This is a genomic window from Paenibacillus sp. JJ1683, assembly GCF_053006485.1.
Window position 1 is genome coordinate 2883014 of record NZ_CM129820.1, and the last position, 115343, is coordinate 2998356.

66 protein-coding genes and 8 pseudogenes (2 of these 74 running past the window's edge) are annotated in these 115343 nt (G+C 42.0%); 13 read left to right on the forward strand and 61 right to left on the reverse strand.

Going from position 1 to position 115343, the window contains the following annotated elements; translation table 11 throughout:
• The 4 genes in view from ACUC6J_RS12280 to ACUC6J_RS12295 are tightly spaced (at most 42 nt apart) and all read left to right on the forward strand, a layout consistent with a single transcriptional unit that may run on beyond the window.
• Positions 1–3085, forward strand: partial view of an amino acid adenylation domain-containing protein gene (locus ACUC6J_RS12280; protein WP_447248907.1) — the final stretch only. It extends 5555 nt beyond the left edge of the window; only the last 3085 of its 8640 coding nucleotides appear in the window; the start codon falls outside the window, past its left edge; its stop codon occupies positions 3083–3085.
• A 42-nt stretch (positions 3086–3127) separates the two neighbouring features.
• Complete coding sequence (locus ACUC6J_RS12285; RefSeq protein ID WP_447248908.1) at positions 3128–20446, forward strand: non-ribosomal peptide synthase/polyketide synthase; 17319 nt, start codon at positions 3128–3130, stop codon at positions 20444–20446.
• A gap of 29 nt (positions 20447–20475) precedes the next feature.
• Entirely contained in the window at positions 20476–30585 is a 10110-nt protein-coding gene (locus ACUC6J_RS12290) for an amino acid adenylation domain-containing protein (RefSeq protein WP_447248909.1), read from the forward strand.
• A gap of 23 nt (positions 30586–30608) precedes the next feature.
• Positions 30609–31331: a thioesterase II family protein gene (locus ACUC6J_RS12295; RefSeq protein ID WP_052132609.1), complete on the forward strand. Its 723-nt coding sequence runs from the start codon at positions 30609–30611 to the stop codon at positions 31329–31331.
• Between the two features lie 803 nt (positions 31332–32134).
• Here the strand turns inward: ACUC6J_RS12295 and bluB are convergent.
• From bluB to ACUC6J_RS12340, 9 genes and pseudogenes are all read right to left on the reverse strand, one after another.
• Positions 32135–32770, reverse strand: a pseudogene (gene bluB, locus ACUC6J_RS12300) (5,6-dimethylbenzimidazole synthase).
• Positions 32771–32862: 92 nt separating this feature from the next.
• Positions 32863–34095, reverse strand: a complete 1233-nt coding sequence (locus ACUC6J_RS12305; protein WP_447248910.1) for a MalY/PatB family protein — start codon at positions 34093–34095, stop codon at positions 32863–32865.
• A complete protein-coding gene (locus tag ACUC6J_RS12310; RefSeq protein WP_016820892.1) occupies positions 34025–34885 on the reverse strand; it encodes a DUF3737 family protein in 861 nt (286 codons plus the stop codon). Before ACUC6J_RS12310 ends, ACUC6J_RS12305 begins: the two co-directional genes overlap by 71 nt.
• A 146-nt stretch (positions 34886–35031) precedes the next feature.
• Positions 35032–35427 carry a cupin domain-containing protein gene (locus ACUC6J_RS12315; RefSeq protein ID WP_340864807.1) on the reverse strand — a complete coding sequence of 132 codons (396 nt, stop codon included), beginning with the start codon at positions 35425–35427 and terminating at the stop codon, positions 35032–35034.
• Between the two features lie 31 nt (positions 35428–35458).
• Complete coding sequence (locus ACUC6J_RS12320) at positions 35459–36205, reverse strand: SDR family oxidoreductase (RefSeq protein ID WP_016820890.1); 747 nt, start codon at positions 36203–36205, stop codon at positions 35459–35461.
• A 78-nt stretch (positions 36206–36283) separates the two neighbouring features.
• Positions 36284–37036, reverse strand: coding sequence for a carboxymuconolactone decarboxylase family protein (locus ACUC6J_RS12325; RefSeq protein WP_016820889.1), 753 nt, complete (start codon positions 37034–37036; stop codon positions 36284–36286).
• 129 nt (positions 37037–37165) lie between these two features.
• Positions 37166–37699, reverse strand: coding sequence for an NAD(P)H-dependent oxidoreductase (locus tag ACUC6J_RS12330; RefSeq protein WP_090890678.1), 534 nt, complete (start codon positions 37697–37699; stop codon positions 37166–37168).
• 64 nt (positions 37700–37763) lie between these two features.
• Entirely contained in the window at positions 37764–37943 is a 180-nt protein-coding gene (locus ACUC6J_RS12335; protein ID WP_447250294.1) for a tautomerase family protein, read from the reverse strand.
• 15 nt (positions 37944–37958) lie between these two features.
• Positions 37959–38933, reverse strand: coding sequence for an aldo/keto reductase (locus ACUC6J_RS12340; protein ID WP_064964076.1), 975 nt, complete (start codon positions 38931–38933; stop codon positions 37959–37961).
• A 237-nt stretch (positions 38934–39170) separates the two neighbouring features.
• Here ACUC6J_RS12340 and ACUC6J_RS12345 point away from each other — a divergent pair, with 237 nt between their 5' ends.
• Positions 39171–39716 carry a TetR/AcrR family transcriptional regulator gene (locus ACUC6J_RS12345; RefSeq protein ID WP_016820885.1) on the forward strand — a complete coding sequence of 182 codons (546 nt, stop codon included), beginning with the start codon at positions 39171–39173 and terminating at the stop codon, positions 39714–39716.
• Positions 39717–40114: 398 nt separating this feature from the next.
• Here ACUC6J_RS12345 and ACUC6J_RS12350 read toward each other — a convergent pair whose 3' ends face one another.
• The 6 genes and pseudogenes from ACUC6J_RS12350 to ACUC6J_RS12375 all read right to left on the reverse strand — a co-directional run.
• Positions 40115–41542, reverse strand: a complete 1428-nt coding sequence (locus ACUC6J_RS12350; protein WP_340864811.1) for a 6-phospho-beta-glucosidase — start codon at positions 41540–41542, stop codon at positions 40115–40117.
• Between the two features lie 30 nt (positions 41543–41572).
• Complete coding sequence (locus ACUC6J_RS12355; protein ID WP_447248911.1) at positions 41573–43441, reverse strand: beta-glucoside-specific PTS transporter subunit IIABC; 1869 nt, start codon at positions 43439–43441, stop codon at positions 41573–41575.
• A gap of 186 nt (positions 43442–43627) precedes the next feature.
• Positions 43628–44509, reverse strand: coding sequence for a LysR family transcriptional regulator (locus ACUC6J_RS12360; protein WP_016820882.1), 882 nt, complete (start codon positions 44507–44509; stop codon positions 43628–43630).
• Positions 44510–44757: 248 nt separating this feature from the next.
• Positions 44758–45033 (reverse strand): aldo/keto reductase, encoded by a 276-nt coding sequence (locus tag ACUC6J_RS12365; RefSeq protein WP_080582300.1) that lies wholly within the window; start codon positions 45031–45033, stop codon positions 44758–44760.
• A 55-nt stretch (positions 45034–45088) separates the two neighbouring features.
• A complete protein-coding gene (locus ACUC6J_RS12370) occupies positions 45089–46312 on the reverse strand; it encodes a multidrug effflux MFS transporter (protein WP_016820880.1) in 1224 nt (407 codons plus the stop codon).
• 72 nt (positions 46313–46384) lie between these two features.
• A pseudogene (locus tag ACUC6J_RS12375) lies at positions 46385–46882 on the reverse strand (alcohol dehydrogenase catalytic domain-containing protein); the annotation flags it as partial.
• Positions 46883–47241: 359 nt separating this feature from the next.
• On the opposite strand from ACUC6J_RS12375, the gene ACUC6J_RS12380 reads away from it, so the two are divergent.
• A complete protein-coding gene (locus ACUC6J_RS12380; protein WP_016820879.1) occupies positions 47242–47793 on the forward strand; it encodes a TetR/AcrR family transcriptional regulator in 552 nt (183 codons plus the stop codon).
• A 304-nt stretch (positions 47794–48097) separates the two neighbouring features.
• Here ACUC6J_RS12380 and ACUC6J_RS12385 read toward each other — a convergent pair.
• The 4 genes and pseudogenes from ACUC6J_RS12385 to ACUC6J_RS12400 form a co-directional block, all read right to left on the reverse strand.
• Positions 48098–48589 (reverse strand): annotated as a pseudogene (locus tag ACUC6J_RS12385) (DUF1848 family protein); the annotation flags it as partial.
• 44 nt (positions 48590–48633) lie between these two features.
• Positions 48634–48864, reverse strand: coding sequence for a DUF1848 family protein (locus ACUC6J_RS12390; protein ID WP_039276028.1), 231 nt, complete (start codon positions 48862–48864; stop codon positions 48634–48636).
• A gap of 854 nt (positions 48865–49718) precedes the next feature.
• Positions 49719–50042, reverse strand: a pseudogene (locus ACUC6J_RS12395) (MaoC/PaaZ C-terminal domain-containing protein); the annotation flags it as partial.
• Positions 49999–50835 (reverse strand): AraC family transcriptional regulator, encoded by an 837-nt coding sequence (locus ACUC6J_RS12400; protein ID WP_340864813.1) that lies wholly within the window; start codon positions 50833–50835, stop codon positions 49999–50001. The gene ACUC6J_RS12400 and the pseudogene ACUC6J_RS12395, both read right to left, overlap by 44 nt.
• A gap of 148 nt (positions 50836–50983) precedes the next feature.
• Here ACUC6J_RS12400 and ACUC6J_RS12405 point away from each other — a divergent pair, with 148 nt between their 5' ends.
• From ACUC6J_RS12405 to ACUC6J_RS12415, 3 genes and pseudogenes are all read left to right on the forward strand, one after another.
• On the forward strand, positions 50984–52720 hold the full coding sequence (locus tag ACUC6J_RS12405; protein ID WP_447248912.1) for a glycoside hydrolase family 2 protein: 1737 nt from the start codon (positions 50984–50986) through the stop codon (positions 52718–52720).
• A 151-nt stretch (positions 52721–52871) separates the two neighbouring features.
• Entirely contained in the window at positions 52872–53042 is a 171-nt protein-coding gene (locus ACUC6J_RS12410) for a hypothetical protein (RefSeq protein ID WP_330721040.1), read from the forward strand.
• Positions 53043–53313: 271 nt separating this feature from the next.
• A pseudogene (locus ACUC6J_RS12415) lies at positions 53314–53596 on the forward strand (MBL fold metallo-hydrolase); the annotation flags it as partial.
• 74 nt (positions 53597–53670) lie between these two features.
• Here ACUC6J_RS12415 and ACUC6J_RS12420 read toward each other — a convergent pair.
• From ACUC6J_RS12420 to ACUC6J_RS12475, 12 genes are all read right to left on the reverse strand, one after another.
• Positions 53671–53886 (reverse strand): ATP-binding cassette domain-containing protein, encoded by a 216-nt coding sequence (locus ACUC6J_RS12420; RefSeq protein ID WP_330721039.1) that lies wholly within the window; start codon positions 53884–53886, stop codon positions 53671–53673.
• Positions 53887–54105: 219 nt separating this feature from the next.
• Positions 54106–55266 (reverse strand): alpha/beta hydrolase family protein, encoded by a 1161-nt coding sequence (locus ACUC6J_RS12425; protein ID WP_025364918.1) that lies wholly within the window; start codon positions 55264–55266, stop codon positions 54106–54108.
• A 223-nt stretch (positions 55267–55489) separates the two neighbouring features.
• Positions 55490–56545 (reverse strand): HAMP domain-containing sensor histidine kinase, encoded by a 1056-nt coding sequence (locus ACUC6J_RS12430; RefSeq protein WP_044785989.1) that lies wholly within the window; start codon positions 56543–56545, stop codon positions 55490–55492.
• A 1-nt stretch (position 56546) separates the two neighbouring features.
• On the reverse strand, positions 56547–57242 hold the full coding sequence (locus ACUC6J_RS12435) for a response regulator transcription factor (protein WP_016820871.1): 696 nt from the start codon (positions 57240–57242) through the stop codon (positions 56547–56549).
• 588 nt (positions 57243–57830) lie between these two features.
• On the reverse strand, positions 57831–60449 hold the full coding sequence (ppsA, locus tag ACUC6J_RS12440; RefSeq protein WP_039276034.1) for a phosphoenolpyruvate synthase: 2619 nt from the start codon (positions 60447–60449) through the stop codon (positions 57831–57833).
• Between the two features lie 944 nt (positions 60450–61393).
• Positions 61394–63031: a glycoside hydrolase family 13 protein gene (locus ACUC6J_RS12445; protein WP_447248913.1), complete on the reverse strand. Its 1638-nt coding sequence runs from the start codon at positions 63029–63031 to the stop codon at positions 61394–61396.
• A gap of 64 nt (positions 63032–63095) precedes the next feature.
• Positions 63096–63989 (reverse strand): carbohydrate ABC transporter permease, encoded by an 894-nt coding sequence (locus ACUC6J_RS12450; protein ID WP_016820867.1) that lies wholly within the window; start codon positions 63987–63989, stop codon positions 63096–63098.
• 13 nt (positions 63990–64002) lie between these two features.
• A complete protein-coding gene (locus ACUC6J_RS12455; RefSeq protein ID WP_016820866.1) occupies positions 64003–64917 on the reverse strand; it encodes an ABC transporter permease in 915 nt (304 codons plus the stop codon).
• A 63-nt stretch (positions 64918–64980) separates the two neighbouring features.
• Positions 64981–66717, reverse strand: a complete 1737-nt coding sequence (locus ACUC6J_RS12460) for a sugar ABC transporter substrate-binding protein (RefSeq protein ID WP_016820865.1) — start codon at positions 66715–66717, stop codon at positions 64981–64983.
• 324 nt (positions 66718–67041) lie between these two features.
• Entirely contained in the window at positions 67042–68700 is a 1659-nt protein-coding gene (locus ACUC6J_RS12465; protein ID WP_318300490.1) for an extracellular solute-binding protein, read from the reverse strand.
• Positions 68701–68747: 47 nt separating this feature from the next.
• Positions 68748–70154 (reverse strand): response regulator transcription factor, encoded by a 1407-nt coding sequence (locus ACUC6J_RS12470; RefSeq protein ID WP_318300491.1) that lies wholly within the window; start codon positions 70152–70154, stop codon positions 68748–68750.
• A 2-nt stretch (positions 70155–70156) separates the two neighbouring features.
• On the reverse strand, positions 70157–71863 hold the full coding sequence (locus tag ACUC6J_RS12475) for a sensor histidine kinase (RefSeq protein ID WP_025364924.1): 1707 nt from the start codon (positions 71861–71863) through the stop codon (positions 70157–70159).
• A gap of 751 nt (positions 71864–72614) precedes the next feature.
• Here ACUC6J_RS12475 and ACUC6J_RS12480 point away from each other — a divergent pair.
• On the forward strand, positions 72615–73277 hold the full coding sequence (locus ACUC6J_RS12480; protein ID WP_044785997.1) for an ArsR/SmtB family transcription factor: 663 nt from the start codon (positions 72615–72617) through the stop codon (positions 73275–73277).
• 143 nt (positions 73278–73420) lie between these two features.
• On the opposite strand, the gene ACUC6J_RS12485 is transcribed toward ACUC6J_RS12480, so the two are convergent.
• The 22 genes and pseudogenes from ACUC6J_RS12485 to ACUC6J_RS12590 form a co-directional block, all read right to left on the reverse strand.
• Positions 73421–73909 carry an OsmC family protein gene (locus tag ACUC6J_RS12485; RefSeq protein ID WP_447248914.1) on the reverse strand — a complete coding sequence of 163 codons (489 nt, stop codon included), beginning with the start codon at positions 73907–73909 and terminating at the stop codon, positions 73421–73423.
• A gap of 146 nt (positions 73910–74055) precedes the next feature.
• Complete coding sequence (locus ACUC6J_RS12490) at positions 74056–74316, reverse strand: hypothetical protein (RefSeq protein ID WP_225164888.1); 261 nt, start codon at positions 74314–74316, stop codon at positions 74056–74058.
• A gap of 47 nt (positions 74317–74363) precedes the next feature.
• Positions 74364–74690 (reverse strand): thioredoxin family protein, encoded by a 327-nt coding sequence (locus tag ACUC6J_RS12495; RefSeq protein WP_330721034.1) that lies wholly within the window; start codon positions 74688–74690, stop codon positions 74364–74366.
• A gap of 28 nt (positions 74691–74718) precedes the next feature.
• The gene (locus ACUC6J_RS12500; protein ID WP_330721033.1) at positions 74719–75372 is read right to left on the reverse strand and encodes a metalloregulator ArsR/SmtB family transcription factor; all 654 of its coding nucleotides are present in this window, start codon (positions 75370–75372) and stop codon (positions 74719–74721) included.
• A gap of 90 nt (positions 75373–75462) precedes the next feature.
• Positions 75463–76569, reverse strand: a complete 1107-nt coding sequence (locus tag ACUC6J_RS12505; protein ID WP_447248915.1) for a flavin monoamine oxidase family protein — start codon at positions 76567–76569, stop codon at positions 75463–75465.
• 170 nt (positions 76570–76739) lie between these two features.
• Entirely contained in the window at positions 76740–77057 is a 318-nt protein-coding gene (gene trxA / locus ACUC6J_RS12510) for a thioredoxin (protein WP_025364931.1), read from the reverse strand.
• Positions 77058–77173: 116 nt separating this feature from the next.
• Entirely contained in the window at positions 77174–78136 is a 963-nt protein-coding gene (locus ACUC6J_RS12515) for a zinc-binding dehydrogenase (RefSeq protein ID WP_016820854.1), read from the reverse strand.
• Between the two features lie 440 nt (positions 78137–78576).
• Positions 78577–80637 (reverse strand): beta-galactosidase, encoded by a 2061-nt coding sequence (locus ACUC6J_RS12520; RefSeq protein WP_447248916.1) that lies wholly within the window; start codon positions 80635–80637, stop codon positions 78577–78579.
• A 330-nt stretch (positions 80638–80967) separates the two neighbouring features.
• Positions 80968–82056: pseudogene (locus ACUC6J_RS12525) on the reverse strand (NtaA/DmoA family FMN-dependent monooxygenase); the annotation flags it as partial.
• A 313-nt stretch (positions 82057–82369) separates the two neighbouring features.
• On the reverse strand, positions 82370–83899 hold the full coding sequence (locus ACUC6J_RS12530; RefSeq protein WP_447248917.1) for a choice-of-anchor Q domain-containing protein: 1530 nt from the start codon (positions 83897–83899) through the stop codon (positions 82370–82372).
• Between the two features lie 371 nt (positions 83900–84270).
• Positions 84271–84381, reverse strand: coding sequence for a DUF6254 family protein (locus ACUC6J_RS12535; RefSeq protein WP_014599788.1), 111 nt, complete (start codon positions 84379–84381; stop codon positions 84271–84273).
• Between the two features lie 102 nt (positions 84382–84483).
• The gene (locus ACUC6J_RS12540) at positions 84484–85143 is read right to left on the reverse strand and encodes a nitroreductase family protein (protein ID WP_447248918.1); all 660 of its coding nucleotides are present in this window, start codon (positions 85141–85143) and stop codon (positions 84484–84486) included.
• Between the two features lie 270 nt (positions 85144–85413).
• Positions 85414–85863 carry an RrF2 family transcriptional regulator gene (locus ACUC6J_RS12545; protein WP_016820848.1) on the reverse strand — a complete coding sequence of 150 codons (450 nt, stop codon included), beginning with the start codon at positions 85861–85863 and terminating at the stop codon, positions 85414–85416.
• 99 nt (positions 85864–85962) lie between these two features.
• Positions 85963–87164: pseudogene (locus ACUC6J_RS12550) on the reverse strand (macrolide family glycosyltransferase).
• Positions 87165–87490: 326 nt separating this feature from the next.
• Positions 87491–89881 carry a cellulase family glycosylhydrolase gene (locus tag ACUC6J_RS12555; protein WP_447248919.1) on the reverse strand — a complete coding sequence of 797 codons (2391 nt, stop codon included), beginning with the start codon at positions 89879–89881 and terminating at the stop codon, positions 87491–87493.
• Between the two features lie 438 nt (positions 89882–90319).
• On the reverse strand, positions 90320–91468 hold the full coding sequence (locus tag ACUC6J_RS12560; protein WP_447248920.1) for a glycoside hydrolase family 88 protein: 1149 nt from the start codon (positions 91466–91468) through the stop codon (positions 90320–90322).
• 80 nt (positions 91469–91548) lie between these two features.
• Positions 91549–93168 carry a glycoside hydrolase family 43 protein gene (locus ACUC6J_RS12565; RefSeq protein WP_447248921.1) on the reverse strand — a complete coding sequence of 540 codons (1620 nt, stop codon included), beginning with the start codon at positions 93166–93168 and terminating at the stop codon, positions 91549–91551.
• 55 nt (positions 93169–93223) lie between these two features.
• On the reverse strand, positions 93224–94060 hold the full coding sequence (locus ACUC6J_RS12570) for a carbohydrate ABC transporter permease (RefSeq protein WP_016820843.1): 837 nt from the start codon (positions 94058–94060) through the stop codon (positions 93224–93226).
• Position 94061: 1 nt separating this feature from the next.
• Complete coding sequence (locus ACUC6J_RS12575) at positions 94062–94997, reverse strand: carbohydrate ABC transporter permease (RefSeq protein WP_447248922.1); 936 nt, start codon at positions 94995–94997, stop codon at positions 94062–94064.
• A gap of 62 nt (positions 94998–95059) precedes the next feature.
• Positions 95060–96373: an ABC transporter substrate-binding protein gene (locus ACUC6J_RS12580; RefSeq protein WP_447248923.1), complete on the reverse strand. Its 1314-nt coding sequence runs from the start codon at positions 96371–96373 to the stop codon at positions 95060–95062.
• 187 nt (positions 96374–96560) lie between these two features.
• Positions 96561–98312: a cache domain-containing sensor histidine kinase gene (locus ACUC6J_RS12585; RefSeq protein ID WP_151255979.1), complete on the reverse strand. Its 1752-nt coding sequence runs from the start codon at positions 98310–98312 to the stop codon at positions 96561–96563.
• A gap of 18 nt (positions 98313–98330) precedes the next feature.
• Positions 98331–99941, reverse strand: a complete 1611-nt coding sequence (locus tag ACUC6J_RS12590) for a response regulator (RefSeq protein ID WP_447248924.1) — start codon at positions 99939–99941, stop codon at positions 98331–98333.
• Between the two features lie 311 nt (positions 99942–100252).
• Here ACUC6J_RS12590 and ACUC6J_RS12595 point away from each other — a divergent pair, with 311 nt between their 5' ends.
• Positions 100253–103009, forward strand: a complete 2757-nt coding sequence (locus ACUC6J_RS12595; RefSeq protein ID WP_447248925.1) for a putative Ig domain-containing protein — start codon at positions 100253–100255, stop codon at positions 103007–103009.
• A 73-nt stretch (positions 103010–103082) separates the two neighbouring features.
• Here ACUC6J_RS12595 and ACUC6J_RS12600 read toward each other — a convergent pair whose 3' ends face one another.
• The 7 genes from ACUC6J_RS12600 to ACUC6J_RS12630 all read right to left on the reverse strand — a co-directional run bounded on the left by ACUC6J_RS12600 (position 103083) and on the right by ACUC6J_RS12630 (position 110294).
• Positions 103083–104264 carry a DUF4272 domain-containing protein gene (locus ACUC6J_RS12600; RefSeq protein WP_031461506.1) on the reverse strand — a complete coding sequence of 394 codons (1182 nt, stop codon included), beginning with the start codon at positions 104262–104264 and terminating at the stop codon, positions 103083–103085.
• A 58-nt stretch (positions 104265–104322) separates the two neighbouring features.
• Positions 104323–104694 (reverse strand): hypothetical protein, encoded by a 372-nt coding sequence (locus ACUC6J_RS12605; protein WP_025364944.1) that lies wholly within the window; start codon positions 104692–104694, stop codon positions 104323–104325.
• A gap of 416 nt (positions 104695–105110) precedes the next feature.
• Positions 105111–106217, reverse strand: a complete 1107-nt coding sequence (locus ACUC6J_RS12610; RefSeq protein WP_090890615.1) for a Gfo/Idh/MocA family protein — start codon at positions 106215–106217, stop codon at positions 105111–105113.
• A 74-nt stretch (positions 106218–106291) separates the two neighbouring features.
• Positions 106292–107020, reverse strand: a complete 729-nt coding sequence (locus ACUC6J_RS12615; RefSeq protein ID WP_447248926.1) for a ThuA domain-containing protein — start codon at positions 107018–107020, stop codon at positions 106292–106294.
• Between the two features lie 36 nt (positions 107021–107056).
• Complete coding sequence (locus tag ACUC6J_RS12620; RefSeq protein ID WP_447248927.1) at positions 107057–108229, reverse strand: Gfo/Idh/MocA family protein; 1173 nt, start codon at positions 108227–108229, stop codon at positions 107057–107059.
• Positions 108230–108281: 52 nt separating this feature from the next.
• Positions 108282–109343, reverse strand: a complete 1062-nt coding sequence (locus ACUC6J_RS12625; RefSeq protein WP_181955915.1) for a LacI family DNA-binding transcriptional regulator — start codon at positions 109341–109343, stop codon at positions 108282–108284.
• 66 nt (positions 109344–109409) lie between these two features.
• Positions 109410–110294 carry a GRP family sugar transporter gene (locus ACUC6J_RS12630; protein ID WP_447248928.1) on the reverse strand — a complete coding sequence of 295 codons (885 nt, stop codon included), beginning with the start codon at positions 110292–110294 and terminating at the stop codon, positions 109410–109412.
• 502 nt (positions 110295–110796) lie between these two features.
• On the opposite strand from ACUC6J_RS12630, the gene ACUC6J_RS12635 reads away from it, so the two are divergent.
• Complete coding sequence (locus ACUC6J_RS12635; RefSeq protein ID WP_151255984.1) at positions 110797–113031, forward strand: alpha-galactosidase; 2235 nt, start codon at positions 110797–110799, stop codon at positions 113029–113031.
• Between the two features lie 123 nt (positions 113032–113154).
• On the opposite strand, the pseudogene ACUC6J_RS12640 reads toward ACUC6J_RS12635, so the two are convergent.
• Positions 113155–114139, reverse strand: a pseudogene (locus ACUC6J_RS12640) (aldo/keto reductase).
• A gap of 405 nt (positions 114140–114544) precedes the next feature.
• On the opposite strand from ACUC6J_RS12640, the gene ACUC6J_RS12645 reads away from it, so the two are divergent.
• Positions 114545–115343: the 5' portion of an AraC family transcriptional regulator N-terminal domain-containing protein gene (locus ACUC6J_RS12645; protein ID WP_447248929.1), read on the forward strand. 113 nt of this gene lie beyond the right edge of the window; 799 of the gene's 912 nt are visible here — the first part of the coding sequence; it begins with the start codon at positions 114545–114547; its stop codon lies beyond the right edge, outside the window.

Genomic DNA, 115343 nt, shown 5'->3' on the forward strand with positions numbered 1-115343 from the left:
GTATAACATACCTGTGGGAATTTTATTTGAAGGTGGGATTGAAAGGGTTGCCCTTGGGGAAGCATTAAAAACATTGATACAAAGGCATGAAGCATTTAGGACATCCTTTGAGATGATTGATGGGGAGCTTGTGCAAAGGATACAAGATGAAGTTGATTTTACTATAGAATATTTTGAGTCTGAGGAAGACGGAGTAGAGAAAATAATCGATGAATTTGTAAGACCGTTCGATTTAAGCAAAGCACCCTTAATAAGAGTAGGTCTTATAGAAATCCATGCTAGCAGGCAAATACTTTTGCTTGATGTACATCATATAGTCTCGGATGGAACTTCAATAATCAGGACTTTTGATGAAATAGTTTCTATATTAAGTGGTGAAAGCCTTCCGGCAATGGAGGTGCAATATAAGGATTTTGCCCAGTGGCAGAATGGCTTGTTTAGCACTGAGGTTTACAAAAAGCAGGAAGAATACTGGCTTAATAGGTTCAAGGGTGAAATTCCTATCCTTGATATGCCTACAGATTATCCTAGGCCTCTCCTTCAAAGCTTTGAAGGAAATAGGTTGCTATTTGATTTAGACAGTCATTTGATGGATAAATTAAATGTACTTTCCTCCCAAACAGGAGCCACCGTGTATATGATACTTCTTGCGGCATTAAATACACTAATGTATAAATACTCAGGACAGGAAGACATAATTATTGGTACTCCTATAGCGGCAAGAACTCATTTTGATACTGAAAGAATACTGGGGATGTTTATAAATACCCTGGCATTAAGGAATTTCCCAGAGGGAAATAAGGCCTTTACTGAGTTCTTGGAAGAAGTAAAAGAAAGCTCCTTAGAAGCATATGAAAATCAGGAATACAGGTTTGATCAGTTTGTGACAAAACTTAACGTAAAGAGAGATTCAAGCAGAAATCCTTTATTTACTGTTATGTTTAATATTGTTCCTTCTGATGAGCATATTATGGAACATCGTGGTGAATTAAAGTATTCCAAATATCCGGTTGAAAGTAAAACATCAAAATTTGACCTAACATTCCAGTTGATACCAGATGGTCATAATATAATATTATGGATGGAATATGCTACACGTCTGTTTAAGAAGGAGACGGTAGAAAGGCTTGTTCAGCATTACTTTAATATCCTTGAAGAGATAACCTCAAACCCTGAAAAAAAACTATCAGAAATCAATATGTTATCCCAAGAAGAAAAGGAGCGAATAATATACGGCTTTAACGATACGAAGGTTGAATTTGAACATCACCTGACGGTACACCACCTGTTTGAACAGCAGACGAAAGTACGTCCAGACAATATAGCAGTAGCGTATGAAGGCCGTAGATTTACATATGGCCAGATCAACCAAAGGGCAAACAGGATAGCAAGGTACATGTTAAAGGCTGGCACTGGTAGAGAAGAAGCCGTAGTTGTCATGCTGGAGAGGGGACCCTTATTTGTAGAATCGGTACTTGGTATATGGAAAGCAGGGGGGGCTTACATACCTGTAAATCCAAAATACCCCACACAAAGGGTGCTTGATATATTTAAGGAATCTAAAGCTGCCTATGTGTTGACCTTATCAGATTATGTGACCCAGCAGCTTAGTGAGAACTATAAAGGCCGAATTATATACCTTGACCAGTGTGAAAAAGAGATTGAGGCTGAAAGTGGCGAAAACCTAGATCTAGATATAGACATAAATAGTTTGGCCTATGTTATATATACATCTGGTTCAACTGGTGTACCAAAGGGAGCTATGATAGAGCATCTTGGCATGATAAACCACATCCATGCGGAAATAAAGGAACTTTGTATAACTAACAACAGCATAATATCCCAGAACTCGCCTCAATACTTTGATGTATCTGTATGGCAGTTCTTTGCAGCCCTAACCATAGGAGCTCAAATTATCATCTATCCAGATGAAATAGTAAAGGATGTTGCAAGGTTTACGAATCGGATCATAGAAGATGGCATAACGGTCCTTGAGGTGGTACCTTCATACCTTGCTTTAATGCTTGAGTATGTGGAAAATACAGGGAATAAACCGGAAAAACTTCATTACTTGCTGATAACGGGAGAAACCGTAAAATCCGACATAGTAAGGAAATGGTTTGACCTATGTCCAAATACTAAAGTAGTTAATGCCTACGGACCTGCAGAGGCAGCGGACGATATTACTCTATATACTATGGAAGCTGCTCATGAAGGAGAGAACATTCCTGTAGGCAAGCCTATACAAAATATGAATCTATATATAACAGATAAAAACATGAACCTGTGCCCTATCGGAGTAAAAGGAGAGATCTGCGTCTCTGGAACAGGTGTAGGAAGGGGTTATTTAAATGACCCTGAAAAAACAGCCCATGTATTCCTTGAAGATCCTTTCAGAGAAGAAAAGGGGATAAGGCTGTACAAAACAGGAGACCTGGGAAGATGGCTGCCTGACGGGAATATCGAATTCCTGGGCAGAATAGACCATCAGGTTAAGATCCGCGGATACCGAATAGAGCTTGGAGAAATAGAAGCTCAGCTTCTAAAACATTCTTCAATAAAAGAAGTTGTGGCAGCAACAAGGGAAGACCCCCAAGGGAACAAGTACATCTGTGCATATATAGTTGGAGAAAGTGAATTGACAATACCGGAATTAAGGGAGTATCTCTCCAAAGATCTGCCAGACTACATGATCCCTTCATATTTTGTACAGTTGGAAAAACTGCCTTTATCAGCGAATGGCAAGGTAGATAGAAATGCCCTGCCTGCACCTGATGGAAATATTAATACAGGGGTAGACTATGCTGCACCATTCGGTGAAATTGAGGAGAAGCTTGTACTGATATGGAGCCAAATCCTTGGAGTCCAGAAGATTGGAGTAAATGATAACTTCTTTGAATTAGGAGGAGACTCATTAAAGGCAACCAATCTTGTATCAAGGGTTCATAAAGAATTTGACATAGAATTTGCATTAAAAGAAGTGTTTATGGGTCCTACAATTTCGGCAATAGCAAAAAGTATTAAAAATAGACTTAACGATACAGTGGAAATCGAAGAAATTTTAAGCATGATTGAAAATCTATAAATAGGAATTAAAAGAGATGAAATTGAGAAGAGGGACGAAGTTATGGATAATTTGATGAAAAGAATAGAATCTCTTTCTCCAGAAAAAAGAAAGCTATTTGAGACGATGCTAAAAGAAAAAGGAAAAGATGTTTCAAAATATACGCCAAATGCCTTTTCTGGAATACCTTCTGCCAGAGAGCAGGAATTTTACCCTATGTCATCTGCCCAGAAAAGGCTGTATATACTAAACGAGCTTGAAGGAGCAGGTACTGCATATAACATGCCAGGCGTCGTACTGCTGGAAGGAAACATTGATGCAGTACGCTTCGAACAGGCATTCAAGGAGCTAGTAAAAAGACATGAGGCTCTGCGCACATCATTTCATATGGTTGAGGGTGAACCAGTACAAAAGGTTCATGATTACGTGGATTTCAGTATTACGTACCTGGAACTGGATGAAGAAAAAGCAGCAGAAATAGTCAAAGAATTCATAACGCCCTTTGATCTTAGCCAAGTTCCATTACTGAGAGTAGGACTTGTAAAAACGAACGAAGACAGGCGTGTTATGATGTTTGACATGCACCACATAGTATCAGATGGTATATCAGTCAATATACTTATGAGTGAGTTTTTGGATTTGTACCAAGGGAAGACCCTTTTGCCACTACGGATACAGTACAAGGATTTTTCTGTATGGCAGAAGGAGATGTTTGCCGGAGACTCAATAAAGAAGCAGGAAGAATACTGGCTCCAGACATTTAAGGGTGATATACCGGTACTGGATATGCCTACTGACTATCCAAGACCGGCGGTACAAAGTTTTGAAGGAGATGCTGTAAGCTTTGAAATAAACCCTGAACTTTCAGTCAAACTAAATAAGCTTGCAACAGATAATGGAGCTACCTTATACATGGTACTGATGGCTGCATATAACGTACTCCTGTCCAGATACACTGGACAGGAAGACATCATAGTTGGAAGTCCTGTAGCCGGAAGGCCCCATGCTGACCTGCAGGGTATCATTGGTATGTTTATAAATACCTTGGCCATAAGGAACTATCCTGAGGGAGAAAAGACCTTCGTCCAATTCTTGCAGGAAGTAAGGGAAAATGCGTTTTTGGCTTTTGAAAATCAGAACTACCAGTTTGAAGAACTTGTAGAAAAACTTAATCTCATGAGGGACATGAGCAGGAATCCTCTTTTTGACACTATGTTTGCACTGCGCACTTCAAACAAGACAGAATTTGCAGCATCGGGTATAAACTTCAAACAATACAACAACTGGCTGGAAGGCAGAAAGGCAAAATTTGACCTTATGCTTGAAGTGGTAGAGGGTCAAGAAGGTATAACATTTAACCTTGAATATTGTACCAGGCTGTTTAAGAAGGAGACAATAAAAAGGTTTGGAACCCATTACATTACCGTTCTTGAAGAGATAACTGCATGCCCTGAAAAAAGGTTGTGGGAAATTGATGTACTGTTACAGGAAGAAAAACAGCAAATCCTATATACCTTTAACGCTACAGAGGCACAGTATTCTAAAAACAAGACTATCCATCAGCTTTTTGAAGAGCAGGCAGAGAAGAACCCTGATCATGTAGCTGTGGTATTTGAGGGTAAAAAGCTTACATTTAGTGAACTCAATAAAAAATCAAATGGGTTGGCCCATGTATTAAGGGCTAAAGGAGTCAAACCGGACAGTATCGTAGGTATTCTGGCAGAACGCTCACTTGAGATGATAGTAGCAATCCTAGGGGTATTAAAAGCAGGAGGGGCATATCTTCCCATAGATCCAGATTATCCTGAGGAAAGAATAAGTCATATGCTGGAAGACAGCCGGGCAGTGATCCTGTTGACCCAATCACATTTTATAGACAAATATACATCAATAGGTACAGTAATAAATTTAGAAGATGAGCAGGAATATTCAGATGAACAATATAACTTATCGGAGGTAAATAAACCTTCCGATCTAGCTTACTTAATATATACCTCAGGCTCTACAGGTAAACCCAAAGGGGCAATGATAGAGCATAGAAACATAGTAAGGCTGTTATTTAACAGTAAAATGCAGTTTGATTTTAACGAAAATGATGTATGGACTATGTTTCATTCTATGAGTTTCGATTTTTCCGTATGGGAGATGTACGGGGCCTTGTTATATGGGGGCAGATTGGTGGTAGTTCCTAAAATGACAGCACGCAGCAATGTAGAGTATCTGAGACTTCTAAGGAATGAGAAGGTGACCGTATTAAATCAGACACCTTCAGCCTTCTATAATATAGCCAATGAAGAAGTATCATATGAAGAAAAAGAACTTAAGATAAGATATGTCATATTCGGAGGGGAAGCATTAAAGCCTGCATTGTTGAAGGAATGGAGAAAGAAGTACCCGCAGACTAGACTCATCAATATGTATGGAATAACCGAGACAACAGTGCATGTCACATATAAAGAGATAGAAGAGGAAGAAATTAGATCTAATGTGAGCAGCATAGGAAGGCCTATACCAACCCTTACAACATATGTAATGGATAAGAACATGAAAGTTGTTCCCATTGGAGTAGCCGGAGAGCTTTGTGTAGGAGGAGACGGAGTTTGCAGAGGATATCTTGGAAGACCGGAGCTTACAAAGGAAAAGTTCGTTCAAAATCCGTACAAGCCGGAAGAGAGGTTATATAGATCTGGAGACCTGGTCCGGTTATTATCTGATGGAGAAATGGAATACCTGGGTAGAATAGACCACCAGGTAAAGATAAGAGGCTTTAGGATAGAGCTTGGTGAAATAGAAGCACAACTGCTAAAGCATCCTTCAATTGAGGAATCTTTGGTGATTGCAAAGGAAGACCATCAGGGCAGTAAATACCTGTGTGCATATATAGCGGGAGAAAATGAGCTGACAATATCAGAACTAAGGGAGCATCTCTTAAAAGAACTGCCCGAATACATGGTACCATCATACTTTGTGCAGCTTGAAAAAATGCCATTGACAGCTAATGGCAAGATAGACAGGAAGGCATTGCCTGAACCCGAAGGTAATATAAATACGGGAATAGAGTATGAAGCGCCTATAGGCGAATTTGAAGAGAAGCTTGCACTGATTTGGCAAGACATCCTTGGAATTAAGAAGATAGGAAGAAATGACAACTTCTTTATGTTAGGTGGACACTCTTTAAAGGCTACAAGCCTTGTAGCGAGAATTCACAAAGAGTTCAATATAGACATGCCTCTTAAGGAAATATTTAAGGCTCCAATTATAGCGGAAATAGCAAGGTATATGAAGGAAGCAAAGGAGAGTATATATCAATCCATCCAAACTGCTAAAGAGATGGAATACTACCCTATGTCATCAGCCCAAAGAAGGCTGTATATATTAAATCAGTTTGAAGGAGCAGGGACAGCATACAATATGCCAGGCAGCTTGCTGGTTGAAGGCAGTATTGATCTGGAGCTTTTTCAGAAGACCTTCCAACAGCTTATAAATAGGCATGAGACCCTTCGAACATCTTTCCATTTCATAGAGGGTGAACCCGTCCAGAAGATCAATGATCCTGTGGGTTTTAGTGTAGTGTATCTAGAATCTGACGAAGAAAAAGTGAGGGAAATCGTAAAAGAATTTATAAAGCCGTTTGATCTTGGAATTGCTCCGCTGCTAAGAGTAGGCCTTGTGAAAACGGGAAAAGACAAGCATGTCATGATGTTTGACATGCACCATATCATATCTGACGGTACGTCCATGGATATACTGGTACATGAGTTCATGGATATGTATGGAGGAAATAACCCTTCTTCCCTCCGTATACAGTACAAGGACTATTCTGTTTGGCAGAAGGAACTATTTGCTGGGGACAAAATAAAGAAGCAGGAGGAATACTGGCTCCAGGAATTTAATGGAGAAATTCCTGTGCTGAATATGCCAGTAGATTACCAAAGGCCTGCGGTTCAAAGCTTTGACGGAGGTTTTATCCGTTTTGAAGCAGGCAGTGAGCTTACGGGAAAACTTATTAAGCTTGCAAGGGATAATGGGGCTACTCTTTACATGACATTGCTTGCTTCATACAACATACTGCTGTCTAAGTATACGGGGCAGGAAGATATTATAGTGGGAAGCCCTATAGCTGGAAGACCTCATACAGATTTACAAGACATAATAGGTATGTTTGTAAATACTTTAGCCATGAGGAACTATCCCCAGGGAGAAAAGACCTTTGCTGAGTTTCTAAAGGAAGTAAGGGAAAACTCTATAAGGGCTTATGAAAATCAGGACTACCAGTTTGAAGAACTGGTGGAAAAGCTTAATGTAAAGAGGGATATGAGCAGGAATCCTCTTTTTGATACTATGTTTGTATTGCAAAATACCGGCTCATCAGAATTGAAGATAGATAGGCTTAAGTTTATACCCTATACAAATGAATTTAGAATATCCAAATTTGACTTGACATTAAATGCTCGGGAAACCCAGGAAGGTATTGCATTTGATTTGGAATATGCCACAAGGCTGTTCAAGAAAGAGACTGTAGAAAGGTTTGCAGCCCATTACCTTAATGTTCTGGAAGAGATAACGGTTTATCCTGGAAAAAGGTTGTCAGAAATTGATATGCTTTCACAGGAAGAAAAGCAGAAAATACTATATGACTTTAACGATACAAAGGTCCGGTATCCTAAGGATAAGACTATACATCAACTGTTTGAAGAGCAGGTAGAAAAGACACCCAATAATATTGCTGTAGTGTTTGAAGATAAACAGCTGACTTATAGGGAGCTAAACGAAAAGGCAAACCAACTGGCCAGAAAATTAAGAGAAAAGGGAATAAAACCTGATAGTGTAGTGGGAATTATGGTAGAACGTTCCCCGGAAATGATCATAGGGATCATGGCTGTCCTAAAAGCTGGGGGGGCTTATTTACCCATAGCTCCTGAATACCCTGAAGACAGGATCCAGTTTATGCTTGATGACAGTGGCAGCCAAATTATTCTGATACAGGATAAATTTATAAATGCTAAAGGTAGTTACAGAAATGCTGAATTTATTAGCATAGAAAATCAGGAACTATTTACTGGGGATGTATCAAATCCAAAGTTAATTAGTAAACCTGAAAACTTGGCTTATGTAATATATACATCCGGTTCTACCGGCAAACCCAAAGGGGTAATGATAGAGAACTACTCCGTAATCAACCGGATCAACTGGATGCAGAAGCAATACCCGATAGCTGAAGGTGATGTGATCCTGCAGAAAACTCCCTATACCTTTGACGTATCGGTATGGGAATTATTGTGGTGGAGCTTTACTGGGGCCAAAGTCTGCCTGCTGATACCGGGAGGAGAAAAAAATCCGGAAGAAATCGTGAAGGCAATCGAAAAAAATAAAGTTACCACAATGCACTTTGTACCATCCATGTTGAGTGTATTTTTAGAGTATGTAGAGGAAAAGGGGATAATAGAGGAAATAGCAAGCTTAAAGCAGGTATTTGCCAGTGGAGAAGCACTGAACCTGAAGCAAGTAGAAAAGTTCAACAAGCTGCTGTACAAAGAAAAAGGAACAAGCCTGCATAACCTGTACGGACCAACAGAAGCAACAGTAGATGTATCCTACTTTGGCTGCTCTACGGAAGAAGAATTGGAGCTTGTACCTATAGGAAAGCCCATAGATAACATTAAGTTGTATGTTGTCAGTAAGGAAAAGGGCCTGCAGCCGATAGGAGTAGCGGGAGAACTATGCATAGCAGGGGATGGACTGGCAAGAGGGTACTTGAACAGACCGGAACTTACAGAAGAAAAATTCGCAGCAAACCCATTCGCACCGGGTGAAAGGATGTACAGGACAGGTGACCTGGCAAGGTGGCTGCCTGACGGCAACCTAGAATATCTGGGCAGGATCGACCATCAGGTAAAGATAAGAGGCTACAGGATAGAACTGGGTGAAATAGAGAACCGGTTATTAAAGCATGAAACAATAAAAGAAGCAGTGGTATTGGACAAAGAAGGAGCTGACGGAAATAAGTATCTTTGTGCGTACGTCGTACCGGATCAAGAAATAACCGTACAGGGGATGAGGGAACACTTGTCAAAAGAGCTCCCGGACTACATGATCCCTTCCTACTTTGTGCGGATGGAAAAGCTGCCATTGACCCCTAATGGAAAAATAGACAGGAAAGCATTGCCTGTGCTCGATAGCAATGTTAATACCGGCGTAGAATACGTAGTACCTTCGGGAGAAATAGAGGAGAAACTTGCGCTGTTGTGGCGGGATATCCTTGGAATAGAGAAGGTAGGAAGAAATGATAACTTTTTTATGCTTGGGGGACACTCGTTAAAGGCAACAAGCCTTGTAGCAAGAATTCACAAAGAGTTCAATATAGACATACCTCTTAAGGAAATATTCAAGACACCAACCATCTTAGAAATTGCCAGATATATTAAAGACTCAAAGGAGAGCCTATATCAGTCAATCCAACCGGCAGGAGAAATGGAATACTACCCTATGTCATCTGCACAAAGAAGGCTGTATATACTAAACCAGCTTGAAGGGGCAGGGACAGCATACAACATGCCTGGTATTATGCTGCTGGAAGGAAGCATTGATACAGCGCGTTTCCAGGAAGTCTTCAGGCAGTTGGTAAAAAGGCATGAGACTCTTAGAACATCGTTCCACATGATCGATGGTAACCCGGTCCAGAAGGTTCATGACCATGTGGAATTCAGCGTGATGTACTTTGAAACTAACGAAGAAAAAGCCGCAGAGTATGCTGGGGAATTTGCCAGACCTTTTGATCTTGGCAAGGCTCCTCTGCTAAGGGTAGAGCTTGTAAAAACGGGAGAAGACAGGCATCTTATGATGTTTGATATGCATCACATTATATCCGATGGTGTCTCCATGGACATACTGATTCGTGAGTTTATGGATCTTTATGAAGGAAACAACCCTCCAGCACTTCGGATACAGTACAAGGACTACGCTGTATGGCAGAATAAACTGTTTGATGAGGGCGGAATTAGCAGCCAGGAGGAATACTGGCTCCAAGCATTCCAGGGAGAAATACCTGTACTGAATATGCCGCTAGACTATCCAAGGCCTGTAATACAAAGCTTTGAAGGGGATTTTTTTAGCTTTGAAGCAGGCAGTGAGCTTACGAATAAATTAAACAAGCTTGCAAGGGATAATGGGGCTACGCTTTACATGACACTGCTCGCGGCATACAACATATTGCTGTCTAAGCACACCGGACAGGAAGACATAATCGTTGGAAGCCCTATAGCCGGAAGGCCACATTCAGACCTGCAGGATATCCTTGGTATGTTTGTAAATACCTTGGCTATGAGAAATTACCCCAAGGGAGATAGTACCTTTGTAGAATTCTTGAATGAAGTAAGAGAAAACGCTCTAAGGGCTTATGACAATCAGGATTACCAATTTGAAGAACTGGTTGAGAAGCTTAACTTGAAGAGGGACATGAGCAGAAACCCACTGTTTGATACTATGTTTACCATGCAAAATGCCTCTAAGGTAGAATTTGCAGTACCTGGTATAAGCTTCAGACCTTTTAATAACGGGCTAGAGTATAGAATATCAAAATTTGACCTATCCATTGATGCAATAGAGCGTGAAGATGGTATGGCTTTTAGCTTTGAATATTGTACTCGGCTTTTCAAAAAAGAGACTATAAAAAGGTTGGCGGCTCATTACCTTAACGTGTTGGAAGAGATAACCGCAAATCCGTTTAAAAGGTTGTCGGAAATAAATATGTTGTCCCAGGAGGAAAAACAGCAAATAATCTATGGCTTCAATGATACAAAAGTAGAATATCCTAAGGATAAGACCATACAAGAGCTATTTGAAGAACAAGTGGAAAAGACGCCTGATAACATAGCAGTAGTATTTGAAGATAAATACTTGACTTACGGAGAACTTAATGAAAAGGCCAATCAACTGGCTTGGATCTTAAGGGACAAGGGATTAAAACCTGACAGTGTAGTGGCTATAATGGTAGACCGGTCCATAGAAATGATAATAGGTGTAATTGCTGTATTTAAAGCAGGAGGCGCGTATTTACCCATAGACACCGAATATCCTGAAGAACGAATCAGATATATGATCGATGACAGCTTGGCTGGAATTATTCTTACGCAAGAACATCATAAAGAAAAAATTAAATTTGATCTTGATATTATAAGCTTTGATGACTGTGTGAATTACAACGGGAGAACAGAAAATCTTCCTGTCATTAATAAATCTTGTAATTTAGCATATGTCATTTATACATCAGGAACCACAGGAAAGCCAAAGGGGATCATGATAGAGCATAGAAGTCTTGTCAACATATCTTACGCATGGAAAAAGGAATATAGGCTTGCGGATATGGATGTAAAGCTGTTGCAAATCGCAAGTTTTTCTTTTGATGTATTTGTGGGAGATGTTTCGAGAACGCTGCTCAACGGAGGCCAAATGGTTATTTGTTCATCCGAGGAGAGATACGATCCTGCACGATTATATTCACTTATTAAAACCCATAAAATAACCATCTTTGAATCCACACCGGCACTGATTATTCCTCTTATGGATTATATCCATGATAATGCTTTGATTATTGATAGCCTCAAGTTGCTTATACTTGGATCAGATACTCTCTCTGTGGAAGATTATGAAAGATTACAATCCTGGTATGGAGAGAAACTGCGGGTTGTTAATAGCTATGGGGTTACTGAGTCCACCATAGATTCCAGTTATTACGAAAAGAGACTGGGAAGCTATTTGGAATCCGGGAGTGTACCTATCGGAAAGCCAATGCAAAATATAAAATACTACGTTGTTGACAAACACTTGAGACCTCAGCCTACAGGGGTTTTGGGTGAGTTGTGCATAGGGGGAGAAGGGCTTGCAAGGGGATATCTAAACCGGCCCGAACTGACAGCTGAAAAATTTGTACCTAACCCGTTTATATCAGGGGAAAGGATGTATCGTACAGGGGATCTGGCCAGATGGCTGTCTGATGGGAATATGGAATTTTTAGGAAGAGTAGATCATCAGGTAAAGATAAGGGGATTTAGAATAGAGCTGGGGGAAATAGAAGCACAACTGCTAAAGCACGTTTCAATAAAGGAAGCAGTGGTTATTGCAAGGGAAGATCAGAAGGGAAACAAGTATCTGTGTGCCTATGTGGCAGGGGAAAATGAATTAACAATAGCAGAACTAAGGGGACATCTCTTAAAGGACCTTCCAGACTATATGATACCATCCTATTTTATGCAGTTAAAAAAGCTGCCGCTGACTCCCAATGGCAAAATAGATAGGAAGGCATTGCCCGAACCTGACGGCAATATCGATGCTGGAATAGAGTATGTCGCACCCTTGGGTGAAGTGGAGGAGAAACTTGCGGGGTTGTGGCAGGATATCCTTAGTATAGAGAAAGTGGGAAGAAACGACAATTTCTTTGAGCTGGGGGGACATTCCTTAAGGGCAGCAAATCTTATTGCCAGGATTCACAAAGAGTTCAATGTAAACATACCGCTTAAAGAAATATTTAAGAACCCAAATATGTCTGAAGTTGCCGAGTGCATCAAGATTGCAAAGGAGAGTGTATTTCATTCTATTGGGCCGGCTGGGGAGATGGAGTACTATCCAATTTCATCCGCCCAGAAAAGGCTGTATATTCTAAACCAGCTTGACGCAGTTGGGATGGCATACAACATGCCTGGTATTATGCTAATTGAAGGCAAACTCGATAAACTGCGCTTTGAACAGGCTTTTAGGGAGCTTGTTGACAGACATGAGTCTTTCCGTACTTCATTCCATATGATAGATGGTAAACCGGTACAAAAGGTCCATAGCAATGTGGATTTTAGTGTTATGTATATGGAAACCGATGAGGAAAGAGCTGCGAAAATAGCCAGTGAATTTATTAGGACCTTTGACCTTGATGAGGCTCCTTTACTTAGGGTTGGGCTTATAAAAGTTGGAGAAGACAGATGTATTATGATGTCTGATAAGCACCATATTATATCTGACGGGGTGTCTGACGACATACTGGTAAGAGAATTTATGAGCCTGTATGAAGGTAAGGAACTTCCGGAACTTAAGATTCAGTACAAGGATTTTTCCGTATGGCAGAACAGGCTGTTTGCTGATGGGACAATTAGTAAGCAGGAAGAATACTGGCTCCAAGTATTCAAAGGAGAAATTCCTTTGCTTAATATGCCGCTAGACTACCCTAGGCCAGCTATACAGAGTTTTGAGGGAGATGTGATCAGTTTCAAAGCAGGCAAGGAGCTTGCTGTTAAACTGAACAAACTTGCAGTGAATAATGGTGCCACGCTCTACATGGTACTTTTAGCTTCATACAATGTCCTTTTATCCAAGTACACCGGACAGGAAGATATTATAGTTGGAAGTCCCGTTGCAGGAAGGCCGCATACTGATCTTCAGGACGTTATTGGTATGTTTGTAAACACGCTAGCCATGAGGAATCACCCTCAAGGTGGAAAGACTTTTGTGGACTTCCTTAATGAAGTAAGAGAAAACTCCTTAAGGGCTTACGAAAACCAAGATTACCAATTTGAAGAACTGGTAGATAAGCTTAACCTGGAAAGGGATCTGGGCAGAAATCCACTTTTCGATACTATGTTTGTACTGCAAAATATCGAGGCATCAGAAGTGAAGATGGATGGGCTAAGGTTTATGCCCTATGACAGTGAAGTAAGAATATCCAAGTTTGACTTGACTTTAAACGCTGAGGAAACAGAGGACGGTATTGCATTTGAATTGGAGTATGCTACCAGGTTGTTTAAGAAAGAGTCAGTTATAAGGCTTATTGCCCATTACCTTAATGTATTGGAAGAGGCAGCAGCCTTTCCTGAAAAAAGGCTATTAGAAATTGATATGCTGTCACAAGACGAAAAACATCAAATATTATATGAATTTAATAATACAAAAGCAGGATACCCTCGGGAAAAGACCATCCATCAGATTTTTGAGGAACAGGTGGAACGGACACCCAATAATATTGCTGTAGTGTTTGAAGATAAACAGCTGACTTATAGGGAGCTAAACGAAAAGGCAAACCAACTGGCCAGAAAATTAAGAGAAAAGGGAATAAAACCTGATAGTGTAGTGGGAATTATGGTAGAACGTTCCCCGGAAATGATCATAGGGATCATGGCTGTCCTAAAAGCTGGGGGGGCTTATTTACCCATAGCTCCTGAATACCCTGAAGACAGGATCCAGTTTATGCTTGATGACAGTGGCAGCCAAATTATTCTGATACAGGATAAATTTATAAATGCTAAAGGTAGTTACAGAAATGCTGAATTTATTAGCATAGAAAATCAGGAACTATTTACTGGGGATGTATCAAATCCAAAGTTAATTAGTAAACCTGAAAACTTGGCTTATGTAATATATACATCCGGTTCTACCGGCAAACCCAAAGGGGTAATGATAGAGAACTACTCCGTAATCAACCGGATCAACTGGATGCAGAAGCAATACCCGATAGCTGAAGGTGATGTGATCCTGCAGAAAACTCCCTATACCTTTGACGTATCGGTATGGGAATTATTGTGGTGGAGCTTTACTGGGGCCAAAGTCTGCCTGCTGATACCGGGAGGAGAAAAAAATCCGGAAGAAATCGTGAAGGCAATCGAAAAAAATAAAGTTACCACAATGCACTTTGTACCATCCATGTTGAGTGTATTTTTAGAGTATGTAGAGGAAAAGGGGATAATAGAGGAAATAGCAAGCTTAAAGCAGGTATTTGCCAGTGGAGAAGCACTGAACCTGAAGCAAGTAGAAAAGTTCAACAAGCTGCTGTACAAAGAAAAAGGAACAAGCCTGCATAACCTGTACGGACCAACAGAAGCAACAGTAGATGTATCCTACTTTGGCTGCTCCACGGAAGAAGAATTGGAGCTTGTACCAATAGGAAAGCCCATAGATAACATTAAGTTATATGTTGTGAGTAAGGAAAAGTGCCTGCAGCCGATAGGAGTAGCGGGAGAACTATGCATAGCAGGGGATGGACTGGCAAGAGGGTACTTGAACAGACCGGAACTTACAGAAGAAAAATTCGCAGCAAACCCATTCGCACCGGGTGAAAGGATGTACAGGACAGGTGACCTGGCAAGGTGGCTGCCTGACGGCAACCTAGAATACCTGGGCAGGATCGACCATCAGGTAAAGATAAGAGGCTACAGGATAGAACTGGGTGAAATAGAGAACCGGTTATTAAAGCATGAAACAATAAAAGAAGCAGTGGTATTGGACAAAGAAGGAGCTGACGGAAATAAGTATCTTTGTGCGTACGTCGTACCGGATCAAGAAATAACCGTACAGGGGATGAGGGAACACTTGTCAAAAGAGCTCCCGGACTACATGATCCCTTCTTACTTTATGCAGATGGAAAAGCTGCCATTGACCCCTAATGGAAAAATAGACAGGAAAGCATTGCCCGAGCCTGACGGAAGTATGAGTACGGGAACAGAATATGTAGCGCCGCGGAATGAAGTGGAAGAGAAACTGGTTGAAATATGGCAGGAAGTGCTTGGAGCAAAACAGGTAGGAATAAGGGACAACTTCTTTAAAATAGGCGGAGATTCTATACGTGCAATATCATTAGTCAGCACAATATGCAAAAAGTTGGATATAAACATCCAAATCAGGGATATATACATGAATCCTGATATTGAGAGATTGTCTGCATTCTTAAAAGTAAAAGATACGGAAGCTTTTAACAGTAAGATGGGTAAAGCAAGGGAAGAACTGGAGTTATTTAAACAGCGAATATTGATGAATGAAACTCTCTCAGAAAAGTTACCTTCGGACATGGAAGATATATATCCGATGAGTCACATAGAGCTGGGTATGATTTATCATTCCAAAAAAGACTATGAAAATGCAGTTTATCATGACCAATTTGCATTTCATCTGAATGACAAAGACTTTGATTTCCCAGCATTTAAAGAAGCGATGCTTCTAATGACGTCAAAACATGATATTTTAAGGACGGTTTTTAATTTAGAGGATTTTGAAACTCCTGTGCAAATTGTTTACAAGGGCAGTAGTCTTGATATTGAGCAGATAGATATCATGAATTTTAGCAGGACAGGGCAGGTTGAGTATATAAACAAATATTTGGAAAATGACAGAGCGAATCCGTTTGATATATCAAAGCCCCTTTGGAGGATAAGAATATTCAAACTTGACGCAAACCATATTTGTCTGGTTCTGATATTCCACCATGCTATCCTGGATGGCTGGAGTGTTGCTTCATTGATTACGGAAGTTTCAAACCTATACTCTAAGCTTAAGCAAGAAAAAGATTATATACCAACACGGCTTAAATGCAGCTATAAAGATTATATAGCAGACCAAATGACAATTAAGGACAACCAGGAAGTAATTAATTATTGGAGAGAGGAATTAAGTGAATATAAAAGGTTGAATATGCCTGCAAATATTCATGGAAAAACAAAAAAATCTTATAAAGTAGACCATGTAACACGCCATTTAAGTCAGGAATTTTTAGGTGATTTAAGAAGTACTGCCAGAAGATATGATGTAAGCTTAAAGACACTTTGCTTTGCTGCATACACTTATATGCTCAATATGCTTTCATACGAGGATGACTTTGTCGTAGGTTTGGTAGAAAATAACAGACCTGTATGCGAAGATGGAGATAAGATGCTGGGGTGCTTCTTAAATACGGTTCCCGTCAAAATGTGTTTTGATAAAATCGATATATGGGAGGAATTGATAAAAGTTGCAGAAAAGAAATTAATAAACTTAAAGCTTTATGGAAGACTGCCTTTATTTGAGATCATAAATATCCTGGGCGGAAAAGAAAACAAAGAGGAAAATCCTTTATTTGATACCATATTCAATTATGTGGATTTTCATATATATAACGAGATAATAAACAAAGAAATCGCTGATGTTAAAGATAGAATTTCAGTTGATGAATATGAAGCAACCAATACAAGTCTTGACTTTACAGTAAGTAATACATTCGATGATCTTAATATAAGCTTGATCTACTCGGACAAAGTATTGGAAAGAAAACAGGCAGAAGAGTGTATAGACTATTTTATTAATATTTTAAATATGTTTATCCATAACCCCAAAGGGTCAGTTGACAAGCTTATTATATTAAGTCATGAAGAAAGAAAGCAGTTGCTGATAGACTTTAATGATACTAAGAAAGACTATCCGCAGGACAAAACCATACATGAGCTGTTTGCTGAGCAGGTGGAAAGGACACCTGACAACATAGCTGTGGTATATGAAGACAAGCACTTGACTTACAGGGAATTGAACGGAAAGGCAAATCATTTGGCCAGAGTATTGAGGAACAAAGGGGTAAAGCCTGACCGTATTGTAGGAATTATGGCCGAACGTTCATTTGAGATGATTGTGGGGATATTTGCCATATTGAAAGCTGGAGGGGCGTATCTGCCGATAGATCCTAATTATCCTGATACAAGGATAAAGTATTTGTTGGACGATAGTGGTTCCCAGATCCTTTTGACCTCCAGGACTTTTATGGAAAATAAGCAGATTGATGCGGATATTATATATCTGGAGGAAGAATATTTAAATGAAGAGAACTCAAAGCTTGAAAATGTAAACAAACCCTCGGACCTTGCGTACGTCATTTATACATCAGGTTCGACAGGGAAGCCCAAAGGTGGAATGATTGAGCATACTAGCGTTGTAAACATAATTACAGCCCTCCAGGCCATGTATCCGCTTAAAGCGGAAGACGCTTTTCTATTTAAAACAACTTATACCTTTGACGTATCCGTAGCTGAGATATTTGGCTGGTTCCTCAACGGAGGAAAGCTTGTAATATCACGCCAAGGTGTGGAAAAGGAAGCTATGGAGTTAGTAGAGGTAATAAACAAGCATAAGATAACCCATGTAAACTTTGTACCATCAATGCTGAATATAATGGTACAGACTTTAAAAGATAATGGTATAAAACTGCCATCAACTCTCAGGTATATTTTTGCTGCTGGAGAAGCGCTGCCCAAAAAGCTTGTCCATGAGCTTTTCGATGTCTCAGAGAACACATCTCTGGAAAATATCTATGGGCCTACAGAGTCCACGATATATGCAGCGGGTTACAGTATAACAAAGAAAATAGCAGAAGAACTTATAACAGTACCTATAGGGAAAGCTTTACAGAATGTATACCTTTATATACTGGACAAGCACAACCAATTAACTCCTGTAGGAGTGGCCGGTGAACTTGTGATAGGTGGAAGCGGTCTTGCAAGGGGCTATTTGAATAGACCTGAACTGACAGCAGAAAAATTTGTACCTAACCCGTTTATTCCCGGCGAAAAAGTGTACCGCACAGGGGACTTAGTAAGGCGGCTTCCTGATGGGAACATCGAATTCATGGGCAGGATCGACCACCAGGTAAAGATAAGAGGCTTTAGAATAGAGCTTGGAGAAATTGAAGCACATCTGGTGAAGCACACTGCTATTAAGGAAGCAGTGGTTATTGCAAAGGAAGAGCAGCAAGGGAAGAAGTACCTGTGTGCATATATTGTAGGGGAAAATGAATTGACCATTTCCGAGCTAAGGGAGCATCTCTTAAACGAACTACCTGACTACATGGTACCAGCATATTTCATGAAGGTGGAACAGATGCCATTTAATGCCAATGGTAAAATTGATCGGAAAGCATTGCCTGAACCACAGGGGAATATTAATACCGGAGTAGAGCATGTAGTTCCTAGAAACGAAAGAGAAGAAATACTGGCCAAAGTATGGGAAGACGTACTAAAAACTGAAAACATCGGGGTAAAAGATAATTTCTTCAGCCTTGGAGGAGACTCAATAAAAGCCATACAGGTAATGTCGCGTCTTAACGTCCATGGGCTAAAGCTTGAAATGCGGGACTTATTCAAACATCCTGTAATTGAGGAACTCGTCGAATATATACAATCTACAAGCCGAAGAATTCATCAAGGCCCGGTAGAAGGCATAGTACCGATAACACCTATACAAAGATGGTTGTATAAACAAGACAGCAAGGATATTCATCATTTTAATCAGGAAATAATGATATATGGGCGTAACGGATTTGAAGAAGCTATTATTCGAAAAGTATTGTCAAAGCTTGTAGAGCATCACGATATTTTTAGAACAGTGGTAAAAATAGAGGATCAAAATATACTCCAATACAACAAAAACCTTGAAGGTGAACATTTTTCATTGGAAATTGTAGACCTTAGGGACAGCTATAATTACCGGGAAAAAATAGAGCTGGAAGCGTCGAGGATTCAGAGGAGCATGGACTTGTATAACGGTCCTTTAGTTAAGGTTGGTCTGTTTAAGACTAAAGAAGGGGACCACCTGCTAATAGCTATTCACCACCTTGTAGTTGATGGGGTATCGTGGAGAATCATACTGGAAGATTTGGACATAGGATACAGACAGGCGCTAAACAATGATGAAATAAAATTCAGCAACAAGACCGACTCTTTCAAAGATTGGGCACAGAGGCTTGATGAGTATGCCAATAGCCCTGAACTATTAAAAGAAATAAATTACTGGACCAATTTGGAAAAAACTGAAACAATACCGCTTCCAAAAGACCGAGAGATTGAAGAAAGAAGGTATATGAATAACAATAGCGTCAAGATCGAGCTGAGTATTGAAGAGACTGAGAAGATGCTAAAGCGGGTAAACCATGCTTATAACACAGAAGTAAACGACATATTGCTTACCGCCTTGGGATTAGCAGTGAGGGAATGGACCGGAAATGATAAGGTTCTGATCAGTCTGGAGGGGCACGGCAGGGAGGAAATCATTAAAGACATTGACATAAGCAGGACCGTGGGATGGTTCACCACCCAGTATCCCGTGGTGTTAGATGTCAGCGGACAACTCGATATTTCCCGCATGATCAAATCGGTAAAAGAAAACATCAGGCAGATACCTAACAAAGGGATAGGTTACGGCATACTAAAATATCTTACCTTGCCGGAAAACAAAGCCGATTTAAACTTTAATCTAAACCCTGAAATAAGCTTCAATTACCTCGGTCAATTCAACCAGGATAATGTAGACAATTTATTTGGAGTGTCTGATATTCCTGCCGGAGAGTCTACAGGACCAAACTATAAAAGTGAGTATTGTATTGATATTAACGGCGGAACTGTAGAAGGCGGGAAGCTGGAATTAAACTTTAGCTACAACCAGGGCGAGTATGAGAAGAGTACTATTGAAGGGGTAGCGGTGAGTTTTGAAAAGCATTTAGTAAACATAATAACCCATTGTGCAGAAATGGACTATTCAGAAGCTACACTCAGTGATTTTACAGTAGACGATCTGAATATGGATGAGTTTGAAGACGTATTGAATAACTTCGAATAAAAAGAGTTTGTATTTAAGGAGGAGTACTTATGAGTGATTTGAAGAAACAAAACATAAAAGATATGTACCGGCTCACTCCTATGCAGCAAGGGATATTGTACCACTATATGATGGATAAAAATTCAGACGCCTACTTTGAGCAGATATCACTTTCTATAAAAGGCATCCTGGACATTGATTGTGTTGAAAAGAGCGTTAATATCATTATTGAAAAGTATGACGCTTTGAGAACAATTTTTTTGTATGAAAATGTAGCCAAGCCCTTACAAGTAGTCATGAAGGAAAGAAAGCTGTCTGTCAGCTATGAGGATATTACCTCCCTTGCCGAAGAACTAAGGGATAGGTATATAGAAGAATACAGGGTTAAAGACAGAAAAAAGGGCTTTGACTTATCAAGGGATATTTTAACAAGATTAAGTGTAATTAAAACAGGCTACCAATCTTATAACATGGTATGGAGCTTTCATCACATCATTATTGATGGGTGGAGTCTCGCAAATATATTTAGAGAATTTATGGAAAACTATGAAGCCTTGATGAATAGCAGGGAGCCGGAGTCAGGAAAGGTATATCCTTACAGCCGCTATATCAAATGGTTGGAAGGCAGAAATCAGAACGAGGCCGCAGATTACTGGGAAACCTATCTTAAAGGTTACGAGCATCAGACAGTCCTTCCCCAAAACGGCAGGTCTGCAAGTGATGATTTCAGGATTGAAGAAACGGAGTTTAAAATATCTGAACAAATAACTATCGATCTTGAGAAGTTTGCAGCCAAAAACAATACAACCATGAGTACCATTATAAAGACCTTATGGGGGATATTATTACAGCGGTATAACAATACCGATGATGTGGTGTTTGGTGAGGTGGTATCGGGAAGGCCTCATGAAATACAGGGAATTGAGAGCATGGTGGGTTTATTTATAAATACCGTTGCAGTAAGGGTGAGTTGTGATGAGGATAAAACTTTTACCGAACTGATCAAAGAGATGCAGCAATCGGTGCTTGAATCTGACCGGTACAGTTTCTATCCTCTGGCGGATGTGCAGTCAAAAACATGCTTGAAAGATGCCTTGATACATCATGTCATGGCTTTTGAAAATTACCCTATGGATGAAGCGGTTAATGCTTCATCCAGTAATGGCATTTTAAATGTAGTTGGAATGGAAATATTCGAGCAGACGAATTATGATTTTGGGATACTCGTTGATGGCGGTAAGGAATTATCTATTAAATTCAGTTACAACTCACTGGTATATGATGGTAATTTCATAGAAAAAATCAAGGGACATTTTCAGTCGGTAATAGAAATTGTAACCGATAATCCCGATATGCATATTAGGAATATTGATATACTCACCGAAGTGGAAAAGAAAGAAATAGTACACTGCTTCAATAATACAACGGAGGAATACCACAGGGAAAAGACCATTCACCAACTATTTGAGGAACAAGCGGTGAAGACACCTGACAATGCGGCAGTGGTGTTTGAGGGTAAGCAGCTAACCTATAGGGAACTCAATGAGAAGTCAAATCAGCTTGCAAGAGTGTTGAGGGATAAGGGAGTTAAACCAGACAGCATAGTGGGTATTATGGTAGAACGCTCACTGGAGATGGTCATAGGTATATTTGGCATACTTAAAGCCGGAGGGGCATATATGCCTATAGATCCTGACTACCCTAAGGCAAGAATCGAATATTTATTCGAGGACAGCGAGATAGGGGTGCTGATTTCCCAAAAGCAATTCCTGGAGAAAGTGGAGTTTTACGGGAAGTATATAGACATAGAAGATGAAAGCCTTTATGCCGGAAACCCTATGAACCTGGAAGTGGTATGTTCACCGCAAAATTTGGCATATATCATTTATACATCTGGGTCTACAGGAAAACCTAAAGGGGTTATGGTAGAACATAAAGGGGTAGCAAATCTGGAGGCGTTTTTCAAGACCCGCTTAAATGTAAGTGAAAGCGATAGGATTATTCAATTTGCATCAATTTCATTCGACGCTGCAGTTTGGGAAATATTTATGGGACTATTGGCAGGAGCAACACTATATATATCCTCAAGCGATATTATCAATGACTATCGAAGATTTGAAGAATACCTAAATGAAAATGAGATAACTATTGCTACTTTACCACCTCCGTATCTGGCAAATCTGGACCCGGAAAAAGTAACTTCCTTAAAGAAGGTAATTGCAGCAGGTTCGGCTTCCACTCCCGAACTTTTAAAGAAATGGAGCAACAGGATTTCATATATAAATGCTTATGGACCTACTGAGACAACCGTATGTGCAACGGTATGGAAAGCAGATGATTGTGAGACGGCCGATAAGTCGGTACCTATTGGTAAACCTATTACCAATACCCGGGTGTTTATAGTTGATGAAAACAATAATCTTAAGCCCATAGGTGTTGAGGGTGAACTCTGTGTTTCCGGGGCAGGATTGGCGAGAGGATACTTGAAAAAACCGGAACTTACCAGGGAAAAGTTTGTACCGAACCCATTTATGCCTGGAGAACTGATGTATAAAACAGGAGATCTTGCAAAGTGGCTTCCTGACGGGAATATTGCATTTGCCGGCAGAAAAGACCACCAGGTTAAAATAAGAGGGTATAGAATCGAGCTTGAGGAAATAGAAGCAGCCCTTTTGAAGCATGCTGATATAAATGAGGCGGTGGTCATTGACCGGGAGGATTCAAGTGTAGGCAGGTATCTTTGCGCTTATATAGTGTCTGACCGAGAAGTGACAGTGACCGAAATAAGGGAGCTTATATCTAAAGAGCTGCCCGATTATATGATTCCATCCTATTTTATGAGGATAGCAAAAGTACCGTTAACCATAAATGGAAAATTGGACAGAAAGGCGCTGCCGCTGCCTGATGGAAGAATAAATACAGGAACAGAGTATGCAGCGCCTTCAGGTGAAGTGGAGGAAAGGCTTGCGCTGCTGTGGCAGGACATCCTTGGAATAGAGAAGGTAGGAAGAAATGATAACTTCTTTATGCTCGGAGGACACTCGTTAAAGGCAACAAGCCTTGTAGCAAGAATTCACAAAGAGTTCAATGTAGACATACCTCTTAAGGAAATATTCAAGACACCAACCATCTTAGAAATTGCCAGCTACATTGAAGACTCAAAGGAGAGCCTATATCAGTCCATTCAACGTGCTGGGGATATGGAATATTATCCCATGTCATCCGTCCAGAAAAGACTATATATATTAAACCAGCTTGAAGGAGCTGGAATCGCCTACAATATACCTGGCATAATATTGCTGGAAGGTACTGTTGATAAAGCACGTTTTGAGCAGGCTTTTTATAGTCTGATAGAAAGGCATGAGAGCTTTCGAACCTCCTTCCATATGATCGAGGAAGAGCTGTCTCAGAAAGTCCATGACAAGGCGGACCTAAGTATCATGTACCTGGAAACCAGTGAAGAGAAGGTTCCCGAAATAGTGGAGAAATTCATAAGGCCCTTTGACCTTGGAAAGGCTCCACTATTAAGAGTTGGACTTGTAAAGATTGGAGAAGCCAGACATATTATGGTGTTTGACATGCATCATATCATATCGGATGGAGTGTCCAACGACATACTGGTAAGAGAGTTTATAAGCTTATATGAAGGGAAAATACTTCCTCCACTGCGTATACAGTACAAGGACTACTCAGTTTGGCAGAGGGAATTGTTTGCAGGAGCTGCCATAAGTAAGCAGGAGGAATTCTGGCTCCAGACCTTTCAGGGAGAGATCCCTGTGCTGGATTTATCCACCGACTACCCAAGACCCGCAGTACAAAGCTTTGAAGGAGACTACATCAGCTTTGAAGCTGATAGCGAGCTTGCGGTTAGACTTAACAAGCTTGGATCAGACAATGGAGCTACATTATATATGACGCTTCTTGCTGCATACAATGTGTTGTTATCTAGATACACTGGACAGGAAGATATTATTGTGGGAAGTCCTATAGCTGGAAGGCCTCATGCTGACCTTCAAGACATCATAGGTATGTTTGTAAACACTCTGGCCATGAGAAACCACCCGCAAGGAGAAAAGACTTTTATTGAATTCTTGAAAGAAGTTAAAGAAAATGCTTTGAAAGCATACGACAATCAGGACTATCAGTTTGAAGAATTAGTGGATAAGCTGGACATAAGGAGGGATATGAGCAGGAATCCCCTCTTTGATACCATGTTTGCCATATACAATGTTGGAAAAGCAGAGCTCATAACGTCTGATCTAAGCTTCAAGCCGTACAACAAAGGGATAGAAGGCAGAATATCAAAATTTGACATCACCTTAAATGCATTTGAGACTGAGGATGGTATAGCCTTTGAACTCGAATACTGTACAAGACTGTTTAAGAAAGAAACAGTTGAAAGACTTGGGGCTCATTACATCAATTTGCTGGAAGAAATTGCAGCATACCCCGAAAAAAGGCTTTATGAAATCGAAATGTTATCACAGGAAGAAAAACAGCAAGTATTATACAGCTTTAACGATACTGCTCTCGAATATCCCCTGGATAAAACCATACACCAAATGTTTGAGGAGCAAGTGAAAAAGACTCCTGATCATATTGCAGTGGTTTTTGAAGGTAAACAATTAACCTACCGAGAACTGAATCAAAAGGCAAACCAATTGGCCAGGGCATTAAGAGAAAAGGGAGTAAAGCCTGATGATATTGTAGGCATAATGGTGGACCGCTCGCCTGAAATGGTTATAGGTATAATGTCAGTAATCAAAGCTGGGGGGGCGTACCTTCCTGTAGATCCTAATTATCCATTGGAAAGAAAAAGGTATATGATGGAGGACAGCAAGGCCAAAATTTTACTCACCCAAAATCATCTTATGGATCGTGATGATTTCGATGGTGAGATTATTGATTTATCTGATTATGATTATAATTTTATAAACGATGTGAATATAAAATGTATAAATAAGCCTGGTGATACAGCGTACATCATCTATACCTCTGGCTCAACGGGAAACCCTAAAGGTGTTTGCATTGATAATAAGAGTGTATTAAACCTGGTAGAGGGTCTGTTCCAGAGAATATATAGCAAATATGAATCACCGTTGAATGTTTGCCTCATTGCCCCTTATGTTTTTGATGCTTCGGTGCAGCAGATTTTCGCAGCACTGCTAATGGGGCATGCATTGTACATTGTACCGGAGGAAGCAAGGAAAGACGGTAAAAAGCTGCTGGACTTCTATAGTGAAAATAGGATTGATATTTCGGATGGAACGCCCATACACGTAAATATGATGTTAAATTCTCCTCCTATAGATAATAACCTAAAAGTGAGACATTTTATTATAGGCGGAGATGTTCTTCCATTTGATGCAGTAAAAGACTTCCTAAGCAGATTTGAGGATGTGCAACCTTGCATCACAAATGTTTATGGTCCTACCGAATGCTGTGTGGATTCTACGGAATATTTGATTACTGCGGCGGGGCTTAGTAGATTGGATAATATCCCCATAGGCCGTCCTTTGCCAAACACCAGAGCATATATACTTGGTAAGAAATTAGAAGTAAATCCTATAGGTATCGCTGGGGAATTATATATATCTGGGGATGGTCTTGCCAAAGGCTATTTAAACAAGACGGGGCTTACTGCAGAAAGATTTGTATCTAACCCGTTTATAAAGGGAGAAAGAATGTATCGTACTGGGGACTTGGCAAGATGGCTGCCTGACGGGAATATAGAATTTTTAGGCAGGATGGACCACCAGGTAAAGATAAGGGGATTTAGAATAGAACTTGGAGAAATAGAGGCTCAGCTATTAAGACATGCTTCAATAAAAGAAGCTGTGGTTATTGTAAAGGAAGACCAACAGAAGAACAAGGATCTGTGTGCATATTTCGTTGGGGGAAATGAACTGACAATAACTGAACTAAGGGAATGCCTTTCAAAAGAATTGCCCGAGTATATGATCCCGGCATACTTCATGCAGCTGGATGAAATGCCTTTGACAGCCAATGGTAAGATAGACCGGAAGAACTTGCCCCACCCTGCTGCTCATTTAAATACTGGAGTAGAGTATGAAGCACCTTCAGGTGAAGTGGAAGAGAAGCTTGTACAATTGTGGCAGGATATCCTGGGGGTTGAGAAAATAGGGAGAAATGATAATTTCTTTGTGCTTGGGGGGCACTCATTAAAAGCAATAAACTTTGCAGCCAAAATTCACAAAGAGTTCAATGTAAATATATCTCTTAAGGAGATATTCAAGCTGCCGACAATTGCAGAAATTGCCAAGTACATCCAGGAAGCCCAAGAGAGTATTTATCAATCTATCCAGTCCACTGGAGAAATGGAATACTATCCTATGTCGTCTTCCCAAAGAAGGCTGTATATATTAAATCAGCTTGAAGGAGCAAGGGTGGCATACAATATGCCAGAGTTTATGTTGTTAGAAGGCAGTATTGATATAGAACGTTTTGAGAAAGCCTTAGATCAGCTGGTAAAAAGGCATGAGGCTTTCCGGACCTCCTTCCATATGGTAGATGGTGAACCGGTGCAGAAGGTCCATGATGAGGTGGAATTTAGTATCATGTACATGGAAACCGGCGAAGAAAAAGCCTCAGAAGCAGCAAATGAATTCATAAGGCCATTTGACCTTGGCAAGGCTCCTTTACTAAGAGCAGGGCTCGTAAAAATTAGAGAAGACAGGCATGTCATGATGCTTGATAAACACCATATCATATCTGACGGGGTGTCGGATGAAATACTGGTAAGAGAATTCATAAGCTTGTATGAAGGAATGAATCTTCCAGCACTTCAGATTCAGTACAAGGACTATTCCGTATGGCAGAATAAATTGTTTGCTGACGGCACAATCAGTAAACAAGAAGAATACTGGCTCCAGGCATTTAGGGGAGAAATACCAGTACTTGATATGCCGGTAGACTACCCAAGGCCGGCTATACAGAGTTTTGAAGGCGATATGGTCAGTTTTGAAACAGGCCGGGAACTTGCACATAAACTGAACAAGCTTGCCGTGGATCATGGAGCAACACTGTATATGGTGCTTCTAGCTTCATACAATGTGCTTCTTTTCAAATACACCGGACAGGAAGATGTCGTAATTGGAAGCCCTATAGCAGGAAGGCCACATACAGATTTGCAGGACATCATAGGCATGTTTGTCAATACCCTAGCTATGAGGAATTACCCTCAAGGTAAAAAGAATTTCAGCGAGTTTTTGATGGTAGTAAAAGAAAATGCTCTAAGGGCTTATGAAAACCAGGATTACCCATTTGAGGAACTTGTGGAGAAGCTTAGCATTAAGCGGGATTTGAGCAGAAATCCGCTGTTTGATACTATGTTTGTCTTGCAAAATAAAGAGGCATCAGAATTTAAGATGAATGGGCTAAGGTTCATGCCCTATGATAATGAGTTCAGGGCGTCCAAATTTGATTTGACCCTAAACGCCCAAGAGACCCAGAATAATATTGTATTTGGGTTAAAGTATGCTACTCGTCTGTTTAAGAAAGAGACAATAGAAAAACTTGGGGTCCATTTCATCAATGTACTGGAAGAGATCACAGCTTACCCCGAAAAGATGCTGTCCGAAATAAATATACTATCTCAGGATGAAAAACAGCAAATACTAAATAGTTTTAATGATACAAAGGCAGAATACCCTAGGGATAAGACTCTACATGAGCTGTTCCAAGACCAAGTGGAAAGGACACCTGATAATGTAGCTGTAGTGTTTGAGGACAAGCAATTAACCTACAGGCAGCTCAATGAAAAGGCAAATCAGCTTGCCAGAGCACTTAGAAGTAATGGTGTAAAGCAAAACAGCATAGTTGGAATAATGGTAGAAAGATCCGTAGATATGCAGGTTGGAATACTGGGAATTTTAAAAGCAGGAGGTGTCTATTTACCAATTTCAACCAAACTTCCTGGACTAAGAATAAAAAAATTACTGGAAGATAGTAATGCAACTATGCTGTTGACGCAATCACATTTAGCGGATAAAGCAGAGTTTTACGGTAATATATTACTGCTTGATTCCCCTGAAATATACATTGGAAGTGCTGAAAACCTTGATAAAATAAATAAACCAGAGGACTTAGCTTATATCATTTATACATCGGGATCTACTGGAGTTCCGAAGGGTTCAATGATAGAGCATCGAAGTGTAGTTAACTTGGTTTATGGACTAAGAAAGCTTGTCTATGAAAATTATGATAATTATTTAAATGTTGCCCTTGTGTCCCCTTACTTTTTTGACGCATCTGTAAAACAAATATTTGCGGCTTCTCTCCTTGGCCATACGCTGTTTATAGTTCCTGAGGATACAAGGCTAGATGGTGAGGGCCTTCTAAAGTACTATAACAGGAATTCAATTGCTGTTTCAGACGGAACACCAGCACATATAAAGCTTTTAACAGATACTGCCAGGCCTGGCGAAAGTCTTTCAGTTATGCAGTTTATTATCGGAGGGGAAGAACTTTCATGTAAAGGTATACAAGGTTTCTATGATCGGTTTAAAGATAATAACCCTACTATAACAAACGTTTATGGTCCAACAGAATGCTGCGTAGATTCAACTTATTACCATTTAAGCCGTGAGAAGGTGAGAAATCTAACAAGTATACCTATAGGTATGCCATTGCAGAATTATAAGATATATATACTTAATGAAGACATGAATATCTTACCGGTTAATACAACTGGTGAAATATATATATCTGGAGATGGGCTGGCAAAAGGCTATTTGAACAAACTTGAATTGACTACGGAAAAATTTGTAGCTAATCCTTTCAGCTCTGGAGAAAGAATGTATCGTACCGGTGATCTTGGAAGGTGGCTTCCTGACGGAAACATCGAATTTATAGGCAGAGTAGACCATCAGGTAAAGATTAGGGGCTTTAGGATAGAGCTTGGGGAAATAGAAGTGCAACTATTAAAGCATCCTTCAATAAAAGAAGCTGCGGTAATTGCAAAGACAGACCAGGAGGGCAACAAGTATTTGTGTGCTTATATAGCAGGGGAAAGTGAATTTACAATATCAGATTTAAGGGCGCTTCTCGTAAAAGAACTTCCCGATTACATGATACCACAATACTTTGTTCAGCTGGAAAAGCTGCCTTTGACAGCCAATGGCAAAATAGATCGGAATAATTTACCCCAAAATGACGGTACTTTAGCTACATCAGTAGAGTATGTAGAGCCTTGCGGTGAAGTTGAGGAGAAGCTTGCACTGCTGTGGCATGATGCCCTTGGAGTACAAAAAATTGGTGTGAATGATAACTTCTTTGAACTGGGAGGATACTCACTGAAGGCAATATCCCTTATAAGCAGAATTTATGAACAGTTAAATGTTGAGGTACCACTAAAAGACTTTTATATGGCCCCAACCATAAAGGAAATTGCCCGTTTTATACACAATACGTACGCCAATGATTATATTACACCAAGTCCGGCAATTCATTTTAATTCAGCAATGGAGAGTCTTATGTTTGCATTCCCTCCAGGAGGAGGAAATGGAATAGCTTATGGTAGTTTATCAAAACAAATGAATGCTTATTCCATATATTCCTTTGACTTTATAGAAAATGAGAGCAGGATGGAGGAGTATGTGAAGGCAATTACTTCTGTCAAACCCGAGGGCCCATATATTCTATTTGGTTACTCGGCAGGAGGTAATCTGGCATTTGAAGTTGCTAAAGTATTAATTGAAACTGGACATCATGTATCCGATATAATCTTTCTGGATTCGGCTAAATCATTTGTCCTTATTGAGGAAGAAAGCGAAGATGCTAAGAAACTTGCTGAGCAACAGGATAAAGAATTTATAGAAGAAAATGAGAAACTTATAAAAGGCATGTTTGGAGATAACCAGGCAGTTATTGAAAAGGCCATTGAAAGAATGAGAAATTATCATAAATACACTAGAAGTGTTATAAACTCGGGACAGATAAACTCCAATATCCATCTTATTATATCACAGCAGCAAGACAATGAAGGTGAAGCTGATTTATGTGAAGGATGGAGAGAGGCAACAACGGGAGAGTTCAAAGTATATAACGGATTTGGCAGTCATTTTGATATGTTAAGTACAGGATATATAGATAAAAATGCGGCTATTATTAAAGAAATATTGGAAGAGATCAACCAATAGTTCAGATATAAGGGGTAGATATAATGGATAAGATTAAATTGTTTTGTCTGCCGTATGCAGGAGGTTCTGCAGCAGTATATAAATATTGGGAACAATACTTGCATGATAGGATTGAGCTTTTCCCGATTGAGCTTGCGGGAAGAGGCAGCAGGATTGGTGAACCGTTTTACGGAAGTGTTGAGGAAGCGCTTGAAGATATACACCGTATTATCATAAGCAACCTTGAAGAACAACCTTATGCGTTGTTTGGCCACAGTATGGGCAGTGTACTTGTATATGAACTTGCCTATAGAATAAAGGAGCTCGGACATCCATATCCTGTCCATATGTTTATTTCCGGCAGATATCCTCCGGGTTTTGTAAGTAAGAAGAAGGTACTCTATGATTTGCCGGATAAGGAGTTTGTGGATGAGGTATTTAAGCTGGGAGGCACGCCCAAAGAGGTTCTGAAAAGCAATGAATTAATGGAGTTGTTTTTACCGATACTCAGAGCGGATTTTAGAATTACTGACACATACAGGCACATTGAAAAAAACGCTAAGCTTGACTGCGATATAAGTGTATTGTGGGGAAAAAGAGAAAAGGGAGCCACTATTTTTGACGTTGCAAAATGGCATGATTATACGTCCAAAAGTTGTAAAATTCATATGTTTGACGGGGATCATTTTTTTATACACGATTACAAAAAGGATGTAGCAGCAATAATAAATAGTAGTCTCATCGACTTTGCAGACAATGTTATGTGAAGACTGAAGTTTATTTAAAATTTAATATGAAATCCGATTTCGGTAGCACTCCTTGGTCACAATGGAAAATGAAGATCGAGATAGCGGATGCTTCAGTTTTTAAATGGATAGAACAAGGGAAGAGAGATGATTCAAATCGGTTCCTATTTACACCACAGGTTAGTTCAATTCAACATTTTACTCTGGAACCTAGAGTTAAATCCAAGTATTTTTTTAATGTGAAAGTTATTCAAGATGAATACTTTTAAACCATTAAGTGTAGCAATGAGAATTTACGAAAATTCAAGTGATGAAAATAAAAGAATTGAATCTTACGTTAATCAATATGTAGCGAAGTTAAGAATATAAAAACAAACATTTAAAAATCGCCTACTAAAGGCGATTTTTTATTTTTGACTGTGATAATATTTATCGGATATAATTAAATGTGAATAGGGAATGAGATGAAGTTCTTGTCATTTATGGGATAATGTTCTTGTCATCCGACAGAACAACAGCTGCAGCAGAAAACTACATCTATAAGGTTCTCTTCAGACATATTCACAAAACCCGTATTTTGTACATATGTATAACATGATCTTCGGAGATAAAAATGCCTAACATAAACGTTTTTTTTAAAATTGACACAAAGTTCCCTACCAAAAATTAAAAATCCCTTATAAAACAAGGGATTTTTTGGTTGGTAATTTTATGTCATTCTACAGGAAACTTGTTTACTGAGGTTATAAGTGACTCCAAGTTCGCATAATCGTTTATGTCTTTTGCAACCTCGAATAAATTTATCTTTTTCATTTATATTTCAATCATTCCCAAGCATTATGATGTATTAGATTATTTAGATTTCGACGCCTCTCCCAATTTACTTGCTCTAGGATTGGTTTTGTAGGATAAAAATCCGTGTAACCTAATGAAATCAATGTAATAGGATCAATATGTGGTGGAATATTCAGTATTTCCCGTACGTCTGTTTTCTTGTAAAAACTCACCCACCCCATTGCTATTCCTTCTGCATAAGACGCCAACCACATATTTTGGATACAACAGGCTACGGATAGAATATCAGTTTCAGGAATAGAATTTGGCCCAATTACATGTCCGCCACCTCTTGTTGGATCACATGTAATACAGAGCGTTATAGGTGCTTCCCTTATACCCTCTAATTTTAACGAGAGAAATCTTTTCTTTTTTTCATCTTCATAGTGTATGGACAAGGCCTGTATTTCTTTATGACATGCATACGCCAATCGTTCTTTAACTTCTTGAGAGTCAATTACAATAAAATCCCAAGGTTGCATAAAACCAACGGAAGGTGCATGATGACCAGCCATTAATATGTTGTTTAACTTATCTCTGGATATGGGTTTTCTATTAGATGATCAAATATCTCTCCTTTCAAAAATGGCTTTAAATATTCCTTTTCTCTCATAATCATTTAACAACTTAATTCCTCACTTAAAACAAAAATTCCCAGAATGCGCCAGTCTCAGATTATTATGACATGGTTTCAGGTTCAAGTGTAACCATTATTGAATTAATCATTCATTCTTTGATATGCCTGAATCCCAATCTTCAAGCGCTGCAATCCATCAACTAGTCGTTTTTTAGGGCAGGCGTAGTTCAATCGAATGAAATCATGTCCATTGCCGCCATAAATGGCGCCCTCCGAGACATACAGCCCCGTTTCTTTCCTTATGAAGTTACACAGTTGACTTACATTAGGAGTTATGTTCCGGCAATCGATCCAAGCCAAATAAGTCGCTTCCGAATGGATAATTTGGAGCTGTGGCAGTTCACTAACCAGATAATGTTCAAGATATTGCTTGTTTGCCATGAGATATTCCAATAAGGCTTGCAGCCAAGGTTCGCCTTCCGTAAAGGCAGAGATTGCTGCTTCAATCGCAAAAAAGTTAGGTTCGGCCACTTCATCGGTGTTAATGCCACGATGTACAAGTTTACGAATTTTCGAATTCGGCACGATAATACTCGAAGTTTGAATTCCCGCAAGATTGAAAGTTTTCGTGGGTGCCACACAGGTGATGCTATTTTGTGCGATCACTTCCGATACGGAAGCGAACGGAATGTATTGGTGGCCTGGATGTGTTAAGTCGCAGTGAATTTCATCGGAAAGGATAGGGACCTCATGTTTGACGCAGAGCGTGCCGAGTTTCTCAAGAACTTGTTTATCCCACGCTTTACCTATGGGGTTATGCGGATTACAGAAAATCATAAGCGTAGTGTCAGGGTCGGCTAGCTTTTTCTCCACATCGTCAAATTCGATCGAATATTGATTGTCTTTGTAAATCAACTCGCTTACGAGAACTTCTCGTTGATTGTTCTTTATGGAGTTGTAGAAAATGTTATAGACAGGCGCAAGCACTAGCACTTTGTCGCCGGCTTTGGTCATATTGCGTACGATAGATGATATCGCCGGCACTACCCCCGTGCAAAACATAATCCATTCTTTTTGGATCTGATATTGATGTCTCTTTTCCCACCAATGGGCAACCGCATTATAATAAGTATCTGGTATCGAGGTATATCCATAAATATGATGGTCTAATCTCTTTTGCAGAGCATCGACTACAGCAGGCGAAGTCTCAAAGTCCATATCCGCCACCCACATCGGCAGCTCTTCTGGTTCAACATCCCATTTATAAGAGTTAGTGGCCAAACGGTTCGTCATTTTATCAAAATTAAAGGACAAATCGATCACCTGCTTTATCCAGCTCATATCGGGTGTAAGCAGCGTTGATTTCTTCATCATTGATAATGATTTCGCCGATATCCTTTGCTTTGATTTTCCCGGAGATTGGATTTTTCACGCTATCAATTGATGTCTTGGTTTCCACCTCAATGGTTGAATATTCGAATGCCAAGTCGGTATTCAGAATCGTTCCGTTCTCGATTACGAGACGGTCCATGTAGCACATTCCCTGATTGCTTTCGATAGTGCAGTTGATAAAGGTGATGTTTTTCGAATTCCATCCTAAATATTCTCCGATGATCAATGAATCATAGACGGTGACATTCTCGCAATTCCAGAAGGCGTCCTTTGAAATAATCTTCGCATTGCGAATCTCCATATCCTTAGCTCCGTCGAATGCGTAGTTCCCCGCTAATGTGAAATCGTCGATAGTGATATTTGCACTATTCATTCCAAAGTAATCACCTTTTGCGGTCACATGATTCAAGTGAATATCTTCGCAATTCCATAAGGTTTCTTGCGCGTTGGGCAGATCGACATACGTCAGTCGGATTCCGCTCGAACGCCGAAATGTCTTTGGCGCCTCTATTACGCTGTCACTGATGACAATTTGGTGTGTATACCATATTCCCGATCGGGCCATTACAAGGAAAGTGCTACGATCAACACGAATATTATTGCAATACCACAAGGGATATTTCCATTTAAAAATGCTATTATCGATAGTAATATCGTTGCTTTCCTTCAGGGGGGACTCGCCATCCGCGAAAATGGAATTAGTGACCATGAGATTCTTTCTCTTGAAAAGTGCTCGTTCTCCGGTAAGCATTTGTTGGTCGATCGTTTGCATAATACTGTCTCCAATCGCTCAGTGCTAGCTTCAAAAATTTCATGACCCATAATTCGCAGAATAGCAGCAGAGGGTTCCAGATCTATTAGAAGCTTCTATATAAACGGCGGCATTAACGGCTGCCGTTTATATGTGTTAATTATTTATCATAGCTTAATATATTCTTCATCCAGTACAGGTTCTAACCAATCTGTTTGTCCTGGTGTAAGAGCTAAGTGAACAAACCAGCTTTCCTTCGTAGCCCCATGCCAATGTTTAACGTTCGCTGGAATGTTTACCACATCGCCTGTTTTGAGTGATTGAGCTGGCTTTCCTTGTTCTTGATACCACCCCTCACCGCCGGTAACTAACAACACTTGTCCAGTATGATGAGAGTGCCAGTTATTGCGGGCACCGGGAGCAAAGGTTACATTCCCGATTGCTGTATTGAGTGGTGCTGGATCGGTAAACACCATTTGTAAGTACGCGTCTCCGATAAAGTTTTTTTCGACTTTTTGACCCAATGGGAAGAGTGTGCTATGGCTTAAGTGCTCGTTCTTCATTTTTCATCTCTACTTTCTTATATTTTTAACGTTATCCAACTTGAGCTGTTGGTCGAATGATCATCTCATTAATGCCCACATCCGATGGTTGCTCGATGGCAAAGGCAATGGCACGTGCGATGCTGTCTGCATCAATTGCTATCTTGTAAAAATCATCCAAGCCCGCTTTCATTGCCGGATCGGTTGTCGTCTCCAGCAGTTCGCTGGTCACAGCTCCCGGCGAAATATTGGTCACACGAATATTTGTACCACTCATCGCTTCTTCTTGGCGCAAGCCTTCAGAGATTGCTCTTACGGCATGTTTGGTACCACAATAAACTGTCCCGCCTGGGTAGATGTTGTGTCCAGCCACGGATGAAAGGTTAATAATATGACCTGATTTCCGTTCTCTCATAGATGGAAGGACTGCCCCGATTGCGTACAATACCCCTTTGATATTGACATCGATCATTCGGTCCCATTCATCAACCTTTTTCAAAGCAAGAAAAGCCTGCGGCATGATTCCAGCATTGTTGACTAAAACATCAATTTTTCCAAACTCGTTCAGCGCATACGCAGCAAGATCTTCCATTTGTTGGTGCGAACTTACATCCGTCACTTTATACACAGCTTCTCCGCCGCTTTGTTCAATTTCATCTTGTAATTTCTTTAACCGGTCTTCGCGGCGAGCGGCAAGAACCAATTTTGCACCTTTAGATGCCAGTTCTTTTGCAGCTGCTTCTCCAATACCGCTGGACGCTCCTGTAATAATAACTACTTTTTCTTGAATATTTGACATTTTAGATAAACACCTTTCTTAATTTTAGGTATACTTTCATCTATAAAAAAATCTATTTCTTCGCTTAATTTTCTTCTGCTATTCTGGAATGATCTCATTCACACAACTCAAAGCATTTAATGTTCTCGGAAAACCCATATAAGGAAGGCAATGAGTGATGGCAGTGATCATGATATCCTTGTCATTGCCTACATTCAGGTTGCCTTGCACATGTGCCTTGACTTGACTTTCACAACCGCCGAGACTACTCACAATACAGAGGGTCAGCAACTCCCGTGTTTTCAGATCAAGGCCTCCACGAGTATAGAAGTCACCAAAACAGAAGGCAGAAAGATAGTCCTGTATATGCTTTTGATTGTATGGAACATTCCCCCTGTTCTTTTCAATGATATCGCCAAAGATTTCTACCTGCACTGCAAGGCCTTTGTCTAACCGATTCTCTTCTTCAACCTGCTTTTGACTTTCGAGAGGTAACTCGATATTTCTGGATTGGAAAACCTCATTAATCTCCGCGATGGCATTTAGCGTTTTAGGGAATCCTAAATAAGGAGCACAATGGTAAATGGCCTCTTTAATTTCTACCGGAGTTAGTCCAACGTTCAGTGCAGCATGAGCATGCGCCTTGAGCTGAGGTAATGTTTGATTCGTTACAAGCACCACCAGAGTGATAAGCTCACGTTGTTTATCGTCCAACTTCCCTTGATAAAAAACTTCCCCAAAAATAAAACGGCTCAGGATGTCCTGAAAATCAGGATCAGTAGCGTATGCTCCCGGCATTCCATTACCAAATAGCTGTTTAAATGTTTCTTCACTCTTTTCAATTCGATTCATAACTGTGCCTCCTGCTTGTTTTTTTTGTGGATAAATAAGACCCACTGAAAGAATGACGATAATTGCGACGCGGTAACCTCCAATTCCCGTCTCTATGATGAAGCCAACAGGCTTAGCATCACCATTCTTCTAGACAAGTTTAGGGTTCAGCGCATAAGCCACATAATCCTTGGCACTTTGCTCTAGCTCCTCATCTGACAGGTGTTGCATTACACCATACAAGATATATGGTGTCAAATAGCGTGTTCCAATCAAGTTACTGGTTGCCTGAAGAGGTCGCAGCAGCTCGGAAACGGTGTATTTAAAATTACCGTCTGGTAAATAGTTTTCTTTAGCAGCGCCGGTAGAAACGGCAATCAGCAGCTCTTTTCCGTGCAGCTTGTCCCCTTTGCTTCCAAATGCCCAGCCATGAGTTAGGACTACATCCTCCCATTTTTTCAGCAATGATGGCCCACTGTACCAGTAGAATGGGAATTGCAAAACGATGCGATCATGCTGCTCCAATAGACTCTGCTCGGCAGCGACATCGATCTTCTCATTCGGGTATGCCTCATAAACATGGTGAATTGTAACACTAGCTTGCTTCTTCATTTCTTCCGTTAAGCGACGATGAACACGGGAAGCAGTTAAATCAGGGTGAAAAACAAGAACAAGCGTTTTCATTTTAAATTTCCTCCATCCAAGAATATTTTTTTTTAATTGTTTAAATGGAACCAAGTTAATTATTTTACTCCTCACTTTTCAGTGGATCATTTACAGCTTTGTCTGCTAAAATCCGTCCTGCAACACCTATATTATCTAGTTCATTTTCCTTTACGAACACAAAGAATGCTTGTTCAGGTATATTCATGATAGTTGAAGCTGATGTAGTAAGGTCTTTTATCTTGTCAAAGAGACCGTGCGACACCAAATTTATATGAATTTAAAAATGACCAACGATTCGGTGCGGTACATATGGTTCTTCCAAAAACGCAATTTCTTCAGCAGTTAATTGAATAGATAGAGCAGCTTCTGCATCTTCGAGCTGGGATATTTTTGTCGCACCGACAATAGGAGCAGTTACCGGTTCTTTATGCAGAAGCCACGCAAGTGCGATGTGAACCCGGCGAACACCATGTTTCTCTGCCAAACTCGCAACTCGGTTCACCACCAATTGATCCGCATCTGTTGTTGCATCATATTTTTGTTTTGCAATTTCATCAGTTTCGGCACGATGTGTTGTTGTCTCCCGCGCCAATCTTCCTCCTGCGAGTGGGCTATAAGGAATGACCCCGATTTTTTCTTCCTTACAAAGTGGGAGCATCTCTCGCTCCTCTTCACGGTAAATGAGATTTAAATGATTCTGCATTGATACAAATCGGGTCCACCCATTCTTCTCAGCTATATGTAAAGCTTTCTCAAACTGCCATGCCCACATTGCAGAGGCGCCGATGTATCTTGCCTTACCAGCCTTAACTATATCGTGCAATGCCTCCATCGTCTCTTCGATAGGCGTGTTATAATCCCAACGATGAATTTGATACAGATCGACGTAGTCGGTTTTCAATCTCTTAAGGCTCTTATCGATTTCGCTCATGATCGCCTTGCGGGAAAGTCCAGCGCCATTGGGTCCTTGATGCATTCGTCCATGTATTTTAGTCGCGATGACAATCTCATCACGGTTCGAAAAATCCTTTAATGCACCTCCAATTATTTCTTCACTTGTCCCGTCAGCGTACACGTTTGCAGAATCAAAAAAATTGATTCCGAGCTCCAGAGCTTTTTTTATGATTGGACGAGCGCGTCCTTCATCAAGTACCCATCGATGATGACCTTTTTGTGCGTCTCCAAAACCCATACAACCAAGACAAATCCGGGACACATCCAAGCCAGTATTTCCAAGTTTCGTATATTCCATTTCATGGTTCCTCCCTTTCGTGTGGTGCGATTTTGACTTGCCTCAGAACGGGTACGCGTGCTGATCATTGAGTTTAGATGACTCCAAATAAAAAAATGAACATTGATTGTTTAATCAACTTACGTTTATAATTCTAAACGGAAACAAAATGCTTGCAATAATCAATTTCTTTCGATGTGTGGATTACTCAACAAATTATCCGTAATTGCCGATTATCTCAGTAAGGGGACTTTAAAAATGACTAAAGTGGACAGAAGGGTACTCAAATCTCAAGAAGCCATAAAGAAAGCAATACTTGAACTGATGACTGAAAAAAACTTTGATGACATTACAATTCGGGATATTTCTGATAGGGCAAATGTTAATCGAGGAACAATCTATCTCCATTACATGGATAAATTTGACTTGCTAGATAAGATAATTGAAGAACATATAAACAATCTCCGTGAACTTTGCCACACAGCATCTGAAATGAGTTTCCAAGAAGGAAATTATGTCTGGTTCGAATACTTTGCAGACAATCATTTGTTCTTTTCAACCATGCTAAACACGAAAAGTTCAGCTTATTTTCGTAGTCAATTTCTTGATTTAGTCGTCCAGGAGTACAAGGTTGAAGTCGATGTAACAGAAGGAATAAATCAAGGCTTAAGTGAAGATGTCATTCTTCAATTTTTTGGGGCCGCGGTCGTGGGGATCGTAGAATGGTGGTTTAAGAATGGAATGTCAGTCCCCCCTCGTGTCATGGCAGAACAAACTGGGATATTGTTAGACAGAAATTTTTAAATTGCATTCCCAACAAATCTAGTAAATCGAGTAATTTCTTGTACTGAGGTTATTTAAACAAAATTCTCATCCTAATTTCGTGATGAGGGTAGGGTTTTGAAAACTGTTCTCGCATTCGGGACTTGAACACTAGAGATAAGGCCCATACCCGGCACAGTACAAAAACATGAAGCGGCACCCGCTCCATGTTTTGTACTTAAATCCATAACTTTATTTCCTATTGAGAACACGATCCCGAATAACAAGAAAATGCTTACCACAAGAAGAACTTGCCTCATGTTAGTGAGAACAAGAGAATATATCGCATTTTAAATTAAGGGTCTTGTTTAGAAAAAGTTTGTAAGCGTCACATCTGGTCGACTGTGATTCCACCATCAACTAGCTATGTCTGTATAAACTTAGTCTAAATCTTCTCCATTGCTGTTAATTACTTTCTTATACCAATTAAAGGACTTTTTCCTACTACGGCTTAACGTACCATTTCCCTGGTCATCTTTATCCACGTAGATGAAACCATATCTTTTGCTCATTTCTCCAGAGCTTGAGCTTACTAAATCAATGCACCCCCAGGTTGTATATCCTAACAATTCTACGCCATCTTCTTTTACAGCAGTTTTAAATGCGCGGATATGTTCCCGAATATACTCGATTCTGTAATCATCCGAGATACATCCATTTTCATCAGGCTTGTCCGCAGCTCCCAACCCATTTTCGACAATAAATAATGGTTTTTGATAGCGATCATACAATGCATTTAATGTAATTCTCAACCCGAGTGGGTCAATTTGCCAGCCCCATTCACTTCTTTTTAAATGGGGATTTCGTAATGTCGGAAATAGATTGGCAGCGGTTTGAGTATTAACTGCTGGGTCAGCACTTGTTAATCGCGAACCATAGTAACTAAATGAAACGAAGTCAACTGTATTATTTTTCAGAAGCTCCTTATCACCATCTTGCATCTTCAGATGTATATTCATCCTTTCGAACATTTTTTTGGCATAATTCGGGTATTCACCACGAGATTGTACATCCACAAAGAAGTAATGTTCTCGATCCCTTGTCATGGCTTTCCATACGTCTTCAGGAGCGCAAGTATAGGGATAAGTGCTGGCACCCGCCAACATACATCCTATCTTGAATTCGGAGTTTATTTTGCGTGCAATTTCAGTAGCTTTAGCACTCGCGACCAATTGGTGATGAGCTGCCTGATACTTCACAGCTTCTTCATCTTCATCTTCATCAAACACCAATCCTGAGCTCCCGAATGGTAGGTGTAATAACATATTGATTTCATTAAAGGTTAGCCAATACTTCACTTTATCTTTGTAGCGAGTGAATAGTGTTTCGCATAGTCTTTCATAATAATCAACCATTTTACGGCTTCTCCAAGAACCGATCGTTTTTACCAAATGCATCGGCACATCAAAATGAGTGATCGTTACTAAAGGCTCTATATTATATTTTAAACACTCATCAAAAACATCATCGTAGAACTTCAAACCTTCTTCGTTGGGTAATGTATCATCCCCATTTGGATAGATTCGTGTCCATGCAATAGATAAACGAAAGCATTTGAAACCCATTTCTGCAAATAAAGCAATGTCTTCCTTATAATTATGATAAAAGTCGATGGCTTCATGGCTCGGATAGAAATGCTCATCATCACATTCCATCATTTTCATCTTGCCTTTCATTACAGAAACGCGATCCTGTCCTGCGGGTATAACGTCGACGGTTGACAATCCCTTATTCCCTTCCAAATATCCACCTTCACATTGGTTTGCAGCAGTTGCTCCTCCCCATAAAAAGTCTTTGACTAAAGTCATTTATAATCCACTCCTTGAATTTTGATATGGTTACACTATTAGGACTAACAACTCATTGTTAAAATCAGTGACTGTACTACTGTTATTAGTTAGCACATCAGCATAACTGTAAGTATTCGTAACGATCACCGGGGTTTGGGTAACATATCCTTCCTCCCTGATTTTCTCCAAATCAAACGTGATTAGTGTCTGTCCCTTGGTAATTCTCTGACCTTCTTCAACATGAGCTTCAAAGTACTTCCCATTCAGTTTAACGGTGTTCAATCCTATATGGATGAGTATTTCAACCCCATCATCGGAGAGTAAACCGATTGCGTGCTTCTTGGGAAACAACGAAACAATTTTCCCATCAAAAGGAGCGACCACTTTTCCTTCGCTTGGCTCAATGGCAATTCCTTTTCCCATTGATTCTGTGGAGAAGGCCGCATCTTGAACATCCTTCAATGGAATCATTTCCCCTTTGATAGGACTTGTAATAACCGTATTTTTAAGTGTGATGATTTTATCGTTTGTGGTGACTTTATTCTGCTCAGACGTTTCTTTCTCATATTTTAAGGTTAAAAAATAGGTAAGCACTGCAGTTATAACCGTCGTAATTAATAATGCGATGAGTATATTATAGAAATTCCAAATGTTTTCTCCAATATAAAGCGGAATAGCTGGAAGCCCTGATGAACCTGTTGCATAACGTGAAACTTCCATAACCCCTGCGTAAAGCCCGCCAGCAGCGGAGCCAATCATAGCCGCAACAAGAGGATATTTTTTAGGTAAATTAACACCGTAAAGTGCTGCTTCTGTAATTCCCATTAAACCTGTAATTCCACTTGTAGTGGAGATTTGCTTGGATACTGTATCCTTTGTTCTCCAACTGACAATCAACGCGGCTACACCTTGCGAAATATTGGATATCATGGCTCCAGGTCCAATGATATTTTCATATCCCAATGTCGTGATTTGAGCCAATGATAACGGAACGATACTGTGATGAAGTCCAAACATAACAAGGATTGGCCAGAAGGTTGCAATTATGAAAATGACCACCCATGCTCCGTGCGATCCCAAAAAATCAAACCCCATTGCCAAATATGTTCCGAAGAAAGAACCTAGCGGTCCTAGTGCAGTTAAGGAAATAAATCCAACAACCAGAATGGTAAACATCGGAACAAAAATAATTTTTACAGCGTTAGGAATGATTCTTTTAAATAATGGTTCAATGTAGGATTGCGCCCACACGGTTAATAGAATCGGAACAACCGATGAACTATAAGCAACAAGTGTCAATGGAATATTGAAAACGCTAACATTATTACCCGCAGTTCTCAATAGATCCAGATTCGGATGAAGCAATACCCCAGCCAACACAAGTGCCAGTACAGGGCTGCATTTTAATTTGTTTGCAGCCGAATATGCTAATAAAAAGGGTAAGAAATAAAAAATGGCATCCGACATGAAATTGATTACATAGTAAGTTTGTGACGCTTTTGAAACTACATTAAATAAGATCAGCAAAGCCAATAGCGCTTTTATCATTCCCGCGCCTGCAATAGCCGGAACGATTGGACTGAATGTACCTGAAATAAAATCGATTAATTTGCCAAAAACGCTTACATTTTTTTCATTAGATAATTTATCATCTATATTTTCTGCATGTTTTATATATTTAACCACTTCCTCATATACTTCTTCAACATGGGTGCCAATAACCACTTGAAATTGGCCACCGCTTTCAATCGCATCAATTACGCCATCTAAAGCTTTAATAGCGTCTTGATCGGCTTTTTTATTTTGGTTTAGTGCGAATCTAAGCCTTGTCATACAATGAGTTAGTGTTGATACATTTTCACTACCACCAATCTTCTCTACAATATCCTGAGCTAATTTTTCATATTTTTTGCTCATTAGAAAATGCCCCCTCTTCTTGTTGTTGAACAATGAATTACGCCTTTTATTTATTAAACATAAACAACTTTACCCGCTAAATAAAAAAAGTTATTTATCAGTAATATTTAAAGGCTTCATTCAAGCTGCACCTTTAAGATATCACTAGATAAATAACCTTATCCAATACCTATAATCTATGTTTTATTATGCTTGTGAGGCATACTTGATTAATTGAATTAAGTGAGAAGTAGCCTGGTTAAAAATCTTGTGTTTCTTCCAAACAATAACACAACTAAATTTGAGTTCTGGAAAAAATGGTCTGAAGCAAAGATGTTTTGAACCTGTCATCGCAAGAGCACCTTCAATACAAATAGCAGTTCCCATACCATTATCTACAAAATTAACTATGTTAGAAATTAAGTTGTATGTGGCTAGAACATGTATATTTTCATATTCATCAGCAAACCAATTAGCAATTTCATTTTGTACTGTTGGACGACTAGAAAGAAGTAAAGGAACTCCAACAAGATCATTGGGAGTAACATATTCTTTTTGAGCAAGAGGGGATGAAGCCTGTGTTAGAATTCCCCATCGTTCCTTTTGAGGCAATCTGATGAAATCGTATTTTTCAATATTTATGGGCTCTAATAAAATCCCAACTTCAAGTAATCCTTTGTCTATTTTTTCCTTTATATCATCCCCTGTTCCGCTATAAATATAATAATTAACCTGTGGATACTCTTCATGAAAAGCTTTTAATGTTTGAAATAAATAATGCGATGTTAGTGATTCGACGCTTCCTATAGAGATAGTCCCTCCAACCAGATTATTTTGATCTTTGAATTCTCTCTCTGTTTTATCCGCAATCGTTAGGATTTCTTCTGCCCTTTGACGTAAAAGCATGCCAGCATCCGTTAATGACACCTTTTTTTTACCGCGAATAAGCAATTGAGTTCCTAAATTTTTTTCTAAGTCAGCCAATTGTCTGCTTAATGTCGGCTGTGTTACATGTAGTACATTTGCTGCATGCGTAATACTTTCCAAACGAGCGACTGTAAGAAAATAACGAAGCACTCTTAACTCCATGTTTCCCCCTGTTGACAATATGTGCTTAAGAATAGATTCAATATGTCCTAGTAATTAACTTACCATCTTAAATACAGTTCTTTCAGTTTACACTTTTCACATACTTCTCTGCCATTATAACCATTAATCAATTCTATATGCATATGTTTATATGTGGAATTGAATCGATATATCGGAAGGATTTGGGTACTGTTACGTGAACATAGTGTTGTTGGATTTGAGCATTTTGTGATAAGACCTCCCCAAAATTAGTAATAAAATTTCATATTGCTGAGCCGTTCAACGTTCTCAGGATCGTGAAGAGATAAAATTAAACTCTCTTTGGAATCCAACTTAGCAATCCTCTCCATATCGTCCCTGCTCAATTCGAAGTTGAAGATATTGAAATTTTTAATAATTCTTTCCTTATGAACAAACATTGGAATCGCAACAATTCCTCTTTGTATCAACCAACGTAAAGCAACTTGATCCACGGATTTATGATGTTTCTCAGCTAAAACCGAGTATCGGCATCTCGACACCATTGTTTAGTGTAACATTTTACATTTTAGATCCTACTTAATGTTCGCTAGCGATTGGTTAAGTATTGGATTCAAAGCTATTTTTGGTGCCGGATAATTTTTTTATCCCTTTAACCAGAATGATATAGGTAATTATAGATAATAAACTTGTAGAAAAAATAATAATTCCAAAAGGTATAGCAGAATTTTCGCCTGCAATTCCCACAAGTGGAGACGTAACGGCACCTAATGCAAATTGTAAGGTCCCGAGCACGGCAGACGCGCTCCCTGCAATATGCCCCTGGGAATCCATTGCTAATGTAAAAGAGATGGGGCCAATGATCCCAATGGATAAAGCGAATAAGAAGATCGAAATAAACATAGCTGATAATACTCCATGTACTAGTACTATAAATAAGACTGCTGCAGAAGATAAAAACGCTAGTATTATTCCGATCAAAAACAGCCGCCTTTCCGTAACCCGGCCTGCAAGCAGTTTGACGAATTGAGATCCCAAGATAATAGCAAGGCCATTCAACGCAAAGAGGATTGAAAACAGTTGCGGCGACACGCCGTATATGTTTTGATAAATAAAAGGGGTACCTGCAACATAGGCAAAAACACCTGCGAACAATATGCCATTGACTAGAGCATACCCCATAAAAGACCGCTTTCGGAATAAGCTAATATAATTTTTTATCAACGCACGGGGACTGCCTGAAATACGTTGTTGTACAGGTAAGCTTTCCTCTAACCCCCATATGGTAATCCCAGTTAACCCTATGCCTAGCACCCCTAAAAATATAAATACACCTGACCAAGAGCAGTATGACATAACCGTACTTCCAGCCGTAGGGGAAATTAATGGTGCCACATTGCTGATCATTGTCAGCAACGATATAAACTTAGTCATTTCAATCCCACTAAACCGATCTCGAACAATAGCGCGCGAAATAACGAGTCCAGCGGACGCAGCAACCCCTTGTATAAATCTTAAAGATATAAACCATCCTATGCTTGGAGCAAAAACGCATCCAATAGAGGAAAGGATATATAGTATCATGGAAATCAACAAAGGCTGGCGTCTTCCATAAATGTCGCTTAAAGGTCCCATTATCAACTGTCCTAGCCCTAATCCTAACAGACTAGTGGTTAAACTCGCTTGAACCGCAGTTGCGCTTGTTCCAAAAAAAACAGCGATTTGCGGAAGTGATGCAAGATACATATCGACGGTAAACGGCCCCAACGCCGAAAATATGGCCAATAATAGAGCAAAACCGAAAGAATTTTTTTGGGTCTTCATTCTTTTAACTCCTATGATTGTTTAAATGCTTTCTTTAAGCTAACGCATATGCTTTAGATGTTATGGGTTTGCTTCTGCCCCCATAGAATAAGCGAACCTAACAGCCATGTGTCCGAGTCCACCAAGTCCAACAACGGCTATATTTTTCCGGAATTAACACCCCAATGGCGCAGCGGCGACATCAAGATTAATGCCGTCTAGAATTCTAACCACGAAATCCTCCGTTACAACGATATGGCTGGAATAACCTCCCTGCGTATATTGTCCATATCTATCGATGAATCCATAGCTACTCGTATGTCCATTAAGACAATATTGCTCCTTTCCTCTACGGCAACTCTCGCACTCTCCACAGGAACCATACAGCCAACTTCTACTCGGTCACCAACAGCATACTTTGTGACTTCCAAACCAATCTGGGCGGACAATTCCAGCAATTTCGTGTCCTGGAACGAGAGGATATTGGTCTGGCCCTCAATCGCCACGGGCAGCATGGATGTCAGAGTGGCAAATACCCGTATATTTGATCTCAATGTGAATATCATGCGGTTTAAGATCCCTGCGCTCAATTGTAAGTTAGAATGAGCGGATCTTATGGACGGCACACAGCACGTGCGCATTAGCATTAATCATATATAACCTCCAATAAATAGAATTTTTATCAGTTAGCTATTTAGAAATTAATAATGATTATCCACACTTCTTTATTAAACACCAAGTGAACACCCCTCTTTTTTAAATTTAAATTCCCCTTTTAGGTATGTATGCCACGGAGAACAAATAAGCAAAACTGGTTGTTTTATCAACTTATGTCTATTATTATAAAAAAAGAAACCTAAGTTCAATGGTTAAAAAAGCGAAATTTGTTGAAATAGCAACATCATCAGGAAAAGTGTTCATTATTTTGTTGATCAGGGGGAAAAGACAAGATGATTAAAGTGGATCGGAGAATCCTAAAAACACAAGAAGCCTTAAAAAAAGCCGTTATTGAACTGATGGCTGTAAAAAACTTTGATGACATTACCATTCAAGACATTGCAAACAAGGCAAACGTAAACCGCGGTACAATTTATCTTCACTATCAGGACAAATATGATTTATTAGATCAAATCATGGAAACACACATTAATGAATTAAAAGAAATGGATACGTGGGCATGTCAGATGGAGTGGGCTGATGCTCTTGTTCCATATTTCGAGTACTTTGAGAAAAATTATTTACTTTTTTCAACCATGCTAGCTGGATCAAAAGGTACACCTTCATCTTTTAGAACGCGGCTACTTGCTTATTTCATGGAAGGGTTCAAAGGGGAGATTGACAAAGAAAGCGGAAAAAATGCGGAATTAACCGAAGATGTGATGTTACAATATGCTGGGACTGCTTATGTAGGGGTTATTGAATGGTGGATTCGAAATGGAATGCCCTATTCACCGCAAGTCATGGCCACGCAAGTTGGCACCTTGCTAGAAAGAAGTTTTTAATCGGTAATTATATTCTGTAAAGTAAATGGCATTTTCCCTTTTCAATAAAGGTCACAGTATACAACGAAACACTAAAACAACGGCAGCCGATCGGCTGCTGCTTCTGCATGTTTTTTTCATTTTTTGTTACTTGGCTGGAAGAGATCAGGTTATCTCCCATGTCGGAAGCAAACTGGAAACAGGAGAGAAAGCAGTTGCTTTCTCTCCTGTTTCCGGTAGATAGATTTCCTCACTACATTTGCATATACGCACCTGTATATACATTCATTCAAGTAGCCTCAATTGGTACCGGGCATAAGTCAAATTAATTCTTTTTCAAAAAGCTCCTCTGTGCTCCTTGTTGTAAGATATCTGTTGTCTTCAGATGCCCGAACAGTAATGGCGAATTCGGGTCATGTAGCTTATAATTTTCAGATGCAGCTTTGGGACTCTTGTTTGCATAACAATATTTGCAGCCACTCACACATGTGTCATAAGCACCAATATCTCTACTCTCAATGCAGTTACATCCTGCTCTCATACCTTTATGTTTCAAATTACGGAATTCCGTCTCATTTGCATTTCCAAGAATCTCAAGCGTCATGCAACCTGAAGCATGAATACCGTAATTGCTATAATCTTCGCTCGGTCCGCAAGTTTGAATGTAAATACCATATTTGGACGCTATAGCTCCAAACCGTTGTGCCAATTGATCCATATCTTCAGATGAGATGCGCTCCAGTTCAGGCATGTTTACTTCCAATTTTTTATACATTTCAACAAAACCAAAAATGCAACGATCAATATAAGGTGCAAGCTGACTAGCGAGACATTAAAGGTTTCAGGATGACGTTCTACCGTTTAATCTTGTGTAAGCAGAACAGGATCATACCGCCAAGCAACCTTTTTACTTCCTACAATTTTAGATAATTGGATGAGTGTTTCTACGCTATTTTCAATCGAAGGAACTCCTGGTTCAACATCTCTACTATAAGCAGTGATGGAGTAATAACAGTAGATATTAAATTTTTCCGCAATGCCACGAATGTGGGAAAGTATCGGTGTCTTGTTTTTGAGCAAAAAACTACGCAATCAACTGCCTCAGGTGTCAGTTCATAACGAGTCACTTTATTTGTAATGAGTGCCGTATCGGAAGGTACAGCTGGATCACCTCCTTTCTATGGAGTCCATTCTGCCTGCAGGGCAGCGGGCATGAAATAAAGCACTTTCACTCGAAAGGTGGGGAATTCTTGAGAGAACATAATCCTCCTCAAACCCTTTTAATAACAAACCCGCCTTGACATAATTGCATTTTTTTCACTCCTTTAAAGTGTTATGCCTGCAAGAGCGTATGTTCTCATTGTAGTCTGCATTATAGTTGTATATAGTACTAATGTCAAATGAATAACATAGGTGGTTCTTTTGATCAAATCGGGTGCATTCTCTCAATCCTTATTTGTGATTTGGGTGAGGGGTGTGACTTGAATTCCCTTAAAAGCTCCATAAACCAGTGGAATTATGAATAATATAATAGTTATTTGTATGGAATGTTTTCAAACATTTAAGTATTTAAAAAACGCACTGACTTGGCGGCTTAAATAAGCTCATTGTATAAAGAAAATAAAAAACATCGAAAATTATTGTACTTATCCGAATCTCATGCTAAATCTGAACATCTCGATTTAATCGGAATGGTCTTAGTGGTCAAACGCTGATTCCTCCACCCGCGTAGCGGGTGGTTTTTGTTTCGCACGTTTCACGCACACAACTGGCTAAAGCCATAACAAAAAAGTCGCTAAAATAGCGACTTTCAATGGGACTATATTCTTTTCCCTCGACAACTATCTCATACAATCCTTGTGAAAGATCGTTTCGACCAACTGCTATGTATTACTATAGTTTCCTCTAGCTGATAGATTAGCTTCATTCCACTGCGAAGCCTTCGTTTCATTGCGTTTTTCCATAAGTTCGGTGACCTTCACAAGTGTATATAATTCGTCTCCCGGATATACAGATTTTATAAATCTGATATTGCTCATTGCTGTTTCTGCAATGACCCCATCACCATAATCACCTGTTTCAACCCACAGTTTGAACGAAAATGTTAGGGTTTGAATTCCTGATGCAATAATTCCGTTAAATCTTCCCTGTTACGCTTTGTCCTCGTTTAAGTACATATGCTGGGGATCAAATTCAGACGCAAATCTGATGATATCACCCTTGGTATCAATTTCTTTGCATTCTTCGGTACTCAATCGGAGGGAGACCATTGCGCTTTTTGAACGTTTTACTGAACTGGTATACGTCAGAATAGCCACAGGCTCTCGCGATATCTGTGACGGAATCGCTTGTGAACCGGAGCCGGCGAACGGCATGCTCATTACGAAGATGATTCAGGTACTCCTTAGGACTGCACCCGTACCGAGATGCAAAGGTTCTGCGTAAATAAACAGGTGAGAAACCCGTATGCTCCGCCAATTCGGTAATCCGCAACTCGGTAGCAAATCCCGTATCTAACTTCTCTTTGAATTTACGAAGAGCCTCTACTATTCCGTCCCCATCGTTGTGCCTCCCTCCTGCTTCCGCTGCCTCGTGTACCTCTTGTACCAAACGATACCATACTGACTTTACTCTGGCCTCTTGCACAAGATCTCCAGGTACCCATTCCCTTTCCGCTTCCCGGAATTGTTCCCCAATCCGGCCCGCACGCTCACTTTGTAAAGGCATAAGAAATGGAAGCCGCAGCCGCTCAATCGGGTTTGGGGTACCCCATTCATTCTCATTTTTCATTAGCGAAGCGCAATCGAAGAGTAGCATCGTCATTCGGAGTGGATGTGCGTCAGAGGATTTCATATAAAGAGGCAGCCCAGGCCAAAGATACACCAATGTTCCCCCACCAACCTCTATATCCTTCTCCTCACAACGAAAAGTTCCCTTACCACTGTAAATGTAATAAAAGGTGTGCCCCGATACGGTTTGCCGAAAATCTTCCCATCCTGGCAGGGGAGGCTTGGCAAGTACCCAATGGATGTGCACTACCATATTTCCCAAAGCATAGTCCATAGAAATCCCTCAATCCTTAATAGTATCATTTATGACAAATGATCAAGATTGTTTTTACCATTGTCGCTTTCTTGCTACCAATGCTACACTCCCAACATACAGACCATCAATGATGTTCTATTGCAAAAAGATAATGGAGATGATGAATATGATCCGAACGTTTCAGCAGCATCGACTTAGGAAATCCCAACAGCTTGACGGATTATGGGATTTTGTTTTTGACAAGAATAATGTTGGTTTATCTGAAAAATGGAGCACGCACTTCCCTTCCAACCCTGATCGTATACCCGTGCCAGCTTGTTGGAATAACGAGCTCGGAAAATACGACTACGAAGGCGTAGCATGGTACCGCACCTGGGTAACCCTTGACGATCGCAGCCATCTCCGGCTACTGTTCCACGCCGTGATGGGGCATGCCGATGTGTATTGGGATGGACAGCATCTAGGGTACCATTATGGTGGATTCACTCCTTTTGACTTTACCATTCCAGATGTCTCCTCCGGTGTTCACGAACTCATTGTCCGCACAGACAGCACACTGGGGACCAATACGTTACCATATCATATTGTAGACTGGTTTCATTACGGTGGAATCATCCGGCCCGTTGAGGTTCAACTTTTGCCTGATGTCTGGATTGAGGGGATGCGCATCACCTATGAAATGACCGGAGATTCCAGTGCAGATGCCCGAATCCTACTTAAGCTCCGCTCGATGTCGGATAAACCGGTCGAAGTACCTGTCTCTCTCTATCGAAACAATGAGATGTTTCAAAGTGATAGCGCTTACCTTTCTGCTAAGGGTAGCACGGAACTTGTGCTCGAACAAGCTTGGTCAGACCTCCAGCGATGGGACACGAACGCTCCTGCCCTATACATGATCAGAGCAGTCGTGGGTCAAGACGACCGGGCAGATCGCATCGGGTTCCGTACCGTGGAGACGCGGGACAAGAAGATTTTACTGAACGGCAAGGAACTTTATCTGCAAGGCGTTAATCGTCACGAAGAGCACCCGGAATGGGGCTTCGCTTTTCCCAACAAATTGATGACCAAGGAACTTGGTATTATCCGACATATGGGATGCAACACGGTACGCGGGTCACATTATCCCCAGAGTGAGTACTGGATCGACCTGCTTGATGAGCAAGGTATTCTCTTCTGGAGCGAAATTCCGATTTGGGGCGCTGCTTTTCCCGCCAAGGAGACAGATAATCCCCTCTTCGTGGAACGAGCATTGACCATGATGGATGAGATGATCGAGCGAGATTTTCACCATCCTTCAATTCTGTTCTGGTCTGTACACAACGAGATTGATACACGTTCTCAGCAGGCTTATGATCTATCTGTCAAAATGACCGAGCTCGTTCGAAGCAAGGATCAATCCAGACTGGTCACTTTTGCCACGATGCATCCTATGACAGACATCTGTCTTGGACTATTCGATGTCATCGGGATTAACTATTATGGTGGATGGTACTTCGGACATGTCGAGTTTGAGGAGATGCTTGAAGTCTTTCATGAGCGTTGCAATGAGTATGGAGCCGAGTATACCCCGGTGCTCATGACCGAATTTGGTGGAGCTGGTATATATGGAGATTCTGGCTGGGAACCGCGCTTATTCAGCGAGGATTATCAAGCTGATTTGCTCGGCAAGTCGCTGAAGCTCTTCCGAAGCGATCCGAAGATTAGCGGCACTTACGTATGGCAATTTGCAGATACACGGGGCCAACTTCTGAGCCATCAACCGCACTTCAGAGACCGGGCACGCTCCTTCAATAACAAGGGACTGGTTAACGAATATCGCAAACCCAAGCATGCCTATCGTGTGGTGAAGGGTATTTACACCGACCACAGTGATCCGTATGACTGGGGCTCTACACTGAAATGAGTTTGTAGAGATTCTATAAGCTTTTTTTGAACTCGCACTTATATTTGGAGGCAATCCTTTTGAGGATAGCCTCCAAATATAAAGCCGTTTTATAAACCGTCATTCCAACGATATGAACATCATTATGGATAATCAGGAGGGCGATTTGTTCATGTTCAAGCACACAAAAAGTTTTAAAAGGTATGCTGCTGTTTTAATCGTCTCGGTACTGTTCACAACGACATTAGCCGCTTGTAGTGGCCAACAAACCGAACCAACCGAGCAAGCAGATCCGAATCACCCCTTAACGAAACTGACGTATTGGGTCGATTTGTTTCCATAAACATATCCTCTAAAAGCTATCCAAGCAAATTGTCTTGAATTTTGTCGGCGTAACAGACTTTGATAGCCAGTTTGTGGAAGGTATGTCCACGGCGGGAGACTGCGCTCCCCAAATCGAAGCCGAAGCAATCGAAAAAGCTCGCAATGCTGCGAAGAATTTCTAAGAGTATTTCGATAACGATTGGAGGTTAGTCAATATCGTGGCTATGGTTCGTTACATAACGTTAATCCGAATAAACTCGGCATCGCCGATTTGACCAAGGGGAAGAAAAATGAAAGTATCTTATCATGGACATTCGTTGTAAAAATCGAAACCCATGGCACAATTATTCTCATTGATCCTTTTATTACAGGCAACTCCAACACCGATCTGGAAGCAGCCGACGTGCAGGCTGATGTAATCCTTCTGACCCATGGACACGGGGATCATGTTGGAAATACCGTGAAATTGCAAAACGAAGTTATGTTATGATAATTGCATCGGCAGAGCTTGCGGATGTTCTCAGTTGGCTAGGTGTACGAACCCACGCCATGAGCATTGGGGGAGCTTATCAACTAAAAAATCAAAGCGGGCGCTCTCCTTTGTTGGACGGCACCCGTTTTTGTTTTTTTGGATTTTAATGGTTAACTTAGGAGTTAACTGAGATTGGCTTCAGCATCGCTAAGAGCATCTTTATGGTCGTTGTCTTTCCAGCGTCATTCAGTCCTAAAAATCCAAATATCTCTCCTCGGTTCACCTCCAGCGAAAGATTATTCAATGCGATATAGTCGCCAATTTTTTTGTGCAGTCCCTCAATTTGTATGGCGGACGTTACGCTAATTTTTTCCTTTGAGGAAATACTCACAGTCTTCAACTCTTCAATAAAGAGAGAGCTTATTCAGGATTCTAAGTAGGACACTCCTGAATAAGCTCATCAGAAATCTAAATCTTTCAATATATCGAATTTTGCTTTTTCATGATAGTACTTGGTGCCTCTGGCAACCGGAAGATCGAAGCTGCCAGCATCATCCGCAATGGGATCAATTCCGATGGTCCAAATTTACTTAAAATGACGTCCTGGCAATCACTTAGGACGAGGTGCGGCTGGTCCAAGTCCAATTGAGCAGAGCCAATTCAGCACTACCTCATGCAGCACGTTGATGTTGTCTACCTGACAGTGTTCTAATCCCCCAAGTCGTCTATCCTCTATCGGGAAGAACGTCTTGTTTTTCGAACCCGCTTGCTCATAATTTTTCAAGGCTTGTGTCAGCGGATTTGGCTGAACCAATATCTCTTCCGCTCCGTGCATTACAAGAAGTGGACATTCTATCTGGTGAAGCACCCCCTCAAGATCATAGGCAAAACGCGGATTACCCGCAAAGTCCTCCATGCTCTTTGCCCCCAGAATTCTCATGCCATGTGCGGCCAGACTCGGTGGCATCCATTTAAGCATTGCATCCCAATCAAAGGCATGCGTACCGCCGTCGGAGATGACGGCAGCAATTCTGTGATCGAACGAAGCGAATCGCAAAGAGTCGTAAGCCGCAAAACTCTCACCGTGCACGATAATCTTGTCGGGATCGACTTCCGGCCGCGTTAGAAGAAAATCGATTGCTCGGGAATGGAAAGCCTCACTGTCCGCTCGTCTTCCTTTTCCCTTTTCGTACAGCGAGAGGCCGGTGCCAGGCTGATCATAGACCAGAAAGTTATATCCACACGAAATAAAAGCGGGACCTAGCCAGAAATAGTTTTCAATTGACCACTCGTCGCCACCGTTGAGAGCAAAAAGGGTCGGCTTCGGACCTTTTATCCAGGAAGGGGAGAAGAAGTAACCATCCAGCTTAACATCTTCGTAATCGACTTGGATCTTCTCCGGTTGGACATCGAAGTACTTCCCGGCAGCTTCGAAGAGTTCATTTACTTTTTTAAATACACGGATTTTCTCGGTGTCATCATCCATCACCGTATATTCTGCAATTCTGTAGTAATTGCAGGCACGAATGTAGCAGTTTCGTGCTGTATACCAGTTTCCAGCTGTTTCGGCCTCCTTGCCGTGTCTTTCCAATGCCTGAGCCGTTATGAGCCATTCCCTGTGCCACGTGTCCTTGTCTTCGGGGTCGATTTTTTTGCAGGCCTCGTAGATCTCGGTGACGTCCGTAGCACCGAGGCTTGCCATACCTAAAGCTTTGGTGACTTGATATGACATCATGTAGTGATTGGGCCAACGGCTGAACTCAATTGACATTGTAACATCCCCCTTTTCCAGTTCTAGTTCTTGTAGTTTTTTTACTACAAGTAATTTTTACAACACAAAGATAAAGCTTCTTTAAAAGAAAAATAAATGTTTGTAAAGAGAATATAAAAAATTATAAAACACTAAAAAAATAAAAAATGGCTGCTGCCTGGGTGTTCACAGCTGGCAGCAGCCTTTAACTCCTGTAGTAAAAGAAAATGTGCAAAAAATAAAATCAGTGTTGTGCGGCCAAGGGAAGGCTGAATCTTATCCCCAAACCGCCATATTCGGAAGGGTAGGCGTCAATTTCGCCCCTATGATGTTCAATAATGGATTTACAGCTTGCAAGACCCAGCCCCAGCCCGCCCTTTTGGATTTGTCGCGATTTATCCACAGTGAAAAATTTGAGGAACAGAGAAGATATATCCTTATCCGGCACTCCAATTCCATTATCCTCGATTTGAAAAAAGGCATACTGTCCTAGCGGGTAACCGGTCATATACACTTTCAGCTTATTTTTCCCTCCATATCTTACAGCATTGCTAAAGAGGTTGCCGAAAACCCGACGTATCATCGGTTCATTGATCATCAGCCATATATTTTCCGTGAATGAATGGCGGCAAGTAAGCTCGTTGTCAAGTCCCGCCAACTCATATTCATATTCAAGGGCAATGTTTTCAAATAATTTTGATGCTTTTACAGGTTTAGCTACCATAGATTCCAACTCCAGTTTTTCTTTGGTGAAGCTGGAGAAATCATTGATGAGTTCGACCATATATCCTGACTTCTTTTGAATCAAATCATAATATTCCTGCTTTTCAGTTTCTGGTAAATCCTTGTGCATAGCCAGCAGTTCAGTAAAGCCATTAATAGATGTCAAGGGAGTTTTCAAGTCGTGGGCAATTGCCGCGATCATATCAGTCTGCTCTTTGTGCGCGAGTTGAAGCCGATGCTCCATCTTATTGAAGTGTTTATAAAGTTCTCCGATCTCGTCATTACTTCTTAGAGCTAGCGGAGGCAGTGGATGTACAATATTTACTTCTTCAAGCCTGGTATTCAGAAGCTGAATGGGTTTCTCTATGCAAAAATGAATATAGATAATTAGAATAATAAATATGATGCAGGCAATTGCAAATATGGGCAGGAGCAATGCTATATATCGCGAGTCCAGCAATGAACTGCGTATAGGAGAATATACTGCAAAGACAAGCTTCAGGTACATTCCAATCGAAAACATGAATATTATAAACATCAGCAGGAACAAAAGAGGAAGCTTTATTTTCAGTTTCATACTATTGCTCTCTTTCCGTGTATTTATATCCTATGCCCCATATTGTTTTAATAAAGTCATATTCAGGACCAAGTTTCTTACGGATATTTTTTATATGAACCGTTACGGTATTTATTTCTCCGTATTCGTCTCCCCAGACGTTTTCATATATCTGCTCACGAGTCAATACATTATTGGGGTGGCGCATGAGGATAGACAGAATCTGAAATTCCTTCGTTGACAAGTCGAGCTTCCTGCTATTCAGGAATGCTTCAAACGTCTTATCGTTCAGAATGAGCGGAGAATGCGCCTTTTCGTTACTGGGACTAAGTTCATCCCACTCTTTAAAAAGTCTGTCCACTTTTCTGAAATGAGCCTTTATCCTGGAGACAAGCTCCTGAATACTAAAAGGTTTGGTCATGTAATCGTCTGCTCCTATTTCGAGCCCGACGATTTTATCAATGTCCTTATCACGCGCACTTAAAAACAGAATTGGAACATTATAAGAATTTCGGATACTTCTGCAGACATCAAGTCCATCCATATCAGGCATCACTATATCAAGAACGATGAAATCAATATGATTTTCTTCTAATGCGGATAAGGCTTCTTTCCCAGAATATGCCGAAAGTGTTGCAAATTGCTCGTACCTTAAACTCTTTGTGATGAGTTTTACGATTTCTTCATCGTCGTCTACAACTAATATCGTTTTTAGCATATTTATACCTCCCAGCCGCTTTAAATGGACTGAATTTATAAAACAAAAGCCGCATGGACTTCTCGCTTTGAAAAAAGTCGCGCTCAAAGCGTCTCTCCAGTCCCGGATAAGCTGGAAAAAGAGCTTGAGCAACGACCTGGGCAATGCTGGCTTTAACAAACTGGCATGCTCTTCAATAGCGTTCGAGCTATGTACATATTCCAGCTTGAAGGCCTGCACATAGCTTTTGACGTAATGTCCGGGAGTGTGTCTAATCAAAAGACAGTGTGAAAAGGAGCAAGAAAACTATCACAAGTTTTGGTTTTCAGCCTTTTCCGATAAAGTCCATCCGAGCTACGCACTCCACATGACTTGAGTGTCGGTCACTTTGCAGTTATTAATAACTTCTTGCAAGTTTATCATACAGGAGAATTGAACACTAATTCATGCAGGAAATCACTTTTGGATGATACTACCGCTAGTTAGCGGAATCATGGTACTGACCTGTGGGATACGTGAAACGAATGCCAGGCCTGTATGTGTTGAATTAAATGCAGCGGCAAGCTTAAATGACCGCCGCTGCCTATAAATAACCCCCTTATTTATCCATTACAAAAATTCGATATACCCTTCTGTTCCATGCACGCGAATTCGTTGGCCATCTTTTATCAGTTTGGTCGCATTCTCCACTCCGACAACGGCTGGCAAGCCATATTCACGTGCGATAACGGCTCCATGCGTCATCAGTCCGCCCACCTCTGTAACCAAGCCTTTTATGGATAAAAACAATGGAGTCCAGCTGGGGTCGGTAAAGGCGGTGACTAGTATGTCGCCATCTTCCAGATCAGCCCCTTCTATATTCAGGATCACACGAGCTCGCCCCTCTACAACGCCCGACGAAACAGCCAGGCCTACAATAGCTTCAGCGGGGATATTTTCTCGTTTGTATTGACCTGTAATGATTTCGCCATCAGATGTGATAACACGTGGGGGAGTTAATTTTTCATATAATCTGTACTCATTTTTTCGTTTGTCGATGACCTGGTAATCCAGTTTATTGGTGCGTATAGTTTCCTGCAATTCTTCAAAAGAGAGATAGTAAATATCTTCTTTTTCATGAAGAATGTTGGCTTGTACGAGTCGTTCCGCTTCCTTTAGTAAAGCCTGTTTATAAATGAAGTAGCGACTAACAATGTCGTATTTCGGATATTCACGATAACCGATGAAATTCCGGATCTGGTCGATAATTTGTTTTGTCTCTTCGGCTTTTTGTTCACCACCTGGTAATTGTTTCAATCGGGCTAATAAGTCCTGTTCTTTTTTCAAAGCCTCCTGTTGCCCTTGCTCAAATTTTCGTTTACTGGCGCCAGGCTCAAGGTTTTTGATGTTACTGAGGATCATAGGCACCAGTATACTTGGTTTTTCACTCCAGCGTGTTCTTGTAATATCGATCTCCCCGGCACATCGCATGCCATATTTGTCGAGATAAGTAGCGATAGCATCACGCACCTGCTGCCCACCTTCAAATTGAACCAGTTCATCTAAAAAATTATCATCCTTTACCTGTTGTAAATACTCAACTATTTTCGGATAGGGACGAATCACATCTGCAACATCCAGTAGCTCCATGCCCATTTCAGAAGTGACGTTATTAGGTACAGATAGGGAAAGTGTGTCTGCTACATTTTTTTCACCTAACCATTCATTCATTTTTTCATTGATCCATGCTGAAGCATGGATGGCGGACATAATTACACTCAAATTTTTCAGATCTGATGCACGCTGCCTCCGTTGCTGCATATCTTCCAGAATACAATCAAATACATCCAATCCTGATTTCGTTTGGATGTTACGTTTTAACGCTGATAACGATGTCTCACTACTCTTAATCAAATCAGCAACAATTGCCGGGTCATTTCCTGCCTCTTCCAGAATATCCGCAGACGACATACCCTTATGGCTTTTAACAGGCCCCGGTTCGCTTTTGTCAGATGGGTCCAATTTTATAAAATCTCCCCGCTCTATGATGGTAATAAGCGCGTCTTTTATGAGCGGATCGGAGTGTCCTAAAACATCCAATAAATTCTGCCTCCCATCCAGTGAAGATAGGCCCATCGTGATATCCACAAACAGCCTTCCACCACCAGTTTTAAACATGGGTGTAGCACCTGTTAACATCCAAACAGATATCCCCAGTGGTTTAATAGGATCAGTCATCATTTGCTGATGGCCGACAGATACATACACGTGATTCTCCTGGTCATTTGCTTCAGGAATGGGATATAAAGTGGTGATCGGCCGACTCTGAACAATATAAAATGTATCATCAGCCAAACACCATTCAATGTCTTGTGGGCAGCCGAAATGTTCTTCGATCTGTCTTCCAATGCGTGCCAGTTGTAAAATTTGTTGATCCGTAAGGGTTTGCGTCTTTTGCTGATCAGGACTGAGCTGCTTGGTCTCTGTTCCGCCTTCTTTTCGTCCATAAATAGCCATTTTCTTGGTTTCCACCCTCTTGTTGACGATTACCCCATCCTGTACTTGATAATAATCGGCAGATACCAAGCCGGAGACCAGCGCTTCTCCAAGTCCGAAACTAGCATCGATAGAGAGCAGCTTTCGGTTGCAATTGATGGGATCAGCGGTAAATAAAATCCCTGAAGCCTGTGGAAACACCATCCTTTGAACGATAACAGATAAATAAACTTGTCTGTGATCAAATCCATTCTGCATTCGGTAAATTACCGCGCGTTCTGTAAATAAAGAAGCCCAACATTTGCGGATATGCTCCAAGATGGATTCTTTGCCGATAATATTTAAATAGGTGTCTTGTTGACCAGCAAAAGAAGCATGCGGCAAATCCTCAGCAGTCGCACTAGAACGCACGGCATAAGCATATTCATTTCCAAACTGGGAGAGATAGTGGGCAACTGCTTTCACAACATCGGAAGGAATGGCTACTTCCATAATGGCCTGTCGAATCTTTTTGCTGACTTCATCAATTTGTTCTCGATCTTCTACTTTAAGCGTAGTTAGCTGATCCAACAAAGCATGAACCATTTCGTTTTGTTCGAGGGCTTTTTGATATCCCACTGTTGTAACACAAAACCCTTCTGGCACTTGCATTCCTTCCATTTTGGCTAATGTCCCTAAGTGCAACCCTTTTCCACCAACAAGCAAAAGCTGAGTGTTATCCATTTCTTGAAAATCAAGAACCAGTGAATTCATTCAACATCTCTCCTAACCATTAATATAGAGAAAAAAGCGAACAATCATGATCATGCCTAGTCACCACTGAAGTAAGTCGTCGTGTACTTCTTCTCAAAACCGCTTGAGGATGTACCCAGCCTGATCGCACATTCCACCATCCTTTTCTATTTTTTTGGGGGCAAAAAAAGCATTGACAAACCAAAGTTCTAGATGTATTATGAAAATAGGGGTAATAAAATTATTGGAATTTATATGATTTGTCAGTAGCGTTATCGATTATATCATAGCGTTTATTCGTGTTCAATTGTTTTATATAAAAAGAGATGATCCTTGAATTTATTAGGGTTATCTCTTTTTGTGTTCAGTTGAACCATCATGTTAGTTTAGTTAGTCATTCTTGATGATTTATCGTCCCGCTGCCTCTTAGATCTATTATTGGCTTGTTAGTGATGATGCTTCCTTCTTGGGAACTGTTTCATTTCCTTTATTGACATGGAAGTTATAAGTTCGTTCTCAATCTCTTGTGTCAATCCGCTTGTCTGTTGCACCATCTCATTCTCTATATCTGTTAAATAAATTCCTTATTAGACTGAGCCTAGAAATTGAAACAGCGACAATCAAGGACGAGAAAATAAAGTCCTAGACTGTCGCTGTTCCATATCTGTAAACAACCGATTTCCACTCACCCGCCGCTTCCAAGCACCAAGATGTTTCTTCGGAGTTGCTCTTTTTTGATTCAAGGGATACCCAATCTATTCACGTATGGTTCTTACCTGTGACAAAAACGTCAGATGCTATTAGCTAGTTATAATGGGTGAATTCTTGCGAATATGCAAATCCCGTTAATGAAAGGGCAATCACCACTAGCCGCTTAAACATAAATGGATATGATAACGCAAACTCAGTCACCACTTGCCCACCGATGGAATGTCCGACAATATACTTTTGTGGGATATTCATTTTCATTTATTGAGTGTATCGATAAGGTACATTCTCACTTCATAAGGGCGCATTTCTACATCAGACATGTTATTCGGATAATTGGATATTAGCAGCTGTTTAGTCTCTGCCAGCTCTTTCTGAAGTGGGAGATCGGTTGTGTATTTTTGAAAATTACATACTACAAGTAGTTTAGCCCCATTCAGCGTTCGAGTGTACGCGAACAAATCTTTATTCTCGGGATACATCAGCTCATAATCCCCATATATGATCACTTCATGATCTTTCCTTAATCGGATTAGTTTCTGATAATAATGGAATATGGACTCAGGGTTATTTAAACTTTCTTGTGCATGGATATCCTTATAATTCGGGTTTACTTTAATCCAAGGATTCCCTAATGTAAAACCAGCGTTGTCTGAAGCGTCCCACTGCATTGGTGTTCGAGCGTTATCACGACCCTTTGCAAAGATTGACTCCATAACTTTGTCTTCGGGGTATCCTTTCTCAATTCTATCTTTATAGAAATTTAGTAACTCAATATCCCGATAGTCTTCAATTGGATATTGAACATTCGTCATTCCTAATTCTTCCCCCTGATAAATGTATGGTGTGCCTCGCATGCCATGAAGAAGGGTTGCCAACATTTTAGCCGATTCTATCCTGTATTCTCCGTCATTTCCCCAACGAGAAACGATTCGGGGTAAGTCGTGATTATTCCAAAACAAACTGTTCCAGGCATCCCCCTTCAGCTCTGTCTGCCATTTGGACAACACTTTTTTTAATTCTAGAAAATCTAGAGGCTTAAGATCCCACTTCCCTTTTCCCTCTTGTTCATCCAAACTAATATGTTCAAATTGAAATACCATTGAAAACTCACTGCCGTCCGGGTTGCTATACAATTTGGCGATCTCTGGCGTAGCGCCCCATGTTTCTCCAACCGTCAGCAGGTCTCCAGCTTTTTGAAACGTCTCCTTGCTGAGTTCCCTGATATACTTATGCAGATTTGGCCCATTGCTGGTAATTTTCAAATCTGGTTCTTTTCCGATTAAGTCAATTACGTCAAGCCGAAAACCGCCTACACCCTTGCTTATCCACCAATTGATCATTTCGTAAATCTCTTGTCGGACTTTTGGGTTTTCCCAGTTGAGATCCGGCTGTTTTACAGAAAAAAGATGTAAATAATATTGTCCTATTTCGGGTACCCATTCCCAAGCTGAACCACCAAAGGTGGAACCCAAGTCGTTTGGTGGCATTCCTTCAACGCCATCTCTCCAGACATAATAGTCATGGTACGGATTTTCTTTACTTTTTTTTGCTTCTTGAAACCAGGGATGCTCATCGGAAGTATGGTTCAATACCAAATCCATTATGATCCGAATGTCACGTTTCCCAGCTTCATGAATTAACATCTCCATATCATCCAAAGACCCGAACATCGGATCAATATCCCGATAGTCCGAAATATCATAACCATAATCATCCTGAGGGGATTTACAAACTGGTGATAGCCAAATTGCACCGACACCGAGTTGCTGCAAATAGTCCAGACGGGAAACAATTCCTTTCAAATCGCCGATTCCATCACCATTACTATCTTGAAAGCTCCGTGGATATATCTGGTATACAACAATTTCTTTCCACCAATTTTTATTTTCCATTGTTCATTACAACCTTTCCAATAGACGAATAGTGTTTTTATCTTAATCAAGTCACATCATACAATTACTCTTTTACCGATCCTACAACAATTCCAGTCACAAAATATTTTTGAAGCAGCGGATAAATCAGCAGCAGCGGGATGACAGCGACTACGATTTTGGCCGCATTTAGATTTTTGTTTGAAATTTCAGTCAAGTTGCTGAGTTGTGCTGAGTTGGTCCCGGATTGAAGAAGTTCCGCAATATTCACGTTAAGGGACTGAATATAAGTCATTAGTGGATAATTGCTGACTTGAGTCATATAGATCAAACCGCTGAAGAAATCATTCCACGTTCCCACGATACTGAATAGTGCTACCGTCGCCAGCGCAGGGATGGACACGGGAACATACACTTTGAACAGGACCTGCAGCGGACTCGCCCCATCGATGAATGCTGCTTCTTCTAGGGCCTTAGGTACAGCAGAGAAGAAGTTCATGACAAGGATGACACTGAATATAGGGACAGCTCCTGGTAGAACAAGCGACCAAATTGTATTGAGCATATTGAGGTTTTTGATCAATAGATAACTTGGAATCATCCCACCGCTGAACAGCATGGCAAAAATCATGACGTTCATATAAATGTTTCTGCCCCTGAATTCTCTTTTCGACTTGGAGAGCGGGTATGCCATTAGAACAATAAGAATCATGTTGAGAAGAAGTGTGAGCACAACACGTAGAACAGATATGCCAAAGGAACGCCAGAACTGAGCATCATCGATAATTTTCGTATACGCTGCGGTTGTAAAATTGACCGGTACGAGACCTACAGCATTAGCTGACACGGCCTCACTGCTGCTAAATGAAATCGCAACGATATTCCATAATGGAAGAAGGCAAATCAATGCCAGCAAAATGACGATGGCATAGATGATTAACCCGCCAATTCGACCTTTTTGGTTTACAAAATAGGACACAGGCTTGACCTCCTTAAAATATTTTTCGGTCAGTGTATTTTTTGGCCAATTGGTTGGCGGACAATAGCAAAACAATACCGATCACTGACTTGAACAGACCAACAGCCGTACCAAAGCTATACTGTCGCCCGACAAGTCCAATCCGATATACATAAGTATCCAGAATATCTCCCGACTCATAGACAACGGGGTTATACAGATTATAAATTTGATCGAAGCCGGCACTCAAAATATTGGTCAGACTCATCACTCCCATGAGCAGGATAATAGGCAGCATGCCTGGCAACGTAATATGCCATACTTTTCTCCACCAGCTGGCTCCATCCATTCCTGCCGCTTCATACAGGCCCGGATCAATCGAAGTAATTGCAGCCAAATAGACGATGGAACTGTAGCCGAACTCCTTCCACACGTCTGTCCCAATAATCAGCGGCTGGAACCAGGTGTTGCTGCCGAGAAAATTAATATTCTGCAGACCGAAAAAAGCCAAAATTTGATTCACAATTCCATCCAAACTGAACATGTTAACAACCACGGACGCTAGAACTACCCAGGATAGAAAGTGTGGCAGATAAACAATGGTCTGTACGGATTTTTTAACGAATTTGATGCGGATCTCATTTAACAAAATGGAAAAAATGATAGCCATGATTGTTCCCAATAGAATCTTGGCAATGGCAATCACCAACGTATTACTAAAAACCTGTGCGATGTCCGGCAACTTAAACATATAAATAAAGTGCTTCAGCCCTACAAATTTGGAGCCTAACATTCCTTTGGCTGGTATATAATCCTGAAACGCCGTAATGACACCGACCATCGGAACATAGCTGAATACCAGCAAAAATAAAATACCCGGAAGCATCATCAGATGATATATGGCACCCGTACCGAACGGGCTCTTTGCTTTATCATTTCCCTGTTTCATGGATGGACCCCTTTCCTAAAAGCAGGGCTGCGTATCGCAGCCCTATAAACAGTTCAAGATTGTTTATTTTTTGGATGCAACCTCGTCTTTAATTTCCTGAATTACCTGATCACCGCCTTGCTTCTTCCAATTGCTAACGAATGTATCGAAGTAATTCAGAGGTTCAGCACCAGTCACAATTTTGATGAAAGATTCCTGCTCCATCTTGGTCAGATTAGCCCAGGTCTGTTTCATGCTTGGTGTAGTTCCAGAGTAAGCAGGTGTCATCCAAACGAATTTGTTTTCCCTTGTCAGTTTGTCAATAAGCCCCACTCCGTTGATACGCGAGTGATATTTCGACCAGGCTGTTACGTTATCCGTATCCATATCACTCAAGTAAGTTTGGATACTCTTAATATTGTTTTTTGATTCTGTTGTCCGGACCTGATCCAGACTAATCTCTCCTTTAATCCCGCGAACGATGTCAGAGTAGTCATCTAGTAACGAGGTCGCCGAGTTGACTTCAATATTAAACGGTCTGGTAGAACCGTCTACGCCGTTCTCTTGATACTTGGCAGCTTCTGGCATAGATGTTCCCACATTTTTATCATTTGCTAGTTTATCGTAGAAAAGGTTTACTATTTTAACAGCGAGTTCCGGGTGTTCGTATCCTTTTCTTACAACGATAAACTGATTAGCTGGATTGGCGTGTGCCACGTTTACCTTTCCATCTGCATCCTCCAAAGTGTAAGCCGTGAATTTCGCATTCTTATCCTTCTGCTTCACGTTGCCCAGACCCCAGTCGGGAATATGCCATGGTCCAAAAGCAATGCCGCATTGGCCGTTGGTGTACAGTGCCGTGATGTCATCAAATGTGCGTGTTCCAAATTGCGGATCGATGATGCCTTTCTTGAACCAATCTGCCATGACGCCTAGCATCTGCTTGGTTTCCTTTGTTGTCGAGCCATAAACAATGCTACCGTCTTTACCCTTCATCCAGTACTGAGGGAATGAACCCTTTGTTGAGGCAACTCCGAGCATGGTATAGGCAGAACCATTATAGTCAGTTGTATTCAGGGTGTTCACAAAGGGTATGCCTACCGGTTTCCCGGTTTGACCCGGATCTCTTTTCAAGAATTCCTCGGCCGTTTTCTCCACATCGTCCAGCTTGATGGCACCATCTCCGTCTGCGTCAAGATGGATTCCCAGTAGATCCAGCCAATCCTGACGAACCCAGACCATGGTTGGTGCGGAATCTAGGGAAGTAGCCGGAAGCCCCATTAAACGTCCATCTATCGTCGCATTGTCTAATGCACGGCCTTCATAAGAGTCGTAAATATTCTTGATATTATCCGTGGCATACTGTTTGTAAATTTCCGTCATATCTTCAATCAGATCATTATCAACCAGTTCTTTGAGTTCATCCTTGGAATCGACACGCATCATGTCAGGCAGTTCTCCAGAGGCGATGGCGAGAGAAACCTGACGGCTGTAATCTTCTCCGTTGGCTTCAAATTGGTCTTTAATCTGAGCGTTAAACGCTTTTTTGACCAGTCGAGTATACGCATTGTTCTCATACGAATCTCCAGCCGGCAGTTTTGGGTTGGCTGTAGTCACACGCCCCATCGTGACCGTTATTTCGTCTTTATAGGCACTGAATGGGTCTCCCGGTGTTACCTCATATTTCCCCGCTTCCTTCGCAGTGGGAGGGTTGGATGAACCCCCACAGGCTGCAAGGGTTGAAATCATCAGGGCAGATATCGACAGTACAGCCAGACGTCTCGTTAACAGTTTGCTTTTTATGGACCATTTAGTTCTCATCACATTTCGATTCCCCTTTGTTGTGAATATTTCTTAATCATTGTTGTTTACGCTTTCATTATAAAACTTGCTGAAGACAAATCGAGATAGGGATTTAACGTCTGTTTGGATAGAAAAATGTATGCGGTTTCATGTCAGACCATGAGGTCATAGTTAGCTTGTAATCATTTATCCTACCTATCGACATACATCTGTCTATCCAAACTTACTAATCAAAGTGAAGAACAAAAAACCGGCAGATCCTGAAACAGAAATCTGTCGGCTTGATTAATGGAATTATAAAAGTGTCTTATAGAATTTATCGTATCACATTCATGATGGTCTTCAGCGATGATTATGGGGTACAGTCACCTCCACAGTCATTTGGTCGCCCCCTTGTTCCTTCCATTCCTCGACAAATTGATCAAATGAATCTATCGGTTCAGCGCCTAAAATAATTTTTAAAAATGTATCATGTTCCAGTTTTGATAGTTTACTCCACGCCTTCTCCATCGCTGGAGTTCGTATATAGGTAAGGCTTCGAACTTTATGAATGTTTGGATCAAAAAAATTTCTTCCACCTACAAGAAGCGAGTAACCCCGCATAAAGCTGTCGCTGTGTTTATTCCAATAGGAAATACCATATTGATCATAAGGCTTCAATTTGGTTTGTTTTATTGTCGAAACCAAGTGTTCCAGCAATTTGTATTCAGACTTGTCCTTGAAATCGGCGGGTGTTTTGGTTCCCATCAGAATGTCCTGCGCGGCCTTCGATTCATATCGTGCTTCATCTGCCGGAGCAAAGAAATTGCGGCCCAGCATAAAACGCGTACCGTACTTGAACTCATCACGAAGGTACAGATTGTTAATTTTAATAATCGCTTCGGGATGAGCATATCCTTTTCGTACCACCAAGAATGAACTTGACGGATTATCCACCTTCACATGGTATGCTCCGTTTGCATCCAGCGGGAGTGCGTATGCTTGCCAGTTCGCCTCCGGCTCGTTCTGCCAAGCGCTCGGAAGGGGCCAGTACCCAGCATAGAAACCTTGAAAGAACATCCCCGCCTGACCGTTAATAACTGTTTCTTCCGCTTCTTTACGGATACCCAGTTCTGGATCGAGAAGGCCTTTGGCGTACATTTCACGCAGTTTGACCAAGGCGTCCTTCGTTTCCGGTAGTATCGAACCGTATACAGGTTTTCCATCTTTGCTCAGCCAATATCCCGGGAAAGATCCATATGCTGCGAAGATTGGCGTTAGATCAAAAGAAAAAGCACTGTTGTTGAAATCGTTATACAGTCCAGTGCTTGAAGCAAGGCCAATCGTATCCCGCTTACTGTTTCCATCTGGGTCATTCTCCACAAAGGCCTTGGCGATAGCTTCCAGATCATCTACCGTTTTCGGCGGCTTCAGTCCAAGACGGTCCAGCCAATCCTGTCGAATCCAGAGCATGCTGAAGTCTTCCGCTGTCACAGAAGGAACAGCCATTATCTTACCAGCGAAGGTCACTTGTTCCATAGCCAATCCGTTTGTGCTATCGATAATTTTTTTTATTTCTGGTGATGCGCTATTATTGTATGCCTCGGTTAGATCTTCAATTTCTCCAGCCTTGACCATCTCGTTCAGCTGCAGCTGATTTACAATCATGGCATCCGGCAGATCATTGCTGGCGATAGCCAGATCGATTTTCTGACTCAGATTTTCCTTCGATACCTGCCATAATACCTGGATATCAATGTTAAGGTTTTGTTTAATCATCGTTTTCCATATATTCTTCTCAAGCGTTTCTCCTTCGGAGAGATCCGCGCCTGTTGGGTCTACCACATATCCCAGTCGGATGGAAACGGGATGTTCATATTTCCCCAATGGATCAGCAGCGGCAGTGTCCGAGATTGTTTTCGTTGGTCCCATTGGCGATTCACGGAAGTATGGCCTGCTGAAATATACGGTCACTGCAATTAAGCTGACGACAAGAACACATGCAGCCATCTTCTTAATCATCGCTTTCCCTTCTTTCGCCTGGTTTATTGGTCATCTGGGAAAGTACGCTATTTATCCCCTCTGCCAAGCTGTCGATATTCACTTGGCAACAGACCTGTCAATTCGCGAAAAATTCGGCTGAAATATTTTTCATCCGTATAACCCACTCGCTCCGCAATCCAGAAAATCGTGTTGTTTGTATTCAATAAATACTCTTTAGACTTCTCTATTCGTATAAATCGGGAGTACTCATTAAAGGTTTTCCCCATCAGATCCTTGAAGCATTGACTGAAATAGCTTCGGCTGATGTTCAGTTGCTGGGACAGACCAGAGGCTGTAAAAGCTTGGCTCAAATCATTTTGCATGATTATAATCGCTTTTTTCACGGCGTCTACAATTTCCTGTGAATACGAAGTCTGTTCATCTGACTTACGAATGCCCCCAGAGGTCTGCTTGATCCAATCTTCTACCTCGTACCAGGATTGAAAAGAATGGATCATTGAGATTCTACCCAGCGTAGTCTGGGCAAAAAGGTGATTCCATTCCATAACTATCGAGTATAGCAATCCCATCAGCTGGCCTTTATTCAGTCTTAGTGATTTGAGCTGTTCAATCATTTGGTTGTAATAACTGTCGTTGTGGGTCCATGGTGATAGGAACCAACTTTGCTTAATACGATCCATGTCTTCATCCTTCGGTTCTATTGGAAATGAGTCCTCCACATTCATCGAAACGGTAATAACAGGATCATAAGGGTTGTATGCATAGAATAACGACGTTTCTGTATAATTCATAATCCAGTTTTGGATTTGCGACCATGTTCGGCCTTGTACATCGGACATAACCAGCAAGGCGCCTTGGGGAACTTGATCTAGGGATTCCTTCAGTTTATGGAACAGCTGATCCTCTACGTCCATGGGTGCCGCCCACATCCAGCAGTTCCGTTCAACCTCCCATCGGATCTCGTCTACATTGAATGTCAGTTCAATCGGCCAGCTCTGTCCTGACTTGCGATCCAGTGATACAAGTGCATACACATGGCGATAATGGACATTGGTCTCACTTAGCAGTGGCAGCTTTGGTCTTGTATTCGCCAGTTCGTCAATCCGGGTATGTATTCGATGCAGCACATGTTCGAATTGCTCCTTCTCGAGCTGAACTTTGGCTATATAGTCGATGGCCCCAAGCCTGAGCGCTTCCTGGATATAATCGAAATCTTGATGCAGTGTTAATACGACAATATGTAGTTCTGGATAGAGCAGCCTTGCAGCTCGCATCAGTTCAATACCTGACATCACCGGCATCGCGAGATCCGTCAACATCAGATCGACCGGTTGGGATTTTAGAAAATCCAGTGCTTTCAACCCGTTACTTGCTTCTCCTACAACCTCCATATTGAACTCGTTCCACGGCATCGCGGAGCTTATTCCTTTTCGTACTAATTTATCGTCATCCACTATCAATACCTTAATCATCCTCAGACATCTTCTCCTTTGATCGGAAGTATGAGCAGTATACTTGTCCCTGTACCCAATTCACTTTCGATCACCAGTTGTGCTTGATCTCCGTACTGTGCCCTCAACATGCGGTGGACATAATTGAGTCCGATGCCCATCCCTACTTTTTTATGTTCAGTTATACGATTGTTCAGAAGTCTTTGAATCGCTTCCTCGGTCATGCCTGCTCCATTATCCTGTATTAAAATATTCAGCCTTTTGGCAAGTGTAACTTCAATTTGAATAAAACCTTCGTCACTCAGTCCATGATAAAGTGAATTTTCAACCAACGGTTGCAAAATAAAACGAGGCACAGGTATTTTAAGCACTTGATCATCCGCTGAAATACGTACGTCAAATTCAAAGTCATATCGAATTTGCTGCAGGATTAGATACTGTCTTAGCGCATCAATTTCCTCTTCCATCGTGGATACTTGCCCTAATTTACCCAAGTTGTAATACAACAGCTTGTTCAAGGATTGCACCAACTTGTCAATCTCCCCTTGTCCGTTCATGACGGCCAGCCAGTGTACAGTATCCAGCGTATTCATCAGAAAGTGAGGATTGATCTGATATAACAATTTTTCCACTTCCAAATCTGCACGAATCTTCTCTTTCTGCTGCACTTCCTTGAACAGGTCGCCGATTTGATGCTGCATATTTGAGAATTCCCCCAACAGAAAGTCAAACTCAGGAATTTGAGTGCGGGTCTGGCTGCCTGCCTTTTGTGGATTCTGAGACATTCCGTTAATTTCCGAATGGAAAAGACCGAGTGGTTTGTAGACCATCTTCCACAGAAGCCAAGCAAGGAATACGGTAAAGCCGAGAAAAAATAAAGCGACCAGTAATATTTGAAGCAACCACTGGTTTTTCTCCTGTTGATACTTAGCCTGCGAAATTACCGATATGACGCTCCAATTCTGAGCGGAGTCCTCCTTAAACCAATGGTAATCACGGGCTATTCCATCTTTTGCAGCACTTTTTGATAAGCTGGAGAAATTCTCCCCGACTTTCATCACTTCTGGAATTTCACTGTACACAATTTTGCCCTCACCATTCAGGATCAAATGCGATAAAGCTCCTTGGTATTGATTGTAACCCAGTATATCCTGTGTAAGACGAAAGCCGGATTCGACGTAAATATATACATCGTCCCTTTGAGGCAGCTGTACCTTTCGCATAGCAGATAAAACAAGCTGATCATCAAATCGGTTCATACTCATATGGGGACCATAGTACGCAATGCCATATGATTTGGTAAGCACAGGCAAAGACTCAGGAGAAAAACGATCTTTGATGGGAAAGTTAGCGAACTGTGTAGTGCCTTCTTTCTGGAAATAGTACAAGGTTAGACCTATATTCGGATTAGTAAACGTTACGACATTTAACTCATTCTTTAATTCATCTCTAGCCTCAACCAATTCAAATATATTGGAGGAAGGCTTCAAAACTTCATCCAGTTTTTTGCCTAATGTACCACTATATGATAATTGCTGAGTAACATGATTCAGGTTGGTAATTGAATTTTCCAGTGATGAAGTTACCTGCTGTAGATTGCTCCTAATTCCATCATTGATTTTATTCGCAAAAATGGAATCAATGGTATAATAAGAAATTGTAAATATACTGATAAAGGGAATAAACGCGCTGAGAAAAAACAATAAAAAGATTCTTTTTTTAAGTGTCATTTCGACCATTCTCCTTAGGTAAATAAAACAGCAAGCCCCTGATTATGGAGCTTGCTGTTTATTGAACAACAGCTCTATCGATTATCGTATTCCTGATAGGCAACAACCCATTAAAAAAACAGGTAACATCATCATCTGATTCAGACTGAGAAAAGTCAGGATTCTTCCCTCTCGGTGAGGTGAAGTCTGCTCATAATTATAGATTGATATTCCAATATGTCAAACGCTTACATGGAATTTATTTTCCCTTCCTCTTTACATACATCGACTTGCCGTTTTTTAATTGCTGATTGTAGTCATTCCGTTCATCACGTACCCCAAAAAAGCGACATCGTTCAAAATTCTAACCAAGGTTTTTTCTTGTCTTTACGTGTTTTCTTCTGTTTCCGCTACCAAGCAAAGTCTTCAGCCAGTCCCAATGCCAACCACTTTTAACAGCACATCCACAAACCTCACCACTCTACCTGTTCACGTTTTGCGTCACAAACTCTTTGAATGGGTGAAACGCTGCGTCACTGTACATTTGTGTCCCATCCTCATATTATCCATTAGTTCAGAGGCCCTTGACTTCGTCTCTTCACATGTTAAAATTCTATTCATCAATTGATGTAGTGCCCTATTATGAGGAGAATGCTGGATTCAAAGGGTTTTTCAGTGTATAAATAAGTATTTTTGATTTGCCATATTGGTCAAAATATAAAGTGTAGAATCCTTAACATATGTCACCAAGTTGAAATGAGGTTATAAATGAATGGAAGATATGCTAAAGTGCGCAAAGCTTTTCAAAGAAGATCTATATAAGCAACTGGCTAGAATTGGTAAGTGTCTATCAAGTGACAAACGTCTTGAAATCTTGAATGTACTATCACAAAGTCCCAGAACAGTGGAGAAATTAGCCGCATGTACGGATATGAATATAGCTAATGTTTCTCGTCATCTACAGGTGTTACTGGACGCTAAGCTTGTTAAGTTTACAAAGAAAGGAACTTACGCCATATACTCGCTAGCAGACCCGGAGATCATTGACTTTCTCTCTTCACTGTGGAAGATTAGTGAGAAACAAATTCCTGATATCGGGAAAATGAAAGATGACTTCTTAAACAACTTGAATGACATTCATACCCTATCCATGGATGAAGTAAAGAAAAAACTAGATGAAAACTCCATTATCTTAGTTGACTTGCGTCCCAAAGAAGAGTTTGAAACAGGACATATTCAAGGAGCCATTTCAATGCCTATGGAAGACCTGGACGTATTAATGGGAGAGTTACCAGAGGAAGCTGAAGTGGTCGCTTATTGTAGAGGGCCATTTTGCGTTTATTCGGCACTTGCTACGCAAAAATTGCAAGTTGAGGGATTTAAGGCGTATCGTATGGAAGACGGATTGAATGAGTGGCAGGAACATTTTCACTAACAGTAACCAATCTAAGCATCAAATAAAAAAGACTTCGAAGCCCACATATTTGTGACTTTGAAGTCTTTTTGTGAATAATGCAAGCCTGCACATTATGCACTTCATTAGATTGAAAAATACGACTTAAAAATTGGCGCTTAAACTTACCATTCTAATCCATGTTCTGCAATATAGCTACTTGTAAGATCCTCTCCAGAATCAATGGTTACTTTTCCTTGAGTTCCTACGGAGACGCCGGCCTTTATTAGTAATTGACCAATATGGCAATTTTCTTCTGCTTTTTGTATAGAATCTTCTGTCATGCTTACGTCTTCATGCGTTGCTCCTGGATTCAGAACAACATGCGGGCGGTGGGTAATACTTAACTGATCACCTTGAGTTATGTTACCTTCTGTATCCATAAAGAATCCAGTCACAGGAAGTTTATTTTTATCTAACATATATGCTAAGGTCATCGTGTAACAAGCCACCGCAGAAGAGATAAGAAGTTGTTGTGGTTCAGCCCCTTTACCACTTCCCCCTTTGGGGACTGGAATTGCAATTTGAGTTTGGAGATTGTCACTTTTAATGCGTCCATCGCCCTTTGCATCTTTGTACCAAACCGTATTCATGTTAATTATCCTTTCTGCCATATTAACATCCCCTTTTAGGTATTGTAAGTCCAAAACTTATAGTTTGCTCTATTTAACGAAAGAAACCGACATTACAGCTGTGCTCTGTCGGTTTCTTTCCTGATTTTAAACCTAATTAAAATAGTCAGAGTGTGCTAAATCAATTTCTAGAATGTGCTATAAATCCGGATTTCTGGCTCAGCTTGAAGCAGGTCTTTGAGTCCAACAACAACATCATTATTAAATAGATCACTTTCGAGATAAGCCTTGGCATCGCTTTCACTGTTAAAGCCATGCAAAACTTGGACATCCTCATCACGTACAAGCAATTCTTTAGAAACCGCACCGGGAATACCAGAGAGGAAAGGCTCTTTATAAGTTGTATAAACCTTTGCAGCTGCCTCACGTTCTGGTGCATTAATTTTCAATGTAATTTGAAGATATGCTTTTGCATTGTTTGTTTTTCATCGAAAAATTAAACTTCATCGGACAATAACTGTAATTGTTTTTTTAATTGTTCAAATTGAACAAAACGCCCTTCGCGTAGATATTCTCTCCCATCAAGAAAAACCAAGATTGTCGGTACAGAAAAAATTAAAAATCTTCCTGTGATTTCCTCCACTTGACTAGCATTAACACGAGCAAGAGCCAATTTAGGATATAGTTTAAGCATTGTTTTGAGCTTGGGGTAAATGGCATGGCATACGTTACAATCTTCTTGGGATACGTATAACATACTCAAAGGATTAATTTCGATAAAGGAATCTATTTCTTCTATTGATGTCAGTTCCACTACATTCATAATAAAACTGCTCCTCTCTTAAAGATACCTATGGCTCCTCACACACATTCCAATCATGAACTCCTTCTTCAATTCGATAAGCCATATACCCTTGCTTCAGCATATAATCAACCGCTTGAGATGCCAGCGAACAGTATGGGCCTCTACAATATGCGGCAAGTTCTATAGTACTTTTATCAACTGTCTTCAGGTAATTCTCAAGTTGGTCTAATGGTATTGAAATGGCATCTGGAATATGAGAAGCATCATATTCATCTGTGGGACGAATATCTAGAAGAATAACAGTCTTTTTTTTCATTTTTTCTAACAAATCATGTTTGGTTATGGTTTGAACCTCTGGATATTGTAATTCCAACTCAGTTTTAATCTGCTTTATACCAGATAGTCGATCTTCACATATTCTCCACAAAGAAGATAGAAATTCAATTACTAAAGGGTTACCGATACTGTATATGACGTATGTCCCTTTTTTGCAGCACTTGACCAATTTAGCATCCAGTAAGATTTGTAGATGACGAGAGACATTTGCAACGTTCATACCCGTTTGTGTTGCTAAACCTTCAACTGATTTTGGACCATTGGACAAAATGTCCATGATCTCTAAGCGCTTGTCACTCGATAAACATTTCCCGATTCGAGAAAATTGTTGATATAATCGATCTTTTATATCTATTTCTTTCATTTTGAAGCCCCCAAACTTTATCTGAAACACTTCATATTCAATAGCATGTTAAGTTAGCGAAGCATGACCGTTTTTTTACAACTATCTGTACTATGCTTCATCATATCGTTCTAAAAATCTTGCTACGATTCGATCAGCTGATTGAATCGCCCCTTCCAAATGTCCTCCCTGTTGATCAGCCGTCTCAGTGCCCGTAAAAAATATGCCCTCTCCCCAAGGATCTCCGTAAACAGGGCCATAATTTGGATAGTCACGAAGTGGTTCGGCGTCTTCCTCAACAGCTGTATCGGTGTCGCTTGACCAATCTTTAAATAGTAATGTATTTACTTTCTCGGCAGCAGGCCCATAAAGTCTAGCCAATTGTTCCAACACAAGCTGCATGAGTTTATCTTCGCCCAAAATCTTCCGCTTTTTTGCCTGTAAACCAAAAAAGCCAAATAGCGCACCTGTTCCTGTACCTGGTGAAGCATCATGAATTTCTTGTAAAGGGCCCACCCAACTTGATGCAAAACCGGAGAGTCCAGCTTCACGCCAAAATGGTCGGTCGTAAATGGCAATCACTTTAGCTTGACCAGCCATCCATGTTGGTTTATCAATTAAAAAAGACTTCAGTTCATAAGGAAGTTCTGGCTCGAATTTAATATTTTTTTCAACCAGCCGTGGTGGAATAGCGATAATCACTGCAGTTGTGTAAAATTGTTTTCCATTGGCTTCTAAGGAGATTGTACCGTCTTCTTCTTGATGAATCGAAGTTACACGTGTATTGAGCTGGATTGCTCCTGACGGCAAAGTAGCACTAAGCGCCTCAATCAGAGACTGTACTCCACCAACAAATCTTAGCGAGGGCTCCATTGCCCCCTCTGGCAAAAGATGCTGTTGTGGTGTTTCATGTTGGGAGCGTTCTAGGAGCATTCGTCCTTCGTTAAATTGATTAAAAGTCTCCAAACCCAGTTCTTTCGTGAGCTGAGTAATAATTTTCTCAGAGCGTGGCCAGAACCATGTGGGTCCAAGATCGAATTTTCCGAGTTCAGGATTGTCTAAAACCTCTAAAGTCAAAACTCTACCACCAATACGATCTCTCGATTCTAAAACAATGCATTCTATACCGTGAGCGGTGAGTAACGATGCTGCGCGAAGTCCACTCAAACCTGCACCAACGATGATTACCGGAGCATTTTTTTTAACTTGGTTTCTCATTGTTTCTCTCCTTCTCCATGTTTCAGCAGGGAGTCACATATGTTAAAAGATTATCTTCTTTATATGATGATATTGAGTCACTCTCAAATTGTATCCGCTACGTTGAAAGGGGCGCTCTAAGAGCAAAAAATCGACAACATTATTTCATTATAATGTTGTCGATTTTCATATCAATTAGCCAATTTAAGAATTTTGTCCTTAAGAACATTTTTTTGATTCACACCAACCATGGTATCAACGAGCTTACCATCTTTAAACAGCAACAAAGTTGGAATACTTCGAATGCCAAATTGTGAAGCTAATTCGGTTTCTTCGTCGACATTAACTTTTGCCAACGTCGCCTGTCCTTTCAGTTCATCAGCTAATTCTTCCACAATAGGAAGCTGAATTTTACAAGGCCCACACCATGGAGCCCAAAAGTCTACCAAGGTCACACCGGACTGGATTTGATTTGAAAACGTATTTTTTGTCAATGCAGTTGCTCCCATTAGAAATACCTCCAATAAATATAATTTTCATCAATCATATATTATTCAATTGATTGATTGAATTATAAAACTGAAGTCTATATCTGTCAAGAATGAAGAGATTTGCGAAGGATTTATCATTTGGTCATGCTCAACACGGCACGGAATCGTGTCTTAGCCGACATCATTTTTTCATATGCTTCACTAGCTTGTTCCAACGGGAAAACTTCGATCATAGGTCGTACATCGGTCAGTACACTAAATCGAACTGCCGCATCAATTTCCTTCGATCGTCCTGTAAACGAACCCCGAACAGTATGGGGGCCCTTCAGAAAGTCCATGGCAGACAGTTCTAAACGTTCACCAGAACCGGCTACAATAATGAGCTCTCCATCTTTTCCTAACCCATCAATTAATGTGGAAATGACTTTTGCATTTGGTGCTGTAGCAAGAATAACTTTTGCTCCCCCTAGCGCTTGTAAAGCTTTAGCAGGATCTTCTTTTTCGGAATCAATATAATAATGTGCCCCAAGTTCCCGAGCAAGCTTCTCTTTATCACTACCACGAGATACTGCTATGGTCTGATACCCAGCTTTTTTTGCGTATTGTACAGCCAAGTGACCAAGTCCACCAATTCCGGAAATCGCAACGAGGTCCCCTGGTCGGGCTGAGCTATTTCGCAGTGCACTAAATGTAGTTTCTCCTGCGCACATCAAAGGAGCTGCTTCTTCAGAAGACACTTCATTAGGTATGTGGGTCAGACTATCTTCAAATGCTACCATGTATTCAGCATAGCCTCCATCCATAGTCAGGCCGGTAACATGATCATGTCCTCCATGCCATCCAATACCTACTCGTTGTCCGATTTCCCATCTGGTAGATCCAGATCCTAACTCCGTCACGATTCCGATCACTTCATGGCCTGGTATCCGCGGATATTCTGGGGAAGCACCACCAATGGCCATGGAATCACCGTTACATACGCCGCACGCTTCTATACGGAGAAGTACTTGCCCTTCTTCAGGTACAGGAATAGGAATTTCAACTAATTTCATGGATTCGCCTTTAGCAGGAACTTGTATCGCTCTCATCATAGTCATAAGATTGACCTCCTTAGATTCTGTTATAGAACTTTCTTAGTATATGATATAGTTTAATATTACTCAATTGTTTAATTGAATAATAAAATTATTTTGGTTGCATTCCGCTTATTTTTTGGGCAAAGCTGGTATAATATAAGGAACAAGATCCTGTCCTCAATATGGTTTAATAACTTTTTCCGTTGAAACAAAAAAGACGCTAAATAGCGCCTTTTCCTTGCAATAATATATGTGTAATTATTAATATATTATGAAAATGACAAAGTAAAAAGCTACAGTGCTGAAAAAATACGTACTGTTAGACCACCCGAATATCCCTCTAATGTTGCAGTCAAATCTGCATGATTCACTGTTGGCTTCCATTCCCCCTTCACACTCTGGTTAACAATATGTATATGGCACTTCTCACCTCCTGATGATTTGTGGCGTGAACACGCCTATTAAACGAATAACTCTAAAATGATGACTCCATAAGGCGGCATACTAACCTCGCCTTCTATCCATGTACCAGTCAAAAGATCTTTACTCGACTTCTTCATCGTGATGATGACCGATTCACCCGAGTAATTCAGCAAAAAGAGATAAGAGGTTCCGTTTGAAGCTCGAATCCCCACTTCAACTTCACTCGGTACATCTAACCAGTCAGTAACCGGGGAAGTTAAGCCCAATTCATCTATAAGGGAATCAACTACCGGTTCGCTATAGGCAGCACCATAATACCATGCTTTTCCAAGACCGACTATGCGTCTTGTTAATGCAGGCTCACCTTTATAATATTCAGTTGAGTACGTTGCTACAATGTCCACTTCGGTTTTCTTTACGCTGAGAATTTCATTAAAACCAACGGCCTTTGTACCTAAAGGTAACCGGCTGTCCTCCCAATGCAATTCTGCTGGAAGAACGCTACCCTTGATTAAAGTGAAATCTTCAACATTTATTCCGCAAAGCTCAGCCACAGGTCCTGGGAATGGTCGCATATAGCATTGTCCGCTCGTGTTCTTATAGCCGGTACGCGCGCCAAAGAATATGGTCCCGCCTTGTTCAACATATTTTGTGAGAAGGTCAGCTGTTTCATCAGTCATGATTGCTGGATGTGGATACACAATTACCTTATACTTGGTCAAATCCTCCATGATGGTCTCCTTGCGGAGTGTAATAAGATCCGCTGGAATATGACGGTATTGAAGCTGTTTATACCAAGATCGCTGACTCTGCCACTGAAGAGGTCCATGCCATTTGTCAAACTCTCCATCCCAGATATTATCATAATCCTGCATGATGGCGATTTCGGCTTGGTATGTTGTACCCGCGATCAAGGAGCCGATCTTGGCAAATTCCTCACCGACTTGAGCTACTTCACGCACTCTGCGATTTGGTTGATTGTGATAGTCGTTAATTCCATGCCAATAAATTTCGGTGCCCATTGTCGCTGTCCGCCAACGAAAGTAGACCAGTAAATCGGTTCCGTGCAATACCGACTGATACGACCACAGCCGGATTTGTCCCGGTCTAGGCGAACCCATCTCAATCCGATCAACCCATCCCCCCGGCCCAGCCTGCTGCTCCATGATGCAGAAATTCGACGAAATAGATCGGACGTTAGACAAGTTCATACTCCATGCACGGTCTGCAAGCGGGTCTTCGTCACCCCCAGGAAATATCGTCGAAAATTGAGGATAGGAATCGTATGAAAAGAAATCTAGAAGCTTATCCGTTAACTCGTGACTATCCAGATGTCCAAAAGTTCCGTTAGTAGTGATCCAATGGTGTGGCGCAAGTTTCCGAATGATTTCCGCTTGAATCTTAGCAAAAGAAATCGCATTTGCAGATATAAAACGTTTCTCGTCCAACGCAAGATGTGGATTAGGTGAACTGTTGACCATCGTCCGTGTTAGATATATCTGTTCCCAATCGGTATAAGTCTGGCTCCAAAATATTGTCCCCCATGCCTTATTCAAATTGTCGAGTGAGCCATACCGTCCCTTTAACCACTCCCTGAACGCAATATGGTCTGCTTTGGAATAAAACACATTCATCTCGCAGTTCAGTTCATTATCAATCTGCCAACCAATGACTGCGGGGTGATCTTTGTAAGCTTCAACCATATTCCTCACGATGATTGAGCAGAAATCTCTGTACTTCTCACTACTGTAGTTGTAGTGCCGCCGCATACCGTGTCTATATAACACGCCATCCATGTTTGCGTTCAATACCTCAGGATACTTGTGTGTTAACCAAGCTGGCGGCGTGGCAGTCGGTGTCCCTAAAATAACCTTTAATCCATATTTATGTGCCAAGTCCATTACCCTGTGAAAAAAACTGAAATCAAATCGGCCTTCTTCAGGCTCAAGCATCGCCCAGGAGAATTCTGCCATGCGAATAACCGATATGTTCATCTCCCGCATTCGACGGAAGTCATCTGCCCATAACTTCTCCGGCCAATGCTCTGGATAATAACAAACGCCTAGTGTCAATTCATCCATTTGGATTGATTTCCTCATTTAATCTACCTCCTCTTATTTCTTCATTTAACTAACAATTGTTTTTTTTGGTTGCTCTTGAATGCGCATATCTTTAGTCTGCACTGAAACTTGGTATTGGTCCTCCTTTTTTTCGATAGGCTAAATTCTCTTCAAAAACTAGTTTAACAGCCTCTAATTTTAATTTCTCCAAATAGTTTTGATCGATTCCCAGTTTTCTCTACAAAAAATCCCTCTCCGGCAATAGACACAAATTTTGACCTCGATTTGATCAAGAGTTTGTACCGTTAAAACAAAAAAAGCCACAAAATAGCGACTTTTAATGTTCTCGTTCCTCGATAGTATTAGAGGTTAAATAGCTAAATGTGCCCTCAGTGTAGAACCTGCGTATTCGCTTCTGAACAAACCTCTTTCAACCAACTGCGGCATCAGTTTTTCAAAGAATATTTTCATAGATTCTTCTGAACCGCCCGGAAGAGCTATAAATCCGTCAATCGCCCCAGCCTCAAACCGCTGAATAATCTCGTTCAATACGTCATCAACCGTTCCAACGGAGACCCAATGTGCAGAACCAACGACCTCAGGTCTTGCCAATACCTCTTCCACTGTAGGCTCATACTTCGTAATATACCGGCGCAAAAGCTCAGCATGTGTCCGGCTGCGGACTGGCTGATTTGGATCGGGAAGCATATCGGCAGTTACGCAATGATCCAACTCAAAGCTGCTTAAATCAAGGCCAAGTACTGACTTGAGCGATGCATGTCTGCGCTCCACACTCAAATGAGCATGTGCAGACTTATGCAATTCATGCGCTTCCTCGCGAGTTTCAGCCAAGAAAAAATACAATCCTGGCAAAACTTTGATGGCGTTCGGATCGCGTCCATGTTCCTTGGCTCTTCTTCTCAGATCGGTTCGTAATTCCACGCCGGACTCAAGATCTGGCATCGCCGCAAAGATAGCATCCGCTATTGAAGAGGCAAAATTTCGCCCTGTATCTGACGCGCCTGCTTGAAATAAAGGAATGGACCCCGATGTATGGGCAGGCAAAGTAAGCGGCCCCCGGACACTGAAAAAATCACCTGAATGATGGATTGAAGTAACCTTATCCTTATCAGAAAAAATGCCTGACTCCCGATCAATCACAATTGCTTCGTTCGGGAAACTTTCCCAGAGCTTGCGAACGACGTCAGTAAATTCCATGGCTTTCGCATATCTTTCTTGCGGTGAAGGTATAGGCGAATCACCGAAATTTTCTGCCCCTTCAATCGAAGTCACGATATTCCAGCCAGCACGTCCGTTGCTGAGCCAGTGTAACGACTGAAGCTGCCTTGCGACAACATACGGCGGATTGAACGTAGTGGAAATTGTTGTCACTAATCCAATTCGCTCGGTTTCACGAGCAATCGCCGCAAACATCATTGTAGGGTCAGGACTACCAAAAATACTATCAACCTTTCTCTATAGAAAAATAATGTTGCGCCTAGGAAATGTTCCGATCAGTGTATGCTCAAGTAGGCAAAGCCAACCGAGTTAACATCCAGGACGAATGCCCCTCCATAGCAACAAGCGCTCGGTGATCATAAAGTGACCTTTCAATTAATCAATAATGATTCTCATTATCAATTATAGTGTATCAAGAACTACAAAAATTGCAAATACACAAATTATGAATGCTATATGTATAAAGACAAAAGCCCTCGAATCTAGAGGGCTTTTGGGATAAATCAGCTATTCATTTTAGTCTAGTTTTGTTTCACTCATCTGCACCGATATTCACGGCCTTCCCTTTCACGCGGGGCTCCCCGTCGATATCCTCGGTTCCGATGATGGTGTTATCCGTTGATCCTGAATCGATCGCTGGTGACGAGGGCTGCAAATGGAAGTCGCCATTCGTGACATTCACGAATTTAGGATCGACAAACAGAGAATGCGCATCGTTACCCGTTCCCGATTTGTACGTGGCGAATCCCGTATATTCTTTATCTTTCCAGGTCCAGTTGGCTCCCGAACTGCCACCAGGTGCAAAATATAAATTATAATCAACAACATTGCCGGAATTTTGGGTATATCCATTGTAGATCAACACATCAGTCGAACTCGCTACGAAATTATTGTTCTTAATCACGTTGTTTCGTGTATCATACTGAACTAAAAGCTGGCCGCTTCCATCGTCCAATGTATCGTTCTTGTACAGCGTATTGTTCACGATCTTGCTGTTTACCGTTGAGCCACGTTCGTCATCATAGCCGCCCATAGCAATGCCGGTCAATCGGTTGTTATATATCACGTTACTGCGGACCGTAATATTACTGGTGGCTTTGCCGGCATGCTCGGAGGCTATTTCGACACCGATGTCATTGTTATAGCTGTAGTTCTGCTCAATAATGTTGTCCTTGCCCCCATCTACATAAATGCCGCCGGCCGAGTTGTCATCGCTCTTGTAGGATGGGTTATTTCGAACCGAATTATTGTACACTCGGTTGCCCTTTACCAACCCGTTTCGCACTTGATCGTAAGCAGTATTCGGTGCGGTTCCTTCAAAGCCGATCAGATCGATTCCTATGTTGTCGTTATCGTGAATGAGGTTGCTGGTCACTGCAAAGCCGTTCACATTACCGTTTAAAACAAGCGATTCGCTGGAGCCGAGCACGAGATTGTATAGTTCATTGCCGCTGATTGTAAGGTTGTGAATCGATGCAGGAGCTTTCGTGCCATAAACAGCGATGCCGTGAGCGTCCCGTCCCAGCCGGTCCTTTCCGGTTGGGGTGGCCGTGTTTTTGATGTCGTGGATTTTGTTATCGGACAGATTGATGAAGTTCCCTGCACCGTAAACGTAAATGCCTGTAGGCACTGCGTTCTTGGAAGCTGTGGTAAAATTGCGGATTTCAAACCCCTGGATGGTAACGTAATCGACATCGGCCAATTCGATTAACCCCTCGTTCCCGCTGACCGATAGGCCTGTTCCGTCAACAATGGCGGTTTCGTTGCCATAGCTTGCGAACACGGTGGGGCCTTGCGAGGCGGAGCCAGAGCGGGTGACTTTCAGTTTCTCCTTGTAAACACCGCCTCGGACATAGACCTTGCTGCCTGGAGAGACTGTGTCAGCCGCATGCTGGAGCGTTTTCCACGGCGCGTCGCTTGTTCCCACGTTGGAATCGCTACCAATTGTCGACACATAATATTCGGTACCAGCGGCAGAGGCGGCAGGAGTCTGTAGATTACCGATTGCAAGGCCCAACCCCAAGCTTAAACCTACAAGCAAAAATTTACCGAGTTTCTTCAAGAATTTTCAACTCCCATCCTAATTTAGCTTTCGTCAAATTAACGTTATCATCAGTTTACGGCTTCTTGCAAGCGAAGAACGTCCTCTACCGTCCGTCGGTAAGCTTTCCGTAAAAGGGCCGACAGTACCCCACACGCATTGGTGAATTGCAGTAATTTTTCGCTTTGACAAAGAAAACCTAATAAAACACCCCTGAAAATATTAAGTATATTTTCAGGGGTGAATAGCTAACTTAATGCCTCCAATAACACTGACCACTGAAATAAAACATATTGGATGCCGCCTGTATGAAGGGCCTTTATGATCACACACCATGGGAAGACTGCCGATAAATTTCATCGACAGCCCTTCTTTTCCAAGTAGTATACTCCTCAATCCTGTTCGCTGGACAATTCCTTGAGCGATTTGATTTTACCATGGGGATGCTGTTCTTGCTTTCGTGACTTCCATGCAGCTTCTTTCCTTCTCTTCTGGTGAGCCATAACAGATATCCTCCTTTGGAAATTGTGAATGTATACTACTTCCTTAAGTTGTCATTTCTCGTCTCTATTCATTCATAAAATTAAATTCGTTGGGTTTTGTTTTTAGTTAGCGGGCATCTCGTTAAAGAATGTGATGTCGTCTATCGGCAGCCGAGTTGTCTGATGACCCGGTTGTGCCGCTTTACCGAGTGCAATCAGCATGATTGGAATGTAGCGGTCTCTAATACCGAACGCTTGCTTAAGCTCGGCCGCATTATAGCCACCCATCGCGACCGTATCGTAGCCGTGAGCACGTGCAACCAGCATGAGCTGCTGGGATACAATACCACCATCGATATGAATGACTTTGTGAAGTCTTTCCTCTGGTAACGAAGCATACGTATGAATCGATCTTTCTACGAACGATTTAGCGGTATCTTCCGCTATATAGCCATGTTTTACTGCTTCGCCGAAAACTTCATCGAGCTTCTTATATCCTTCCGTATCACCAAGCACAACGATCACCGCTGCAGCCTCAGTAACCTGGGATTGATTATAGGCGATGGGCTGCAGTTTTGCTTTCAATTCCTCTGTTTCAATAACCAAGAAGCGCCAGGGCTGAACATTACTCGAAGAAGGTGCAAGCGACGCTTCTTTCAGAATATCCTTAATTTCCTCGTGAGATAGACGAACCGATTTGTCGTAATGACGCACAGAGCGGCGCTCGCGGATGACATCGGCGAACAAGGCGGAGCTCTGGCCAGTATGAGTTGAAGTTGACATTATGAATCCTCCTTTTAAATAAATACTGTTTTTTATTCAGCACAGTTAAATTCAGACTTTGCGGCTAGTCAGAGCTTGAATTCCTACTAAAACGAAGTACCTTGAAAAATCCAAAATATTTACGCTTCTGCGCACAGACATAACTGTGTTCATTATCACACAGATAACCTTAAAAATTAACGCTGCGCGCGGCTTGCATTTAACTGTGGTTTATATTGCACAGTATAAAATCTAAGCAAGCCGCTGTCAACCGTCTTTTTCCAGGTCCATCTAAAGCTTGGCTTCCAGTTGGTTGGCGAGATCTGCAATCGTGTACTTGCTTAATACTCCGCGTATGCTGTCGTCCATTTCTTGAGTAATATCCTCAAGCGTAGATTTCATACATTTACCGAGCGGATGCGTGCCAGCTGTCTCGGTAATACCGAAGGAAAGCCTGCTGCCTGAACGAAATACATCGTATACATCAACCAGTTGTATAGATTCTGCCGGTTTCCTAAGGTGGTACCCGCCGTCACGGCCTTCCCGGGTCCCGATAAACCCTTCCTTTGCGAGAACGGAAAGTATGCGGCGCAGCAAAGAAGGCTCCGACTGAAGATATTTGGCGAGTTCAATACTTGGACAAGCTATGCTTTTGTCTTCCTGCGACAATATAACAAGCGCTTGAACAGCCAGTCCAAACCACTTTGGGTGCTGAGTCGGCGTACAATACTCCTGCTTCAACCTTTACTCTCTCCTTCCAGCTTACTCATAAGTAGTATGAGTAAATTCTACCGAATTCCCTAATATGCTGCAATAGACGAGCTTACATCCAATATATATTTAAATATGATATTGACCTTTAAATGCGAAAATCTCATTAACAGCTTGGTGATATCCACCAGTTTTTTGAAAAGATTCTCTCATATGTGCAACAGCTTTTTTGAATGGGAGGCTTAACACATGATCTGCGGCTTCACGCAATTGATTTGCAGTCAAGCTTTCCATTTGTAACTTAATACCTACTCCCATATTGGCGACTTGTCCTGCGATGATCGGTTGATCCGCGCTTTGCGGGATTATAATCAGCGGAACCCCGTAATATAGACCTTCGTGGGTACTGTTCATTCCACCATGTGTAATAAATAATTTAGTGTGTTGCAAGATATCCGTTTGTGGTACATCATTTTTTACGATGAAGTTTTCAGGAACTTCCCCTAAATCGGAAACTTGGGTTCTATTCCCAATCGACATGACAATTGTATGATCCGTGTTCCCAAATGCCTCAATACAAATCTTATAGAAGTCAATTGCTCGGTTAAAGACTGTACCCAATGAGATGTAAATTGTTTTTTTTCCCTTGATTGCAGTAAAATCGAAGCTTTCTTGCGTTAATCGTGAAGAGATGGATGGACCTACAAATTTATAGGTTTGGTCGAATGCTTCTTCATAAGGTTGAAATTCCCTTGTTGTATATACGATTGTAAGTGGGGCAGGATTACAAAACACTTCGTAAGGTGAGTGGATCTCCACGCCATATTTTTCCTTCACCATCGCCGTCAAGTTTTGAAATTTATCATTTATAGGTTTAACGATATCTGTAGGGACACGATTGGAGAATTGTTCCATATTATGAGCGAATGATTCCTTTGTGTGGGCAAAAGAAGTACACGAGCTGATTGCAGGAAGCTTAAGAATTTGAGCAAGTATACGTCCACAGCCAAACATGGAATCATGGACGATATAATCAAAATACTCTCCTTTGATCTGTTCGAGAACGCTTGGAATGATGATATCTGCCGTAAGTAAAAGACCGTTAATTCTTTCCAGCAAATAATCTCTTCCACCTGAGATAAAAGCTTTTATAAATTTTTGATCGTCAAATGTTCGTACTGAAGCTCCCGTCCTCTCGATACGCTCCCGAAAGGCTTCTATAGAAAAGTACACTACCTCTTCTCCGCGCGCGAAATAAGCTCCTGTACAACTCCAATGGTTGGATTGATATGTCCCTCTGATCCACCATTAATAAATAAAACACGCGCCATTTCAACCGCTCCTTAGTTCATTTTCTTCAATAAAATTATCCGTTTCTGATTCTAACATGTTCTCTGAATTTCAGGGTGCTGCTTCTCTAATGAACATTGTAGCTGCTTTCTCAAGTTAATATACTTTCAATCGTCTCCGTCTCCATAACTTGTTTATTATTCTTTTAAGTTAGTAGATTGTAAGACGACATTTGAATTGATTCGATGTATATTCTTACTCTGCAACAAAAAAAAGCCGCCAAGTTGGCGGCTTTGCATACAGCAAAGACTTGTTTTCATGCTGGACACTGTTGGCTAACGTTAAATACTCATGGTTTACTGGATGACTATTTGTTGGCTGAATCGCTATAAACCGTGCTTAATCTTGATGTCGCCCTAATACCATTAGGGCCTTCAATGATAATACGACCTTGTTCCGTAAGGCTGGATCCTTGCCAGTCAGTGGTCATATCCAGATAATCAAGACCCGGGCTGTTTCCTTTCCAAGACCATGCAAGATAACCTACGCTCTTTTGCTCAGCGTAACTCATAATGGTAGCCTCATCCACATCACCGCTTGTATGCTTAATACCAAATTCTCCAATCAGCAGAGCCAGGTTTTTATTCAGTACATTATCCATATTGCTCTTTACTGTGGCGGCATTTCCGCCGGCATATTCGTACATATGAATGGAGAACATCGTATTTTTAAGTGGATCTGCATTAAAGACTTCTGTTCCGTAGTCAAAAATAGATTGCGGGTACTGCCCCCATCCTGCACCGTCAACAATAATTGTATTTTTGATGCCAGCATTTCTGAGCTTAGGAATAACAGACTTATAACCTTGCGCCCAGCCTCCTCCATCCCAGGTTCCATACCATTCGTTCGCGATATTGAGGATGACGGTGCTTTCTTTCCCAATGAGTGCGCTTTTCATTTCAATCCAGTAATTAGCGATATTATCCAATACAGCAGCGCTGTCAGACCCTGTGCCATCATGGACTTCAAGAACAACGACTAATTTGTTTTGCTCTGATAATGTGATTAAATTTTGTATCGCTGACAGATCATCTTTCGTCCATTGCTGACCATCTGACAGTACGATTCTAATAGTATTCGCTCCCGTTTTCGCAATGGCAGGGATCGCTACAGACTCTTGTCCCTTATACCAGGTATAAGCGTGATTGATTCCCCTCATCACAAACGGATTTCCCTTGGCATCGTAGAGCGTTGTTCCGTTAATATAAAAACCTGTATTCTCAGTTGTAGAATTCGTCGTAACTTTTATGATATTACTTGCTGCTGAAATATTTCCTGCTGCATCCTTGGCTTTTACAGTGAAGCTGTATGCTGTATTAGCGGTAAGTCCCGTCACCGTATAACTTGTCGTGGTTGTTGAATTGACTAAAGTTGTTCCATTATACACATCGTAGCTGGTAACATCTACATCGTCTGTTGATGCGGTCCATACAAGACTCACCGAAGTGTTTGTTTTGGAGTAGCTTTTCAGATTTGTTGGTGCTGTTGGTGCCGTCGTATCAGGGGTTGAGTCAACAAGCGTAAACTTCCACTTCTGCTGATCATTTCCGTTATCCGTCCATTGCTGCACATTTGCCCCGTCATTAGTATAACCCCCGATTACATCCAGCGCTTTACCGCTAGATTGTACAAGCAGCTTATAATATCCATCGCCGACGTCAATCATTTTCCATTTTTGATTAGTTAAATCGCTGTCTGTCCATTGCTGTACACTAGCACCATCTTCTGAGGAGCCTCCGGCTACTGTTAATGCTTTACCGCTGGATTGTACAATCAATTTATAATATCCGTTGCCAACGTCAATGACTTTCCATCTCTGCCGAGCGCTGCCGCTGTCCGTCCACTGCTGTACCTTCGCTCCATCGGCAGTTGAGTCTCCTGCTTCCAGATTTTTGCCGCTATGCTGTGCCGTTAGTTTATATGTTTCACCTGAAACAATATTTGTGTTAGCTGTGGTGGTGGTAACATCAATCACATTGCTTGTATCTGACACGTTACCTGCGGCATCTCTAGCTTTCACGTAAAAGCTGTACGCCATGTTGGCTGTTAAGCCGGTAACGATGAAGGATGTCGACGCACTGGAACCTACGAGGTCTGATCCTTTGTAGATGTCGTAGCCTGAAACACCTACATTGTCTGTAGATTCCGTCCACTGCAAGCTTACTGTCGTATCCGATACAGAGGAACTGACCAGATTGGAGGGCGCTGTTGGAGGTGAGTTATCCTCCGGCTGGTCAGCTGAATGCACTTCAAATTCCCAAAGGGAATATCCGTAGCTGGTAGCCCTTTCAATGCCACTCATTTTTACATATCTAGCGTCTGTTGCTTCGAAAGATATCTTATCGATTCCTCCATCTCCAGTCGTGGTGGAATAGACGGTAGTCCAATGATCATCATCCGTCGATGTCTGAACTTGGTAAGACTTCGCGTAAGCGGCTTCCCAGTTAAGCGTAACGCCATTGATTTTGGTGGTGCTACCGAGATCTACACTTATCCACTGCGGATCTGAATATTGTGAGGACCATCTAGTTAGCGGGTCACCGTCAATCGCAAAATCAGCCGCTTTACTCGCATCTTCGATGGAGCTTGCGGTTGCCGATTGGGTAAGCCTAGTATTATCGGAAGCGCTCACATTTTTGATCGGCAACATACTCATAAGCAGTCCAAACAAAATCAAGCATGTTATGGTTTTTTTCATTCCCAAACCTCCTATTGAGCATAATAAACAGCTAATTGGTTACCCCTGCTTCTCATAGATTTCAATTCCAATCTCTATCCCTGAGGCATGGCAAAGTCTTCTCCTTTCCGTTCATAATTGGGACAAAAACAAACAAACGTGGAACAACCCTTAAGTAAACGCTTTCTTTTACAACTAAAAAATTATTCGCTTTAATAGATTTTCTGTATCATTCCCAGCGATGAAATTTTATCAAAGCGACCTAAAGCATATATATTTTTGTTTTCCAGTACTATGCCTTGATGATTAAAAAGTTTTAAAATCTGTTTTCCTAACTCCATGGTATGGGTCCTAAAAGTGCAAAACAAGACAACTTTCTCTCAACAGTTGTCTTGTCTAGTTTTGTTATATTTATATAGTTGTCGATTAAACTCGATATTCTCAGGGTTGTAATCTTGTTTACCAGAAATATAAATCGCTCCCCTTGAGCTTGAACATAGCTTCTATGAAAAAATAATCGCCATAAATGATGGATTGATGATGAGTAGTGGCATGGTATGAGGCAGAGCCGTTCTTGAGGATGCAGTCACAGCCAGTCGTCCAGTCGACATGTAGCGCCTGCAGCAGTTTTATCGCTGCTCGCAAATACATATCCTTCTCATGCAACCCGACCACTTTGGCAATCTCGATCAGACCACAGGCGGCAATGGCTGCAGCCGTCGAATCCTCAAGCGCCGGTTCTTTGGGCTGTCTGAAATCGACTGGAGTAACCCCATTTTCAGGAATATTGGCGATAAAATAATGGGCAACCCTCTTGGCCGTATTCAGATACTCTTCTTTTTGCGTATGGTTATAGCTCATCATGAACCCATACAATGCCCAGCTTTGCCCCCGCGTCCATGAAGATCCTTCCTCGTACCCCTGTCCGCCATAGGTTTTTACCACTCCACCTACAAATGGATCCAATTCGACAATATGGTTGACGGACCCATCTGCTCTCACAAAAGTATTCATGGTCATGTCCGCATGCTTCACAGCAATCTGCCGAAAACGAGGATCGCCGGTTTCTTCGGAAGCCCAGTACAAGAGCGGAATGTTCAACATGCAGTCAATGATGGCCCAGCCTCTGGTATCTTTGCCTTCTAGGTCGTTCCAGGCCCGAATGAATTCCCCTGCCGGATTGTAGCGACCTGCAAGTAGGTTTGCCGCGTGCATTGCCCGTTTACGGGATACTGGATTCTGGGTGAGTTTAAAGTTAGCCACACTCGTGGGGAGCCACATGAAGCCTAAATCATGATGCAGACCATAATAATTATGAAAGCAGGCATCCAGTTTCTGCTCAGAGATTTCGGCAACGTCCTTGTATTTCGGATTGCCTGTTACATGATACATCTGCCACAGCATTCCCCCCCAGAATCCATTGGTCCACCAACTTATTCCATCCGCTTCCGTACGGGTAGGATTACAGACCGATCGGTCATCATGTTCACCATCGATTGTTGTATACGGGATTTTGTTTCTTGATTTTTCGCTGAGCCAGTCCATCTTAGCGATGATTTGGTCTACGATCTCGTTAACCCAAACGGTTGTGCTATCTAAAGTAAGCATGAATTTCATCCCTTCTTTATTCTCTAATATGAAGACAACCCCAGCCTGTCACGAAAATAACCAAACATGGGCGTTACCCTCTATTTCTCTTTCTGCGGAGAAGTATGGTCTAAAAGACTTTCCAGAGGAAGATATTCAAAATAGTCAAACCAGGCCTCCTTGCTCTGCCTATCCAGATCTTGGACACAGATTCCGACAAAAGCTCCTGTAAATCCGAGTTTGCCTCCATATTCGTCTGACAGTGTGCCAAAGTCCTGTGGATTACATACGGCAGTCCACTCCTGCCCGTCAGGAGATGCATAGAATATCAAATCCCGTCCATGAATTACGGCTTTCAAATAGTATTGCTTCCAATCTACTACTGAAAGCTGCATTGTCGAAATCTCATCATATTTGCCTGCCTTAGATAGGATTACACCTAGCGTAACTCCCCGGATTTCGTCGCCAGTCACTCGTAAATAGTAGTAATCTCCATCATCGTAGTAGCAAACCAAACCGGCCATTTCATAAAAGCTTTCCGGCTTAAATTCCATGCAGGTCTCCACCGAGCAATGGAAATGCTGGATTGGGCGGGCAACCATGCTTTGATCATGTAAAGACGCAAGCGATTCTCTTCCGCGTAAGCGCAAGAATCCGGGTCTGTCGGTCAGGCAAACCCATGAGGGATCGAATGGGACACGCAGACTTTGATACGCAAGGCCAATGTCCTCCCTGTCAAAGTGGTCTCTAGGTTCTTCTGCTGGAAAAGGATGGCTTGGCAGGTTCGGAGCTTCTGTCTCCAGAGCCGGTAATTTGCCGCCTTGGCTCAGACGTAGCCAGCCATCTTCGGTCCATATACACTTCTGAATCGCTGTTTCCCTGCCGAGCGGATTCATTAAAGAAATGTCAGAAAAAGGCCTGGTACACAGATGGGCCATATACCACTCCCCGTGCTGCGTTTCGACCAGCGTCCCATGACCCGCCTGCTGCAATGGGTATGTTGGATCGTGCGCCGTGGTCATGAGCGGAAAATGGGGGTCCGTTTCATAAGGTCCGGTCAGATTGCGGCTGCGCGCAAGAGTTACCATGTGCTGGACCCCTGTTCCGCCCTCTGCGGTTAATAAATAGTAGAACTCTCCCCGTTTATACAGCTGGGGTCCTTCTGTAACGCCTACTGGCGTGCCCTTATAAATTTCGTGTATTGGTCCAATCAGGGATTGAGACTTTGCATCATATTCCTGCATGATAATACCTGAAAAGTTGTTGTGATTTTTTCTGAAGTCCCAACGCATATTGAGCAGCCACTTGCGTCCGTCATCGTCATGGAACAGAAATGGATCAAAACCGCTGCCATTCAGTCTTACCGGTTGGCTCCAAGGACCCTCAATGCTTTTCGAACAAATGATATAGTTATGCAGGTCCTTATACACTCTGCTGCGCGATTTTACATCCGTAAATAACAAATAAAATAAACCATCATCATAGGAAATTGCAGGCGCCCAGATTGATCCGGATGCGACATTGCCTCTTAAATTAACTTGAGAGGATTCTGTAAGAGCTCTGGCTTTCAGCCTCCAATGAATCAGGTCCCGAGAATGGTGGATTTCCACACCAGGAAACCACTCAAAAGTAGAAGTAGCCATATAGTAGTCATCCCCGACTCGGATCAGAGAGGGGGCAGGATGAAAGCCAACCAGAACAGGGTTAACAATTTTGTTCATGTCTAAGGAGAACCTCCTGTAGAGTAATTTGTTAAATGGAAGGAAGAAGGATTTTTCATCCTTTTGTGGCCCCTGACGAAATTCCTTTAATGAAGAACTTTTGCATAAAAACGAATGCAATAAGCACAGGAACAACGGACAAGGCGGTTCCGGCGAAAATCATATCCCATCTTGACGAAAACTCCCCGATATATCGATAAATTTCTACAACCATCGTTTTAGGTTCACCGGATGGAAGTACTAGCATTGGCAAGAGAAAATCGTTCCAGATGCCAAGCCCGTTCAATACGACCATACTAGCCGTAACCGGACCTAACAACGGAAATACAATTCTCCAGAAAATAGTGTACCTGCTACAGCCGTCAATCTCTGCTGCTTCTTCAATTTCCTTAGGAATCCCTTTTACAAAGCTTGTGTAGAGCAAGCATCCGAAGCCCACAGCGCCGGCGATATAAATAAAAATCGGTCCTGCTAGACTTCCGTAAAGACCAAGGATTTTAAGCTCTTTGAATAACGGAATCATGTAAGCCTGAAAAGGAATCATCATCCCGGCAAGAAAATAAAGGAACACGAAATGGGTCCATTTGGCGTTTCTTCTTTCAATCGCATACCCTGCCATCGGAATAATCAAGATTTGCATAACGATTGAAACAACGGTCAAGATCAAACTATTGACAATTGCTTTTGGGAACTCAGTCTCAGTCAACAAATATTTGAAATTGCCTAGATACAGTGAGGTCGGAAATGACAGAGCATCGCGCATAATTTCACCATTGCTTTTGAAGGCAGACATTAGGTTAAATAGAATCGGAAAAAAGAATACGACCGCTACTAGCAGAGTAACCACGAACAGGATCACTTCGCCTATTTTTTGGCGTGCTTGCATGCTCATATCAATACTGCACCTCCCTTTTTCGGAGAATTTTCACTTGAATAATGGTAATGATCAATATAATGACAAACAATACTATAGCAAGCGCAGTGCCGAAGCCCTGTCTCAATTCGCCAAAGCCTACCTTGTAAATAATGTAGGTCAACGTTTCAGTCGCAAAGCCGGGTCCCCCATCCGTCATAACAGCAATTTGATCGAATATTTTTAGTGCACTGATCATGGAAAGCACCATACATACGGTCATAGAGCCAGCAAGCAGCGGAAAGGTAATATAACGGAACTGCTGCCAGCCATTCGCTCCATCAATGCTTGCGGCTTCAGACAAGTCTGCTGGGATTCCCTGTAGCCCTGCCAGATAGATGATCATGTAATAACCAGCACCTTTCCAGACCGTGGACAGAATGATGGACAGCATTGCGTATTTGGGGTCTCCCAACCAATCGACAGCCCAGCTTCCAAGTCCGACTGTGTCTAGGATTTGATTTACAACGCCAAAATTATAATTAAGGATCATCGCCCATACGAAGCCCATAACGATCCCGCTAAGCAAAGTGGGAAAGTAAAAAATACTGCGAAATAAATTTTTGAACCACCTTATCCTATCAACCATCAGGGCCATGGCAATCGCCGCTATGTTTTCCAGAATGACTAGACTTATGGTCATGATGAGTGTGTTCTTAAGCGCATTATGAACCCGGGGACTATTCCATATCTCAACAAAATTTGCGAAGCCAATAAATCGGATATCCTCGCTTATTCCATTCCAAGAGGTAAAGCTGAGATAAACACTGCCAAGGGTAGGAACGATAACAAACAAGGTGTACAGTATCAATGATGGAAGTATAAATATTATGGCAAAGGGGTGCTGCTTTTTCTTTTTTAGGTGAGCTGTCGCTGTAGCAATGCGCCCTCCTGTTGATGCTGTGGGTGCTCTCATACAATCCATTCCTTCCTATAAAGAGGAACCACTTAGGAGCTGATTCCTCCAAAGGTTTTATTTCACATCGAATTCGCCTTCACCTGATTGTCATATTCCGTGTCCACCTGCTTCATATAAGTCTTGACATCTCCGTCGTTCACGACCATCTCCTGCAGCTTTTTGTAGAACCAGTTGCGGAACTGAGGCTGTATCAAGTTTTCTCCCCACCAGTTATTAATAGCCAAAGACTTCGTAACATTCGGGTCGTTCATCAGATCAAGAGCCACCTGCATGGCTTCCCCGGTCTTATACTCGACTTTCTCTTTCGTTGACGGAATTCCGTTGATGCTCGCAAGATACTGTGAATATTGCTCCGGATCGAAGAAAAAACGAATGAATTTTTTGATCGCTTCCGTTTTCTCACGGTCCTTGGTTACTTCAGCGGACAAGGACCATCCGGCAGGCGATGGAAGCCCTATAATATTCACTTTGCCCTTGCGATCAGGCACCGCATAGAAGCCGTATTCAAAGTTCGGGTCAGCTTCTTCGATTTGTGAAAACATCCAGGTCCCAGAGTATAGTTGAGCGGCTTTGCCTGTAATCAGAAAGGAAGCCGTTTGATTGTCAGGAGTACTAAGCCAACCTTTATCCACATAATTTTTGAACAGTTCTTTATAATCCGTCATCGCCTGTACGACATTTTCATCCGTAAAGCTGACTTTCTTGGCTGTTTTCTTGGAATTCCAGTTTGGATCTTTTGAATACACATCATCAATAAGAAACTTGTTTACCCAAAATCCCATATGAAAAATGTCTTTTCCACCAACCACAAGCGGAGTCATTCCGGAAGCCTTCAATTTTTCTTGGATGGCAATGAACTCGTCATACGTTTTAGGAAGCTCAGTGATCCCTGCATCCGCATATGCTTTCTTGCTGTAGATAATGCCTTGGGGTGCATTCATTGATAAAGGTGCATTCCACACTTTACCTTCTACTGCCGGAGGTGAATCTAGCAACTGCACTAAGTCTGAAGGCAGTTCAACGATTTTACCCGCATCAGCAAAGACCTCTGTATCCCGCATCTCTACCAGATCAGGAAACTCGCCAACCGCATCCTTCGTTTTCAGCCAATCGAGGTAGGAGCTGCTGGAGTTTTCACTGTAATCCTTTACTTTAATATCAGGATTGGCCTTCATGAATCTTTGGATGGTATCGGCTATCGCTTTTTTAGCAGCCGGATCTCCTGAGGCATATCCAATGGTAAAGCTCACTTTCTCTCCCTCATGATCAGACCTCGTTCCATTCGTATCGCTGTTGCTTCCACTACAAGCTCCCAAGAACATGGTCGTTGTAAGCACTAGTGCACTTAACATAAATTTTGCCATTTTCAGCATAGCTACTGAAACCCCCTCTTTAATGTAATAAAAGCTGTTGAAAGCGGCTGTGTCACATAAGTAAGCGCTTTCGTTATTTAGAATAACATTAGCTGGTTTTTACTTGTATGAACTTTTTTAAGCCTCATATGGGGGGAATTTAAGAATGAAAAAAGAACGGACGAGTCATCCGCTCTTGATGCAGGCTTTACTTTTCAGGGATAGGAAAACAGAGCAGCACAGACGTTCCAATATTTTCATGACTGCTTACGGATAGCCCATATTGTTCTCCGTACATGGAACGTACTCGCTCGTGCACATTTTTTAAACCAACGGATCTGCTGAGAGCATCAGGCTTATTCAGGATTTCAGTTATACGCGCCAAAGTCGCTTTATCCATGCCTACACCATCATCGTAAATCGTTATCGCCAGATTTGTTTCCCTCTTTTCCACAGTGATCGCGACAGTACCTCTTTTCTTCATTCGTAGCCCGTGCTGGATTGCGTTTTCTACGATTGGCTGCAAGGATAATTTTAAGATCGGCCAATCCATTTGAACATCCTGAGAAATATCACAGCGGAGTGTATATCTGTTCTCATAACGGACCGAAATAATATAGAAATAATCATGCAGGTGTTCAAGCTCTCTGGATAGAATTACACGGTCTTCACCGTAATCAATGACGTATTTCAATTGATTGGCCAAGGAGTGAATCATATCAGCGACCTCATCAGCCTCCTTATCCACTGCATTCATTCGTATAACTTCTAAAGTATTGTAGAGATAATGAGGTCTGATTTGGCTTTTTAGTGCATTCAGCTCAGTCTGTTTCTGCTTGATTTGAGCCACATAGGCCTCATCAATGTGTGCTTGAAGACGTTCGACCATCCGGTTAAAGCCTTGGGTCAATCTGCCCATTTCATCGTTGCTGTTCACTGGGAGGTTCATGTCCAATTTTCCAGATTCCACGACAGCCATTTGCTGTATCAGATTTTGGATGGGCGAAGCGAGACGGCGGGAGAACCAGGTACCCATAATAATCAGCACTAACGAGCAGATCAGAATCGCAATATACACGGTAGCCCTCGCGGAAAAAAGCTGATCAAACAACCCCTCGCGATGAATGCCAGCAATCAGCCTACCGTTTAGAAAGGGGATTTCCTCCTGCAACACAAGCATTTCATTTTTATTAGAATTCAATAATAATTTTTCATTCAACCTGGCATCTAAATGACCGAAGTAAATATCATCCTTGCCATCGATCAGTACCAGTTCATCTTGGTCTCCAAGGTAAAGCTCACTTAAAAACCGATTAAACATAGACTTATCGATATCCAGAAACAGCGTACCCACCACTTTATGTTCATGCTTGAGAGAGCCTGAAGTATCGATCAAATTTCGCGCTATAGTGAAAACGTCACGCCTTGCACCGGGAAAATATTGGTCCTGATGAGTTGGGAAGATAGCCACCTTCGAAGGCTGGCTGCTCATTTTCTCTCTCCACTGACGGAAAGGGAGGAATTCGCTTCTAAGCCCCCTATTCTCCCTTTCTTGGTAATAGATTTTCTCGTCGGCTTCCCGCACAAAATAAGCGCCTGTAATATAAGGGTCGCTATATAGTACGGTTTTCAAAAATGAGTCGATAGGAGCCGAATTAATCTGCTCTAGTTCATTGACATTATAGGTTTGGTTCCGACGTATATTTTCTGATAACCCCTCATAACGAACGTTATACATAAGCTTCGAAATATCATTGTACTGCTGGAAGGCAGAATTAATATTGTAGCTCATGTACATCACCATTTGCTGTAAGTTGCTGGTTGTATATCGCTCCACATAGCCTGAGAAAATCTGAACGGAAAAGAAACTAAGTGCGAATAAAGGAATAAGCCCAACCAAAATAAAAGAAGCAGAGAATTTAACGAATATACTTTTAGGTATCGGTATCCATGAACGCATGAAGGAGCACCTACTTCATTATGATTGTGGTTGGCGGAAGGATTGCCGATACTCTTGCGGCACCTTGCCGAACTTTTTTTTGAACATATCGCTGAAATGCCTCACATTGTTATATCCTACTTGCTCGGCAATTTCGTACACCATCAGATCACTCTCTATAAGCAGCTTGAGGGCATGTTTCATTCGCACCTCAGTGACGTGGTTTTTAAAATTTTGGCCGGTATGCTTCTTGAAAAAGCTGCTGAAATAGTAAGAGTTCATATAAAAAAGAGCAGCCATGGACTCCAGCGTTATATTGCTTGCATAATGCTCTTCGATATAGGTCTTAATCTTGATAAGCAATGCACTTTCTTTTCTTGTCAGCTTGCTTGCAAGCTGCTGCAGCATTTCCGATAAAATCTCCTCAACAACATGAGCAACATCGGCGTAGGAAGGACAAGGCGCCAATCTTTCCAGTAGGGCTCCTTGCTTGCTACTAATGTATTCCATTCCTCCCCCGATCTCTGTAAGCTCCTGATTGATGGTCAAGATAGAGTTGTAAACCCCCGAAATGGCCAAGTTCTTATTCTCCCCGGTTTGAATCCTGATCTGCTCAAGTAACTGCTCTGTCAGTAGTTGAAGCTGTTCCTTCTGCTGGTTAATCAGCGCTTTGACCAAATCAGATTGAAGCTCTGTAATGGTCTTATTCTCTGGCTGGACCCTTGCGAGCTCGTCTCCATACCGAATGACTTGATTCATTCCTATAAAATAATTTATTTTAAGCGCTTTCAAAGCAGAGCGATAGGATTTCGTAGTTTCTTCAATGCTCGTTACACTGAGCCCTATGCCGCACGAAACGCTCAGTTTTAAATAGCTGTTAATTTTATGGTGAAGGTCAGTGGCCAGTTGTAGGGGGTATTCTCTCTGTTCATGTTGGATTAGAATTGCAAAGCCCCCTTCTTTCTGAACCAGCAACCCGTTGCCCGCGTTCAGTTCCTGATCTAATGTCTCTCTAATGATATTGGATAAGGCAAAGTTTACTAGATTGCGTTCCCGCTCCTCCCACTGTGAGCTGTTGGTATTCTCATCAATCTCCAGCACACACACGGTAGTCAATCGGCTTATCGCTATGGCTCCCATTTGCGTGAGTGCGCTGAGTGTCTTTTGTTCCCCATCCAACACCCCGTCAAGCAGCTGTTCTATTGTTGTCGAGCGATTCTTTTTTTCGTAATAAGTCAACATCTCTTTATTGCGCTCGCCGTTGGATTCTTCCCGGAGAATTGAGGCTGCCTTTGCTATTACCTTTTCGAGCTGATTTTTATTTATAGGTTTAACCAGATAATCCAGCGCTCCTAATTGAATAGCTTGACGGGCATAGACAAATTCTTGAAAAGCGCTGATAAAAATAACTTTGGCATGGAATCCTTGTTCATTCAATTCTGAAATAATATCAATGCCGCTTCCACCTGGCATGCTAATATCGCTGATAATGAGGTGAGGTTCATGTATACGTATTAGATCGCGGAGTTCTTTCCCATCATTAGCTTCACCAACAATGGTAATCCCAAGCTCTTTCCAGGAAATCAGTTTTTTTAAGCCGCGTAATATGACAGGTTCATCGTCTGCAAGCAATAATTTAATAGTTTTCATGAATAAGTCCTCCTTGCTTGAGCTTATTACTTGTTTGTATGTTCTTAAGCCCTATTTTTATTTCATAAAATATCATGCGAATGAAAACATATAAATGAACTTATTGCATCTTTATGTGTGGTTTTTTTAACCAATTGTTTGAATATGCTGGCCTCTACTCCAGTTGTGGACTTCAGCCAATAGTTGCATGTGTTGTTGGAATTCACTAGTTTTTCTGCATATTTCTCTAAAAAAAACAGCATACCTCTCCTTCTCCATTCTGCTATTGTGTTTCTTGAATAAACAGCAAAGGAGGAGATTTTCTGAACAGAATGTATAAACTATACCAAATGAGTATGTGGAGACGAATGACAGCCCTTTTTTCTGCCCTAATTTTTGCCGCCATATGTATACCTTGGTCGCCAGCATCTGCTTCGTTGTCTACAATGGAACTGCCGAAGGCAACCGATGCTGTAGAAATTATGGAAACAACCAACAACGGATTTCTGCATCCCGGGATCGGAGTAACCAAGGACATTCTTGAAAACATGCGGGCACAAATTATGGCGAAGCAGGAACCCTGGTATTCGTATTATAAGGCCATGTTGGTATCGTCAACCACCTCAAAGTCGATTACATCAAGCAACCAAAATCCTATGGAACCAACGAAACCGGCCAGTGATGCTTTTAACAGCCAGAGTTTTAACTCGCGATTTATATCCGATGGTTTGAAAGCGTATACACAAGCACTGCTATATTACATTTCAGGCGATGAAATCTACCGGGCTAATGCTATGCGCATTATTCGCATTTGGTCCCAAATGGACCCTGCGAAATACACCTATTTCACCGATGCTCACATTCATACTGGAATTCCGCTGAACCGGATGGTAACAGCCGCAGAGATATTGCGGTACTCCAGTTGCAAGACGGAATCCTTGAGGTGGACGGACCAGGATACGGCCAATTTCAGCAACAATCTCATTATTCCGGTTACGGAAACGTTTCTTCACGATAACAATCATTTCATGAACCAACACACTTATCCCCTGCTGGGAGCTACGGCAGGATATATTTTTACAGACAACACCGATAGATATGAAGAGGCTGTAGAATGGTTTACTGTGAACAAAACGGCAACAGATCAAGGAATTAACGGCTCAATTAAACAACTATTTCGTCTAGTTGACACCAATTCTGTAACGGGAGAGAAACTGGATAAACCGGTCATCCAGCACGTGGAAATGGGCAGGGACCAGGCTCATGGCGCGGGAGACATTACAAATGCAGCGATTATTTCCCGAATGCTTCTTGCCCAAGGCACAAAAATAGATCCGGTAAAAGGCACGGTCTCAAATGCTCCGAATGCGGTGGATATTTTTGGTTTTCTGGATCACCGAATTCTGACGGCAGCCAATTATTTTTGGCAATACATGTTGGGATATGATACCCCTTGGACCCCAGTGGTTTATACCATGGATGCGAATGGTAACCCAATGGGCATCTATAGGACGATATCCGATTTTTATAGAGGTAGAATGAACACCGCCCAGTTTTGGGACATATACTACTATTATACTTACAGCAAAGGAGTCAATCTCTCAGAGAAGGCGCCGTACTTTTATGAAGCGTTTAGAAAACGTATCCCACCAAATTATTATTACAAAGGTACACTATCCAAAGCATGGGAGAGTCCAGACGGTGGCGGTGATTTCTGGTTGTATATTCCTCCGGCAGCCGTTTTGGAGGGGGCAAATAATGTCCCGAAGGAAATGACAAGTGATGCTGTAGTAGAAATTGAAGACCGATACACGGCTCTTGACAGCCGTTCGACAACCAAGCAGGAAGGTACAATTTCCTATGTGGAAATTACAGCAACGGACGAGGGCAGCACTATTGTACCTTTGAATCTTTCCTTCGGTCAGCGAACCTCCACTAAACTCATCGGCTTGAAAATCAGGACCCAAGGAATCGCAACTCTTGAACTAAGTAAAGAAAAAAACTCTGTTCCTTTCCATACGATTTCGCTGCCGGATACAAAAGGACAATGGAGATATGTCACCTTTGATACGTCCATCGACAGAGTTTCATATGCTCAGATGGATGAAAACTATAGTCTTATGTATATGAAGGTAAAGGGAAACGGTGCCCAGGTAGACCTGGATCACTTCCATGTCCTGGCGGGTAGCCAGTTGTCCGTTCCAGCGTTTGCCTCCGGATCATCCACACTGAACTTATTTACGTATACAGGTGGAACGATCAACGCAGATTTTTCGGCTACGGATTCGAGCGCTTCAGGTATCATTACCTATGAAATGGCAGATGGGCCTAAGGGCGCCATCTTGGATGCCCACACCGGCGCCTTCACTTGGACTCCTACGCAAATCGGAACAAGTTCTTTTACCATCGTGGCCAGCGACGGGACCTCATTAGCTACGAAACATGTAAAAATTGAGGTGACAGCTGACCGACCATCTGCTGTTACTGCTGCTACCACCGGATATAATTCGGCTGAGAATTATGTGTCAGCCTCCCTTGCGACTTACACAAATGCATATACAGACGTTATCAATCATATTGCAACGGATACAGATGCAGCGTTTTATGCCAAATTGCAAACCGTTCGTGAGGCAGTAGAAGGATTAGAGCTTCTAAATATCACTTTGCCGGATGGAAGCCTCAACTTTGTGAAGATGCTATCTACATCTTCCTTCGGTAATTATTTATCAAGTCTCTCGGATCATAATGACAACAGTTATGTCGCTTACGGATTGGCTTCGAATCAGTACCATACCCTTGACTTTGGAAGTAAGTTTAAAATCAATGCGCATGTTTTCGAGGTCCAAGGTAGAAGAAGCTTTCCCGAGCGGATCTCCGGTCTTGCCGTGTTTGGCTCGAATGATGAGAAGAATTGGACCCGTTTGACGGGTCAGCTCACTGTACGAACCGAAGAAAAGCAACGGCTTTACGTGAGGGATGAGTATAAAAACACCCCTTTCCGCTTTTTCAAGCTGGCGATAATCGAGCCGCAAAGTACGATGTTTGAGATCAGTGAATTGCGAATTTACGGTCAACGTCATGAATTTTAAGTAAAGTGCCCCACACCAAACAAACAATCCTCTACCTATTTGGTAGAGGATTGTTGCTTTCTTACGCTTCCTATTATGTATCTGTGCGCACATCATCCCAATCCTGTCCCATGTAACCAGTGAGCCATTTTAGCACACGATGACGTTCATACACTACACCATCATCCAGATTTCCAGGGGCTGGCTGTTTATGAATGCGGCTATCCACACACATCCAGTCGTAACGACAGATTAAATCGGCTTCATCTAAAATTTCCTTGCTACTGCGCAGCCTTGAGCTTGACAGAAAAGCCTCAAATGAGTCAAATTGCTGTAACTTTGAAACAGACAATGGCACGTCGCAAATACCAGTTGGGTCACCTAGCTTCTCAAGATGGCCCAAAGCCCATAACAGAGTCCAAAAGCCTTCATAACGCCAGGAGAACTGGACACCCTCTGACTCATCGTCATACTCATTGGATAGGAACCTCTTCTCTTCTGGTGAAAAGAAACAGTCCGCGCCATACTGATCAGTCACTTGATTTATCATTCGATTCGTATCATCCATGCTTTCGCCCGCACCGATACACTCGCCTTTCAGGGCTACAATACACAAAGCAACGGCACGGCCAGCCACTTCCTTAAGGGAACGGATGCTGTCTGCGGCTTCATCTCCTAGCCTTCCTGGGATCGGCGGCATTTGCGTAAAGCCTTGATCGAGCAATATCTTTTCTGACTGCAGCTTTCGCTCCATCCCGGATTCGCTAATTTGATCCTCTCCGTACAAATAACTAACATGAGCAGTCACTGTATAATCTTCCACTTCCGAACGTCCATTCACATCTAGTAGCAGACTTCCGTCAGGTGCAAGCAAATCACCGCCACCCCGGAACATCAGTCCATCCAGCGAATTTATGATATCAAGTAATTCGGCAAAAAAGGCTTCAGATATATCCTCCTCAGTCTCCACACCAATCACCATATTCAGCGTACTCATTTTGATCAACAGCTTTTGCTGCAACTGTTCGTTTTCAGCAGGAATTTGACTAAAAAAGTTTATCATTCCGTTAAGCATGGAGGCAAACTCCTCCGGATTCGTTTTGCTGGTCATTATGTTAAATCCTTTGATCTTTCTACTAAACCAGCCCCGGCTTTTGACCTCAAACTTAGTTTTGCTTTCATTCACGTGTATCTTGTTGTTGGGATAAATCGACTTTAATAGTCTCTCAACCTGATCCAGATCAAAGGTTGAGCTGTAAAGCGCACAATTTCTCATGATGACCTCCTTATGAAAATACTACGAATAGCCGATGTTTGTTATGGGCACGATTCAACTAACTCTGCAAAATTCGATGCAGTAATGCCTCTCCCTCATTCTCAAACCTTCGGTGTTCCTTCAGAAATTCAGGAACATCTTGCAACCGGGAAGGTCTATACCCAGGACCGCCACACCCACAGGAATGGTAAGAGTATCCGTTTCGATACAGAAGCTCTACCTTTTTCCACTGCTTGATATCCGTTTGCTTCGGGGCCTGAAAATCATGACCCATGTCATGCATGGGCGTCTGGCATTGCGGACAGACATGTACAAGCCGCTCATATTCATCCTTTGGCATCTCAAAGCGGGATGTTTGCTTATACACCTTCCTACAAGTAAAGCAGGCAAAGATATCTTTGTATGGACCGTACATTGCATATCTACACATATTTTCACCCTCTTCAAAAATTGAAATTGATCTGATATTTTTCTTGAATTATCAAGAATACATTCACAGCGCCACCGTATTAAGAATACAATGATGTCCAGCTGATGTTTCTTTTATATTAGAGCGAAATTACAGAACTAATCAAGCTAAAAGGTCCGTTCTAGCGCATTCCTCGCAGTAGTGATGTTATTTTTTATAGCATAAAAATCTTGTTCAAGGCTCGAAATGATTGTAGCATGATGTCTTGAAAGTTAACTAAGAAGACTCCTAAGCCGCAGTCAAATCGGGGCTGGAGCCTTCTTTTTTAAGTAATAAATAGTCAAAGCAGAATGTGCAAATCCCAGACCGACTTTTGGGACAGCCCTCCAGTCTTATAATTCTTGTATGCTGCAGGTCAGCTTCAGACTGATACTCGTTTACACATCTAATGTATATAAGGGCAGGTTTTCCGGTAAAGCCGACGGGCGCTGACAGGTGCTCTGCATCGTATAAAAGGTCTCTTGATCGGAAGAGTCATGGAACGCCCACATCGCTTCCAGCACATGGTAGGCCAGTTCCCCGCTAGCGCGGTGAGGCCGTCCGCTACGGAGAGCATAGGCCATATCGGCAACACCGATACCCCGTGTATTCTCCTTGTATCCCGGCTGCAGCGGTGCCTCTGTCCATTCTTGCTCGCCTAACAGTCTATAGCGAACTGGTCCTCCGAACGTGTTCGGGTCAGGCACCTGTAGCGTGCCATGCGTTCCATATACCTCGATCGGTGGCAGAGTGCTTCCACCAAAGATGTCAAAGCTGGTAATCAGTGTGCCGACAGCCCCCTGCTTGAAGCGGAGCAATCCGGCTACATGGGTCGGAATATCGACTGGGATGGTCTGGCCTTTCTTTTTCTCGCTCGTAATTGTTCGCTGATCCATCGCCTTGCTGGTCATGCCCGAAATAGCAGTAATCGGTCCCAGCAGTTGTACCAGAGCCGTCAAGTAATAAGGGCCCATATCAAACATCGGCCCGCCGCCGACTGCATAATAAAATTCAGGATCGGGATGCCAATGTTCATGCCCACGGCTCATCATGAAAGCTGTAGCAGCTACTGGATTCCCAATGACACCGTCCTCAATCAGCTTCAATGATGTCTGTATACCGGAACCGAAGAAAGTTTCCGGTGCGCAGCCAACAAGTAGTCCTTTTTGACGAGCAAGATCCAAGACGGCCTGGCCCTGCTCACGGGTGACGGCAAGTGGCTTCTCCACATAGACATGCTTGCCAGCCGCAAGAGCTCTGAGACACACCTCGGCGTGAACGGCCGGTATGGTCAAATTAATGATAAGTTCGATCTGCGGGTCAGCTAAAATCTCATCTACTGTATATACGTTCGGAACGTTGAACGCTATCGCCTGCTCCTCTGCTCGACCTTGGTCCAGATCCGCTACTGCGAACAGCTCCAGAATGTCGAAACGATGGCAATTTTCCATGTAAATTCCGCTAATTTTACCACATCCGATAATGCCTACTTTCATTTTGTTCATGCTGGACTCCCTTCTCCTTGAGAAAAAATGGATAATGGCGTTCTTTTATTACATCGGATACCATCCTATTCGCGCTACTGCTGCTGGTTGTCTGCCATACCCGTGTATGCCTCTGCCAGCGAGCTACCATAGCTGGTCGCTGGCTGTTTGCCTGCCGCGGTCCACAGGAACCCGCTGCGCATCATCTCGGTCACTTGAGGTATATCTATGATATCTGCGTGATGACCTAGCGAATTGTAGAATACGCGTCCGCTTCCCCACCGCTTTGTCCATACAACAGGCATATCCACCGGCCCATTAGCCGAATGAGGTCCTGGTACGGCCGGGAAGCGTGTGGTTGCCAGCACCTCAACTGCAGGGTCTACATGGAGGTAGTACTGCTCGCTTTTGACCTGAAAATCCTCAATATGGTCCAGCAGCGGGCTGGAGCCACGCTTTATGTTCACCATATACTCCACTCCATCATTACCGGGATGAGCAACCCATTGCCCACCTGTCATGAACTGCCAGTCCACGTTGTTCCGAAAGGCATCACACATGCCACCGTGACAGCCTGCCAGACCTACACCGCTTTGAACCGCTGCTGAGACATTATTGACCAGTTCCTGCTCGATCTGGCCCATAGTCCACATTGGAATGATCAGGTCCAGGCCAAGCAGTTTCTCCGCATCCTGGTAGGCATCAAGGGTATTAGATACCTCCACCTCGAACTGTTCTTCCTTTAAAATGCGTTCAAAAATAGCCGCCACCTGCTCCGGCTCATGTCCGTTCCATCCACCCCATACAATCAGTGCCTTGCGCATCTATAATCCACTCACCTTTCGGAATGTGTTGTTACACTACATTTCTTCAATGGATACCCAGCGACGTTCCTTTATAGATCGTTCTACTGCTTCAAGCACAGCCTGACAAGCGACCCCGTCTTGGAAATTCGGCGAAGGTTGCCGTCCTTCGGAGATGGCACTCAACATCTCAAGCATCTCGTGGGTGAAGGTATGCTCAAATCCGATTGTATGTCCTGCAGGCCACCAGGCTTCGGAATACTTGTGTGCTGGATCGGTGGCGAGCACGCGGCGGAAGCCCTGAACGTCTTCCTCATCCTGTGTGAAATACACTTCCAGTTCATTCATCCGCTCAAAGTCAAACCGTACACTGCCTAGACTACCGTTGATTTCGAATGAATTTGTGCTCCGATGTCCGGCAGCAAAGCGTGTGGCCTCGAAGCTGCCCAGCGCACCTCCAGCAAAGCGTGCTAGGAACAGCGTGGCATCATCGACCGTCACTTCTCCCATTGGTGCATTGGCCTCGGTACTCCTTTTGGAGCTCAATCCGCTCATCTCCATAGCCAGCGGACGCTGTTTGATGAACGTCTCGCTCATGCCGATAACTTCGTCGAACTCGCCGACCAGAAACCGAGCGAGATCAATCAGATGGGCGCCAAGGTCTCCATGAGAGCCAGAACCGGCCACTTCTTTTTGCAACCGCCATACCAGCGGAAAGGACGGGTCCATGATCCAGTCTTGAAGGAAAAACGCACGGAAATGATAGATTTTGCCTAGGCGACCGTTTTCGACGAGTTGCTTCGCCAGCTGGACAGCCGGAGAAAAGCGGTAGTTGAAGCCAATCATATGGTTGACTCCTGCTTTCTCTGCTGCCTGCAACATGTCACGGGAATCCACCAGTGAAAGCGCAAGCGGCTTCTCACAAAACAAATGCTTGCCATGGAGGGCAGCCTCGATAACAATTTCCTTATGGGCATTACTCGGGGCGTTAATGTCAATGAGATCAATATCGTTACGTTTCACTAGATCACGCCAATCCGTAACACTCTCGGTCCAGCCGAACTGGCGGGCAGCCGCCTGAACCCCCTGCTCGTTACGTCCACAGATGACGGACATCTCTGGCTGCAGCGGGGCATCTGGGAAGAACATAGGTAGACTACGGTAAGCGTTGCTGTGAGCCTTGCCCATAAATTTGTAGCCAACCATTCCAATACGAAGACGATTAGACATGTCGTGATCCTCCTTATAGGTATGAGTTTCAACGAATTATTGATGAATGGTGTTATTGACGAATGGATGACGCCCTGATAATCAGCTCTGTGGGCAGAAGTTCTCTTATTGAGTCGCACCCAGTCCCAGTCAGTTCCAGAGCCGGAATGTGGTCCTGAGAATCGGGTATAAGCTTCGAGGCTGCAAGCTCCCCCATCTCATAAAAAGGAACACGAACACTGCTTAGTGGGGGAACAGCCATCTCAGCCGCATCCGAATCGTCATAGCCCACAAATGCTGGGAACTGGTCAATTGCCAGTCCGCGCTCACGGAGACCCTGCATTACGCCGAGGGCCATCCGGTCGTTCGCTGCAAAGACGGCATCAATATCATCTAATTTGTCTGTGATGGTAGCCGACGCTTCCAGCCCGCTTCGACGACTGTAATTGCCTTGCAGAATCAGCTCATAGTCATATTCAATACCAGCCTCCTGAAGCGCGATGAGATAACCCTTCAAGCGCTCCGTACTGTTAGAATAGATATCCGGACCGTTGAGAAAGGCTATCCGCTTGCACCCCTGCTCAATGAGATGACTAACAGCCACTCGGCTTCCTTCTACATGGTCTGCATCCACTTCACAGAACGACTGCCCTTCGAAATGGTGATTCATGACACAGAACGGTCGCCCCTCTTGCTGAAGTCTCTTCAGAGCCTCCACCTCATCGTGGTCATCTCTTGCTCCAAGGATGATACAACTGTCGACCTTCTGCTGACGGAAAAGACTGCTGTAGTCCATCCGTTCCCCCGGTTTTCGGAATAATAGTAGTAGATCGAGCCCGCTGTCTCTGGCTTTATTGCCGATGCCGCTCAGCATCTCAGAGAAAAAATAAGCAGAGAACAGATGCGCCTTCGGGACATAAGGCATAACCACACCAAGATGGCCACTCTTGCTTCGGGCAAAGTTGCGGGCCAATGCACTGGGAACATATCCAAGTTGATTGGCAACGTCCAGGACCCTTTTCCGCGTATCTTCCTTAATAGGACCGGTCGCGTTCAATACTCGAGACACCGTCGCTTCAGACACGCCAGCGAGTTCTGCTACTTCCTTGCGCGAAACGATATTTCCCACCTCCAATCATTTTATGTACGCGCGTACATTTTCTCATGCTGCTATATCTCTGTCAATCCCGAAAAACGTGCCCTATGGATATATAAGCTTTTTTCTCCACAAATTCTTAAGCAGGCTGATCATTCCTACTCCTATCATCAGCACCGTAATTCCCACAAGTATAGCTATCCATTCCTGAGAACTTTTCTTTTCCTTAAATATTAAAATGCTACCGACACAAGCAATCGCAATGCTCGCTTGAGAGATCGGAAAACTAGCCGCCATGCCGATCAAACCGTTGGAAATAAATAGTGCTAGATTAGCAATGCTCCAAACCAATCCTGTAGACAAATTGCGAAGTACTGGAGAGAATCGCAGCCGATGTTTGCCTTTCAGATTCATGACTATGGCCGAGCATAACATCCCGAGCGATTGCGGCAGAATGATGGACAACCCAGATATATTAAAGTACTGATTGATAACTACATAACTGCTTAACGCTAACCCGGAGCAAAACAGCATCATGATAATTCCTAATCGCAAAGGCTTAGACAGCCCAGCAGACTTGCCCTGATAGCTGGTCAATAGAACTCCCGCCAAAATACATAGAAGAGAACCAACACCCATCCCATATTGGTAACCTGTTATCCATTCACCCAAGATAAGTGCAGCAAATAACGTCGTCCCTAACAACTGTAGACCGCAAATGACAGGAATGGCGATCGATACGCTTACTTTTTGGAAAGATCGAAACTGGAGCAATTGTCCAGCGGCCCAGAAAATACCGGATATAAAACTTATCCCAAAAGGAATCGGTGCTAATGAGGCTGGCTGAATGATATACAAGCACAGAGCAAACAACACAGCACCAATAACAGTACCTGTCAGCTGTTCTCGGGGACTGGCTTTAGTCATATACGCCAATATCGGCATGACTCCCCAGCCGACAGCTGGAATAAAAGCAGTTATAAAATCCACGTGCCGCTCTCCTCCCGCAAAAAGTATTTTTCCTACAATCGTTAAAAATACCATGCAGGAAAAAAACAACAATTTTACGATAGCAAAAAAAACCGCTTTCAAATACTAATATTTTTATAGATTTATATAGTAAAACCAAAGAAGTTGTTCCCTATATGTGCTTCTCCCACAATTATATAGAATCAGATCCAATATATTTTTAAGCTCTGAACTGGGATGTGTATCCAATCCTGAAAATCATATTCTGGTCCATTCGCACCTTCCTCGTACTTTTCCCAACATAGAATCTATGTTTGTTAATTTATCAGTATAGCATAAGTTAAGGATGGCAAATAACCAGAAAAAAGGTTGAACTTAACTATAAATTCCTTTTGGAATATTCTTTGTTTTTCCCATAATACGCTTAAAAAAAGTAATGTATTTTCTATCCCTGGCTTTGTTATGCTGAGTTCAATAATAACGCTTTCAACAGGTCTGTTATATTTTGAAAGGAGCTATGTACATGGCTAGTATACAAGTTAACCCAAAGGAACGTACATTTCACTTAACGAACAAATACTGCAGTTATCTTTTCCGTGTCATGGAGAACGGGCAATTGGAGCATTTATATTATGGCAAAAAAATGGAGTACCTAGGTCAATATGACCGTTTTATTGAACGAAGCTACCGCTCTGTGTCTGTCGGTGAATTTGATGGCGACTTGGTAACATCATTGGAAAGCATTAAGCAGGAATTTCCTTCTTCGGGAAGCGGAGACTTTAGAGAACCAGCAGTTGAGATCATACAGGAGGACGGTTCTCATATAATGGAGTTCATTTTTGACCGTTACGAGGTCATCACGGGGAAACCTAAAATCCCCCATCTCCCTGCTACGTTTTGTAAGGAAGCAGATGAAGCAGAGACACTCCTGATCACGCTGACCGATTCCCTTACAGGGGCGGTTGCCGTACTTGCTTACACCATCTTCAGTGAACTGCCTGTAATCACGAGATCCGTATCCATAACGAACTCCGGAAATAGTACTCTGAGAGTCAACCGTCTAATGAGCATGAGCCTTGATCTTCCTGACTCCGAATATGAATTTGTTCATTTGTCGGGGGCATGGGGTAGGGAACGACATGTGGAGCGTACACCACTCAGACCAGGTGTTCAGTCCATTGGGAGCACACGAGGAATTAGTAGTCATATTCACAATCCATTCATGGCGCTTGCCAAACCGGGGTCTCAGGAACACCAAGGAGAAGTATATGCAGTTAATCTCGTCTACAGTGGAAACTTTCTTGCCCAGGCGGAAGTGGACAGCTACTCAACTACCCGACTGAGCCTCGGTATTCATCCTGACAAATTCTGCTGGACTCTGAAGCCTGGAGAATGTTTTTATTCGCCTGAAGCAGTTATGGTCTACTCACAGAACGGTTTGAACGGAATGAGCCAGGCGTTCCATCGCCTATACAATAAACACTTAATTCGTAGTAGCTGGGCCGAACGGGAACGACCTGTATTAATCAATAACTGGGAGGGAACCTACTTTGATTTTACCGAGAAGAAAATAGTGGATATGGCTAAAAAAGCAAGTGAACTAGGGATTGAGCTCTTTGTCTTGGATGACGGTTGGTTCGGTCAAAGAAACAATGATACTTCCTCACTCGGTGACTGGTTTGAAAATCGTGAAAAGCTACCGAACGGAATCTCGAATTTGGCAAAGAAGATCAATGAGCTCGGTATGAAATTCGGTCTTTGGTTCGAGCCGGAAATGGTTAACTCCGACTCTCATATTATGAGGGAACATCCAGACTGGGTTGTGGGAACACCCGGGCGTAAACGCAAGCATGGACGGCATCAGTATGTTCTTGATTATTCCCAACCGCCTGTTGTGAACTACCTGTTTAAGTTAATGGATGACGTGCTCTCTTCTGCTCATATCGAATATGTAAAATGGGATATGAATCGCTGCATTTCAGAAGCCTATTCATTATCTCTTGGCAAGGAAAGACAGGGCGAGTTTTTTCACCGTTACGTTCTAGGCGTATATGCTTTATATGAGAAGCTGATTACCAAATACCCTGAGATTTTGTTTGAGTCCTGTGCTTCCGGTGGGGGACGGTTTGATCCAGGGATGCTTTATTATGCTCCGCAAACATGGACGAGCGACGATAGCGAAGCTATTGAACGTCTTAAGATTCAGTATGGCACTTCCATGGCTTATCCGCTTAGCAGCATGGGTGCTCATGTGTCAACCATTCCGAACCACCAGGTAGGCAGAACTGCACCACTACAAACCAGATCAAATGTCGCCTACTTCGGTGTATTCGGTTATGAACTTGATCCATTAGCTTTGACCGAGGAAGAGTGCAATATAATCAAAAAGCAAATACAATTGTATAAACGTCACCAACGATTAGTTACCCAGGGAACGTTTTATCGTCTGCTAAGTCCTTTTGAAAAAAATGAGACAGCTTGGATGACTATTGATGCAGAACGTGAGCATGCTCTCGTCGGCTGGTACCAGGTGCTCTCGCGCCCCAATGCAGCTTATTCAAGGCTAAAGCTCATCGGACTGGACGAAAAGGCAGTATATTTCGTGGAAGAACTGGACCGACGTTTTACAGGCAGCGAGTTAATGAACATCGGACTTATACTCACCCCGCCTTATCAGGCTGACCAGGATTTTAATATTGCGGAGAAATATGATTTTTCATCTCAATTATTCACTTTAACTAAAGAGACTTCCTCTTAAACATATCGTACCGGGTGAAATCATTTTCGTGTAAATCCGATGATTTTACCCGGTACAACTCTCTGAAAATAAGGGTTTCCTTCAATCCATTCTGCATAGCTACGAAAGACTTGAACAATTAAATCACAGACCTGTTCTTCTCTCCAACTCCTCTGTATATCTCGCGCCCATCAAAGTGATTTGTGAGGCTGCGTTGCTAATGTTCCGCACATCTTCAGACGTGAGCTGAAGGGTCACGGCACCTAGATTTTCTTCCAAACGACTCAATTTCCGCGTGCCCGGAATCGGAACGATCCACGGCTTTTGGGCAAGCAGCCAGGCGAGTGCAACTTGGGCTGGTGTTGCCTTTAACTGCTCAGCCATCTCTTTAAGCAGGTCCACCAGCACCTGATTGGTCTCTAGCGCTTCTGAAGTAAAACGCGGAAGAATATTGCGCAAATCACCATGACTGAATGTCGTGTCTGCGTTAAAACTCCCCGTTAGGTACCCCTTCCAAAGGACTGAACGGAACGAAGCCAATGCCGAGCTCTTCAAGCGCAGGAAGGAGTTCCTCTTCGGGACGTCTCCACCACAGAGAATATTCACTCTGAATTGCAGTGAGCGGCTGAACGGCGTGTGCTCGACGGATCGTCTGCACTCCTGCTTCAGATAATCCCCAGTGCTTCACCTTTCCTACTCGGATCAGATCTTGCACGGCTCCCGCTACCTCTTCAATTGGCACATCTGGATCGACCCGGTGCTGATAATACAGATCGATGGCTTCAATCTTGAGACGTTTAAGCGATGCTTCGGCAACTTTCTTGATATGCTCAGGGCGACTGTTCATACCAAACTGCTTGCCATCCTGAATATGGAAGCCGAATTTCGTGGCAATCACGACTTGGTCGCGAACAGGAAGAAGCGCTTCGCCTAAAAGTTCCTCATTCGTATAAGGTCCGTATATTTCGGCGGTATCAAAGAAAGTTACGCCGCGCTCAACTGCTTCCCGAATGACTGAGATCATTTTCTTTGGATCAGAAGCTGGGCCATAACCGTAGCTCATTCCCATGCATCCAAGCCCCATCGCAGAAACTTCCAGACCGCTATTTCCCAATTTACGCTTTTGCATCATAATTCATCCTTCCTTAAGACGTTAATTATCTTTCTTTAGTTAATTGGCTTACGATTCTGTCAAGAGAACTATTATATAATTGTTTGAAACCTTCATGCTCTTCAAACTCTATTAATGTGATAAGCCTTTGAACCAATAAGTTCCTAAACCAACGATTCAAATGATTCATCTTCTCCCTCTGTTGAAAATTGTTCTTGTTAAATGCCGTTATCTTGAACCACTACCTATTCCGTTATCCACCTCCTTGCTTGATTCTGTGAGTTTAGTTTTATTATGCCAAACAGAAGAAGCAAAGCGGTATCTCATTTGTCTTAATTGATTGCCTGATCCTATCACCACTACTTTTGTTACAGGCAGTTGCGTTTTATAATGGAGCCAGACAAACTCGCAAGGAGGATTTGAATGTCGGAGAACATTCTTGAACAACAAAAAGAGCTCACCAGTTTGATCGAGCGTCATTCACTTCAAAATAGGCCGAGGGCAACAGCAATTCCTTCCCTTTTTTTCTATCAGCATTCCAGCAAAACCGAGCCTGTTTACCGGGTTTACAAACCTTCCTTTTGTTTTGTTGTTCAAGGTTTGAAAGAAATTTTGCTGGCACAGGAAAATTTCAAATATGGACCTTCCGATTATCTGATCGCGTCTATGAATCTGCCAGTGATCGGTCAAATTATAAAAGCTTCTCCAGGATCTCCTTACCTAAGTCTCAAGCTCGAATTTACCCATAATCAGATCCTTGAGGTACTGAACGATTCTAAAATCCAGCTCAAATTAAAAGAAAACGCCAAACGTGCCTTATTCGTCGGCCGAATGGAACCGTCTATTCAGGATGCTGTGCTTAGACTTGCCCGCCTGCTGGATACTCCAGAAGAAATCCCGTTTCTCGCCCCACTCTACACAAAAGAGATTCTGTACAGACTCCTTCAGGGCCCCTATGGAGCCGAATTGGCTCAGATTGCGGTCGAAGGAAGCAGCACCTATCGAATCCGGGAAGCTATCGACTATATTGTTCAACATTGGGATCAGTCTTTTCGGATCGAAGATCTTGCAGAGACCGCCAGTATGAGCATTTCCTCATTCCATCGGCATTTTAAAGAAGTAACCTCCATGAGCCCGATCCAGTTTCAGAAACAGCTGAGACTTCAGGAAGCCCGTCGCATCTTATTAGCTGAATCGGCGGACGCTGCGGACGTTGCTTACA

Excerpts from the sequence above, each read along its gene's own strand:
- ACUC6J_RS12485 (WP_447248914.1), bottom strand. The coding sequence starts at position 73,909 with ATGGCAGAAAGGATAATTAACATGAATACGGTTTGGTACAAAGATGCA.
- ACUC6J_RS12495 (WP_330721034.1), bottom strand. The coding sequence starts at position 74,690 with ATGAATGTAGTGGAACTGACATCAATAGAAGAAATAGATTCCTTTATC.
- ACUC6J_RS12590 (WP_447248924.1), bottom strand. The coding sequence starts at position 99,941 with ATGAAAACTATTAAATTATTGCTTGCAGACGATGAACCTGTCATATTA.
- ACUC6J_RS12595 (WP_447248925.1), top strand. The coding sequence starts at position 100,253 with ATGTATAAACTATACCAAATGAGTATGTGGAGACGAATGACAGCCCTT.
- ACUC6J_RS12360 (WP_016820882.1), bottom strand. The coding sequence starts at position 44,509 with ATGGAGTTAAGAGTGCTTCGTTATTTTCTTACAGTCGCTCGTTTGGAA.
- ppsA (WP_039276034.1), bottom strand. The coding sequence starts at position 60,449 with ATGAATTCACTGGTTCTTGATTTTCAAGAAATGGATAACACTCAGCTT.
- ACUC6J_RS12465 (WP_318300490.1), bottom strand. The coding sequence starts at position 68,700 with ATGATTAAGAAGATGGCTGCATGTGTTCTTGTCGTCAGCTTAATTGCA.
- ACUC6J_RS12355 (WP_447248911.1), bottom strand. The coding sequence starts at position 43,441 with ATGAGCAAAAAATATGAAAAATTAGCTCAGGATATTGTAGAGAAGATT.
- ACUC6J_RS12370 (WP_016820880.1), bottom strand. The coding sequence starts at position 46,312 with ATGAAGACCCAAAAAAATTCTTTCGGTTTTGCTCTATTATTGGCCATA.
- ACUC6J_RS12540 (WP_447248918.1), bottom strand. The coding sequence starts at position 85,143 with ATGTCAACTTCAACTCATACTGGCCAGAGCTCCGCCTTGTTCGCCGAT.
- ACUC6J_RS12425 (WP_025364918.1), bottom strand. The coding sequence starts at position 55,266 with ATGTCAATTGAGTTCAGCCGTTGGCCCAATCACTACATGATGTCATAT.
- ACUC6J_RS12470 (WP_318300491.1), bottom strand. The coding sequence starts at position 70,154 with ATGATTAAGGTATTGATAGTGGATGACGATAAATTAGTACGAAAAGGA.
- ACUC6J_RS12565 (WP_447248921.1), bottom strand. The coding sequence starts at position 93,168 with ATGAACAAAATTGTTAACCCTGTTCTGGTTGGCTTTCATCCTGCCCCC.
- ACUC6J_RS12455 (WP_016820866.1), bottom strand. The coding sequence starts at position 64,917 with ATGAAACAGGGAAATGATAAAGCAAAGAGCCCGTTCGGTACGGGTGCC.
- ACUC6J_RS12515 (WP_016820854.1), bottom strand. The coding sequence starts at position 78,136 with ATGACTATGATGAGAGCGATACAAGTTCCTGCTAAAGGCGAATCCATG.
- ACUC6J_RS12600 (WP_031461506.1), bottom strand. The coding sequence starts at position 104,264 with ATGAGAAATTGTGCGCTTTACAGCTCAACCTTTGATCTGGATCAGGTT.
- ACUC6J_RS12350 (WP_340864811.1), bottom strand. The coding sequence starts at position 41,542 with ATGACTTTAGTCAAAGACTTTTTATGGGGAGGAGCAACTGCTGCAAAC.
- ACUC6J_RS12295 (WP_052132609.1), top strand. The coding sequence starts at position 30,609 with ATGGATAAGATTAAATTGTTTTGTCTGCCGTATGCAGGAGGTTCTGCA.
- trxA (WP_025364931.1), bottom strand. The coding sequence starts at position 77,057 with ATGGGAGCAACTGCATTGACAAAAAATACGTTTTCAAATCAAATCCAG.
- ACUC6J_RS12535 (WP_014599788.1), bottom strand. The coding sequence starts at position 84,381 with ATGGCTCACCAGAAGAGAAGGAAAGAAGCTGCATGGAAGTCACGAAAG.
- ACUC6J_RS12305 (WP_447248910.1), bottom strand. The coding sequence starts at position 34,095 with ATGATGAAGAAATCAACGCTGCTTACACCCGATATGAGCTGGATAAAG.
- ACUC6J_RS12310 (WP_016820892.1), bottom strand. The coding sequence starts at position 34,885 with ATGCAAACGATCGACCAACAAATGCTTACCGGAGAACGAGCACTTTTC.
- ACUC6J_RS12520 (WP_447248916.1), bottom strand. The coding sequence starts at position 80,637 with ATGAGGAAATCAATCCAAATGGATGAATTGACACTAGGCGTTTGTTAT.
- ACUC6J_RS12460 (WP_016820865.1), bottom strand. The coding sequence starts at position 66,717 with ATGAGAACTAAATGGTCCATAAAAAGCAAACTGTTAACGAGACGTCTG.
- ACUC6J_RS12315 (WP_340864807.1), bottom strand. The coding sequence starts at position 35,427 with ATGAAGAACGAGCACTTAAGCCATAGCACACTCTTCCCATTGGGTCAA.
- ACUC6J_RS12500 (WP_330721033.1), bottom strand. The coding sequence starts at position 75,372 with ATGAAAGAAATAGATATAAAAGATCGATTATATCAACAATTTTCTCGA.
- ACUC6J_RS12620 (WP_447248927.1), bottom strand. The coding sequence starts at position 108,229 with ATGTCTAATCGTCTTCGTATTGGAATGGTTGGCTACAAATTTATGGGC.
- ACUC6J_RS12570 (WP_016820843.1), bottom strand. The coding sequence starts at position 94,060 with ATGAGCATGCAAGCACGCCAAAAAATAGGCGAAGTGATCCTGTTCGTG.
- ACUC6J_RS12635 (WP_151255984.1), top strand. The coding sequence starts at position 110,797 with ATGGCTAGTATACAAGTTAACCCAAAGGAACGTACATTTCACTTAACG.
- ACUC6J_RS12330 (WP_090890678.1), bottom strand. The coding sequence starts at position 37,699 with ATGAAAACGCTTGTTCTTGTTTTTCACCCTGATTTAACTGCTTCCCGT.
- ACUC6J_RS12405 (WP_447248912.1), top strand. The coding sequence starts at position 50,984 with ATGATCCGAACGTTTCAGCAGCATCGACTTAGGAAATCCCAACAGCTT.
- ACUC6J_RS12580 (WP_447248923.1), bottom strand. The coding sequence starts at position 96,373 with ATGCTGAAAATGGCAAAATTTATGTTAAGTGCACTAGTGCTTACAACG.
- ACUC6J_RS12340 (WP_064964076.1), bottom strand. The coding sequence starts at position 38,933 with ATGGAATATACGAAACTTGGAAATACTGGCTTGGATGTGTCCCGGATT.
- ACUC6J_RS12285 (WP_447248908.1), top strand. The coding sequence starts at position 3,128 with ATGGATAATTTGATGAAAAGAATAGAATCTCTTTCTCCAGAAAAAAGA.
- ACUC6J_RS12345 (WP_016820885.1), top strand. The coding sequence starts at position 39,171 with ATGACTAAAGTGGACAGAAGGGTACTCAAATCTCAAGAAGCCATAAAG.
- ACUC6J_RS12430 (WP_044785989.1), bottom strand. The coding sequence starts at position 56,545 with ATGAAACTGAAAATAAAGCTTCCTCTTTTGTTCCTGCTGATGTTTATA.
- ACUC6J_RS12325 (WP_016820889.1), bottom strand. The coding sequence starts at position 37,036 with ATGAATCGAATTGAAAAGAGTGAAGAAACATTTAAACAGCTATTTGGT.
- ACUC6J_RS12410 (WP_330721040.1), top strand. The coding sequence starts at position 52,872 with ATGTTCAAGCACACAAAAAGTTTTAAAAGGTATGCTGCTGTTTTAATC.
- ACUC6J_RS12610 (WP_090890615.1), bottom strand. The coding sequence starts at position 106,217 with ATGAACAAAATGAAAGTAGGCATTATCGGATGTGGTAAAATTAGCGGA.
- ACUC6J_RS12320 (WP_016820890.1), bottom strand. The coding sequence starts at position 36,205 with ATGTCAAATATTCAAGAAAAAGTAGTTATTATTACAGGAGCGTCCAGC.
- ACUC6J_RS12445 (WP_447248913.1), bottom strand. The coding sequence starts at position 63,031 with ATGGAAAATAAAAATTGGTGGAAAGAAATTGTTGTATACCAGATATAT.
- ACUC6J_RS12575 (WP_447248922.1), bottom strand. The coding sequence starts at position 94,997 with ATGAGAGCACCCACAGCATCAACAGGAGGGCGCATTGCTACAGCGACA.
- ACUC6J_RS12585 (WP_151255979.1), bottom strand. The coding sequence starts at position 98,312 with ATGCGTTCATGGATACCGATACCTAAAAGTATATTCGTTAAATTCTCT.
- ACUC6J_RS12400 (WP_340864813.1), bottom strand. The coding sequence starts at position 50,835 with ATGGACTATGCTTTGGGAAATATGGTAGTGCACATCCATTGGGTACTT.
- ACUC6J_RS12365 (WP_080582300.1), bottom strand. The coding sequence starts at position 45,033 with ATGGTGTCGAGATGCCGATACTCGGTTTTAGCTGAGAAACATCATAAA.
- ACUC6J_RS12480 (WP_044785997.1), top strand. The coding sequence starts at position 72,615 with ATGGAAGATATGCTAAAGTGCGCAAAGCTTTTCAAAGAAGATCTATAT.
- ACUC6J_RS12290 (WP_447248909.1), top strand. The coding sequence starts at position 20,476 with ATGAGTGATTTGAAGAAACAAAACATAAAAGATATGTACCGGCTCACT.
- ACUC6J_RS12380 (WP_016820879.1), top strand. The coding sequence starts at position 47,242 with ATGATTAAAGTGGATCGGAGAATCCTAAAAACACAAGAAGCCTTAAAA.
- ACUC6J_RS12615 (WP_447248926.1), bottom strand. The coding sequence starts at position 107,020 with ATGCGCAAGGCACTGATTGTATGGGGTGGATGGAACGGACATGAGCCG.
- ACUC6J_RS12555 (WP_447248919.1), bottom strand. The coding sequence starts at position 89,881 with ATGAAAAAAACCATAACATGCTTGATTTTGTTTGGACTGCTTATGAGT.
- ACUC6J_RS12475 (WP_025364924.1), bottom strand. The coding sequence starts at position 71,863 with ATGACACTTAAAAAAAGAATCTTTTTATTGTTTTTTCTCAGCGCGTTT.
- ACUC6J_RS12560 (WP_447248920.1), bottom strand. The coding sequence starts at position 91,468 with ATGCTTACTTTAGATAGCACAACCGTTTGGGTTAACGAGATCGTAGAC.
- ACUC6J_RS12435 (WP_016820871.1), bottom strand. The coding sequence starts at position 57,242 with ATGCTAAAAACGATATTAGTTGTAGACGACGATGAAGAAATCGTAAAA.
- ACUC6J_RS12605 (WP_025364944.1), bottom strand. The coding sequence starts at position 104,694 with ATGTGTAGATATGCAATGTACGGTCCATACAAAGATATCTTTGCCTGC.
- ACUC6J_RS12505 (WP_447248915.1), bottom strand. The coding sequence starts at position 76,569 with ATGAGAAACCAAGTTAAAAAAAATGCTCCGGTAATCATCGTTGGTGCA.